This is a genomic window from Methylocystis sp. WRRC1 (genome assembly GCF_020733155.1).
Lineage (GTDB): Bacteria > Pseudomonadota > Alphaproteobacteria > Rhizobiales > Beijerinckiaceae > Methylocystis.
In genome coordinates this window covers 1409909-1521582 of sequence record NZ_JAJFZJ010000001.1, presented here as the reverse complement: position 1 = coordinate 1521582, position 111674 = coordinate 1409909, and the positions used below count along the sequence as shown (strand labels likewise).

The window sequence follows — 111674 nt, the reverse complement described above, 5'->3', positions numbered from 1 at the left end:
TACAATCGGGTCAAGGTCGGCACCAAGGTCGTGGTGATCTGACGCTTCTCGCGCCCTCTCCCCGGTTGCGGAGAGAGGGCCGCTTTTTCAATCGGTCCGATTTTTATTGATTTTCCCGCGGCGTCTCGCGGACCGTTTTCCCCTCCGCCCCTCTTCCGAAATGAGCGCTGGCGCACGCCGTCCGGCTGCGCGGATGGTTAATTTCATCTTGTTTCTCGTTGGAGGGGAGGCGGAGATGGAGATTTCGGCGATACGCCACACAGCACGGATCGCAATGCTGGCTATTTGCGCATTTCTTCTCGTCGGCGCGGCTGCCGGAGGCTATCGCCTCGCGGTCGTCCACATGGAAAAGAGCGATTTTTGCGCCGGTTACGCAATATGCCGCTAGTTGCGTCATCCACAAAATTTAACGGAACGCGGGCGGCCGGTTAGCGTTAATAGGAAGAAGGCTCGAAGACTGAGATATTGCTCCAAGAAAAGCAGCCCGGCTCCTCCGCCCTTCACCGTTCATTTCAATCGGCGAGCGATGCATTCGCCGCGCAAGATTTTTTGGGGGGCTCACATGCGTAAGGCGGCCATATCTTTATTTATCGTCTTATTCGCCGCAGGCGTCGCGAGCGCGACGACGATTTTCAATACGTCGCCGTCGGCCGCGGATGATTTCTGTTTCGGATATGCGATCTGCGAGTGACCAGCGTTAGGCGGAGCGTTTTGGGCGAGCGAGTTCACGCAGCCGCGCGAGCCCCCGTCTCAAATTGCCGCTTTCGGGGCCGATGATCTTGGCGAATTGCATCCGGATCTGCCTCGTCAACTCGTGGATCTGCGCCCTCAGCGGCGCAACCAGCGCGCTCGCCCAGGCGCGCGCATCGAGCACCAGCGAATAGAAGCGTCCGAACCACTGCATTTCGAGCAGCTTGTTGCGGCAGATGTCGAAAAGAAAGGATGTAACGCCGAGCGCCAGAGTCTTGGCGATAAATATCGCGATCACCCCGGTCACGACATGGCCGCTGGCGACAACCGCCACCGCCAGCAACTTGAGCGGAAAGACCGCCAGCGCCGGAATTGCGAACAGCGCGAGTGTTGCAGGCGGCGACATTCTCGCGACGAGGTCGCGCAGCCAGGGTTCCATACGCTCCATGCCGAGCGCGCGTTCCAGCGCGCGCAGCCATTCCCTCACATGGTCCCAAAGCCAGCTTTCGAGCAGGAAGATGAGCGCGACGGCGATCCAGAAAGCGCGCTTCAGCCGGCGTTTGATCTGCTCCATTACATTTTCCTCGACATCCGCGGGCGCCGCGAATCGGGATTTTATCCGCGCGTTGAGCGTTTGGCGTGTACGATTACGCCGGTCTCGCCTTTCAGCGTCAGCGTGTCGTGATCGATGGTCCAGCGCGCCTCGCCGCTGAAGACGGACAGAAAGCGCGCCTCCTGTCGCATCAGGGCGGGCGCGCAGGCCATCCGCGTGGCCATCGCTCCGGTAAAGCTTATGCTGTCGCCGTCGATCCTATAGCCTGAACCGTAGCGGTTGCAGGAGCCTTTTCCGGCCACGCGGCCGTCGGCGGCGAACTGCATGGTGGCGGTCGAGCCAGGCACGAGCGGCGCCCCGTCGAGTCGTTCGACGCGCCATTCCCCGACGATCGAGTCGTCCGCGGCTCGGGCGGTCGTGACGGAAAAAAGCGCCAGCAGGGCGCAGGCGGCGCCGGTCGCAAATAATCTCATTATCGACATCTCCCAAAAGACAGGCACAGGAGATGTGGGCGCCGCGTCGACGAACGCCAAGCCCCATCCATTCGAAGACCGGGCCGCTCTCGCCGAATAGTCGAGAAATCCCGCGAGGCCTCAGATGTGGATGGGCCGCTTCGCGACGGCCAGCGCGGCCTCCTTCATCGCCTCCGACATGGTCGGATGGGCGTGGCAGGTGCGCGCGAGATCCTCCGCAGAGCCGGAGAACTCCATCAGCACGGCCGCTTCCGCGATCAGTTCGCCGGCGCCGGCGCCCAGAATATGGACGCCGAGCACGAGATCCGTCGCCGCGTCGGCGATGATCTTCACGAAACCGTCCGTTTCGCGCATCGCCCGCGCGCGCCCGTTCGCAGAGAAGGGGAATTTGCCGATGGCGACGGCGACGCCCTTCGCCTTGGCTTCTTCCTCGGTGATCCCGACCGAGGCGACTTCGGGCATGGTGTAAACGACCCCGGGAATGACGTTGTAATTCACATGCCCGGCCTGGCCGGCGAGGATTTCGGCTATCGCTATGCCCTCGTCCTCCGCCTTGTGCGCGAGCATCGGCCCGCGAACGACGTCGCCGATGGCGTAGACGCCCGCGACATTGGTGGCGAAATGGTCGTCGATGACGATGCGCCCGCGCTCCATCGCCACGCCCGCCTCCTCCAGCCCGAGGCCCTGCGTATAGGGGATGCGGCCGGTCGCGATCAGCACCGTATCGGCCTCGATCTTGTCCGAGGTCGCGCCGTCAACCGAAGAACAGGACACGACGGCGCCGGCGCCTGCTTGCGCAACGCCCGTCACTTTTGAGGCGAGCCTGAAAGCAAATCCTTGCTTTTCAAGGACCTTCTGGAAACGCGAGGCGACTTCGAGATCGAAGCCGGGCAAAATGCGGTCGAGATATTCGATGACCGTGACCTGCGCGCCCAGGCGCCGCCACACCGAGCCCAGCTCCAGCCCGATCACGCCCGCGCCGACGATGACGAGCTTTTGAGGAACCTTCTCCAACGCCAGCGCGCCCGTCGAGGAAACGACCAGTTTTTCATCGATGGCGATTTCCGCGCCGGAGGCGTCGCGCAAGGGCGCAACAGCGGAGCCGGTGGCGATGACGATGTTTTTCGTCTCGATCGTCTGCGTTGCGCCATCCGGGCCGGTCACATCGACCTTGCCAGGGCCGGCGAGTCGCCCGACGCCGCGAAAGGCGTCGATCTTGTTCTTCTTGAACAGAAAAGCGACGCCATTGACATTCGCGCCGACAGTGTCGGCCTTGTGCTTCATCATCGCCGGCAGGTCGAGCCGCGGCGGATCGACGATCACGCCCAGCGGCGCGAGCCCGTGCGAGGCTTCCGCGAACATGTGGGACGCGTGCAGGAGCGCCTTCGACGGAATGCAGCCGACATTGAGGCATGTCCCGCCATAGGTCGCGTCCTTTTCGACGACGGCGGTATTCAGGCCCAGTTGCGCGGCGCGGATCGCGCAGACATAGCCGCCCGGACCCGTGCCGATCACCACAAGATCGTAACTCATGTCATGCGCTCTTCAAGAATGGCGCCGAAAGGGTCAGCTCGCCGCCCAGACGAAGATCGCGATGGCGACGAGGCCGATTCCCGTCAGCCCGATCTCGAGCCGGCCCCAAAGGTCGATCACCTTGCGCGCCTCATGGGCGGCGTCCGCGCCGATGAGGGCGAGGATGCGATTGTTGAGCGGCACGATGGCGAGATAGGTGTAGGGCCATGTCGCCAGCATGACGAGCGCGCCGAGCGCCCAGCGGACGTCGTTGAGTTCGCGATAGGCAATGAAGCCGAAAAGCGCGGCGACCGCCGCCAGTCCGGCGAGCAGGATGAAGCCGCGATGGTCGGAGGGCTCCCATTCCTTGATAAGGGCGTCGTCGCTCAGCGCCAGCCGCGCCGGCTGCTCGACGTAATTGACGTAAAGAGAAGCGCCGGTGAAGGCGCCCGCGGCTGCGAGCGCAAGCGAACCAATGATCATTCCAACCATCCTCGAATTAATTTCTTGTGTGAAGCGACGGGCGCCGCCTCACGCGGACTCGATCGCTTCCTCGTCGCAGACGATGCGGGCGTTGGTCTCAGCCTCCGCCGCAATGTCGAATTTGAGCGCCCTGATCGTTTCCTCGTCCCGCGCGCGCTCGGTGAAGTGATCGAAGAACATCTTCATCGTGCGGTCGATCCCATGCGGATTTATACGCCTTGTGTCGTCCCGATAGAAGCGGCCGGCGTTGGGGGCGACGGTGACGAGGTCATAGGAGGGGAAATAGCCGATGTTGGGCCGAACCCGCGACACTTCGTCCGCCGCCGCGCGCAGGATCGACTTGATCGCGCAATTCGACTCGACGACATGGCGGTCCTCATAGGTCGCGATGATGCCGACCGGCGAGACGCTCAGCACGATGCGCACCGTCGGATTGACCTCGCGAATGCGGTCCACCGACGCGAGGAAGTCGCGCACGACCTCGCTGACCGTCATGTTGTAGAATTCGTAGACGTCGGGATCCCATTCGCCGCCCGCGACGCCGGGCGCAAGCTGCAGGATCGCGCCGTCCGGTTTGTGCCGCCATGTCTCGGTGTGGCCGAAGGTGAAGACGAACACGTCCATCGTCTCGATCATCTTGCGGACGGCGGCGAGATGGCGCTCGCGATCGGCGCGCATCTCATCGAGCGTCGCATAGCCGTCGGGTTCGATGCGCGGGCGGAAAGGGTCGACGAAACGGCCGTCTTCCGGACGGTTCCAGTAATCGAGCTGCGGAATGAAGCGCCCATAGGCGCGGTCGATCAGCTGCAGCAGTTGCGCGGTGGTGTAGAGATTGCCGTAACGGCAGGAATACATCGAGTAATTGCGCCGCAGCGCCTCGTCCTTCGACATGCCCTGCGGCGGCTGTTCCGCAAGGTAATAAGTGTAGCCGCTGCTCTGCAGCCGATGGGCGATCTCCTGCGCGAAACAGCTCCCGGCCGTCGCCACCTTGTCCTGCGGCCTGATCTTGAAGGGCGTCTTCACGAGCGGATCGATGGCGAAGGGCGGCAGGGACGCCACCGCCTTGCGCCAGAAGCGATGGTCGGGTAGGGAGCTATAGGGGTTGTCCGCCATCCGGCAAACTCCTCATCGATGCTGATCGATCTGTTGCAGCACGGCCCCTCGCCGCATCTCTGGCGCGCCGACGCTCATGATCGGAACATAGACGGGGCGTCGCCGCTTGTCACCATTAGGCGTCCCGCAAGACGCGGCGAAGCTTGGCAAAACCCCGTCGATTCCTTGGCAAATCCGGTGAATGGCCGCATGTTTTCGCAGATCGACAGACAGATACTCAAATGCTGGCGCCAATATCTGATCGAGCCGCGCATCGCGAAATGCACCGGCCGGGTGTTGCGCAACACGGGACCGCGAATCGCCGTCGTCGGCAATTGCCAGAGCTTCGGGGTCGCCTATGCGATGAAGGTGCTGGACCCGAGCGCGACCGTCGACCATTATTCGGTGATCGGCCATTCGCGCGCCAATATGGACCTTTTCGCCAGGACGCTCGCGACCTACGATCACGTCTTCACGCATGAATTTCTCGACGGCCATGTGCGCGGGGGAAATTCCGACGAATTATGCCGGCGCCTGCCGCAGGCCTTGATGTTTCCGGGCATCGGATTCGCCGCCTTCCATCCCGATCTGATCTACATCCACGACCTGCAGCAGCTGCACGGCTTCGTCTTCGGGCCGATCGGCCCCTATCATTCGGCGGTCGGGCTTTTCGCCTATCGGAAGGGCCTGTCGCTCGAAGAGGCGAATGCGCTCTTCAACGAAAATGTCTTCGAGGCGCTCGGCTATTTCGACGTCTGGAACGGGGCGGCAAAGGAGCTGCTCGATCTGGGGAAAAAATTCGACTTCGATCTTTCCGCCGACCTGATGAACTGGTCGCGGCGCGGCGTCTTCATGTACAGCACGGTGCATCCGATGAGCTTCGTGCTGTTCGATCTCGCCAAAAGGATATGGGAGAAGGTCGGTCTCACGCCGCGCGCGGTCGATTTCGATTACTACGACATTCGCGATCTTTCACGCGCGGAGATTTTCCCCGTCTATCCGCCGATTGCGAAGATGCTCGGCGTGCAGGGCGGCTATCTGTTCAAGCTGGGCAATCACCATCTCGCGCACACGGTCGGCGATTTTCTGACTCTGCCGCAATATCTTGCCGCCTGCTACAAAATCTACGCTGCGCATGAAGTCTCGCGGCTCGGCAATGCGCGGGTCGACGCCTGGCTCGCGGATGAAAAGACCAGCGATCTCCTCGTCAGGCTTGCGCGCGAAAATCTGAAGGCCGGTCTCACTCCGACGCTTTGACGCGTCGGCGTTTTGCTCCCCCGAAATCAGCAAGAAGCCCGACCGGTTATCGCCGGTCGGGCTTCTTGTTATTTGAAGCGCGTGTCGAAGCGCGCGAGATTGAATGGCGGTTTGTAGGGGTGAAGCGGGTTTTCGCCTGCGAAAGGCTTCACGACCGTGAGGATGCGGTCGCGATGCTTCAGCGGCGCGAAGCCGGAAGGATCCTTGTCGCCGAGATTGCCCAGAAGATGCGCCGGGTCGATGTTCACCCTGAAGCCCGGCCGCGGGCTCATCCAGCTCTGCGAGACGACGTCCATATAGGCCGTCTTCAGCATGTGGTTGAGGCCCCATTGCGTGGGCACGAAGCAGGATTTCGAGGAGTCGGACATGTCCCAGTAATAGGTGTCCGGCCGCAGCTCCAGCGTCGCGTCGCCCTCGAAGATGGCGATCGAATTTTCATGCATCAGATGGCGCACTTCAGCGAAGCCCGCGAAGGGATCGACGAGGTGATAATAGACGCCGAGACAGATGATGATGTCGAAGGTCTGATTCAGCTTCGACGCCTCGTAGATCGAGACGCTCTGGTTGATCTCGACATTCGAGTTCAGCAGCTTCTTTGCAAGCCGCAATCCTGCGCCGCTCGCCCAGTTCTGCGACACGTCGTCGGTGGCGAGCACGCTCTTCGCGCCGCGCCGCTCAGCGTAGAAGCTCCAGTAGCCGTCCCAGCAGCCGATCTCCAGCACGGACTTGCCGGCGAAGTCGATCTTGTCGAGTTCGCTTTCGATGAAGCGCCAGATGCGGCGGTGGTCTTCCGCCTGCGACACGCTACGGGCGCGCAGTCCATTGCCGAAATCATATTCGTGATACCAATGGATCGCGTCAATTTCCTTTTGCAGCGCCTCACGAGCGGCCGCGTCCTGCACGTCCATAGACTGTTTCCCTGACGAATTGTTTCGCCGCGCGCGCGCGGACGGTGGTGAGTGCGCCAAGCGGCGCCGGCGGCGTCATGCGCCGCCGCCTTCGGGATTTTGCCTTTATTCACCAGCCGGCGCAAGGCGCGGCCGGTCAGGCCTCCACGCTCTCCATCTGCCGCGTGAAGTCGCAGATGCGCGGCGCGATATGCGAGCGGAAGCGCGAGCCGTTGAAGACGCCGTAATGTCCGACGCCCAATTGCAGATAATGCGCCTTGCGGGCGGCCGGGACGCCGGCGCAGAGGTCGAGCGCCGCCTCCGTCTGGCCGACGCCGGAAATGTCGTCCTTCTCGCCCTCGACCGTAAACAGCGCCGTCCGGCGAATCGCCTTGAGGTCGATCAGCTTGTCGCGATGGCGCATGAGCCCGAGCGGCACCTCGTGGCGAATGAAGACGCGCTCCACGGTCTGCAGGTAGAATTCCGCCGTCAGATCCATGACGGCGAGATATTCGTCGTAGAAGTCGCGGTGTTTCTCGGCCGAGTCGCCGTCGCCCTCGACGAGATGGTTGAACATTTCGAGATGCGCCGAGACATGGCGTTCGAAATTCATCGACATGAAGCCCGAGAGCTGCAGGAACCCCGGATAGACCTGCCGGCCCATGGCGGCGTGCGGGAACGGCACGGTGTGGATGCAGTGGCGGCGGAACCATTCGATGCCGCGCTGTTCGGCGAGCCGGTTCACGGCGGTCGGCGCGACGCGCGTGTCGATCGGGCCGCCCATCAGCACTGTCGACTCCGGATAGTCGGGATCGTTCGCCGCCTCCATCGCGGCGATGGCGCAGATGAGGGGCACCGAGGCCTGGCAGACGCCGAGCGTATGAAGCGGGACGCCGTCCTTCTGCCGGGAAAGATGGCGCATCATGTCGGCGAGATAATCGACGTAGTCGTCGAGATCGAATCCGCCTTCGACGAGCGGCACGGTGCGCGCGTCGGCCCAGTCCGTGATGTAGACGTCATGGGTGGGCAGGAAGGCCTCGACGGTGCCGCGAAGCAGCGTGGCGTAATGGCCCGACATGGGCGCGACGATCAAGAGCTTCGACTGTTTCGGCGGCGCGCCGGCAAACTGTCGATTGAAATGCAGCAGGCCGCAGAAGGGGCGCTGCCAGACGAACTCCTCGACGATTTCGACTTCCTCGCCGTCGACCAAGGTCGTGTCGAGCCCGAACATGGGCTTGCCGTAGCGGCGCGTCATGCGCTCGAAGAGTTCCGCCGAGGCGGCGATGTTGCGGCCGAGCGTGGTGTGATGAAGCGGATTGAGCGGATTCTTGATGGTGTGGAGCAGGGCGTCGGTCATCGCGCGCGCCGGCGCGAAGGCCAGATGCAGCATTTCGTAAATCTGATACGACATACGGTCCATTTTTTACGCCTCTCCGCCCACCAAACTACCTCAGCCGTTGCGCCATAGTCGATGTTGCGATGCACAATGCAATTCTTAAAATATTCAAAATCTGGAAAAATGGAAGCACAACCCGTCAACTGCGCCCATTTGCCCTGCGGCGTTGCTTAACGTCCTGCGGGTTGGGCGCTTTTTATCCGGCTGCGAAGGCGCCGATCGCGAAGATAGCCCAGAGCGCGAGCGTCGCGCGGCGATAAAGGGCGAGGGCGCGGATGATGTCGGCGCCCGTCGCCTCGCGCCGTCCGTCGCCGAGAATCGCGCCATCGACCATTGTATCGCCATAGGCGCGCGGGCCGCCCAGCGCGAGGCCCAGCGCCCCGGCCATGGCGGCCTCGGGCCAGCCGGCGTTGGGGGAGGCGTGCCGGGGCGCGTCGCGCCGCGCCGCCGTGACGGCCGCTGCGGGCGCCGCTCCGGGCAGGGCGCAGGCCGCGGCCGCGATGAGGCCGGCGGCGAGACGGGCAGGGATCAGATTGAGCAGGTCGTCGAGGCGCGCCGCCGCCCAGCCGAATGCGAGATAGCGTTCGGACTTGTGGCCGATCATGCTGTCGGCGGTGTTGACCGCCTTGTAGACGAGCGCGCCCGGCAGGCCGAAGACAGCCAGAAACAGCGCGGGCGCAACGACCCCGTCCGAGAAATTCTCGGCCAGACTCTCGATCGCCGCGCGGGCGACGCCGCTGGCGTCGAGCCGGGAGACGTCGCGGCCGACGATCATCGAGACCGCCCGTCGTCCTTCGTCCAGCGAGACGGAGAGGCCCCGCGCGACCGCCGACACATGGACGTGGAGGCTTCGCTGCGCGAGGAGACTCGACGCAAGCGCGGCGAGGGCGATCGAGCCTCCGGGAAGCGCCAGCAGGACGCGCTGGATCGCAAAACCCGATATGAGCGCCGCGAGGACGAGCGCGAGCAGGGCGGCGGCGCCCTTCGCGCGTCGCATCGCGAAGCTCTCGCCCACGCAGTTGAGGCGCCGGTCCATCGCGCCGATCAGCGCGCCGAACCACGTAACCGGATGACCGACGCGCGCAAAGAGCGCGTCGGGATAGCCGGCGCCCGCCTCGATCGCGAGCGCCAGCAGGGCGAGGCCGAAACTCAACGTCCGAATATGCTGGTCAGGGTCGCCTTGGCCAGCGCGTGCTGGTTGATCGTGAAGCCCGCGATCGCCGTGCGGCCCTTGGCGTCGTTGCCGAGCTTCTCGACCTTGAGCGCATAGACCGTGATCACGTAGCGATGCGGCGCGCCCGGCGGCGGGCAGGGGCCGCCATAGGCCTTTTCGCCGAAGTCCGTCTCCAGCATATGCGCCCCGGCGGGGAGATTCTTGCCCGAGGCGTCGCCCGCGCCCCGCTTCAGCCCGCGTTCGGAAGCGGGAATGTCGACGACGAGCCAGTGCCAGAAGCCCGCCCCGCCCGTCGGCGCGTCCGGGTCGTGCATCAGAACGGCGAAGCTTTTGGTCCCCGCCGGCGGGTCCGTCCAGACCAGTTCGGGAGAAACATTGCCGCCCGTGCAGCCGAAAGAATCGTAGACATGCTTCATGTCGATCTTCTTGCCCTCGGCAATATCCGGGCTCTTGAGTTCGAAAGCCTGCGCGCCGCTCGCGTCGGCGGCGGCGAGCGCCATGAAGGCGAGGAAGGATGAGACGCTGCGCTTCATTCGCCGGACTCCTCTTTTTTTAAAATGGCGGATCGTTGTAGCGGATCGTCGCGACCCTGTCGCGCGCGTCCGGCGTCTCGCGAAACTATTGGCTGGCGGCAGGGCGGGAAGGCGGCTAATCATCATGCCGGAGCCTTTTTGGCGCCGCCCTTTCAAGGGCCCTCTGGGGGGCCGCGTTCGCGCTTTGGAACAACCATAGCCGCAAATGGATTCGCGTAGGAGGAAACATGAAGATCTCGCGCCGTCTGATGATCGCCGCCCTGGGCTTCGGCCTGACCGCATTCGCGCCCCAGATCGCTCATGCCGAGCAATATCTGGAGGACGCCATCTCCGAGACCAGAGAGGCGATCGCGGCCGGCAAGCAGGGTGAGCCGGGATCCTTCGCCGAACATGTGGCGCAGGCGATCGACCGCGCGCGCAGCGCCGTCTGGGTCAACCCGGTCGATCCCATCCGGAAAGGCATCAAGACGCTGCGAAAGGCTTACAAGATCGCGAGAGGTACGAGCCAGGAGGGCCGCCTCGACAAGGCGACGGCGCTGGCCGAATCAGCGCTCGCGCAGTTCGAATCCGTGAAATAGGCGAACAGAATCGAGACGGGCGTCCGGGCCATGCGCCCCGACGCCCCGCCCTTGATCGATCGATCTCGCGCGCCGCGTCGGCGCGCTGACGAGAACCATGACAGACGCGCCGAAAGATCGTCCGCTGCGACGGGGCTGGACCACCGGCGCCTGCGCCACCGCCGCCGCCCGCGCGGCCTTCGAGGCGCTGGCGACCGGCGCCCCGCCGCCGGACCCGGTGGAGATTGCGCTGCCCTCGGGCAGGCGCGTTTCCTTTGCGCTCGGCATGTTCGAGCGCGGCGCGGATTTCGCGCGCGCCGGCGTCGTGAAGGACGCTGGCGACGATCCCGACGTCACCCATGGCGCGCTCGTGCGCGCGACCGTGCGCCCCGCGCCTGCGGGGGCCGGCGTGCTTTTCGCGGCGGGCGAGGGCGTGGGGACCGTCACGCGCCCCGGCCTGCCGCTGCCGCCGGGGGAGCCCGCCATCAATCCGGTTCCGCGTGCGATGATGCGTGAAGCCATATCCGAAGCGGCGGCGAAACTTGGCGTCGGTCCCGATGCGCAAATCGAGATTTCGATTCCCGGCGGCGTGGAGATGGCGAAACATACGCTCAACGGCCGGCTCGGGATCGTCGGCGGCCTTTCCATTCTCGGCACGACGGGAATCGTCACGCCCTTCTCCTGCGCCGCATGGATCGACAGCATCCATCGCGGCGTCGACGTCGCGCGCGCGAGCGGTCTGACGCATATCGCCGGAACGACGGGTTCGATGTCGGAGGCCGCCGTGCAGCAACATTATGATCTGCCCGACGCCGCCTTGATCGAGATGGGCGATTTCGTCGGCGGCTTTCTCAAATATCTGCGCACGCATCCGGTTGCGCGCGTCACCATCGGCGGCGGCTTCGCCAAGATGACGAAACTTGCGCAGGGGCGGCTCGATCTTCATTCGGGACGTTCGAGCGTCGATCTCGCGCAATTGTCGCAGACAGCGCGCGACGCCGGCGCAAAGGAGGATCTCGCCTTTCGCATCGCGCATGCGAACAGTGCGCTGGACGCGCTTCTGATCGCGCGCGCGGAATATGTCGATCTCGCTGCGCCCATTGCGCTCGCGGCCTGGAAAACCGCCGCGCGCGCGCTCGATTGCGCGCAAATCGAGCTGGAGGTCCTGGTGTTCGACCGCGAGGGCGCGTTGCTGGCGCGCGCGCCATTTGCGAGCGCGGCGGCATGACTGAAAATCCGCACCTCACCTTCATTCTCGGCGGCGCGCGTTCGGGAAAAAGCGCCTATGCGGAGCGGCTCGTCATGGCCTATCCTCCGCCCTGGATTTACATCGCGACGGCTGAAGCCTTCGATGATGAAATGCGCGAGAGAATCGATGTGCATCAGGCGCGGCGCGGCGGCGAGTGGCGCACGATCGAGGCGCCGCAGGATTTGACGCGCGCGATAAGCGACGCGCCGGCGGACGCGCCCCTGATGATCGACTGTCTGGCGATCTGGCTCTCGAACAGAATGTTCGCCGACGCCGATCTTGTCGCCGACCGCGCGTCGTTGATCGCGGCCTTGTCGAAGCGGCAGGCGCCGACGGTCGTCGTGTCGCCGGAAGTGGGGCTGTCGATCGTCCCCGAAAACGCGCTCGCCCGCGCCTTCCGCGACGCGGCGGGGCTGTTGCATCAGGACGTGGCGAAAATCGCCGCGCATGTTGCGCTGGTCGTGGCGGGCTATCCGGTGAAGGTGAAGTGAGGAAAGTCCCTCCCCCCGTTTCACGGGAGAGGGGACAACATCTCACGCCCCCGCGGCCGTCAGTCCCTTCTCCAGATCGGCGATGATGTCGTCGATGTGTTCGAGACCGATGCACAGGCGCACATAGCCGGGCGTGACGCCTGCGGCGAGTTGCGCTTCTTCCGAGAGCTGCGAATGCGTCGTCGTCGCGGGGTGGATCGCGAGGCTGCGCGCGTCGCCGATATTGGCGACATGGTAGAACATCTCCAGCGCGTCGATGAATCGGCGGCCGGCGTCGGCGCCGCCTTTCAGCTCGAAGCCGAGCAAGGCGCCATATCCGCCCTTGAGATATTTGTCGGCGCGTTTGCGCGCTTCGCCCGTCTGATGGGATGGATAGATCACGCGCGTCACCTCGTTTCGGCTGGCGAGGAAGTCCGCCGCCGCCTGCGCGTTCTGCATGTGGCGCTCCATACGCAGCGTCACGGTCTCGATTCCCTGCAGCGTCAGAAAGGCGTTGAAGGGCGACGGCGAGGAGCCGAGGTCACGCAGCAGCGTCGTGCGCGCCTTGATGATGTAGGCGACGGGGCCGAGCGGCTTCACCGCCTCGACCCAAATGGCGCCGTGATAGCTCGGGTCCGGCGTATTCAGCGCCGGCTGGCGCGCGGGGAATTTCTCCCAGTCGAAATTGCCGCCGTCGATGATGGCGCCGCCGATCGACGTGCCGTGACCGCCGAGATATTTCGTCGTGGAATAGACGACGACCGCCGCGCCATGGTCGAGCGGGCGCGCGATGATCGGCGCCGCCGTGTTGTCCACGATGAGCGGGATTCCATATTCGCGTCCGATCGCCGCGACTTCCGCAATTGGAAATACCGACAGTTTGGGATTGGGCAGAGTCTCCGCGTAATAGGCGCGCGTGCGGTCGTCGGTCGCGCGGCGGAAATTCTCTGGGTCGGCGGGATCGACGAAGCGCACTTCGATGCCCTGATCCTTCAGGGTATTGGCGAAGAGATTCCAGGTCCCGCCGTAAAGATCGGTGGACGAGACGATATTGTCGCCGACGCGCGCAATGTTCTGGATCGCGAAGGCCGAAGCCGCCTGTCCGGAGGAGAGCGCCAGCGCCGCAGCGCCTCCTTCAAGGGCCGCGAGACGCTTCTCCAGCACATCCGTCGTGGGATTGCCGATGCGCGTATAGATCGGGCCCAGCTCCTTCAGCGCGAAGAGATCGGCCGCGTGTGCGGTGTCGCGAAACTGAAAGGATGTCGATTGATAGATCGGCACCGCGACGGCGCCGGTTGCGGCGTCGGCGCGCCAGCCGGCGTGAAGCGCGATCGTTTCCGGATGTTTCGAGTCGATGGCCATTTCCGGTTCCCTCCCTTGCAGTCTCGCTGACTAAACGAAAAGACGGGTCGACGCCATATCGTGGACAGGGTCCTTCCTTGCCAACGGGCGCTCCTCCTCCATCTATCTGATGGGGCGCATCATCGTCGCCGCGCAAGCCGAACGCGGCGACAGGGAGACGCCAGAATGAAAAAGCTTCTCATCATCTCTGCAGCGATCGCCGCAAGCGCCCTCATCGGCGCGCCCGCCTTCGCCGCGGACAAGGGCGACACATCGGGGCCGGCGGTTGGAACCCCGGTCAATCCATCGACGGCGGTGCAGAAGAGAAACACCCATGTCGGCAACAAAAATACAACAATTGCGGGGCCGAGCGGCATGTCGGCCGGCGTGCCGGGCGTGGAAGGGAAACGCGGCACTCAGAGCGGCGAAGTGCGTACGCCGCCGCCCAAGACCCGGCATAATTAACCCCGCGCGGCGTCGCGATCGCGGCGTCGCAGCTCCCTCCCGTCAATTCTGCAATTTCGCCGCGCAGGCGATGGCGAAGGCGTATTCCAGCGCCGTGTCTTCGAGCGACTCGAAACGCCCCGAGGCGCCCGAGTGGCCCGCCCCCATCTGCGTATGAAGCAGGACGGGTCCGCCGCCGCTCATCGTCGCGCGCAGTTTCGCGACCCATTTCAGCGGCTCCCAATAAGTAACGCGCGGATCGTTGAGGCCCGCGATGGCGAGGATCGGCGGATAGGGTTGCGCGACGATGTTGTCGTAGGGCGAATAGGACGCGAGCCGGTCGTAGACGGCGGGGTCGGCGACGGGGTTGCCCCATTCGAGCCATTCCGGCGGCGTCAGGGGCAGGTCGTCGCGAAGCATGGTGTTGAGCACGTCCACGAAAGGCACGGTGGCGATAATGCCGGCGAAAAGCTGCGGCGCTTCATTGGCGATCACGCCCATCAGCATGCCGCCCGCCGACGCGCCCTGCGCGACGATCCAGCCCTCGCGAGTGTAACCTGTCGCAATGAGATGACGCGCGACCGCGAGGAAATCGGAAAAGCTGTTGGGCTTGTGTTCGAGCTTCCCCTTCTCGTACCAGTCCCAGCCCTTGTCGGCGCCGCCGCGCACATGCGCATAGGCGTAGACGAAGCCGCGGTCGACGAGCGACAGCGCGTCCTCGTCGAAGCTTGCGGAGAGCGCGTCGCCATAGGCGCCGTAGCCATAGAGCAGCAAAGGCGCGCCCGCCCCCGGCGCGAAGTCCGCGCGGTGCAGCAGCGTGATCGGCACGCTCTCGCCGTCTGGCGCCGGGGCGAAGAGACGGCGCGTCACATATTTCTTCGGATCATGACCCGATGGAATTTCCTGACGCTTGCGCAAGACGCGCGTGCGCGTCGCCATGTCGTAATCGTAGATTTCCTCCGGCGTCGTCATGGACGAATAGGTGAAGCGCAGCGTCGTCGTGTCGAATTCGAGCCCGGCGTCGATATACAGCGAATAGGCTTCCTCCTCGAAGGCGATCGCATGCTCCTCGCCGCTCGCGAGATCGCGCACCATCAGTCGCGGCAGTGAGTTCTCGCTCACGAGCCAGACGAGAAAGCGCGCAAACACGAGGTGTGCGACGATCATTGCACCCTGCCTGTGCGGAATGATTTCGCGCCAGTTCTCGCGCGCGGGCGCGGCGAGCGGCGCGACGGAGATGCGGAAGTCGTCGGCCCCGCCGGCGTTGTTGTGGATATAGATAAGATCCCCGTGCGGCTCGACGTCGTAGCGCAGATGCGTCTCGCGCGGCGCGACCAGTTGCGGCCTTGCGTGCGCGTCGCGCAGGTCGATCAGCCAGCATTCGGCGGCGTCGTGGCCGCGGATGGAGACGATCGCGAAGCGGCGACAGCAGCTTTCGCGCAACGACACGAACCACGCCCCGTCCCGCTCCTCGACGACGAGCCTGTCCTGCGCGGGATCGGCGCCGATCTCATGACGGTAGACCTGCGCGGTGCGGTGATTTTCATCGACGCGCACATAATAAAAAGCTTTCGAGTCCGCGCTCCAGACAAGCGAACCGTCCGTGTCGATCACGACGTCGGGCCGGTCGACGCCGTCCGTCAGTGGGCGCGTGCGAATCGCGTAGAGCTCGGAGCCCATGTCGTCGACGCTCCAGGCGAGCTGGGCGTGATCGGGCGAATGGGTCATCTCGCCGATGTCGAAGAAATCGTGATTTTCGGCCAGCGCCTCGCCGTCGAGCAGCAGTTCTTCGGCGCCGCCCTCGCGCGGCGTGCGGCAATAGAGCGGTTGTTCGCCGCCCTCGCGGAAGCGACCGTAATAGGCGTAGTGCCCGTCCTTGTCGGGAACGTCGCTGTCGTCTTCCTTGATGCGGGCGCGCATCTCGGCGACGAGGGTTTCACGCAGAGCTTTCAGCGGCGCCATGACGCGGTCGCAATAGGCGTTCTCCGCCTTCACGAGATTTGCGATGTCTTTCGGCAGCGTCGCCGGGTCGCGCAGAACGTCGCGCCAGTTGTCCGCCGCGAGCCAGGCGTAGGGGTCGTCGCGCAGCCGCCCATGCATCAGGGCGCGATTCGGGCGGCGCGGCGCGACTGGCGGCGCGGCGCTGGCGTCGAAATGAGCGTCGGCGTCCGTCTTCGTCTCGCTGCCCGGGATCATTCATCATCCTTCAACTGTGGGGATCGACGCGTTTGCAGCATCGAGGGGCGAAAGTCGCGTAGACGTCAAGTAAACCATCCCTCGCCCTCGCGGAAATCTTAAAGGATTTATAAATTTTTTGCGTATTAGCCTTACCGTCAAACCCAGTGTCGTTCTTGAAGGAGCGGCCCCATGAGCCATCTCGACGCTGATCTGAAGATCGCGCCCCCGCGCCGCTCCGGCGATGCGCATCTCGTCTCTCAAGTCTTTGGATCAATTGCGTTTATGCCCAGGCGGATTTTCTACAGGCTGCTCGTGTCGGCGCTTGTCGGGGTCGTGGCGCTTTATGTCTGGCGGCGACGTTAGGACTGTCGCGGCGCGTTGAAACGCGCCGTCCGCGCCGATTGCGGCGGCAAGACAAATTGTCACAAATGCCATATTCTTCGCGCCGGTCGCCCGGTTCCTGCGAGCGGCCGAGGGAGAGTCGCGAAGCCGCGCGGCCGGCTTCTTTCAACAAAAAAGAGCAAACATGTACAAGAGCATCAAGTATTTCGCCGCAGCCGGCGCCTGCATCGGCCTGTTGTTCGGCGCCAGCGCCCTCGCTCAGCAGACCTGGGCCCCTCCCGCCGAGATCGCCCCCAAGGCGGCGGAGGGCGCTCCCGCCGCCGGCGCTTCGACGACGGCCGCTCCGGCCGCCAACGCCGAGGCCGCGCCGATGACCAAGGCGGAAAAGGAAAAGAGCTGCGCCGAACAGGCCGCCGCCAAGGGCCTCAAGGGCAAGGCCAAGAAGCAGTTCAAGGCCGAGTGCATGAAGTAAGTCAGGCCGCCGGCCGCTTTTCGGCGGCCGGCGATTTTTCGCGTCAGTAGACGCGCTCGATACAGAAATCCACCACCTCGAGCAGCGCGCTCTTCCACGGCGAGGCCGGGAAGATCTCCATCGCGTCGCGGGCGATGGCGCCATAATGCGCGGCGCGCTCGATCGTGTCGTCGAGGGCCTTGTGCTTTTTCATCAGGCCGCAGGCGGTCTCGACGTCGCCGTCGTTGATCTCGCCCTTCTCGAGCGTGCGGCGCCAGAACTCGCGCTCTTTCTCGTTGCCGCGGCGGAAGGCCAGCACCACGGGCAGCGTGATCTTGCCCTCGCGGAAGTCGTCGCCGACATTCTTGCCCAGCTTGGCGGAGGAGCCGCCGTAATCCAGCGCGTCGTCGATGAGCTGAAAGGCGATGCCGAGATTCATGCCGTAGCTGCGGGCGGCGGCTTCGTCCGCCTTCGGCTTGTTGGCGAGCATGACGCCGACTTCCGCCGCCGCCGCGAAGAGTTCGGCGGTCTTGCGGCGGATGACGGCCATATAGGCGTCTTCCGTCGTTGTCGTGTCCTTGGCGGCGTTGAGCTGGAGAATCTCGCCTTCGGCGATGACGGCCGCCGCCTGCGAGACGACCGTGAGCGGCGGGACCATGCCGGGCTCGACCATCATCTTGAAGGCGTGGCCGAGAAGGAAGTCGCCGACCAGCACGCAGGTCTGGTTGCCCCACAGCATGCGCGCGGCGATCTTGCCGCGGCGCATGTTGGACTCGTCCACCACGTCGTCATGCAGCAAGGTCGCCGTATGCATGAATTCGATGCCGGCGGCGAATTTGAGATGACCGTCGCCCTTGTAGCCGCACATGCCGGCGGTCGCGAGGACGAGCATCGGCCGCAGGCGCTTGCCGCCAGCCGAAATCAGATGGTTCGCGACCTCGGGGATCGTCGTGACGTCCGAGCCGGTGCGCTGAATGATCAGCTGATTGGTGCGCTCAAGATCGGGGCCGATGAGCGTTAGAAGACTGTCGAGGCCGGCGTCTTTCTTTTCTTCGAGCGGAACAACGATACCCACGGACCCCCCTACGGCCTTCCTTACAATTGGCGCGAACTTACGTCCTTGCGCCCAATGCGGCAAGTCGGCGACGGAATGACAACGCGCCCGAAATTGAAAAAAGCCCGGTATCTCCGCAGCTTGACCGAAATTTCAGCTCGGACTTGACATCGCTTTTCAGCATTCCGGCGCGGGAAATGGCGCGTCGCCGGTTGTTCGGCGCGCGCCTGCGTGAGACTGTCGCGCCGAAATGAGCGCGGACTCGACAGACGGATTTCTCGACGGGCGCCTGCGTTTGCGGCAGGGGCGCGGCCATCGCGCCGGCACCGACGCCGTGCTGCTCTCCGCCGTTACGTCCCCCGGCGAGACGGGCCTGATCCTCGATGTCGGCGCCGGAGCAGGGGCCGTCGGTCTGATGGCGGCGGTCCGCGCGCCGGGCGCGGCGGTCGGCCTCGTCGAGATCGATCCGGGCGCGGCCGCGCTCGCCCGCGAGAATGTCGCCGCCAACGGGCTCGCTGACCGCGTTTCGGTCTTCGAGGCCGACGTGACCGCGCCCGGCGCCCGCCGCGCCGCCGGATTGTCCGACGAAAAAGCGGCGCTGGTTCTCACCAATCCGCCCTTTTACGAGGTGGGCCGGGTGCGCGTGACGCCTGACGCGGCCAAGGCACTGGCCCATGTCGCGGCCGTCCCGCTCGCCGGCTGGACGCGCGCCTGTCTCGCCCTTCTTGCGCCGGGCGGAACATTCGCCATGATCCATCGCGCCGAGGCGTTGGCCGACTGTCTTGCGGCGGTGGAGGCAAGGCTGGGGGCCGTTTCCATCCTCCCCATTCTCCCTCGCGCCGGCGCGCCGGCAAGCCGTATCCTGCTTTGCGGCGTCAAGGGCTCCAGGGCGCCGCTCTCGCTCCTCGCGCCTTTCGTCCTCCATGGCGCGGACGATCGCTTCACGGAGGAGGCGGAGCGCATGAATCGCGGCGAGACGGGCGTCTGACGGACGCCTCGGCCCGCACGTGCGCGGACCTTCTAGAATTCCGCCCAGTCCTCCTCAGGCGCCTCGCTGAACTTGCGGACGGCGCCGCCTCCGTTCTCACGCGCCATGGTCTTGAGGGCCGGCGTTGCTCGCGCGCCGCTCACCGACGCAGGCGCGGCCCGGACTTTCGCGCCGGTCGACTCACGTCCCGTGACGGCGAAACTGTCGACCGCCTGCACGAGCGACGCCGTTTCTGATCTCAACTGCGCGGTCGCGGCGTTCGTCTCCTCGATCATCGACGCGTTCTTCTGCGTGTTCTCCTCCATCCGGTTGAGGGCGGAGTTGATGTGGGAGAGGGTCGTCGCCTGTTCCTTCGCGCCTTGCGCGATCTCCGCGACGACCCTGTCGATCTCTACGATCTGCGTGACGATTTTTTCGAGCGCGCTCGTCGTTTCGCCGACGAGCTGAACGCCCTGCGAGACTTCCGAGGAGGATGTCGCGACCAGTTCCTTGATCTGCTTGGCCGCCTCCGCCGAGCGTTGCGCGAGCGCCCGCACTTCGGACGCGACGACGGCGAAGCCCTTGCCGGCGTCGCCCGCGCGCGCGGCCTCCACGCCCGCGTTGAGCGCGAGGAGATTGGTCTGGAAGGCGATCTCGTCGATGACGCCGATGATCTGTCCGATGCTTTGCGACGATTTTTCGATGCGCTCGATCGCCTCGACAGCTCTGTGGACGACTTCTCCGCTGCTCCTGGCGTCGGACTTCGTCGTACTGACGATGACGCTCGCTTCATGGGCGTTCTCGGCGGCGCGTTTTACGGTCGAGGTGATTTCCGCGAGCGCCGCGGTCGTTTCCTCGAGGCCGGCTGCCTGCTCCTCCGTGCGTCCCGAGAGATCGTCCGTCGCGACGGAAATCTGGCCGACCGTCGCGTCGATCGTCCTTGCGCCATCGACGACTTTCAGCATGGCCGATTCAAGTTGCGCGAGCGCCGTGTTGAAATCCTCCTGAAGCTGACGATAGGCCTCGGGCGCGTCGCCCGTCATGCGGAAGGACAGGTCTTTCGTCGAGAGTTTGGCCAGTCCCGCGCCGATCGATTGCGAGACCAGCGCGCGTTCGCGCCCTATCGCCTGTTCCTCCGCCTGGCGGCGTTCCTGTTCCGCCGCCGCCTGGGCGCGAAACGCCTCTTCCGCGCGGGCGTTCGACGCGCGCGCTTCCGCCGCGGACTTTTCCGAGCGGGCCAGCAACTGGCTCGACGCGGTGAAAATATTGTCCAGATTGATGCAGACCCAGATCAGCGCGCCAGCCTCCGCGACGAGGATGACAGCATGCAGCAGGACGCGGCCCAGATCCGCCGAATCCGGAAAAACGGCCAGGGGAAAGAGATAGTTCAGCGCAAGATGATGAACCGCGACGGTCGCCGCCGCCGCGAGGATCGCGACCCAGTCGGCATAGGCGATGAGCAGCGCCAGCGCCGCGAAATAGGCCATGTGGAGATCGATTTGCCACGATCCGCCATTCGCGACCAGCAAGGACACCTGACCCATCAACGCCACGCCTGAAAGCGCGCGCCCGAGCGTCGTTCCGCCCAGGAGCGCCCCTGCGATCGTCGCCAGCGCCGCGCAAGCGCAGGCGCCGACAAGCGAGCCTCCCGTGAAAAAGCTCTCGGCGACGACGATCGGCGCCATCAACCAGACGACAACGGCGATGAACGGACCGGCGGCGCGCCGTTGCGCCTCCATCGTGTCGAAAAAAATCTTCATGTTTTTCCCTTGGAATTTTGACGCCCGCCGCAGGCTCCCGCGAAGGGCGCGTTGAAAACGAGGAGCGCGCCCGCCGCCCGCAACCGTTCCGACATGCTCCCCGCGTCGCCGCGCAGGACCACGATCGAATGCAGTCGTCCGATCCACGCCACTTCGCCGACGCTCGCCGCCGAGAGGATCGGGCGATCCGGCTCCAGCCAGGGCGGGAACAGGGCGACCGTGAATTCGGAGCGGGAGGAACCGAGTCCCGCCGCCAGGGCCAAAGTCGCCAGAATGGCGGCCCCGACGCTCACAACGGTTGCCGCGATCTCTCTGCCCGTCATCGAATCCGCTATTCGGCAAAGGGGTTGCGTCCGCGCCTCAGGCGCGGCTGCGGGAACGCAGAAGCGCCGAAGCGTCGAAAGCGACCAGGATGGAAAGGGGGGACATTCCGGTTGAGCCGGAGCGGTCGGGGCGGCGTCATGCCTTCGGGGTTCGCGAAAGGGCGAACGCCGACCGATTGGCGGCATCCTAGGCGGCGACTGCTGGATAATTGCTTAACAGGAATTGTGACCCGCGCGGCTCCGCGGCGTGGATGGTGAATCGACAATATGTCGCAGGGTTTCCTTCGAAGTGTAACGAACTGGTTCAAAGCCGCTTAACTTCAGCTTTGCTATTCGCATCAACGTTGAAAATAAAGGGGATGCGCAAATGCCGATCATGAATTGGGACGATACGCTGGACGTCGGGGTCGAGGCGATGAACAGGGAGCATCGCGATATTCTCGATGCGATGAACCGGATTTTCGACGCTCACGCGGCTGGCCAGACGGGCGAGATCATCAACAGGCTCGTCGCGCATCTCGGCGATGTCACCACGCGTCACTTCGCTGATGAAGAAGGCTTCATGGCGCGGACGGGATTTCCGGGGTTGAAGAGCCACAAGCTCATTCACGAACAATTGCTGCGGGATTTCTCGACCCACGCCGGAAGGATCAGGGCGGCAGGCGGCGTCGCGAACGACGATTTCTTCGGCTTCCTGAAGCGCTGGCTCGTCGCCCACATCAAGGGAATCGACGTCAAATACGGCGTCCACTGCGGGGCCGCCGCCTGAGCCGCCGCGCCCGCGCCCGGCGTCGCTCGGGCGGCGCCGCGCCTATTTCGAGAGATGGCGCAAGACGAATGCTTTCAGCTCGGCATAATGCCGGGCGGATTCCGGCGTATTGAACAGTTTCGCATAGTCTGCATGCGCGATGCCTTCATAGACATGCAGATCGGCGTCGACGCCCGCCTCGCGCAGCTTCGCATGAATCAGCACGGTGTCGCTCAGCAACAGGTCGCGCGTGCCGGTGACGAGATAGGTCGGCGGAAAGCCGCTCACATCGGCGCGGATCGGCGAGAGATAGGGATCGTCATAGCTCCTTTCGCCCGCATAGATCTTCGCAGCGCCGGCGATGAGGCCGTCCCATGTCAGGCCGGGGTCCACGCCGTCGTTGAGAAAGCGGCTGTCGCCCGTCTTGTTCATGTCGACCACCGGCGTTCCCGCGAAAATGGCGGCGGGAAGCGGCAGGCCGAGGTCCTTCAGCCGCAACGTCGCGACCAGCGCCAGATTGCCGCCAGCCGACGTGCCGCCCATGACGATCCGCGCGGGACGGCGGGTCTTCACGATGTCGGCGTAAACCGCGACGATGTCGTCCATCGCGGCCGGCGCCGGGAAGTCGGGCGGGCGCCGGTAGTCGATCGAGATAACGGGAACGCCGAGCTTCGCCGCGATCTCGACGCCTTCGCCCACCGCGGCCATGCCGCCGTTGAACGCCCATGCGCCGCCGTGAATATGCAGGAAAAGCTGGTTCCTGTGCTCCGGCGCGATCTTCGGCGGGGTGAGGCGGTAGACCTTCACGCCCGCGATCGCGTCTTCCGCGACCGCGACGCCGGTGATCTTCGCCATATCCTGCGAGAGCTTCGCCCCCTCGGCGTCAGCGGCCGCGATCTGCGCCTTCCATTCCTCGGTCGTGGCCGGCGCTTTCCTCGCGGCGGAGAGGTCGGGCGTCGGCATGGCGGCGAGCGTCTTGCGCAGCGCCTCGCTGGCATTTGCGGGCGGCGGCAGGCTGCGCGGACCGATGGACCAGACATTCTCCTGCGCGCGGGCGCCGCCGACGAGGAGACACAGGGAAACGACTGCGCAGCGCGCCGCCTTCGCGCGCGAAGCCTCTCTCGACACCATCACAGATGCGCCACGACCGCTAGCCGCCTGACCTCGCCATTCTTGTAGGCGCGCAGGAAGGCGTTGTAGTCGCGGAAGGAGACGCAGCCGTTCGAATCGCCGTTGGGGCCGAGCATGAAGGTGTGCGCCAGCAGCCCGGCGCGGCCGTGGATCGCTCCGGCGCCGCCGACGGGATTGAGGCGCAGGGCCTCGACGCCATGGAACAGCGCCTCGCGCGGCGTCAGCTCATAGACATGCGGCGGCGTCGCGCCGCGCATCCGCACATGGACGTAGCGCGGGTCGTCCAGCATGGCGCCGAGGCCCGAATGCGCCTCGAGCCGCTGGCCGTTGGGGAGGTAAACCGTGCGCGCCGAAATGTCGTAGACGGCGGTCAGGCGGTCGTAACGCGCGGCCGGATTGACCGGCGCGACGGCGCTGTGCAGGCCGCCGAACAGCCCGCCCGCATCCGGCGCGGCGTAGGCGAGCGCCTGAGGCGCGCGGCGGCTGACCGACTGGGGCACCGCCGCCTGCGGCGCGCCGCCGAACAGACGCTCGAAAAAGCTCCGCCCGTCCGAGGGCGAGGCGGGAACGACGGTGGTGCGGGCGATCTGGCGCGGCGGCTGCGCGGGAAGCGCCAGACGGGTCGGAGCGACGGGGGTCGGCTCCTGCTGCGGCTCCGGGCGGCGCGCGACAACGCTCTGCTCCGGCGCGCGGCTCGCGACGCTGTATTCGGCTGGCCGGCGCGGCGGCAGGGGCGTGTCCGCCGCGGCTTCGGGCGCCGTCTCGACGACGGCGGCGGTCGGCACATTCTGCAATTGCGCGGGCCGCACGGGGGGCGTCGGCGCGACGAAAGCGGTCTGCGGCTTCACGCCCGCGCCGCGCGGCGCAAAGGCTGTCGGCTTATGCGGGCCGAGATCGGCCAGCAGCGAGCCGCGAAGGAGGGGAGCGCTCGCCTGCGCGGGCTTGGCGTCCGGCGCGGCGTCGGCCGTCGCGCGCGGGAGAAGCAGGACGCCCGCCGAGAGGCTGAGGGCGAGGGCGCCGAGAGCGGGGATGACCCGGGGAAGTCTGCGACGGGCAGAAACGCGAGGATACAAGACTTCGTTACGCATACGCTACGGATAGCGCGCATGAATTGAGGAATAGTTTCCAAAGGCTTTTGCTCGACCCGATGATTTGCTGCAAATTGTCGCGGACGTTTCACTGGACTCCGATCACGCGGATGAAAGTTCGGCGCACGCCATGGTTTCGGCTCCATGAAGGGACGGCTGTTGACCGGCGTCCTTCGCCGGCAATAACTTGCGCGCCAATTCTCGATCAGGAACACTCCATGCCCGCCGCCGACTCCGCCTATCTCTCCCCCACGCGCTCCTTCCAGGGCCTGATTCTCACCCTGCAGAATTTCTGGGCGGCGCAGGGCTGCGTCATCGTGCAGCCCTATGACATGGAGATGGGCGCGGCGACCTTTCATCCGGCCACCACGCTACGGGCGCTGGGGCCCAAGGCGTGGCGCGCGGCCTATGCGCAGCCCTGCCGCCGGCCCAAGGACGGGCGCTATGGCGAGAACCCCAATCGCGTGCAGCACTATTATCAGTTTCAGGTGATCCTGAAGCCCTCGCCGCCGGACCTGCAGGAGCTCTATCTCGCCTCGCTCGCCGCCATCGGCCTCGATTCGCGCCTCCACGACATCCGCTTCGTCGAGGACGACTGGGAGAGCCCGACGCTCGGCGCCTGGGGGCTTGGCTGGGAGTGTTGGTGCGACGGCATGGAGGTCTCGCAGTTCACCTATTTCCAGCAGGTCGCGGGCTTCGAATGCGCGCCGGTCGCGGGCGAACTCACCTATGGGCTGGAGCGCCTCGCCTGCTATCTGCAGGGCGTCGACAGCATCATGGATCTGAATTTCAACGGCCGCGAAGGGGCGGAGAAGGTCACTTACGGCGACGTCTTCCTGCAGGCGGAGCAGGAATATTCGCGCCACAATTTCGAGGCCGCCGACACGTCGAAGCTCTTCGAGGATTTCAGGGACGCCGAGGCGGAATGCGCGCGGCTGCTCGAATTCGGCGCGGGCTCCGGCGACGAGAAGCACCTCATGGCGCTGCCGGCCTATGACCAGTGCATCAAGGCCAGCCACGCCTTCAACCTGCTCGACGCGCGCGGCGTGATCTCCGTCACCGAGCGGCAGAGCTATATTCTGCGCGTGCGCGAACTCGCCAAGGCCTGCGGCGCCGCCTGGCTGCGCACCGCGGGCGGCGGCGCGAACGGCTGACCCGCCCAAAAAAGCTAAAAAATTTATTTACCGCCGCGAACAATTGTCGCAGCCGCGCGTTTTGTGTGCAGTCAAGCTTGCGTAAGGCGGGCTCGCTCGCCAATTCGCAAGTAGACAGCTCGTCATGAGCGCTGGCGCACATCGCGTCCCGGCGTTCCGCGGCATAACGGCGGGCGAGACGGGTTAACCGTCTCGCGGCGCTGAGCAAAAAGCGACGCGGAGCGCGCTCGTTCGGGGCCTTTCAGGAACCCGGGCGACCGGACGGGCGCGCGTCTTGACTTTGTATCGCGTTTGTTCCATTCATGTTCTGTGTTTGCTCCCGATCGCTGGGGTCGTCATGCAACGGTTCGCCACTCCGATTTCATCGTTGCGCATTGGCCGCAAGTCTCCGTCCGCGCGTGGCCAGGAGCTTGATTCTCTCGTCGAATCAGACGTCCTGCGCAATCGCTTCTTCTCATGGCGCGGTCTCTCCGGCCAACGTTACGTCTGCTCGGTGTTCCAGAGCGGGGAGGAAGGCTTCATCGCGGATGTGACGAGCGGGATCGTCATCGGCGTGGCGCGGGAGGGCGTCTCGGCGCGGCCGGTCTGCGTGTTCCAGGCGAGAGAGGGGGGCGCGCGAGGGTCGCTGCGGGAGATGGCGCGGCAGCTGCGGATCTCCGAATGGCATGTGCATTTCACTACCGATCCCGAGGCGCTGCGCGATCTCGCGGGGTCTCTGTTGAGTTGAGTCGTTGCGTGCGTCCGGTGCGTTGCGTCGTTGCGTGAGCGTTGTGACGGCGTTTCATTGGCCGGGGCTCGTCCCCGGCCTTTTTTGCGCCGGTCAGAGCGGCGCCGGCGCCATCCTGCAGGACGCGCCGTCGAGCCGCTTCACGATTTCCGCCAGCTCCGCGTCATGGATGTCGAGCTGCAGCAGATGCTCATATGTGTTGCGGACATAGGCGGGGTTGTCGCCGTTGACTCCGACTCCCTCGGCGATCAGCCGGGTCATCTCCTCATAGGGCAGGCGGCCGGCGTATTGGCAATGGCTGCGGTCGACGACATAGGCCAGCGCGTTGGCGCAGCCGCCTTCCGCGAAACGCACGCCCACCGTCTTTTCAAGATAAACCGAGGTGACGAGCTCCCGCTCGCGAAGATAGGCGACGGTCTTTTCGCGATCACGGCCCGCGACGCGGAACGCCACGCCCTGGCACGAGCCGCCGCGGTCGAGGCCGAGCACGAGACCCGGCCGCTCGGGCGTGCCGCGGTGGACATGGGAGAAAATGCATAGGGATCGGTGATAGCCGTGGACCCATGCCAGCGCGCTCTCGATGAAGTCGAAGCCGGGCCGCCACATCAGCGAACCATAGCCAAAAACCCAGAGGTCGTCGTCGCCGGTCAGGTCCAGTGAGCCCATGCCTTGCCGTGTCGTCCGCGCAAACATGACAAAGAGGGAGGTGATTCGCCCTCTCGTCCCGCGCCTATTTTTTCGGGCCTTGTTGCGCGGCGCAACAAAAACCTGTGGAGAAGCGTCGCAACCGCCCATGGATCGGCGATCGGGGGCGGCGTACCCACAACATATTGCGGCCGATTTCTTGCTTTCACCATTCTTTTGTGGCGCTCTGATCCCATGAAATTCGAGCGCCTTCGCCTTCTGGGTTTCAAGAGCTTCTGCGAACCGACCGATTTCCTGATCGAGCCGGGCCTAACCGGCGTTGTCGGGCCGAACGGCTGCGGCAAGTCGAATCTCGTCGAGGCGCTGCGCTGGGTGATGGGCGAGAACTCTTACAAGAACATGCGCGCGTCCGGCATGGACGACGTCATTTTCTCGGGCGGCGGCTCGCGTCCGGCGCGCAATTTCGCGGAAGTCGGCCTCGTCCTCGACAATTCGCAGCGCTTGGCGCCGGCGGCCTTCAACGACTCCGATTCGATCGAGGTCACGCGCCGCATCGAGCGCGAGCAAGGCTCGAACTATCGCATCAACGGCAAGGAAGTGCGCGCGCGCGACGTGCAACTGCTCTTCGCCGACGCGGCGACCGGCGCGCGCTCGCCCTCTCTCGTGCGGCAGGGTCAGATCGGCGAGATCATCTCGGCCAAGCCTCAGGCGCGCCGCCGTATTCTCGAGGACGCCGCCGGCGTCGCGGGCCTCCATTCCCGCCGGCACGAGGCGGAGCTGCGCCTCAACGCCGCCTCGGAAAATCTCACGCGTCTGGAAGACGTGCTGAAACAGGTCGAAAGTCAGTCCGACAGTCTGAAGCGCCAGGCGCGGCAGGCCTCGCGCTACCGCGACCTCGCAGCGAAAATCCGTCAGAACGAGGCGCTCGCCGCTCTCGTCTCCTATCAGATCGCGACCGACCAGCTGCGCGACGCGGCCGAGAAGCTCGAGGCCGATCTGCGCAATGTTCAGGCCCGCACGCTCGAGCAGGCTGAGGCCGCGAAATTCCAGGCGATCGCCGCCCATGAACTGCCGGCCTTGCGCGAGAGGGAGGCCGAGGCCGGCGCTGCCGTGCATCGTCTCGTCGCCGCGCGCCAGGCGCTGGAGGCGGACGAGCAGCGCGCCAGAGACCGCGTTACCGAACTCACCCGCCATATCGAGCAGTTCGCGCGCGATCTCGAGCGCGAGCGCGCGCTGATCGAGGACGCGGCGCAGGTCGCGCAGCGGCTCGAGGATGAGCGCGAGGAGCTCATCGGCGCCGATTCGCAGGATGGGGGCCGCGAGCAGGAAGCTCGCGAGCGCCTCGCCGAAATCGAGTCGGCGCTCGCCGAAACGGAGGCCGCGCTCGGCGACGCCCAGGAACAGCTCGCTGGCGTCAACGCCAGACGCGCGGCGATCGAAACTGCGCTGCGTGACGAGAATCAGCGCGTCGCCCGCTTCGAGGCCGAACTGACCCGGCTCGATACGGAATTCGCGCTCATCGCGGGGCAGGGCGGCGGCGCCGAAGAAGCGGCCCGCCTCGCCGAAGCTTTCGAGATGGCGGTCGAGGAGGCGCGGGCCGCGGACGAGACCGCGCAGATGGCGGAGGAGGCCCAGCGCGACGCGCGCGAGGCCGAGTCCGCCGCGCGCCAGCCCATGGAGCAGGCGACGTTGCGCGCGCAGCGGCTCGAAACGGAGGTCCGCACGCTCGAAAATCTCCTGCAGTCGGGTTCGGGCGGCCTTTGGGCTCCGGTCGTCGAGAGCGTGACCGTCGAGAAAGGTTACGAGACCGCGCTCGGCGCCGCGCTCGGCGACGATCTCGACGCCTCGGCGGAGACTTCCGCGCCGGCCCATTGGGCGCTCACCTCGGACGCCGGCGATCCGGCCCTGCCCAGCGGCGTGCGCCCGCTCGGGGAGATGGTTCAGGCCCCGGCCGCGCTGCGCCGCCGTCTCGCCCAGATCGGGGTCGTGTTGCGGGGCGAGGGCGAAAGTCTGCGCAAACTGCTGAAGCCCGGCCAGCGGCTCGTCTCCAGGGAAGGCGATCTGTGGCGCTGGGACGGATTCACTCAGGCCGCCGAGGCGCCGACCGCCGCGGCCCGCCGCCTCGTCGAAAAGAATCGCCTTGAAGACTTGCGCGCCGAAGCGGAGCTTGCCCGCGCGCAGGCGGATGCGCTCTCCGAGGAGCTGGAGGCCGCCCGCGAGGCCACGCGCCTCGCCGCGATGGCCGACGCCCAGGCGCGCGACGCGCAGCGCCGGGCCCGCGTCCGGCTCGAGGAGGCGCGCGAGCGCCACAGCGCCGCCGAGCGCCGTCAGGCGCAGATCGGCCAGCGCCTCTCCGCTCTGGAGGAGGCCAAGGCGCAGACTCTCGCCAATCGCGACGAGGCCGTGCAGAAGCGCGACAGTCTCGCCGCCTCGCTGGACGCGCTCGAAGAGCCGGCTTCTATCGCCGGCGCGCTGGAGAGCCTGCGCAGCCGGGCCATGGTCGAACGCGCGCAGGCCGGGGAAGCCCGCGCAGCTCTCGCGGCCCTGCGCCACGAGGTCAACGCCCGCGCCTCGCGCGTCGCCGCCATCACCCGCGAGATCGCCTCGTGGGCCGAGCGCCGCGACCGCGCGCAGGACCGGATCGGCGAACTGGAGGAGCGCCTCGAATCGGCGCGCGAGGAGCAGGAGCGCCTCGCCGAGTCGCCCGACGCCTTCGTGCAACAGCGCCGCGCGCTGATGAATGCGCTGGAGGAGGCCGAGGCCGCTCGCCGCGACGCCTCGGACGCCCGCGCCGCCGCCGAGACGCGGCTTGCCGAATCCGATCGCGCCGCCCGCGCCGCGCTCGACGCGATGAGCGCCGCCCGCGAGGAAAAGGCGCGAAGCGAGGCGCAGCTGGAAGCCGCCAGACAGCGCGCCGCCGATGTCGAGCGCGCCATCGCCCACGACCTCGAATCGACGCCGGCCGCGCTGGCTGAACTCGCGGGGATCAGGGAGGGAGACGAACTCCCCGAGATCGCCGAAATCGAGAAGCGTCTCGAAGAATTGCGCGGCGATCGCGAGCGGCTCGGCGCCGTGAATCTGCGCGCCGAGGACGAACTCACCGAGGTCGAGGCGCAGCGCGAGAAGATGATGTCCGAGCGCGACGACCTCAACGAGGCGATCAAGAAACTGCGCTCCGCGATCGCGAGCCTCAACAAGGAAGGCCGCGAACGGCTCCTCGCCGCCTTCGACAAGGTCAACGCGCATTTCAAGGAGCTGTTCACGCTGCTCTTCGACGGCGGCTCGGCGGAATTGCAGCTCGTGGAAAGCGACGATCCGCTGGAGGCCGGCCTCGACATTCTCGCCCGCCCGCCGGGCAAGAAGCCGCAGACGATGACGTTGCTTTCGGGCGGAGAGCAGGCGCTGACGGCCATGTCGCTGATCTTCGCGGTGTTCCTCACCAACCCGTCGCCGATCTGCGTGCTGGACGAGGTGGACGCGCCGCTCGACGATTCGAACGTCGAACGCTTCTGCGACCTTCTCGAAGAGATGCGCAAGAAAACCGACACGCGCTTCGTGACCATCACCCATAATCCGATCACCATGGCGCGAATGGATCGGCTGTTCGGCGTGACGCAGGCCGAGCGCGGGATTTCGCAGCTCGTCTCGGTCGATCTGGAGCAGGCGGAAAAATTCGCGCTGGCGAGCTGATCCCGCGCCTCGTCCCGGCGCCATTCGATTCGGCCGTTTTTTCTTCAACGCGGCGTCGCGCGATCGTAGCAATCCGGCCGCATGCTGGCGCTCATGGACTGGCGCGAACCTGTCATCGACTATTGCGAGCGCCAGAGCGGCGCTTTCTGGGCGGAGCCGCTCAATGCGCTGTCGAACGCCGCATTCCTTTTGGCGGCGGCGGCGGCCTTGACCATCTGGCGCCGGCAGGGGAAGGCCGATTACCCCGCGCTCGCGCTGATACTGGCCACGGCCGCCGTAGGCGTCGGAAGCCTCATTTTCCATACGGTTGCGACGCGCGGGGCCATGCTGCTCGACGTCATCCCGATCTCGCTATTCATCTATGGTTATTTTCTGCTGACCCTGCGCCGGATGTTCGGCCTCGAAACGCCTGTGGCGGTCGGGATCACGCTCCTCTTCGCCCTGGGCTCCTATCGGGTCGACGCGTCAATAAAGGGATTGAACGGCTCTGCCGGTTATCTGCCGGCGCTGGCGGCGCTGGCGGTTTTCGCGGCTCTGCTCTGGAGGGCGGGCGGGAGCGATCGGGCTGAAATCATGCGTCGCCGCGGGGCGGCGGCGGTTCTCACGGGGGCGGCTTTCGTGTTCCTTGTTTCTCTCGTCTTCCGGACGATCGATCGCGACATTTGCGCCGCCTTTCCGCCCGGCGTCCATTTCGTCTGGCATGTTCTGAACGCCGTCGTCCTCTGGCTTCTGCTTCGCACGGCCATTCTCGCCGGACCGCGCGCCGCCGCGTGACGCGCCGGCTCATGCGACGCCGAGCCAGAAGGCGAGCGTGCCGGTGGCGGCGTGCGAGGCCACGAGCGGCCAGATGTTCCGCGTGACAAGATAGGCCGCCGCCCAGGCCAGTCCGGCGAAGAACGTGTTCAGCAGCAACAGCGAATCGCCGTAGGCGAAGTGCATCAGCGAAAAAACCGCTGCAGAAAAAAGAACATAGTTTCGCCCGCTCATTTGCGCGCGATCCGCGATCAGTTTTGGAATGGCGCGGCAGACGACTTCCTGACAGGGACTCGACACGAGCACATAAAAAGGAGCGAAGGCCGCCCAGTCGGGCTGCGGCTTGTGGTCGGCGACGAGATTCGCTTCCAGCAGGATCGCGAGGGCAAGGACGAGGGTAAGCGCGGTTCCCCCGACCCAGTGACGGGCGATCCATGGCGTGCTCAGCCCGAGCTCCGAGGAGGAGAAGCCCGCGAGCACGCAAGCGCCAATGCAAACGGCTGAAACGATCAGCAAAGCTTCAAAACGAAGGTCGAACGACAGGGCGCCGGAACGGACCGCGATGGCCGGCGCAAGCAGAAGGAGCGAAAAACCCAACAGCGGCGACATCGCCCGCACATCGCGAAAAAGCGTCATAACGCTGTAACATATTCGTGATCCGGGCCACGCCAAGCGGTTCCTTCATCCGGGAGCGCCGGGACGCTCAGGCCGCGGAGAATTTCGCATCGGGGCGAACGCCGGCCCGCGGGGTGAGGCCCTTACTCCCAGCGACGTCGTCGCGGCGCTTGCTCGCAACCGCACAAAAGTCACCGAGCATAAAAATGTCGCATGCCAAAATCTGTTTTTATTTCAGTGATATACGCTTTCAGGCCGCGCCTTGACTAAAACTTGCCCCGCCCATATGTTGCGCGCGGCTCGAAAGGGTTTGGCCGCAAGGCCGGGTTTTTTCGTCGCCGTCCCCGGAACGACTGGACTTTCACCTCCCGCACCCTCGCGGCCCTCGTTGATTTTTCGCGCGAATTTGCGCGGCGGAGAACGCCGATGAGCGACGAGGAAAAGGAGAATGCGGAGCAGGCGGCGCTCAATGCTCGGCTCGAGCGGCTCGCTGCGGAGTTGCGCAAGCGCGACGAGGAGCAGAGCGCGCAGGAGGCCCCGGTCGAGCGGCGCGGACTCTCACGGGCGCTGAGCGTCGGGCTCAACGCCTTTTCCGAGTTTGTCGCGGCGGTCGTCGTCGGCGGCTTCCTCGGCTGGAAGGCCGATGAATGGCTCGGGACGGGTCCATGGGTGCTGCTCCTGCTGCTTGGCGTCGGCGTGGCGGCGGGGTTTTGGAACATTTATCGCCTGGCGAAGCCGAAAGGCGGGGCCGGCGAGGACAGTTGAAACATGACGCCCTGAAGCGTCGATACAAGGGCCGGGCGGAGACGTCCGGGGCATGACGATGAGCGCGGAAGAAGTTGCCTCGAAGCCCAATCCGATCGAGCAGTTCGAACTGCATCGCTACTTCCCGCACCAGATCGCGGGCGTCGAGACCTCCTTCACCAATGCGTCGCTCTATATGTTGCTCGCCGCGCTGGGCGTCGTGTTGCTGATGGTCATCGCGACCTCGCGCAAGTCGATCGTCCCGGGCCGCTTCCAGGCGCTCGCCGAGATGCTCTACGAGTTCGTCGCCAATACGGTGCGCTCGACCGCGGGCAAGGAAGGGATGAAGTTCTTCCCCTTCGTCTTCTCGCTCTTCTCTTTCATCCTCATCTCCAATCTGATCGGCCTCATCCCGTACACCTATTCGGTGACGAGCCAGATCGTCGTGACCGGCGCCTTCGCCCTGCTGGTCATAACGCTGGTGACCGCCTACGGCTTCTACCGTAACGGCCTCGGCTTCATTAACCTCTTCGTGCCGCATGGCGTGCCGCTGCCGGTGCTGGTGATCCTCGTTCCTATCGAGATCATCTCCTTCCTGTCGCGTCCGGTTTCGCTCTCAATTCGTCTTTTCGCCAACATCCTTGCGGGCCACGTGACGCTCGCGGTGTTCGGCGGATTCGTCGTGCTGCTCCTGGCCGCTGGCGGCGTCTATTCGGCGCTCGCGCCGGTGCCGCTGCTCGCGATTGTCGCGCTCTATGCGCTGGAGTTGCTCGTCGCCTGTCTGCAGGCTTTCGTGTTCAGCGTTCTCACTTGCGTCTATCTGAACGACGCGATTCATCCGGGCCACTGATAAACATCCAACAATAAAAGTCGCCCCTCAAAGAAAGCAGGAGAGTAACATGGCTTCTGAAATGCAACTGGTTGGCGCGGGTCTCGCCGCCATCGGCACCGGCGCTGCGGCGATCGGCGTCGGCCTCATCTTCGGCAACTTCGTCAACGGCGCCCTGCGCAATCCGTCGGCGGCCGCCGGCCAGTTCACCAACGCGATCATCGGCGCGGCGCTCGCCGAAGGCCTGGGCATCTTCGCCTTCGTCATCGCGCTGCTGCTGTATCTGAAGGCCTGAGGCTTTCTTGCAATCTTCGCGAGGCGCGCGTCACAGCGCGCCTTGCGTCCGTACGCCCCTCGCAGAGGCGCCTCGCGTTATAGCCGCGCGCCGCGTCGAAGACTTTGGATCATGTCCATGGCGATCATCTCTTCCGCCCACGCCGCCGAGGCCGAGCAGGAAACCCAGGGGACTCACGAGTCCGTGGGCGCGCCGGGTGGCGAAGCCCATCACGAAGGCCTCTTTCCGCCCTTCCAGACCGAGAATTTCGCGCCGCAGCTGGTATGGCTCGTCCTGATTTTCGGCGTTCTCTACATTCTCATGTCGCGCCTCGCGCTGCCGCGCGTCGGCGGCATCATCGAGAACCGCGCGAACAAGATCGCCGCCGATCTCGACGCGTCGCGCGATATGCAGGCGAAGGCCCAGGCCGCCGCCGCCGCCAATGACGAAAATCTTCGTCTGCGTCGCGAAGAGGCGCAAGCGATCGGCCGCGAGGCCCAGCAGAAGATCGCGAATGAGGCCGCCGCCCAGCGGACGCTCGCGGAGACGCAGGCGGCCGAGAAGATCCGGGCCGCCGAGGAGCGCATCGCGAGCGCCAAGGCGCAGGCTCTCGGCAATGTCGAACAGATCGCCGTCGACGCCGCCGCCTCGATCATCGAGAAGCTCGCCGGCGCCAAGGTCGACGTCAACAAGCTCGTCGCCGAATACCGCTCCGCCGTGAAGTCGAACTGAGGAGACGTCGTCCATGCACTTCGATGCAGAATTTTACGTTGCCGTCGGCTTCACGATCTTCGTGCTCGTGCTGCTGTGGGTCGGCGCCCACTCCAAATTTGCGGCGCTGATCGACGCGCGCATCAATCGCATCAAGAGCGAACTCGCCGAGGCCGAGCGTCTGCGCTCCGAGGCCGAGACGCTGCTCGCCTCCTTCGAGAAGAAGCGCGCCGACGCCGAGGCTGAAGCCAAGGCCATCGTCGCGCAGGCGAAGGAGGAGGCGGAGTTGATCGCCGCCGAGGGTCGTCGCCGGCTCGACGAGTTCATGGCGCGTAGCGTCAAGCAGGTGGAGCAGAAGATCGCGCAGGCGGAGGCGCAGGCGGCCGCAGAAGTGCGCGCCGCCGCCGCGGACGCCGCGGTCAGGATCGCCGAGGGCGTGCTGAGAAAGGGCGTCGCCGGCAAGGATTTCGTGGCCGCCGGTATAAACGAGGTCAAGTCGCTCGCTCACTGAAGCGCGCGACGTCGACCGGTCTGAAGAACGAAGGGTCAGGCGCCGCGGCGCCGGCCCTTTTTCTTTTTGCGCGGAGGCTTTTCGATATTTTCTGCGGCGCCCTGTGTGAAGCCGACGAGAATCTCGTAATCGTCCTGGGCGCGCGCGCTCACCACCGGCACGTTGACCGGATCCGCAAGCAGACGGAAATCGGCTCGCGAGGCGCCGCCCGGAATTGTCGCTGTCACCCGGTAGTTTTTCGAGAAGGCGACCGACTCGTCCTTAACGTTCCGCACGATCACCTGCAAATTCGCGCCGTATGAACCCGGCGCGCCCTGCGGGCCGAGGACTGCGCCGCCTTCGACGCCGATCTTGATTGTCAGGCGGTCGCCCTCGACAACGCATTCGCGCGCCGTCGAAATTATCGAGAGCTGATAGCGCACATTCGCGCTGTCGGCGTCCGCCGGAGATCGCAGCATCGCCGCGTCATTCTCGATGAATACGCCCGGACAATCCGGCGTCACGCCGGGCGCGGGCGGCGCGTCCTTCGAGCCGCCGCCCAATATCTGGGGAACGCCGATCTTCGGCAATTCGAAGGCGGCGGCGGCGCCCGACAATGTCGTCGCTACGACAAGGGCGGCAAATCTTGCGCAAGCAGTCGTCATGTCTTTGGAAACCGCTCCGTTACGGCAGTTTGGCGAAACCTTCCTTGAAGCCCTGAAGGGTCAGCGGCAGGCCGATTCCCTCCTCGGGAACCTGATGAATGATGAAGGTCGCCGTCTTGCCGCCCTTCATCTGGTCGATGAGCTTGTCGTCCATCACCACTTCGGCGACGCAACCCGTGGGCAGACATTTCACGAAGCCGGCGCGGCCAATGTCCGTTTCGTCGATTTTCAGACCAAGGCCGTTGGGAAGCAACACGCCGAGCGGCGCGATCACGCGCAGCAGGCGACTCTTGCCATCGCTGGTCTTCAGCACGATGACGACGAGATTGACATTGGTCTTGTCCTCGGCGACGACGCTCTGAATCAGCGCGCATTGCTCGGCGGAAGCGCCCGCCGGTGTCTCGCAGCGGATCTCCCAGTCGCCGAACTTGGATTTGACGACGCCTTGCGCGAGGCTTTCGCCGCCGGAGGCCGCGAGGGTTGCGGCGAAAAGGACCGCGACGGTTTGTCGCAAGGGGGCGCATTTCTTCACTACGCGCAAAAGCTTCATGATCGCTCCAGCAGCAGGTTGCTTCATTCGTCGATCCTGCGACGAGAAACCGGCCAGTTCGCGGCGTCGCGCGGGCCACCGTTGCCTAGCAAATGGCTTTGAACTGTCAAGCTGGGCGGCTGAGGCCGTCCAGGGCTCCCGAACCCTTTTCGCCGCGACGATTTGTCTATGAGAGTCGCGCACTGCAGCAATTGCGCGGGCCGTGCGTTTGTGCTTGAACCGGCTTAAGTCGGGCGACGCGATCTGCGGCGAGCGCGCGCGCGCGAAATTTGCATCAGAATTGAAACAGACTGACTAAAAGGTGCGAAAGGCGACCTGCATGTCCACGGGCAATCGACATATCCTTACGAGCGGAGCGCTTGCGGCCGCAGTTGCGCTCCCTGTCGTTCTTTTCGCCGGCTTCGCCTACGCGCAGGTCGAAGGACAGCCGACTCCGGGCGGCATGGGACTGCCGGCGACCGTCACAGAGGTCGGTCACGAGACGCAGTTCTTTTATAACGGCATCCTGTTGCCAATCATCACTTTCATCGCCCTGGCGGTGCTCGGGCTTCTGCTCTACGTCTCATGGCGTTTCAACGAGCAGGCCAACCCTGTGCCGTCGAAGCTTACGCATCACACGGGACTGGAGATCATCTGGACGCTCGTCCCGATTCTCATTCTCGTCTTTATCTCCATCCCGTCCTTCCGCCTGCTCGCGCATCAGGTCGAAATTCCGGAATCGAAAATCACGATCAAGGTCACCGGCAACCAGTGGTACTGGTCCTACAAATATCCGGAAGATCAGGGCGGCGGGTTCGGCTTCGACCAGCTGATGAAGCCGGAATCGGAATTGCAGCCCGGCGAGCCGCGCCTCCTCGCGGTGGACAATGAGGCGGTCGTGCCGATCAATGAAGTGGTGAAGCTGCAAGTCACCGCCTCGGACGTGATTCATTCCTACGTGATTCCCGCCTTCAGCATCCGTATCGACGCGGTTCCGGGCCGTCTCAACGAGACCTGGTTCAAGGCCGAGAAGGAGGGCGTCTACTACGGTCAGTGCTCCAAGATCTGCGGCAAGGACCATGCCTTCATGCCGTCGGCGATCCGTGTGGTCAGCCGAGAGAAATATGATGAGTGGCTCGCGGAGTCGAAGAAGAAGTTCGCCGCCGCGCAAACGCCGGTGCGGCTCGCCTCTGGCGAGCAGGCCCGCTGAAACCTACGCTAGAGACATCATAAGACTTCGAGGAAAATGACGATGGCGAGTTCGACGACGGCCGGGGCGCACGATCATCCCAGGGGCTTGCGCCGCTTTCTCTTCTCAACGAACCACAAGGACATCGGCACGCTTTACCTGATCCTCGCCGTCATCGGCGGCATGGTCGGCCTGCTGATGTCGGTTGCGATCCGCGCCGAGCTGATGAACCCGGGGATCACGATCTTCCCGGGACTGGCGCAGCTCATCAACAAGGCCGATCCGTCCATGGCCCTGGACGCCGGCAAGAATCTCTACAACGTGTTCATCACCGCGCATGGCGTGCTCATGATCTTCTTCATGGTCATGCCGGCGCTGATGGGCGGCTTCGCCAACTGGTTCGTGCCGATCATGATCGGCGCTCCCGACATGGCTTTCCCGCGCCTCAACAACATCTCCTTCTGGTTCCTCGCGGTGTCGCTGATCCTGCTGGTGATGTCTATGTTCGTCGACGGCGCGCCGGGCATGATGGGCTTTGGCGGCGGCTGGGTGTTCTATCCGCCTCTGTCGTCCAACATCGGCCATCCGGGTCCGGCGATGGATTTCGTCATCCTGTCGCTGCATCTCGCCGGCGCCTCGTCGATCCTCGGCTCGATCAACTTCATCACCACGATCTTCAACATGCGCGCTCCGGGCATGACGCTGCACAAGATGCCGCTCTTCGCCTGGGCCATGCTGGTGACGGCCTTCCTGCTGGTGTTGACGCTTCCGGTTCTCGCCGGCGCGATCACCATGCTGCTGACGGACCGCAACTTCGGCACCATGTTCTATGATCCGGCCGGCGGCGGCGACCCGCTGCTGTTCCAGCATCTGTTCTGGTTCTTCGGCCATCCCGAAGTCTATGTTCTGATCCTGCCCGCCTTCGGCCTCATCAGCCACATCGTGTCGACCTTCTCCAAGAAGCCGGTCTTCGGCTACCTCGGCATGGCCTACGCCATGGTCTGCATCGGCTTCCTCGGCTGCATCGTGTGGGCGCACCACATGTATACGGTCGGTCTGTCGCTGAACGCGCAGCGTTACTTCGTCTTCGCGACCATGGTGATCGCGGTGCCGACGGGCATCAAGATCTTCTCCTGGATCGCGACGATGTGGGGCGGGTCGATCTCCTTCCGCGCGCCGATGATCTGGGCGATCGGCTTCATCTTCGTGTTCACCATGGGCGGCGTCACTGGCGTCGTGCTGGCCAATGCGAGCGCCGACCGTCAGCTGCACGAGACCTATTACGTGGTCGCGCACTTCCACTACACCATGTCGCTCGGCGCGGTGTTCGGAGTCTTTGCGGGCTTCTACTACTGGTTCCCGAAGATGACCGGCTATCTCTACAACGAGACGCTGTCGAAGATTCACTTCGCTGTGCTGTTCATCGGCATCAATCTGACGTTCTTCCCGCAGCACTTCCTCGGTCTTGCGGGCATGCCGCGCCGTTACATCGACTATCCGGACGCTTTCGCGACCTGGAACTATCTGTCGTCGATCGGCGCGTTTATCGGCGCGATCAGCATGGTGTTCTTCTTCTACACGGTCATCGAGGCCTTCCTGAAGAAGCGCGTCGCCGGCGCGAATCCCTGGGGCGCCGGCGCGACGACGCTGGAGTGGACGCTGCCTTCGCCGCCGCCGTTCCACCAGTTCGAGACGCTCCCGCGCATCACGGGCTCGGGACATCAGTAAGAAAAATCCATCGGCGCGGGCTGCGGTCCGCGCCGATGGAAACGAAACGGGCCGCCGAGGCGCGGTCCATGCGACCAGACTGGATCCTGTTGTAAAGCAAGAGCGACCTGACAAGCGATGAGCGACGCTTCCTATCTCGACGAGGGCCGGGCTCCGCAGATACCGATCGCGGCGCCGTCGGATTTCTTTGCGCTGCTGAAGCCGCGCGTGATGTCGCTGGTCATATTCACGGCGCTCGCCGGCCTGCTCCTCGCGCCAGTTCCGCCGCATCCGCTGATCGCTTTCGCCTCGCTTCTCGCCATAGCCGTCGGCGCCGGCGCGTCGGGCGCGCTCAACATGTGGTACGACGCGGACATAGACGCGGTGATGACACGCACCGCGCGGCGTCCGATCCCCGCCGGCCGCCTCGATCGCGAGACCGCTCTCGCCTTCGGCCTCGTGCTCTCCGCTCTCTCCGTCTTCACGCTGGGTTATGTCGCCAACTGGCTGGCGGCCGGGCTGCTCGCCTTCACTATCTTCTTCTATGTCGCCGTCTACACGATGTGGCTGAAGCGCTCGACGCCGCTCAACATCGTCATCGGCGGCGCCGCGGGCGCGCTCCCGCCAATGGTTGGCTACGCAGCCGCGACGGGCGAGATCAGCCTGTCGAGCGTCGTGCTATTCGCCATCATCTTCATCTGGACGCCGCCGCATTTCTGGTCGCTCGCCCTGCTGAAATGCGAGGATTACGGCCGCGCGGGCGTGCCAATGCTGCCGAACGTCGCTGGTCCCGACCGCACGCGCCTGGAGATTCTCGTTTACGCGCTGGTTCTCGCGCCGATCGGCGTAGCTCCCTGGCTTCTCGGCTTCGCCTCGCTCGCCTATGGCGTCGTCGCGATCGCTTGCGGCGTGGCCCTCGTGGCGCTGGCGGCCGTCGTGTTCCGGGAGCGCGAAGGCGAACGCGCGCGCCGCGCCGCGCGCCGGCTGTTCTTTTTCTCGATCCTCTATCTTTTCCTTCTGTTCCTGGTTCTCGTTGTCGAGCGGGGGCTTCACCTCCTCGCGATCGTCTGATCGCGGGACACGCCAAGGGAGCGAGGAGAAATGAACGACACGACGAAAAACGAAGCGGCCGACGGCGTCGTGCTGACGCCCGAGCAACAGCGCAGCCGCCGCGCCCGCAACATCGCCATCGGCGTCACCGTGGCCCTGCTCGCAGCGCTTTTCTATGCGGTCACGCTCGTAAAACTTGGCGGCGCCGTGGCCAACCGGCAGATCTGAGTTCGCAATGAGAGAGTCCGCGCCCACCCCGACCCGCAGACCGCGCAATATCGCCGCGGCGCTCGTCGTCGGGTCCGTGGCAATGCTGGCGCTCTCCTTTGCTTCGGTTCCGCTTTACCGCGCCTTTTGCGCGGCGACGGGTTTCGGCGGCACGCCGCAGACCGCGAAGATCGCGCCGACGAAATCGGGCGAGCGGGTGCTCGCCGTGCGCTTCGACGCCAATGTCGCGCGCGAATTGCCGTGGCGTTTCGAGCCCGAGGTCGCGAAGGTTTCACTGCGCACCGGCGAGACCAAAACCGTCTATTACAAGGTGACCAATCTCTCCGACCACGAGACCAGCGGTCAGGCGGCCTACAACGTCAGTCCGGATCAGGCCGGCGTCTTCTTCGTGAAGATCGCCTGCTTCTGTTTCGAGGAGCAGCGCCTCGGCCCGCAGGAAACGGCCGAATGGCCGGTGGTCTTCTATCTCGATCCCGCGCTCGAATCCGACGAGACGATGCGCCGGGTCGAAGAGATAACCCTCTCCTATTCGTTCTTCCCGACCAAGACGATCGCCAAGCCGAAGGCGAGCGAGGCGGGGTCGGAGAAGCCGAAGTCCTGAACCGAATCCGCGTCCGCGCGGACGAAGCATTTTGAACACGCCGGGGCGACCGGCGAATGACGAGGAAGAGCAAAGATGGCCGAGGGACACGCGAAACCTGATCACGACTATCATCTGGTCGATCCCAGCCCGTGGCCGATCGTCGGCGCCTTCTCCGCGCTCATCATGGCCATCGGCGCCATCATGTGGATGGCCCAGCACAAGGGCGCGCCGATCTACGGCATGAACTTCGGCGGCACGGTGTTCTTCATCGGCCTCGCGGCCGTTCTGATCGTCATGTACGCCTGGTGGAGCGACATCGTTCGCGAGGCGCAGGTCGAAGGGCACCACACGCCCGTGGTGCAGCTTCATCACCGCTACGGCATGATCCTCTTCATCCTTTCCGAGGTCATGTTCTTCGTGGCCTGGTTCTGGGCCTTCTTCAACTCCAGCATCTTCCCCGACGACGTCTGGCAGGTGACGCGCACGGAGCTGTTCCAGGGCGTCTGGCCGCCGAAAGGCGTCGAGGTGCTCAGCCCCTGGAAGCTGCCGCTGCTCAACACGGTCATCCTGCTCACCTCGGGCGCCACGCTCACCTGGGCGCATCATGGCCTGCTGCACAATGATCGCGACGTTCTCAAGAAGGGCCTCATGGCGACGATTGGCCTAGGCCTGCTGTTCACGCTGATTCAGGGCTATGAATACGCGCACGCGCCCTTCGCCTTCTCCTTCGATCCGGCGCATCCCGCGGCGACGAACTATGGCTCGACCTTCTTCATGGCGACGGGCTTCCATGGCTTCCACGTCATCGTCGGCACGATCTTCCTGATCGTCTGCCTAATTCGCGCGCTGAAAGGCCATTTCACGGCGACCCAGCATCTCGGCTTCGAATTCGCCGCCTGGTACTGGCACTTCGTCGACGTGGTCTGGCTGTTCCTGTTCTGCTGCATATATGTGTGGGGCAACTGGGGCGGCACGATGGAGTAAGACGCGCGGCGCGCGGCCATCGCGCGCCGGCCTTTCTCGGAATATCGACGGTCACGGCGCCGCCGTGGCCGTTTTCTTTGGAGCGCACAATCCATGTCCGAAGAGCATGTCTATCCTCCGGCGTCGGTCTATATCGACGGCCTGCTCGGCAGATGCCCCCGCTGCAGCAAGGGCAAGATGCTCGAGGGGCTCCTCTCCGTGGCGCCCAAATGCGACAATTGCGGTCTGGACTTCTCCTTCGCCGATACAGGCGACGGTCCGGCGATATTCGTGATGACCATTGCAGGCTTCATCATCGTCGGCCTGGCCTGGTATATCGAGGTCGTCTACCAGCCGGCCTACTGGATCCATGCGGCGATCTTCCTCCCGCTGTCCGCCATTGTCTGCATCGGCCTGCTGAGGCCGGCCAAAGGGCTGCTGATCGCCCTGCAATATTTCAACAAGGCCGAAGAAGGCCAGCGCGAGTCATGATGCGCGGCGCGCGAGCGCTGCTGTGGCCCGCTGTCGCCGCCGCGCTCGCCTTTGCCCTCCTCGTCGGTCTCGGGACGTGGCAACTGCGCCGCCTCGGCGAGAAAGAGGCGCTCATCCAGCGTGTCGAAGCGCGGGCGACGGGCGCGGCTGCCGATCTCCCCCCGCGCGCGGCGTGGGCCACGCTCAAGCCGCAGGATTACGATTTCAGCCATGTGCGCGTGAGCGGCCGCTACCACGGCGGCCGCGATGCGCTGATCTTCACCAAGCCGCCCGAGGGTTTTGGTCGCGAGCCGGGTTATCTCGTGCTGACGCCCTTCGCCCCCGTCTCGGGCGGGGTCGTTCTGGTCGAGCGCGGCTTCATCCCCGCGTCGAAAGCCGCCGATCTCGCGAGCCGCGCGCCCCCCGAAGGAGAGACGACAATCGTCGGTCTCCTGCATGCGCCCCAGACGCGGAACCTCTTCACGCCCGCCGACGAACCCGCACGTTTCATCTGGTATACGCGCGACCCGGCTGCGATGTCGGCTGCGCTCAACCTCGGGGAGGCGGCGCCTTTCACCATTGCTTTGGAGGCGCAGGGGGAGCCGGGAGAATTTCCACGGCCGGTCCCCGCCGCGCCGGAGATCGTCAATAATCACTTTTCCTACGCCGTCACCTGGTTTTCGCTGGCTTTCGCGCTCGTCGTGATCTTTGCGCTTTATGCGCGCGGTCGCCTCGGGCGCGGCGCTCTTTGAGCCAGCCCTTGCGGCGCGGGCGAATATGTTATGAAAAGACGCGTTGAATCGCGTCGCTGGCGGCGCGTTCCTCTCACACGGACATGACGTTGCGCTATCTCTCGACGCGCGGGGAAGCCGCGCAGCTTCCTTTCGCCGACGTTCTGCTCGCCGGCCTCGCGGCCGATGGCGGACTCTACACGCCGCTCGCCTATCCGCATGTCGCGCCGAGCGACATCGCGGCGCTCGCGGGCGTCCCTTACGCCGAAGCTGCGGCGCGTCTCATCGGTCCTTATGTGAACGAGACTTTTCCGCCCGAGTTGCTGCGCGCGGAGACCGAGGCGGCCTATGCGAACTTCCGGCACCGCGCCATCGCGCCGCTGTCGCAGATCGCCGACAATCTCTTCGTGCTCGAACTGTTCCATGGTCCGACGCTCGCGTTCAAGGATCTGGCGATGCAGCTTCTCGGCCGCATGATGAATCATGTGCTCGAGAAGCGGAACCTGCGTGCGACCATCGTCGGCGCCACCTCCGGCGATACGGGCGCGGCGGCGATCGAGGCCTTTCGGGGCCTGCCGCGCGTTGATGTCTTCATCCTCTATCCGCATGGCCGCGTGTCGGACGTGCAACGCAGGCAGATGACGACCGTCGCCGACGACAATATCCACACGATCGCGCTGGAAGGCACATTCGACGACGCGCAGAACATCCTCAAGCGCCTCTTCCGTAACGCGCCGTTCCGCGAGCGCGTGGGTCTCGCGGGCGTCAATTCGATCAACTGGGCGCGTGTCGTCGCGCAGATGGTCTATTATTTCACGAGCGGCGTCGCGCTGGGCGCGCCGCACCGGCATGTTTCCTTCGCCGTGCCGACCGGCAATTTCGGGGACGTGCTCGCCGGCTACATCGCCAAACATATGGGCCTGCCGGTCGAGCGGCTGATCGTCGCGACCAACGCCAACGACATTCTGGCGCGCGCGATAACGACAGGCCGCTACGAGCCGCGCGGCGTCACGCCGACGCAGTCGCCGTCGATGGACATTCAGGTTTCGTCGAATTTCGAGCGCCTTCTGTTCGACGCCTGCGGCCGCGATCCGGCGGCGATTCGCGCGGCTTTCGCCTCGCTGGAACAGTCCGGGGGCTTCGACATCTCCGCCGGCCCGCTCGCCGCGATCCGCGCGGAGTTCGACGCGCAGTCGGTCGATGAGGCGGAGACCACCGAGGAGATCGCGCGCACCTGGCGCGAGGCCGGCTATGTGCTCGACCCCCACACGGCGACGGGCGTGCGCGCCGCGCGGGCGCGCCTCAGGGTCGACCCCTCGACGCCTGTGGTGGCGCTCTCCACCGCGCATCCGGCGAAATTCCCCGACGCGATCGAGCGCGCGATCGGCCAGCGGCCGCGCCTTCCGGACGCTGTCGCCGCGCGTCTCGACGGCCGGGAGCGTTTCACCGTCCTCGAAAACGACGAAGCGCGCGTCGCCGCTTTCATCGCGGAACGCGCCCGCGCGGCGCAGGTCTGAGGCGAAGATCCGAGATGGCACTGTTCGGAATCATGGGACGCCGCGACATGCCCATTCGGGGCGAGGGCGTCTTTTTGCGACCCGCGGAGATGCGCGATTTCGCCGAATGGTCGTCGCTGCGTGAGCGAAGCCGCGCCTTTCTCACGCCGTGGGAGCCCGTCTGGCCGGCGGATGACCTCACCCGCGCGAGCTTCCGCTATCGCGTGCGCCGGCACGCCGAGGAAATGGCGCGCGACGAAGCCTATTCCTTCTTCATCTACCGGGAGGATGACGAAGTGTTGGTCGGCGGTCTGTCGTTCGGATATGTGCGGCGCGGCGTCTCGCAATCGGCGACGCTCGGCTACTGGATGGGCGAGCCTTACGCCGGCAAGGGTTACATGACCCGCGCCGTGCGCGCCGCCTGCGCCTACGCCTTTCAGAAGCAGGGGCTGCACCGCATAGAGGCCGCCTGCCTGCCGAGTAATGAACCTTCCAGGAGGCTGCTGGAGCGCGTCGGCTTCCGGCATGAAGGCTATGCGCGCTCCTATCTCAACATCAACGGCCAGTGGCGCGACCATCTGCTCTTCGCGCTGCTGGAGACGGACCCGACGCCGCCGGGCAAACCTGCGCCCTGCGACTCTCGTGTGGGTGAAACACGTTGACCATGCCAAAAGGTAAATGCTGAGCTTCCGCTGGTTTTCAAGTAAATGAAAATCACGGGCGTCGCTCCGCGTCGCCGCGCGCGACGGAGGGCGCAGGATTGACCGTGACCATTGGCGATGTCGAAACGAGTCTCATCGGCGGGGCGCGCGTCGCGCGACTTAACCTCGAACAGACCGCGCGGCTCATGCTCGATCTGGCGCGGCGTCCGGCGCGGGCGGAGGGGCCTTACTATCTCACCTCCGTCAATGGCGAAGTGCTGGCGCGCCGCGCCTTCGATCCCGAATTCACCAAGCTGATCGATTGCGCCGATCTCATCAACGCCGATGGCCAGCCGCTCGTTGCGGCCTCGCGCCTGCTCTCGAAACAGCCGCTGCCGGAGCGCGTGGCGACAACCGATCTTTATCCGATCGTCGCGCGCATGGCGCAGGATGCGGGAGCGAGCTTCTATCTGCTCGGCGCGAGCGAGGAGGTGAATCGCGCGACCTGTGAGGCGACGAAGCGCATCGCGCCGCGCGTGAACATCGTCGGGCGCTCGCATGGATTCCTGAAAGGCGCGGAGCTGGAAGCGAAGCTCGACGAAATCAACGCGCTGGCGCCGGACATTTTGTGGCTCGCCATGGGCGTGCCGCTGGAACAGCAATTCGTGCGCGACCATGCGCATCGCCTGCCGAATGTGAAGATGATCAAGACGTCGGGCGGGCTTTTCGATTTCGTCTCCGGCGTCAAGAAACGCGCGCCGCAATGGATGCAGGACGCCGGGCTCGAATGGGCGTTTCGTCTGGGACTGGAGCCGCGGCGGCTCCTGAAGCGTTACCTGACGACGAACCCCGTGGCGGCGTATCTGCTGCTGACCCGGACGCGGTGACGCCCGCCGCCAGGCGCATGGATCACGACAGCGCCCTTGAAAAAGTAAAGCTCAAGTATTCGATCTCCATTACGTCAGCAAAATATGACACTTGACGTCCTGCGAGAGCAGGAACATCATAATTATGCGGCTTTAAAGAAAGCTCGCAAAATGATTTGCGAGCCAATTCAATATTTCTTTTCTGTTCAAGGAGATTGAGATGACTCGTCGTCCCGCGCCGCCCTCCCGTCCGACCCCCGCCCCGCCGGCTTCTCCGCGCCTCGGCATGGTGATGCGCTTCACGCCCGGAGCGGCCGCGGCAGGCGTCCGGCAACTCGAGTCCGAAGGCTTTCAGGTCGCCTCGTCCCGGGACTTCCGCGCCGCGGCCGCCGTGCCGAACGACTTCGGCGGCGCCGACGTTCAATATTTCGAGCGCTTCGGCATCGCGATCGTCCGCCGAGACGGCGAGCGGCTCAAGCCGATGCTGGAAAAGGCGAGGGAGCAGAAGGTCGTCAGCAATATCCGGCCGGAGCACAGCTATCGCGCCCTGGGCGCAGCCTCGGACAGATCGGGCCGGCCGAGCCACGCCTCGCTGAGCGACGCCGGCGGTTTCGACCGCGATTATCTGAGGGGATATCGCGACGGCGTCAACGAATTGATCGACCGTCTGCTCGGCGAGACCGCCATCGAAGGCAAAAGGGCCGCCGAGCGTTTCGACGAGAGCAGCGTCACCTGGGGTCTTCAGGCTGTCAAGGCGCCGCTTTCCAGCCTCACCGGCGCCGGGATCAAGATTGCGGTGCTGGATACCGGTTTCGACGAAACCCACCCGGATTTTCTGGGGCGAGCGGTCACAAAGAAGCTTTTCGCCAGCCAGAGTTCGCCCAATGACGTTCATGGGCATGGCACGCATTGCATCGGAACCGCTTGCGGACCGCTCAGGCCCGAAAGGGCGCCGCGCTACGGCGTCGCCTATGAAGCCGAGATCTATGCGGGCAAGGTGCTGGGCGACGACGGCTTCGGCACCGACCGGTCCATCATCGCCGGAATGGATTGGGCGGTGGAGCAAGGGTGCCAGATCATTTCGATGTCGCTCGGCGCGGCGACGCGGGTCGGCGACCAGCCGAACGCCGATTATGAGCAGATCGGGCAGGTCTGTCTGGACTCCGGCGTGCTGGTGGTCGCCGCCGCGGGCAATGAAAGCGAGCGCCCCCGGCGCATCGCGCCTGTTGGCTCGCCCGCGAACGCCTCTACAATAATGGCGGTGGCCGCCGTGGACCAGAATTTCAACCCGGCGTCCTTCTCCTGCGGCGGCGTCAATCCGGGGCAGGACGTGGACATCGCGGCTCCGGGCGTCGGGATTCTTTCCTCTCTGCCCGGCGGCGGCTATGATCGCTGGGACGGCACCAGCATGGCGACGCCGCATGTGGCCGGCGTCGCGGCGCTGATCGCCCAGTCCGATGCGACATTTCGCGGCTGGGCGCTATGGGCGCGCGTGCTGCAACTCACGCGGCGGCTCAACGTCCCGGCGCGTGACGTGGGCAAGGGCCTGTTGCAAGCGCCGCAGCCATGAGGCGGCGCCGGGAGACGACAAGAAATGGAACGTGGCGCGTCGGGAAAGGTCGATGTGACAATCCGCATCGACAAGGCGCAGGCCCAGAGGATCGAGGAGATCGTCCAAGCCCTGCAAAAACTTGGACTCGATCACATCGAGCGGCATCTGCGTTTCATGATCGTGAACGGACGCGTGCGCGCTGATCTGCTCGACGCGCTGCGGCGGGTGGAAGGCGTCGCCTCCGTGCGTGAAGATCAAATCTACAAGGCCCAATAAGTCGAAACGCCATTCCGCGATTCCCGAGCGGCCGGCGATGAGCCGACGCGCCTGCAAAGAAGGGCGCGCGGCGCTTGTCAGCGTCCGTCGAGCCGCCCCGCCAGTCTTGCCCACAGCGCATTGTCGGCGCGGAACACATAATCCAGCCGGGCGCTCGTCACGCTCTTTGCGCCTTGCCCGATCAGCCAGTCGGCGAGGCCCGCGACTTTCTTCGCCGGGCAGGTAAAGGTCGCCGTGTCTGCGACGCTCTCGCGCAGGGCGGCGTCGAATTTCGTTTCGGCCTTGCGGATGATCTTGTCGGTGAGGTCGGGCAGCGTCGCCCGCACCTCGCGCGTCATGCGCGCTTCCTCTTCCGCCGCGATGCGCGAGAGGATGACGCGCGCGGCTTCGCGGGCGGTCTCGCCCCAGGGCGCGGTCAGCGAGGCGACGAGATTGGCCTGCGAGCGCAGGATCACGCCGTCGTCGAGAACCTTGAGCGCATTCGCGGCGAGGGTCGCCCCCGTCGTGGTGATGTCGACGATGAGGTCGGCCGAGCCGGCGGCGGGCGCGCCCTCGGTCGCGCCGGAGCTTTCGACGATGCGATAGTCGCTCACGTCATGCTGCGCGAAAAAGCGCCGCGTCGTGTTCACATATTTGGTGGCGACGCGCAGGCCGCGCCCGTGCCGGGCGCGGAAGCCGGCCGCGACATCGGCGAGATCGGCCATGCCGCGCACGTCGATCCACGCCTGCGGCGCGGCGACAACGACATTGGCGTGACCGAAGCCGAGCGGCGCGAGCAATTCGACCTTGTTTTCGGGATCGGCGATCTCCTCGCGCACCAGGTCTTCGCCGGTCACGCCGAAATGAACCTCGCCGCGCGCGAGGCGGCCGGTGATTTCGGAGGCGGAGAGGAAGGCGACCTCGACGCTGTCCATGCCGGCGATCGAGCCGCGATAATCGCGCGCGCCGCGTCCCTGCGTGAGCTCCAGCCCTGCGCGGCCGAAGAAGGCGCTGGCGTTTTCCTGCAGGCGGCCCTTGGAGGGCGAGGCGACGATGAGTTTTGTCATGCCGCGTCTCCCGCCAGCCGGTCGATCCAGATCGCCGCGCCCACGGCCGGAATGTCGGCCCCGGCGCCGAGCGTTTTCAGCAGGCGGTCATAGCGGCCCCCGCCGATCACGGGTTCGCCGCCCGCCGCATGGCGCGCCTCGAAGACGAAGCCGGAATAATAGTCGAGATGGCGCGCGAAACTCGCCGAAAAGACCATGTCGTCGAGACCCAGTCCGCGCGCGGCGATGAAGCCCGAGCGCGTGTCGAATGAATCGAGCGCCGCGCCGAGATCGAGATTCGCGTCGTCGGCAAGGCGGCGCAGGGCCGTCGAGGCGGCGTCCGGCGCGCCCTCTATGGCGAAAAACGCTTCGGCCAGGGCGCGTTTCTCCGCCGGGACGCCCGCGCCCTCGGCGAGCGTCGCCTGCTCGAGAAAGCGCTCGGCGATCTCCGCCGCGCTGCGTCCTCCGACCGCCGTGATGCCGGCGATGGAGAGCAGGTCCTCGACGAGGCGGCGGGCGTCGGCGGGATCGACCTTGGTCAGCGCAGCGAGGACGCCGCGCTGATCGGCTGCGGCGCCGTTGCGCTGCGGCGGCGCGAAGATTTCGGCCGGCGACTGGCCGCGGGCGTGGCCGGCTTCGATGCGCCGCCGCCAGACGGAAGGCAGGTCCAGACGATCCAGAAAGGCGGCGACGAGCCCCGCGTCGCCGATATGCACGGCGAGAGGGCCTGCGCCGCCAGCCTTGGCGGCTTCGAGCGCCGCCCCCATGATCTCGGCGTCAGCCGCCTCGCGGTCGTCGCGGCCGAAGCTTTCTATGCCCGCCTGCAGGAATTCGCCGTCGCCGGCGGCGCCATGTTCGGGCGCGCGAAAGATCGAGCCGCCGTAGGCGTAGGCGGCGACTTTTCCGGCCGCGCCGGAGGCGAGATAATCGAGGCAGACGGGAATGGTGTATTCCGGGCGCAGGCAGAATTCCGCGCCCGAGGCGTCGCTCGTGAGATAGAGCCGCCCGCGGAAATCCTCGCCCGAACGGTCGAGGAAGACGCCCGCCGGTTGAAGGAGCTTCGGCTCGCGGCGCGAGAATCCCTCGTGTTCGAAATGCCCGAGAATCGCGGCAAGGATCCCGGACTGCCGCCCGGCGGCTGTGGCTTTCGCGTCTTTCACGCGCATTTTTCCTTCCGATTTTGCGCATTCTTTAGCAAGCGCGTCGCTGCGGCGCACCCGCTTTCCGGCGGAAGCCGTTCAAAATGGTGAAAACAATGGGTTAACGCCATGTTTGGGGCGTTCCACCCCCATTGAAAACATTGGCGTTTCGGCCGCGCCGCCCAAACCTTCTGGCCCGCCCGACCCCGAAAAAGAAATCGCCGCCCGGCTTGGGGAAGCGGGCGGCGAGGATTACGAAAGGACGCAGGCAAGCAACCTTCCGCAAAAGGAATACGCCCTCGCTCGCCTCGACGCAATCGCAAATTTGGTCGACCCGCACCTTGCGGACCTCGACGCCCTCGACGCGCTGATCTGGCTCGCCGACGCCGTCATGTTCGGGGAGGCGCTGGCATGAACGCGCCGTTCCGACACGACAGCCCCGAACTCGTGAGCCGCGACGCGGATTGGATTCGCCGCGACGCGCTTTGCGAATACGCCAGCGTCCTTGAGTCGTTGGCCGTGAGCCTTGGGGAGGCCGCTTATCGCGGCGCCGACACCTTGGCCGAAATGCACCTCCGTCAAATCATCGCAACGACGCGGACGGCGACCGCGACGTTCCGAGAAATCGGCAAAAGCGGAGACGCGGCATGAGCGCACTCCGCAAACCCATGGTCGCGGAAGGCGGCGACAGCGCCGCTCTTCGGACGCAATCGCACGAGGCAAGACCCGCCTCGGAGCGGGTCGATTATCGAGTCCTTCGAATGCGCGCGCTGATCGGCATTCAGGAATGCCTCCGCGTCGCTGAGAATCGTATCGCGAGCGGGACCGCGCTCAATTGGCATAATCTCGCATATTGCTGGGCTGTCCCGGTCCTGATGTTTCCCGCTCGCGTCTACAAGATCACGAAGGGGAAGCACGCGCACAAATATCAACGCGAATACTTCGCGACATGGCCCGACGCCACCGCGAAATCTCTTCTTGTCGAACTGGGGATTGCAAACCCCGAGCCGTGGATCGTCGAAGCGGTTCAGTCGGGAATCGACAAGGCGCGCCGTCGGAGGGTGAGGGGCTTCGTCAACGCCGACACCGCCGCAAGGATGATCGGCGTAGATCGCGCCGAGCGTGAGAATCTTCAGTTGCGCACGATAGGCGCGATTGACTTCCTGAAGGCCGATCGGGCTGCGGCTGCAACCGAACGGCGAAAGGCGAGAGATAAAAAACGCAGGGCGGCCGCCCGCGTCGCCGCGGGCGCGCGGCCGCGCTCGCAAAGCTATTCCGCCGTGAAGCCATGGGCCGCTTTTGGAGAAAGCCGCGCGTCTTTCTACCGCCGACCGAAAGAGGAGCGGGAACAAATGCTTAAGCACGTCATCGGCGAGCCTGAGACAAATTCGTCGCCCCCTATATCCCCGAAGGGGATTAATAGGCCCGCCGACGAAGTTGTCTCGGCAACCGTTGTGGAATTTCCATTGGCCCGGCGCACAGCCCAAAGGGCGCCGGGGGTGGATCGGGAAACGAGCTTGCCGGCAAGCGCTGGCGGCGGCAGACCGCCAAGCGCGCGGCCTGACGGCCATCAGGATCGTCTCGAATGGTGGGCGGCGCCCGTTCCCGGTTGGCCAGAAACGCTCACAATCAGGAACATCGTCACGGACGCGGAAACCACGATCCGGCTACAGGAAGGTGGCGATGACTGATCCGGCTTCTCTCGCACCTTCCGAGCTATCGACGGCAAGGCGCCGACGGCAAGGCGCCGCGAACGACGAAAAGTTGCTCGACCTCTCGCGCCGCGTCGCGATGCTCACCGTGTCGCGTCGCGACCCGGAGGCTTTCTTCGCCGAGCGATCCGAGATCGCCCATGAACTGCGCCGGCTGGCGATGGGAGGGCGACATGGCCAGTCCTAAGCGAGCCGAGCGGGTCCTTTCCAAGGCGGCGGGATGCGGGGCGGTGATCCCCGACGGTTCACTCTCGAATGAAAAACCCAAAGGGGAACCGATGCTTACGGGCAGGGAGCTTGCGAAGCTGCTTGGCGTTCATGAGAGGACGATTCGAGACCTGGTCGACCGTGAAGTGATTGTGAAGGCGGAGCGGGGAAAGTATGAGCTCGCCGCGTCTGTCCGGGCGTATTGTGAGCATCTTCGCCATGTCGCTTCCGGGCGCGGCGGCGAGTCGGGCGTTTCGACGCTCACGGCGGCGCGGGCGCGACTGGCGCGAGAGCAGGCGGACGCTGCGGCTCTGAAAAACGCGGCGTTGCGCGGCGAGATGATCGCGGCCGCAGAGGTCGCCGCGGCGTGGCGCATGATCATGACCGGCGTGAGGTCTCGCATGCTCGCCATCCCCTCGCGAGTCCGGGCCGCCATTCCTCATATGACGCTCTCCGAGGTCGACATCGTGGAGCGGGAAGTCGTCGACGCGCTGAAGGATTCGGCCAATGGATAGCCTCGCGAGAGTCCGCAGGGAGGCGCTGTCGGCGCTAATGCCGCCGCCCGCCGTCACCCTTGCCGAATGGATCGAAAGCAATGTGCGGCTTCCGCAGGGAGTTTCCGCGCAGCCGGGCGCTGTGAGGCTGTGGCCTTATCAACGCGAGATTGCCGACGCGATCGGCGACAAGCGAATCGAGCGCGTGACGTTGGTCAAATCGGCACGTCTTGGCTTCACCACCTTGCTTTCCGGCGCCATCGGCCATTTTTGCGCGAATGAGCCAAGCCCGATCCTCGCGCTTCTCCCGACCGAGGCGGACGCGCGCGACTATGTCGTTTCCGACATCGAACCAATCTTCGAAGCCTCGCCGGCCTTGCGTGGCTTGCTCGAGGCCGACGCGAGCGAGGGCGGGCGCAACACGCTCCTTTCGCGCCGCTTTCCGGGCGGAAGCCTGAAGATTGTCGCGGCCAAGAGCCCGCGCAATTTGCGGCGGCACAACGCCCGCGTTGTCCTGGTCGACGAGGCCGATGCAATGGATCCGAGCGCAGAGGGCTCGCCGATCGCGCTTGCCGAGAAGCGCACGCTCGCGTTTCCCGATCGGAAAATCGTTATCGGGTCGACGCCGCTTCATGCGGAAACGAGTAATGTGATTCGGTCTTATGCGGCGAGCGACAAGCGGGTTTTCGAAGTTCCATGTCCCTCCTGCGGCGCTTTCATTTTCCTGAAATGGGCGCATATCGAATGGCAGGAAAAGCGGCCCGAGACGGCGGCATTTCGTTGTCCGCATTGCATGGAGTTGATCGAAGAGCGGCACAAGATGGCGATGATCCGCGCCGGGCGGTGGGACGCCCAAGCGCCCGAAGTTCGAGGCCACGCAGGCTTTTGGATTAACGCGCTCGTTTCGCCGTTGCCAAATGCAAGCTGGGGCAAGCTCGCCGAAGAGTTTCTTCGGGCGAAAGACGATCCCGATTTGCTTCAGCCTTTCGTGAACACGGTCCTTGGGGAAGGCTGGTCGGACGCCGAAGAACAGGCGGACGAACTCGCCTTGCAACAGCGTCTGGAGCCATTCGGCTTGGACCGTATCCCGCCCGAAGTGCTCGCCGTGACGATCGGCGTGGACGTGCAGGATGATCGGCTGGAAGCGACGATTGTCGGATGGAGTCGGGTTGAGGCTCTCATTCTCGGGCACGCCGTGATTTGGGGCTCTCCCGATGACGACAGCACATGGAGCGAACTGGACGAACTGTCCCGCACCCGTTGGCGCCATCCCTTCGGCGGGCAGTTGCGTGTCGACGCCATGATCGTCGACTCGGGCGACGGCGATTGGACCGATAAGGTCTACGCCTTTTGCTTCCCGCGCCTCTCGCGCCGCATCATGGCCGGCAAGGGCGTGTTCGGAAGTCGCCCGGCGCTTCAGGCGAGCAAATCGAAGGTGAAGGGCGGGCGGCTCTTCCTGATCGGTGTCGACGGGCTGAAAACCACGATCTATTCGCGCCTGGCGCGCGGCCGGTCAATCCGATTTTCGGACAGTCTGGAGCCCGTCTTTTTTGAACAACTCTGCAGCGAGAGGAAGATATTGCGCTACGTGCGAGGGCTCCCCCAGCGCCGGTTTGAGCGCATTCCGGGGAGGGCGGCCGAGGCGCTCGATTGCACGGTTTATGCCTTCGCGGCCCGACAGGGCGTGACGATCCTGTTTGACCAGCGAGAGGCGGAATTGCGGTCTGCGGAGCCGCCCAAGGCGCCGCCGCGCGTCATGAGGTCGAGCTGGATGGATAGATAACTCAATGGCGAGCAAACCAACTTGGTAGATCGGGGCTTGGCGTTTCTTGGTCTTTTAAGTTGGGAAGCATGTATCCCAAAAATTCGCCAGCCGCTTCGTTGGCGCTCATTTGCTGCGGAATAAGTTCACTCGCACGAATCGCTTCGTCTGCAATTATTTGCACACGAGAAGCGAAATATCCGTCAACATATTTTTGCGCCAAATCTTTATTGCTAGTGAGGTAAGCGGCGTTTGCTAAAATAGTTGTCTGGACGATGTAAAGAAATTGCTCTTGCTTAGTCATTTCGATTTCTCCATTGCCTTTTCCAATAGCCGCCGGATGGCTTCCGAGCGCGATGGCGCGTCTTTCTGGCGCGCCGCCCATTTTTCTATTCGCTCGATCAGCGATGCCGGCGCGCGAAAAGTGACCAGTGGCTCTTGCCCCGTAACGGGCCGGCCTCTCTTTTTTTGTATTACGGGAATTGACTTCTTCATGAATGTTGTATTACACAAAATATGCAAAGCAAGCAACGTGGACTCGTCAAGCGTCGGAACATGCCGTTCCGACGAATGCCATTGGCTTGCCTGAAGGAGAGCGAAAATGATCAGTGAATCGCAGCAGTCTGAAGAACTTGAGGAACTCGACATTGCGGAGGCCCTTCAAAAGATCGAACGGCGCCTGACCGGACTCGATCTTGCCCTCGCCGGCGCCGGCCTTTCCGTCGAGACGTTCGATGCCCTGACCGATCTGGTTCTCGACGCGCGCTCAGACCTTCACGAGCTCGTTCAACGGCTGAAGGCTCAGGACGAGGCCAAGCGTGCCCAAGGCGCGGCGCGGGCGGCGCGGGTATTTCTCGACGCTGAGCGCGGCGGGCCGATTGTGGAAGGGGTCGAGTCATGACGCCGCTTCGCGTTCGGCTCGCGCGCGGTCTGCTTTGGATTGCGCGCGGGCTAATCGGGCTCGCCGAGCGGTTTGAATTTGGGAGAAGGTATTGAATTTTCTACTTCTTCCCGATGGCAGATTCGATCGTCGCGCAATCATGCGCGACGCTCACCGCCAGTTTCGACTGATGGCGGCGCATGGCTGGTCCTGGTCGCGCTGCTTGGCCTTTTCATGGGCGCGGGCGAAGGCGATGCGGGCGCGGGCTGGATCGAAAATGGCGGCGTGAGCGGCCAATAATCGACGCGCTTGCATCATTCTCGAAAAAATGATACGAATGCGTCGAAATGGACCAGACGCTCACCGCCTCCGAAGTCATAGCCGCAGCCGGTTGTCCTGCGTCGTCCCTGCGCGCATGGCAAAATCGAAACGGGCTTTTCCCTCACCTTGCCAAGGATGGAGGATGGCGCCGTTATGCGTTGTCAGACGTGATTGGCGTCCGCGTCGTCGTAATGCTGACAGAGCGCGGTTTCGCCGCACAAGAAGTCGTCAACCTTGTCAACGCTATGCGCCCAAACCTGGAGAAGGCGGCGCAGGGATATGCGCCGCTGATCGGCATTGGGCGCGCGGAAGACGGCGAGTCGCTTGAATTTCGCGAGTTGCAGGGATCGGGAACCGTTCTCGATAATCTCGGATGGTTTGTTGATCCTGTCGTCGTCGTGCTCGACCTTCGCAAGATCACGAATGAAGTTTTCTTTGCAGTTCGGGAGATGCGCCAATGAATCTCCCCGCCATCATTCGTCGCGCCCTCGGCATCTCGACCCGCAATTATGAAGCGGCCGGTTCCGGCCGGCGCTGGCGCAACGCGACCGAAATGGCCAGCCCTCCCGCCGCAGCATTGGCGAGCCGAGCCGCCATCATGCGCCGGGCGCGGGGCGCATACGCGAATCAAGCGTTTGCCAAAGCGATCATTGATCAATGGACGGCGAGCGCGATCGGGTGCGGCGTGAAGCCCGTTTCAAAAGCCCCCGATTCCGAGGCAATCGACGCCGCCTTTTCCCGCTGGTGGGATAGGGCGGATTTTGACGAAGGGACCGACTTTGGCGGCCTTCAGGCGGCCTTGTTCCGTTCGATGGCGCTCACGGGCGACGGCTTCGCGTCGCTCGAAACCGACGACCGGGGCGAGCTTCGCATCCGCCTTCTGGCGAGCGAGCAAGTCGCGACCGTGACGACGCCCGACATGGGCGGCGGGCGCTGGACGATGGATGGCATCGAGTAAGGGCCCGACCTTCGCCGCGCCGCAATCCATCTTTATCGGACCCCGCCCGGCCTTCCTCTTCCGTCGCCTTCGCTGGACACGATTCGCCTGCCAATCGAGGATTGCATTCATCTCTACAGGCAGGACCATATCGGACAAGTGCGCGGCGTCTCGTGGCTCGCGCCGGTCCTGAAGCGCCTGGACGATCTTGATGGCGTGTCGGACGCGCTCACGATGCGCGCCCGCACGGCGGCGCTATTTACAGGTTTCGTGACCGGCGACAGTGGCGACATTCTCGCGCCGGACGCGGCAACCGGCGACACGTCGCTGGAGCCCGGCTCAATGGTGCGGCTCCGCGCCGGTGAGGAAGTCTCATTCGCGCAGCCGCCGGAGATCGGCGCGGAAACTTCCGACTTCCTGAAGGCTGTCATTCGCGAATGCGCGGCGGGCTGCGGCGTTCCTTACGAGCTTGTTTCCGGCGACTTGTCCAACGCGAACTATTCGAGCCTGCGCGGTTCAATGATGGCGTTCCGCCGCGGCGCTGAACAATTACAATACGCCGTAGTTATTCCTCAACTAAGGAAAATTTACAGGCGTTGGTTGACGCTCGAAATTCTCGCCGGCCGCATTCAGGCGCCGGGCTTTGAGCGCGACCCGGAAAGCTGGCTTGCGGCGGATTGGCTGTGTCCGAAGTTCGCTCCGGTCGATCCCGTGAAGGACGTGCAGGCTGACATTCTCCAAATCGACCACGGTCTGAAATCCCGCCGCGAATGCGTCGCCGAACGCGGCCGCGATCTTGAAGAGCTTGATCAAGAGATTGCCCGTGACCGCGACAGCGCCGACGCCCTCGGGCTGCAATTCAATCTCTCGACACAGATGCCGAAGGACGCCGCCGCATGACCGAGCAGACCATCATCATTCGCCGCGCGAGCCGTTCGCCCTCTTCGTGGAACGCCGAGACGCGAACATTCGACATTGTGCTGTCGACAGGCGCCGCCGTCATGCGCTTCGATATGCGCGGCGCATACGAAGAGATACTGTCGCTCAATCAGCAATGGCCGGCGAGCGTTCCTCTCTTGGACGCGCACAATCGCGAAACCGTCGGCGCCATCCTGGGCAGCGTCTCGAACATTCGCACGATCGGCGGCGAAGTCATCGGAACCGCGACCCTCTCGAAACACGGCGAACTGGCGCAGCGTATCGCCGCCGAACTGAGCGACGGCGGCAAGTTCTCCGCCAGCATCGGCTACCGCGTGACGCAGTGGACGGAAGAAAAACGCGACGGCAAACGCGCGAAGATCGCCACGAAATATGACCTTCTGGAGGTATCGCTTGTCGTCATCCCGGCGGACGCGACGGCAGGCACAAGAGCAAGGACTAATGAAATGACAGAGACGATTGAACAGACCGAAACGACGACGCGCGCGGAGGCCAATTCGGCGATCCGCTCGATTGCGGAGATTGCCGGACTGGATCGCACGTGGTGCGACGCGCAGATTGACGCGGAAGTGAGTGTAGAAGACGCCCGCGCCGCTGCTTTCGAGGCAATGAAGGCGCGCGGCAATCAGACGCGCACCGTGCGCACGGCGACTGTTGGCTTCTCTGGCGACGATCCCGAGTTCCGCCGCGCCGCGATGGCCGAGGCGCTTTACGTGCGCAGCAACCCAACGCATCAGCCAAGCGACGCGGCCCGCCAGTTCTGCGGCCTAAGCATGGTGGAGATGGCCCGCGATCTTCTCCGCTCCCGCTCTATCTCGACAATCGGTCTCTCGCCGGCCGGCGTCATCGATCGGGCCATGGCGATGACGACGTCGGACTTCCCGCTTTTGCTCGCGGACGTGGTGAACAAGGAACTGCGAGCCAGCTACTCGGCGGCGCCGTCCGGCATCAAACAGGTCGCCCGCATGACGGCCGCGCGCGACTTCCGCGCGAGACACCGCGTCCAAGTGTCCGGCCCGCTCACCTTGGAGAAGGTCGGCGAACACGGCGAGTTCAAGGCCGGCGCCTATGCGGAGAGCAGGGAGAGCTACTCGCTCGAAACCTTCGGCCGCGTAGTCGCCTTCAGCCGACAAGCCATTGTGAACGACAGCCTTGGCGGCCTGAGCGACCCGGCCCGCATGTTGGGCCGCGCGGCGGCGGAGTTTGAGGCGGCGGCGCTCGTTTCGCTGATCACGACCAATCCGACGATGAGCGACAACAAGGCGGTTTTTCACACCGACCACGACAATCTCGCCGGTTCCGGCGCGACGATTGACGCCACGTCGCTTTCGGCCGCGCGCCTGGCCATGCGGACGCAGACCGGATTGAGCGGCGAGCCGATATCGGTCACGCCGAAGTATTTGATTGTCGGGCCGGCGAAGGAAACCTCCGCCGAGACAATCCTTGCGACGATCAGCCCGGTTGAAACGGCGGGCGTCAATCCATTCGCCGGCAAGCTGCAATTGATCGTTGAGCCCCGCCTGTCCGGCAACCAATGGTATCTGGCGGCGGACCCGGCCGAAATCGACGGGCTCGAGTTCGCTCACCTCGAGGGCGAGGGCGGCCCGCAGGTCGCGAGCGAAGTCGGCTTCGACGTGGACGCCGTGAGGTTCCGCGTCCGCTTGGACTTCGGCGGCGGATGGATCGACCATCGCGGCTGGTTCAAAAATCCGGGCGCATAACGATGGACCTGGCCACACTTCAAGCCCGGCTGAATGACCTGTTGGCTCTCCGCTATGGCGGGGAGGCCGAAATCGAAACAAGGACGCTCGACGCGTCCGAGCGGGTCCGGTTCCGCAGCGACACGGAACTGGCCCGCGCCATCGCCGACGTGGAGCGCCGCATTGCCGAACTCAACGGCGGCGGCTCCCGCATCATCAAACTCTCACCCTCGAAAGGGCTGTAACCATGCAGAATTTTGTTCAGGTCGGCGACGTGCTGACCGTGACCGCTCCCGCCGCCGTGAACAGCGGCGACTTCGTGATTGTCGGCAAAATTGCAGGCGTCGCCGCGACCGACGCCGAGTCTGGCGCCGACGTGGAGCTTGCGACCAAGGGCGTGTTCGAGCTTCCCGTGACGGGCCTTGCCGCCGGCGAGCCCGTCTTTTGGGATGCGACCCCCGGCGTTCTGACGGCGACGCCAACAGATAATACGCGCGTTGGCGTCGCGGTAGCTGCCAGCGGGGCGTCGACCACGCGCGTCAAGATTGATCCTGTCATCACCTAATCCGGGGACTTCCTTTTGACGGCGCCGGCAGCCCGTCGAATAACGGGAAAGGCGATCAGCGCCCCCGGCGCGCGTGTCACGCGAGACGTTCTGTCAATCGCCGAAGGCCGCCACTCAATTTCAGAGGCAAATCAAGCCAATGTCGACCACGCCACGCCATATCATCGCTCCCCGGCTTCTCCGCCGGGAGCGCGCGGCCGCGTATCTCGACATCAGTCCGACGCATTTCGATAAGCTCGTGCAGGCCGGCCGTCTCCCGCCGGCCAAGAGGCTCGACGACAGGATCAAAGGATGGGACGCGCGGGACCTGGACGCGGCGGTTGACGAGTTGCCCTATGATGGCGCTTCGCCGCCGGACACGACTTGGGACGATTGAGCATGTCGAACAAGCGCCCGCCACATATCGAGGTCTTCAAGGATCGTCACGGAAAGACCCGCGTCTACTTCCGGCGCGGCAAGGGCGCCCGCGTTCCGCTTCCCAGCCCGATCGGCTCGCCCGAGTTCGAGACCGCCTATGCGGAGGCCCTCGCGGGCAATGTCTCGGCGCGCAATGAGAAGCGCAAGCCGGCCTCGCCCGGCACAATCGGCGCGCTGATCCTGAGCTATCAGCAAAGCGGAGAATATCGCGCGCTCAGAGACACGACGAAGCGCAACTATCAGACATGGCTGAAGCCGCTGATACAGGACCATGCGCATCGCACGCTGTCTGGCATGACGCGCAGCGGCATCGTGACGAAGATCCTCGCCCCCTATGCAGACCGCCCTGGCTCAGCGTTGAATGTTCTCCGCATATTGCGCGTCCTGATCCGCCACGCAATCGAGATCGAATGGATCAATCATGATCCGACCCTTGGCATTAGGCGCCCGAAGCTGGGCGAGATTCGGTCATGGACCGACGCCGAGATCGAGCAATTCGAAAAGCGCTGGCCTATCGGGACACGTGAGCGACTCGCCTTCGCCCTGATGCTTTTCACGGGCCAGCGGCGTTCGGACGTGCGCCGTATGACATGGGCGACCACTACCCCGGCGACGATGACCGTGACGCAGCAGAAGACCGGCGCAAGGCTGATTATTCCGATCCATGCCGATTTGCGCGAGACACTCGCCGCCGCGCCTCGCGACCACGTGTCCATGCTTACGACGGCGGCCGGCAAGACCTTCAGCATAGACGGCTTCAGCCATTTCCTTCGCGACGCGATCACGGCGGCGGGGCTCCCGCTGGAATGCCAGCCGCACGGGCTCCGCAAGGCCGCCGGGCGCCGTCTCGCCGAAGCCGGATGCTCGGCAAAAGAGATCATGGCCATCCTTGGCCACAAGAGCTTGGCGGAGGCGGAGCGCTACACGCGGGACGCCGATCAAGAGACCCTGGCGGAGGCGGCCATCTTCCGTCTGGAGACGGGACGAATTAGCAACAAAGTTCCCAAACCGTCCCTAAAAGGTTTGGGGAAAATTTCTGAAACAGAAAGGAAAACAAAGAGATGAAAATGAGGTTCCCAATCCCGGCGGAAAGGTGAATTGCAGCGCAAAAAACTTCCGGGAGCCGGGGATACGGCCGCCGCGGCGCTCACTTCTCCGGGATGAGATTCAATATTTCCGCGAGCGGCTGGGCGCTGGTCGCGTCCGGCGGTTCGAACGGCTTCTCGACCGAGGCGACCAGCGAGAGCGAGATCACCGCCGCTCCGGCGAAGATCGCCTGCGCCATCAATTGCGGGCGCGGGCGCTCAAGGTGGGTCGCGGCGAGGCTGATCTGCGTCAGGAATGCGAGCAGGAAGACCGCCGCCCATTTCCGGTCGTCCGGAAAAGCGTTGGCGATCGAAAGCCGTTGTTCGCGCGCGGAATTGAGGCCCAGCGCGGTTTCGGTGAGCGCGCGCTCGAAACGCCGGTCAGTTGAGGTTCTGGCGACGACGCGCGTGAGATGGTCGAGCGCGGCTTGCGCCTCCGGCGCGCCCTCGCCGTCCTCCATGGTCTTCCATTCGAGGCCGACGACGGCCTCGACATATTCGCGGATCGCGGCGCGAAGCGTCTCGTCGACGCTTCCATTCACCTCGCTGAGCGCGCGAAGGGTCAGCAAATACTCATGTTCCTTGTTGATGGCGCGGCGCGCCTGCCGGTTGCTCTCCCAGATGTCCTGCGAAAGAAAGGTCACCATCAGCGCGAAGAGCGTTCCGGCGATGTTGACGAAGGGCGGGACGACGCCCCGCGCGCCCTGCAGGACGGGCGCGAGCGGCGAAGCGAAGCTGAGCCAGGCGAGGAAGGCTGCGAAAGCGACGAAGGCCAGCACCAGCGTCACTTCCATCATGGGCAGGGTTTGCGACAGCCAGTAGGACAGCAAGAGCGCCTCCGCGCATGAAAACAGCGACGGCTTCGTATCGCCGCCGGGGAGCAGGGGGAAGGGGCGAAAGGCCAGTTTTCGCTGAAAAACGGAAAATCCGCAGCCGCCGCAATGCGCGCCGAGGCCCCCCTTGCGTCCGGGCGCGTCCTCTGCCACATAAGGGCCGGGAGGTTGGCGTTGGACGTTTCACTCGCCAACCGGGTCAGGTCCGGAAGGAAGCAGCCCTAACGAGCTTGAGCGGGTCTTCGTCCAGCCTCCTACCTTTCCGACAGGCGCGCTGCGCAGGGCCTCGCTGCTTCTGCCCTCGCGCCTTTCGTCTTTCTAGCGCGGAACGAAGATGGACCACGAGCACGACCAGCCGTCGCTCGAGCCGGACAATGGCCCCTCGCTCTTTGGCGCCGCCGCCGAGCCCGCCGCCGCTTATCGCGTCCTGGCGCGCAAATATCGTCCCACGACCTTCGTGGACCTCATCGGCCAGGAGCCGATGGTGCGCACGCTGGAGAACGCCTTTGACCTCGGCCGCATCCATCAGGCCTATCTGCTGACCGGCGTGCGCGGCGTCGGCAAGACGACGACCGCGCGCATTCTCGCCCGCGCCTTCAATTATGAGCTGCCGGCGAAAGACGGCCGCCCCGCGATCGAAAAGCCGACGATCCACATGGACGAACTCGGCGTCCATTGTCAGGCGATCATCGACTCGCGCCATGTCGACGTGCTGGAGATGGACGCCGCCTCCCACACCGGCATCGACGACGTTCGCGAGATCATCGACAACGCCCGCTATCGCCCGGTGATGGCGCGGACCAAGGTCTACATCATCGACGAAGTGCACATGCTCTCCAAGGCCGCCTTCAACGGCCTACTGAAGACGCTCGAGGAGCCGCCGGAGCATGTGAAGTTCATCTTCGCGACGACCGAAATCGACAAGGTGCCGGTGACGGTGCGCTCGCGTTGCCAGCGGTTCGACCTGCGCCGCATCGACGCCGGTCTGCTCGCCAGCCATTTGCGCGGAATTTGCGAGAAGGAGAATGTGGCGATCGAGCCAGACGCTCTCGCCATGATCGCCCGCGCGGCGGAGGGCTCCGCGCGCGACGCGCTCTCCCTTCTCGATCAGGCGATCGCCTATGGCTCGGCGCACGCCGCCGGCGGCGCGATTGCGGCGGATGATCTGCGCCTCATGCTCGGCGTCGCCGACAAGGCGCGGGTGATCGATCTCTTCGAGACCGTGATGGCCGGCGACGTCGGCCGGGCCATCGCGCTGCTGGAAGACCAGTACAACGGCGGCGCCGATCCGGCGCAGGTTTTGCTGGAGCTTGCCGAGTTCACCCATCTCGCGACGCGGCTGAAGCTCGCGCCCGAAACGGCGCAATCCGCCGCGCTGACGCCGGAGGAAAAACGCCGCGGCTCGGACGCGGCCGAGCGGCTTTCCGTTCCCGCGCTGACGCGCGCGTGGCAGATCCTGATGAAGGGCGTCGACGAGTTGCGCGGCTCGCAGCGTCCCCTGCAGGCCGCCGACATGGTGCTGGTGCGGCTCGCTTACGCCGCCGACATGCCGACGCCGGGCGAGTTGCTGAAACAGTTGGGACATGGCGCCGGCGGCGCCGCGCCTGCCTCCCCCGCGCCGGGCGGCTCCCCGTCACGCGGCGCGCCCGTCGCGATCGCCGGCGGCGCGCCGGCTCTGCGCAACCAAGGCGCGGCTCGTCCCGTCGCCGCGCCCGCTTCCCCGGCGCCCGAGCAGCAGGGCGTCGCCATCGCGAGCTTTGATGCGTTGGTCGCGCTCGCCGAGGAGAAACGCGACATCCGCTTGAAGCTCGCGCTCGAATCGGATGTGCGGCTCGTGCGCTTCGAACACGGCCGCATCGAATTCGAGCTCGCCCCCGGCGGCTCGCGCGATCTCGCCTCGGCGCTCATGCAAAAGTTGCAAGCGTGGACGAATGAGCGCTGGATGGTGTCGATCGTCGCTGCGGGCGGCGCGCCGACGATCAAGGAACGCCGCGACGCGCAGGAGCGCGAGCGCCGCTCGGGGCTCGAGGCCGATCCGGTCGTCGCGGGCGTTCTTGCGCGCTTCCCCGGAGCGCAGATCGTCGCGGTGCGCAGCAAGGACGAGGGCGCCGGCGCTCCGGAGGCGCCGGACGTGCAATATGACGATATGTCTCCCGATGAAGACTAACGGAGAGAGCTGATGATGGATTTCATGGGCCTGATGAAACAGGCGCAGCAGATGCAGGCCAAGATGGCCGAGGCGCAGCTCGAACTCGAACAGACCGAGGTCGAGGGCGAGGCCGGCGGAGGGCTGGTGAAAGTGCGGCTCACCGCCAAGGGCGCGATGAAATCAATCTCCATCGACCCGAGCCTCGTGAAGCCCGAGGAGAAGGAAATCCTCGAGGACCTCATCGTCACCGCACATATGCAGGCGCGCGCCAGGGCCGACGAAGTCATGGCGGAAAAGATGAAGGCGATGACGGGCGGGTTGCAGTTGCCGCCGGGCTTCAAGCTGCCGTTCTGAGTTCCTTCAATGGCGGAACGCGTCGCAGGTCCCGAAATCGAACGGCTCGTGCAGCTCCTTGCGCGACTGCCGGGGCTCGGCCCGCGTTCGGCGCGCCGCGCGGCGCTGCATCTCATCCGCAAGCGGGAGGAATTGCTCGCGCCGCTCTCCGACGCCATGCGCGTCGCGCAGGAACGCATCGTTTCCTGCTCCGTCTGCGGCAACATCGATACGAGCGATCCCTGCACCATCTGCCGGGACGCGCGGCGCGATCCGTCGATCCTCGTCGTCGTGGAGACTGTCGCCGATCTCTGGGCGCTGGAGCGGGCGGGACTGCTCAACGCCCGTTATCATGTGCTCGGCGGCGTGCTGTCGCCGCTCGACGGCGTCGGGCCGGACGATCTGACGATCGCAAGCCTCATCGAGCGTGTTCGCGCCGGAGAAATCCGCGAGATCGTGCTGGCCGTCAACGCCACCGTCGATGGCCAGACGACCGCGCATTACATTGCCGATCTCCTGTCCCCCTTCGGCGTGAAGGTGACGCGGCTCGCTCATGGCGTGCCGGTGGGCGGCGAACTCGACTATCTCGACGAAGGCACGCTCGCCGCGGCGCTGGAGCGGCGGACGAGTTTTTAGGCCTGTAAAAGAAATGGCCGGGTCCGCCCCGGCCATTCGTTGTTCAGTTATTCCCGAGGCCGGGCGAGAACCGTCACTTCGGGGCGGGCGTATGCGCCGCGATGATCTTGTCGAAATCGGCGACGCTTATCTCGCCGGTGTATTTGTCTCCGTTGACGAAGAAGGTCGGAGTCGAATTCACGCCGAATTTCTCGGAGCCGCGTTCGCGCACCTTGTTCACCTTCTCGTAGAGCGCCTGATCTTTCAGGATCGCCTCGAATTTCTCCTGGCCCAGGCCCGCCTGCTTCAGCACATTCGCGAGGCCGTCGAGCGGCTTGTCGGTGAAGGCCCAGTTCTTCTGCTGCGAGAACAGCAGGTCGACAGCGGCGTCGCGCTTGTCGCCGAGTTCGCGCGCGAGCATGAAGGCGGCGGTCGCCAGCGGATCGAGCGGAAATTCGCGCAGGATGAATTTCACCTTGCCCGTGTCGATATAGTTTTTCTTCAGCGCCGGATAGACTTCGTGGTGGAAGGCGGCGCAGTGGCTGCAGGTCATCGAGGCGTATTCGACGATCGTGACAGGCGCGGCGGCTCCGCCCTCGACCACGTCGGGCAGGGCGTTCGGCCCCATCAGCTCCTCCATCGAGACCTTGCCGGACGAGGATTTTTCGGCAAGCGCAGGCGTGGCGGCGAAGGCCAGAGCCCCGGCGGCGAGGGAAAGCAGGCTGCGGCGGGAAAGCGTAAAGAACGGAAAAGACATGAGAGGCCCGTGGCTGAATCGTGTGGACAGACCATAATCTGTCCGCAGATTGTGGCAATTCAAAATTAGCCGCAGCGGCGAACAGGCGTCGAAATCGTCGCCCGGCGCAAGACGGATGTCGACATTTTGGTCAATGACATCAGCGGGCTGTGCTGCGCTCATGCCCCGCTGGCGAAGGCGCGAAACGAAACGGGATCGGCAATCGAATATTTGACGAACCCCGAAATTCGGCGCCCATATTGGCGCTCTGGCGCCTTCGAGATCGCCGTCCCGCGTCGTTCTTGAAAACTCCCATCGCGTTTTTCCTACGGCCAAGAGGCATCGACATGCTCACGCGGCGCGCGTTTCTGTTGAACACGGTCGCCATGGCGGCGACGCCCGCTATTGCCAAGGCGGCGGCGACGCCCACCGTCCTGAAATTGCAGCGCCGCATCATCGACGTGAATGGCAGAGCTGCTTCCGTTTACGGAATTCGACAGGCGAGCGGCGTTTCCGGATTGTCGACGAAGGTTGGCGCGTCATTTCGCGTGCGCGTGGAAAATGAACTGGGCGAGCCGAGCCTCGTTCACTGGCACGGGCTCACGCCGCCGTGGCGACAGGATGGCGTGCCCGAGGTGACGGGTCCGGTCATCGCGCCGGGCGACGCGGCGGATTATGATTTTCCGCTGACGTTCGGCGGCACATACTGGATGCATTCGCATGTCGGATTTCAGGAGCAGTCGCTCATGTCGGCGCCCCTGATCATCCATGACGGCGCGACGCATGAGGACCTGCAGGAGGTCGTCGTCATGCTGGCCGATTTCAGCTTCAGGCCCGCCGAGGAGATTTATGCGTCTCTCATTGGGAAAAAGCGAAAAGCCGCCTCCGCTGACATGCCTGCGAGCCACGGGATGCATATGGGCAAGGCGATGGCCGGGCCGATGACGACGCCAATGGCCAGGCCCGATCTGAACGACGTCACATATGACGCCTTTCTCGCCAATGACCGCACGCTGGCTGATCCTGAGGTCATCCGGATCGACGCCGGCGGGCGTGTGCTTTTACGCATCATCAACGGCGCATCGATGAGCGCCTTCCATGTCGATCTCGGCGAGATCGAGGGAAAGCTCGTCGCGGTGGACGGACAGAAGGTTCTTCCCATCGCCGGGCGGCGCTTTCCGATCGCATCCGCGCAGCGGTTCGACATTCTGCTGGAGACGCCGAAGCAGGCGAAGGCGCTCCCGGTTCTGTTCGTTCTGGAAGGCGAAAGACGGCGGACCGGCGTTATCCTCGCGCCGGCCGGGGCGACGATCGAGCGCGTTCCGGAACTCGCGGCGGAAGCGTCGACGGCGCTGAACCTCGATCTCGAATCGCAACTGCGCGCCATCGCGCCGCTCGATCAGCGGAAGGCGGATCGCGTCTATTCCATAGATCTGACCGGCGATATGGCGAGCTATGTCTGGTCGCTGAATAATGTCGTGTGGAGCGCCTCGACGCCGCCGCTGCCGCTGGCTCTCGGAGAGCGCGTCGAAATCGCGCTGACGAACCGGACGATGATGTCTCATCCGATGCATTTGCATGGCCATCAGTTTCAGGTCGTGGAGATCGACGGCGCGCGCTTCCCGGGCGCCATGCGCGACACGGTGCTGGTTCCGCCGGGAAAACGCGTCGTCATGGCTTTCGACGCCAATAATCCCGGCCGCTGGGCCTTCCATTGTCATTTGCTGTATCACATGCACGCAGGAATGTTCGCGACGTTCGCCTATTCGTGACGTCGCATAAGGCGCCCCAGCGGCGCCGTTCGTTTCGCTTGGCCGCCATGCTTTCGGGGAAACGGTGCGATGATGAAAAGGCGATCCGTGTTACAGGCAATGGGCGGCGCAACGATCGGCGCAGCCTTCGATGGTTTCGCGTTTCCGCTGGGCGCGCGCGCGGAGGGGAGCGTGACGCTGCCTTTCGCAAATGGCGAACGACCGCTCGTCCGTTATCCCGGCAAACGGCCGCTGATACAGCTGACCGCTCGCCCGCCGCAACTCGAAACGCCTTTCAGCGTTTTCGATGAAGGAGCGATCACGCCCAATGACGCCTTCTTCGTGCGTTATCACCTCGCCGATATTCCGTTGTCGATCGATCCCGCGACGTATCGGATCGAATTGAAAGGCAAGGTCGACCTTCCCCTGTCGCTGTCACTGGAAGATCTGAAGACAGGCTTCGAGCCAATCGAGATCGTCGCCGTGAACCAGTGTTCCGGCAACAGCCGCGGTTTTGTCGAACCCCGCGTCGCGGGCGGGCAACTGGCGAATGGCGCGATGGGCAATGCGCGATGGCGCGGCGTATCGCTGAAGTCCGTGCTCGACAAGGCGGGCGTTCAGGCCGGCGCGCGTCAGGTCGTTTTCAACGGGTTCGACCGACCCGTGCTGCCGGAAACGCCCGACTTCGAAAAGGCGCTGGACATCGATCACGCTCGCGACGGCGAGGTGATGATCGCCTATGCCATGAATGGCGAAGACCTGCCATGGCTCAACGGCTTTCCGGCGCGCCTCGTCGTTCCCGGCTATTACGGCACCTATTGGGTAAAGCATCTCAGCGAGATCACGGTCATCGACAACGTCTTCGACGGTTTCTGGGTCAAGAACGCCTATCGGATTCCCGACAACGCCTGCGCCTGCACGGAACCGGGTCAGGCAGCAACGGCGACGACGCCGATCAGGCGTCTCGACGTTCGGTCATTCATAACGAATCTCGCCGATGGCGCGAAAGTGAAGGCCGGGGCCGAAACTATCGTAAAAGGCGTCGCATTCGATGGCGGCTATGGCGTCACGGAAGTTCTGCTGTCGAGCGACGGCGGTCGGAACTGGCGCGCGACAAGTCTCGGCCCCGACCTTGGGCGCTACTCGTTTCGCGAATGGCGCGCGACGACGCGACTTGCGAGGGGCGAGCATCATCTGCGCGTGTGCGCCATCAACAGGATCGGGCAATCGCAGCCGATGGCCCCATTGTGGAACCCCGCCGGCTATATGCGCAACGTCGTGGAGACGGTGCGCGTCGCGGCGCACTGACCGGAGGGCGCGATCATGCGAAAACTCAACCGGACGCAAGCCGTCGTCGCGGCGTCAATGCTGTTCGTGACCGCTGGCGCGGCAAAGCCCCTGACTTATGCGCTGCCCGAAGAAACCGCTGTCTTTCGTCCGGGACCGGGGAGCGACGTTGCGCAAAACAATTGTCTCGCCTGTCACTCAGCCGACTATGTAAACACGCAGCCGCCCCATCGCGGCGCTGCTTTCTGGGAGGCCGAAGTCAGGAAGATGATCAAGGCCTATCACGCTTCGATCTCCGAGGCCGATGCGAAGACGATCATCGATTATCTCGCGCGAACCTATTGAGCGCTTTAATAGGCGGCGCAGGGGGCGGAGCCGCCGCCGCTATCACCTGACCGCGGCGCAGGAGCCCTTCGGGTCCTGAAGCAGCGCCTTCAACCCCTTGGTGAGATAACTTTCCGTGAATCCATCGGCTTTCGGATCGCGGATCGTCACCTTGCGGGAGGCTGCAATCGCGTCGACCAGATCGGAGGAAACTTTCGCTCTGGAGCCGGAAGTTCCCACGACCTCCATGATCTTTGGATCATGATCTGAAAAGCGCACGTCGAATGTCTTGCCGCCGGCCGAGAGCTGCACATCTTCGGTGAATGCGCCGGAGGCGCTGCGAATGCTGATCAGTTCGAACGCGCCGGACGCGCAGCCCATTCCGAGACATATGAGCTGTTCGGGATAGTCCTTGCATACGACAAGCTCCACGCCGATCTTTTGCAGGTCGGGCTGCGCCTTGTCCCATTGTTCCTTCGCCCGGGCTTCAGGCGCCGCGCCGATCGCAATGCAAATTACGAAGGCGCACGTCACTATCGCAATTCGTTTCATGATCCCGCCCTGCACGCGTTCATTTTCCGGCTTTCATATTGTCCATGAATGGATTGCTCCGCAAGTTCGCATACCTTTCGTCGAGCCGCTGTAACGGCCGGCGTTGAGCAGGAAACGCCGCGACACTTCATCGCAGTGCGCGCCATCCATTCGAGGACGATATTTAGCTTGGCGGTTTCAGTGGTGAGCGTTCGGCGATCCCTTTTTTGCGAAGCCGCTTGCCCTGCGCCGCTTCGATGCTGGAGGATGATGTCGTGAATGCGCCAAAGGCGCCGAAACGTATCGGCGCGAGCGTCTCTTTTGTTTTCGTCGCCGTGTTCGCGTCCCCGCTCGCCCATGCGCAGGCGATCTCGCCGCAAGCGCTCGTGCGCGCCTATCCTGATCATCTTGCCGGCGCGGACGAGGCGTCGGTCCAATGGCGTGATGGAACGAAGCAGCCGTTGTCGGACGGTCGCGCGGACAAGAGTTTCGATGAGAAACTGAGGCGCGCCTCGTTGCTCGACCAATTAAGTCTTCCTTACAAGACCGGGCCGCTCGCCCAGCCTCCCGGACCGAACGACGATCCGGGGCGTTTCCGCAATGCGGCCTTCTTCGACAAGATGTATGGCGATTGCGACAAGGGCGAAACACAGAAGCGCCTGGTCGATGTTCCATGGGTCGGCGGAAAGGCCGTGCGCGTGACCACGGTGAATGGCGTCGCCGACAAGCTGCGCGCAATCAGGCAGGAACTGGAGCAGCTACCGCCGCCAGTTAAGCGTCTCACCTTCCCCAGCGCCGGCGCCTTCAATTGCCGCGTCGTCAAGGACACGGGCGCCCGCAGCATGCATGCCTATGGCGCTGCGATCGACATCAGCATTGCGCAAGCCGACTACTGGCTGTGGCGAAAGGGAGCCTATCGCAATCGCATTCCATATGAGATCGTCGAGATCTTCGAGCGTCATGGCTTCATCTGGGGCGGCAAATGGGGGCATTTCGACACGATGCATTTCGAATATCGGCCCGAGTTTTTCGCGGCGAAAGACAAGGCGAACTGAACCCCGCCGCCGCGTGTGCAACAAAAATAACCGCAAGCCAGACCTGAAAAACAGCGCGGCGTGATGGAATAGCCCGGCGAAGCTGCTTCGGCAGGCCTCTCGCCATTTTGCAATAGGCATCGCTCGGCGGCGTCCTGACGGTCTTCGCCCCTTATTTGCGGGCGACTCGGCCGCCGAGCGCGAATCTTTTTTCCGGTGCAAGGCGGCTCCGGTCGAGGTCTGTATCGAACGGAGCCGCCCCGGGGAGGACAATCAACTGGTGCTGATTGTCGGTGAGAACTCGTGGCCGACGGCGTCCACGGGACATCCCGCGCCGCGGCCGGAATCTCAGGGCTCGCGATATTTCCAGAGGATCTTTCCGATTACCCTGATCTCTTCGCCGGACTCGCTCAGGCCATTTTTCGCGACGAGGGGCGCTTGCCAGCGCGGATCGTCGGATTCGGGCCAGAACTCGTGGCGATCGCCATTCCTCTGCAACCGGCGTCCGGAAATTTCCCGCAGCGTTTTCTCGCGCATGCGTTCGATAACGACGAGATCGCCGTCCTGGATTTCGGCGTCCGCGTCCCGGGCGTCGATGCAGCGAATATAATCACCTTCCTGCGCAAATCTGTTCAGCGACGCGCCCTCAATGACCAGATCGAATTGTATCTCCTCGGGGAAACGCGGATCGGTAGGGAGCGGCGTTCTTCTCTGTTGCGTGTCGTCCTTCTCGGCGAGAAAGACCTCCGACCAGATGCCGGCGGCCACTTTTCCCTTGAGGGGGACGAAGCAGGCGTTGCGAGCGCCTTCCCGGGGCTCGGCCAAATAGGCCGCAGCGGTCCGCGGGCTCATGTCGCCTTCGCCGGTCAGGAGCCAGCCGGGGCTCACGCCATAAGCCTGGCCGTAAATTTTCGCCGTCTCGGCGTCATATTGGTTTTGGCTGTTTTCATGCGCCCGATATGTCGAGCCCTTCCAGCCAAAACGTCTGATCGCATCTGTCGCCGTCGAATAGCCGGCGCTTATGCGCGCTTTCTTTAAGCGGTCGTGCATGGATCTCGGTCTTCTTTTCGTGGCGCCACAGGGCATGTGACGGATTTATAAAATTTAACTCTCTGAAAACGCATTGCAATCTGGAATGCGAAACACGCAATCCGATTTGCGCAAAATGTTCAGCTTCTGGCGTCTCATTTTTTGGCCTTGCGTAACCTTGACCGTGTTTCCGTCGGCGTCTCGTGAAACATGCGGCGTCACGAGGCGGAGGAAAAGGATAGCAATAAAAGGCAAAGGTCAAGCAGCATCAGCGCGCTATCGAGAATTCCGGCGGCAGTCGTAGGAATATCCTCCTGGCGATGGGCCATCTCTCCCCTTATGGCCAATTCGGAGCTGAGCAACCGGGCCGCTCCCGGAGGCGTGTCGACGAATGCGGCGGGTCAGTCTCCTGATCCGCTCCATGTCGGCGAGCGTCGGCGGGCGGTCCTATCTGGTCCGGACAGCGTCACGCGCCATGTCGACGGGATTGCTGGAGGAGGGCCGGGCGGATGATTTACAATTCGGGAGCTCCATTTCGGCTTGCGACACGAATGGCGCAAGGAGCGTCGCGGTGAAACCGGCGAAGGGATAATCATGGCGCACATCGCCTGTATCGAGGATCTGCGTCGTCTCGCGCGTCGGCGTGTTCCGAAAATGTTTTACGACTACACCGACGCCGGCTCGTGGACGGAGACGACCTACCGCGCAAACACGCGCGATTTTGGCGATCTGCTCTTCAGACAACGTGTTGCTGTCGACATCGAGAGGCGAAATCTCCGCTCGACAATGATCGGACAAGACGTCGCCATGCCCGTCGCGCTGGCCCCGATAGGCATGTGCGGAATGCAGCACGCTGATGGCGAAATTCTCGCCGCGCGAGCGGCGGAGGCTTTCGGCGTTCCGTTCTGTCTCTCGACCATGAGCATCTGTTCGATCGAGGACGTCGCAACCCACACGAGCCGGCCATTCTGGTTTCAGCTTTACGTCATGCGCGATCGCGCCTTCGTCGAACGTCTGATCGATCGGGCCGGGAAATCGAAATGTTCCGCCCTCGTCGTCACGCTCGATTTGCCGATGCTTGGTCAAAGGCACAAGGATTTGCGCAACGGGCTGTCGGCGCCCCCGAAACCGGGTCTTGCAAATCTGCTCGATCTGGCGCGCAAGCCGAAGTGGGGACTCGCCATGCTGCGCACGCGGCGGCGGACTTTCGGCAATGTCGTCGGGCATGTGACGGGCGTGGAAAATATGGCGTCGCTGGAAGCCTGGACGAGCAGCCAGTTCGATCCAAGGGTGACATGGGAGGATATCGCCTGGATCCGGCGCCTTTGGCAGGGCAAGCTTGTTCTGAAGGGAATTATGGACATCGAGGATGCGCGACGCGCCGTCGATGTCGGCGCGGACGCGATTGTCGTCTCCAACCATGGCGGCCGCCAGCTCGACGGCGCGCCGTCCTCGATTTCCACCTTGCCGGCGATCGCGAAAGCAGTCGGCGGGAGCGTCGAGACATGGCTCGACGGCGGCGTCAGAAGCGGGCAGGACGTGTTGAAGGCTATCGCTCTCGGCGCCCGGGGCGTCATGATTGGCCGCGCCTATCTTTATGGTCTGGGCGCATTGGGCGAAGAGGGCGTTCGCCTGTGCCTCGAAATAATAGCGAAAGAACTCAGCCTCACCATGGGATTTTGCGGCGTCGTCGATATCAATGCGGTGACGGAAGAAATTTTGACCAGGCGCCGCGGCGCCAACGGGTCCAACTATTCGCCCAATGAAAGGTAATTGCGCGCGCTGATGGTAAGCATATGCGCTTTCCCGTCAGAACGCGGGACAGCCGAAATTGGAGCGCAAATTCGGCGAATTCGCTCTCGGCGCTCCATCATCAGTGCGGCGCTTCTTTGGTCAGACCTGCGGGTCGATATTCCTTCTACAGTCCGTGTCGCGGCTGTAAAAACCAATAGACCAACCCGACAACGGCGCAAAACGCGCCAAACAGGAAGACGACGTCTCCAATCATCAAGTCCATCATGCCGTAGCTGGCGATGCTTATTACAAGTCCTACAATCGCGAACCACAACGGATATTGGCTGCGCTCCTGATTTTGCGGCTGTCGTTTGTTCGAAATGTCCGGCACGGCGGGCTTCCTATCAATTTGCAATTCCGGGAGCGAGAGGAGGTCATCGCCTCGCCTTCGCGATCAGCCAGAAATAATTCAACGGCGGAATATTTCAACTCACAAGCCTCAGTTGTCGCACGATCCGCCGGCCGGCGGCGCCGTGGTGTCGAGGGGAGGCGATGTCGGGGTGGGTCGCACAGGCGACGCGGCGCCATTTCCTCGATGCTTGCCCTCGGTGAATGATCTGATCAGGTTCTTAATGCGAGACCTGTCAGCGCTGCTTCATTTCGGAAAATCTTGAATATGTCCGGAACGGAGCATGTCCGAATCATGGACGACTGATTCGGGATATTGAAACAATGAAGAATTCCTTGACAGGCGAGGTCGCCCTCGCAGCTCCCGGCGCACGGTCCTGCTTCGAGCGTCGGCGCCGGAAAAGACGTCGCGCCCGTTCCGGATCGAAATATTCGTTCCGGGATGGCGGCGGCCTTGAGCATTGTCGATCGGCTCCGGCCGTTACGGCGTCAATGTAGAAGATGTCAAAGGGTTGATTTGAAGCTGAAATTATAAACGTCCTCAAAAGTTCGTCTTGTGCGCCTACCAAGCGATAGAAATCGCCGCGCCCCGGATATGAAGCGGCAATCATCCTCAACATCATCGGAAAGATCATTGATCGGCTTCAGTGAAGGGCGACAACATAATCCAGCGCCGCGCGCCGCATGCGACCGTTATCATTGGGGCGCCCCGGAAAGAAGTGATGTCTAGTCTCGCGCTCCAGCTTGCTTCTACAGGGGGAATACGTGTTCAAATTCCGGCCGAGTTTTCTGATTCGATTAAGAAGGAGCGCCGCTCATGGCTGATGACAATTCTCCCGAACATGCCGCAAGTCTCGAATATGCGGCGGAAATCGTGTCGGCCTACGTCTCCAACAATTCTTTGCCTGCTTCGGAGCTTCCCGCCTTGTTGCAGTCTGTTCACGCCTCGCTGGTGCGGCTGGCGTCCGGCCAAGTTACAGCTGTCGATACGACGACTCCGAAAGAACCTGCAGTTCCAATCAAGAAATCAGTGACGCCCGACTTCATTATTTGTCTCGAGGACGGAAAGAAATTCAAATCGCTCAAGCGTCACCTTCGCAGCGCATATTCCCTGACTCCTGACCAGTATCGCGCCAAATGGGGGCTGCCGTCGGATTATCCGATGGTCGCGCCCAATTACGCTAAGACTCGATCCGAATTGGCCGTGCAGATGGGACTGGGTCAAAAGTCAAGCAAGTCCGGCGCGCGCAGAGCCAGAAAGTGAGCCGCGACAGTCGTTGAAGGCAATCGCCCGCCGCGTTACTCGAGCGCTCTCGCTTCACAATGTTTTCGACCGGGCGTCGCAACTGCAAATGCATTGCGGGATCCATGTCGTGCATGTTTATCACAGGATGTCCACGGTCAACTCATGTCGCAAGCCGCGCCTCAAGGGACGTCAACATTTGCGGAGCGACCAGGGAGCTATGAAATCCATTGAGCCGGGCTGTCGCGCGCCGCGACATGCCGACCTTGCCAATGCGCGCTTCAGTTCGCCCGCGTCAACGCTGCGGAAAATGCTTCGTTAATAAATTCTCAGCGCTCCAGCAAACAGAGCTGAGCTGATGAGGGAAGGTTGAAGCGCGGAGATTTGGCTTGGAAACCTTTGGTCATGCCCGACTTTTCCATGTTCCGCGGCGAGCCGTCATGATGGATGATCTCGACATGAGCCGGGAAGATCGTTTCTCTCCGACGTCGATCGCCTTTTCAAAATTCAGTGAAGTGTGCAGCCAAGTCGCGTTTTTGTGCGTGAGGTTGGCTGCTCAGCATGGGTCACACGCTTCGCCCTTCGGATTTTGCGCCGCGTGGATTTCATGTTGAGAGCGCCGCCGGTGATGGCGCGATTATTGTGGTCACGGTTCATCCGGCGAGTACGACGAGTCGGCGCCCGGACTGCGACGTGATCGCCACGCGCTTCCATAGCCGTTATCTTCGGCGGTTGTCGGATCTGCCGTTGGCAGGGCGGTAAGTCCGCCTCGTCGAGGCGCGCACCGTCGTCGCTGTTTTACATTTGATGATCCGCAAGAAAACTTAATCCGAACTCAAAGCCTGGCTCGAACGAGCCAGATGCAGTCTCGTCACATTTTTCGCTAGCGGCGTCGCGAAGGACACGACCGCCGTTCATCCCGCCATCGCCTCGATTTGGTCCAATGGTCAAACAGAAGGACAGATCAAAAAACCGAGGTCGTGAAGCGGACAATATATGGACGCGCCAAAATCGATCTGCTCGACGCCCGTCGAGAGGCCACTGCGAAAGAGCCCCAGCCTCCAGACCGATCCGTTCGATCGAAAGTGAAACTCTTGCTTGAAAAGGCGACGATGGCCTCGGGATAGCTCTCGACCGGCGCCACCGTGATTACTTTCCCGGCTGCATCGACGAGGCAGACGCTCGAAAGTTCCTAAGAGATATCGATTCTGGCATAATTTTCCATGGCATATCGTCCGAACTGCATGCTTGGGGCCGGCCTAAACTAGAACCCCGTTCATCATGACGCGAGGGACAAGCTTCTGTCCGTCGCCATCAAGCTGGGGGTTGGGCCATCACGGCAATCAGGAGACCTATTTCATTGCTTGATCTGCGAGCGACTCATGAAAACGGTCAACTGCCTTTGGAGCGCGTTCAGGAAAAGTGTAGGCGATTTTCTGTTTGAACGCGCCTAAGTTATCCAGCGAGAGCAAATGCGGCGAATTCGAAGTCGCCGCATTTGCTCTAGCGCCCGAGCGTAGCTGGCGGAGTAACACTCGGGTTGTGGGCCGAAACCGGTTCGACCTTTAAATCCTTCAGCTCAATCTCGACGTCATAGGGCCCTGTGACCTCCCATCCGATGTTGATGCTGCCGATCGAAAAATCTTGAATGTTCGGGGAACTGCGCAGAAACCCTTTTTCATGGGCCTGCTCTAAGGAAGCCTTAATCTCTGGCAGGACATCGACGCGCGCGTAAGTTACCCAGTTCGTGGTCCTCTTACTTTCTTTCACGCTTTGATTTGTGAAATAATATTGGGGAACCTTGTGAATGTATTTTCCAGTACCGATGTCGCCAGCGCGAAATTCTGGTGCAAACATGGAGCGGTATTCGTAAATCGGGATCCCGAACCAAATGTAGTCGCCAAACCCGGGAGATTTACGATTTCTGTTCTGTATGGTCAAAAAGACATTCATTTGAGCGCTTTGACTTAGTGGGTCCGCGTTAGAGATCGGACCCGCGACCTCCTTCGTGACACGCGTCGAAAGAGAAACATATATGGAAGCGAGGGAAGCAATTGAGGTCGGCGATCCGCCAATCGGATGCTGCTGTGAGAGGTACAGCGCAGGCCATCCAAGCGTATGCGCCCTGTGTCCGACCGTTCCCCATTCCGCAATGCCGTCGAGCGCTATTCGCACGTCGGGCTGATTTGCCGTCGGCGTCGGAAATATCGTAACCCTTTCCGACTTATCAGAAAGTAGGATGCCTCCGTCAGGTTGCACTATAGGGGCGACCCATTCGAATGACGCGCCGATCCTGCTATTCCATTGGCTCAACTTCCAAACTGGCGAAATTGCTTCACCCCGCCAACGAAATTCGCGCACAATCTCTTGCGTAGCGCGGCCCGGCTTTGACAAGCGGAAGCCTGACTTGAAACCCATATCTTTGAAATATTGTGTCGTCGAAGCTGATGCATCGCATGATAAATATTGATACGCCGCGTCGCCTGAAAGCACTCCATGGTCGCAAGTCCGGATTCTCGCTTTAGCAGCGCATGACTGCCCTGGCGGCACTGCAACGGTGGAGAAGAGCTTTGCGCTTACGCCGTCTGCTATGGTCGCGCCGCTAACGGGACATGAGAAAGTCGCGTCCGAAAACGCGTCGGTCGAGGACGCAATCGACATCGAAAGCGCGAACGCGAATGCAAGGGTGCGCATACAAACTCCTTTCGTGGGTAATTCTGTGGTTGCCGCCGGTCATGCAAAAAGCTTTTTCCTTCTGAGGGTGCGATCGAGTGCGTCTTCTGTGAGTCCTTCAAATGCAGCATCACACGACGCCGCTGGCCGGCGTGGTAATGCAAATTCGGTCATTATCTGTTTAAAGTCATAGCCTTTTCCACGCCTGCAACGCCACTAAATTAGTTTAGTTCATGCTTTGTCCTGCACGAAGGATGTGTAAAAGAATTAGGTGTCAGCATTTAGTGGTGGTCTGTCTAAGCCATTGTATTTAATAGCGATACGCTGATTTCATGGCGTTTATTTTACCAGCGCGAATTATGCCGGAGCGCGGATAGAGCTGGCCCCGGAGATTCGGACAGTAGTTTGAGTGATGGGGTCGTCTAATCGCGGTCGACATCGGTCGCCGCACGATGGGGCTTCGCGGGAAGAGCCTTCAAATGTGGATGTCGCACTTCGTTGAGGCAGCGGCGCATCGTATCAAACGGAATGGCTCGGCCCACGTCCCGGCAGGGACGTTCTGGCGCGCTCGATGCGAACGCTATCTCGAAACTGTTATGCGGCTATCCCCGCCATTCGGTTGAAGAAGGTCCCCGTTTTTTTGAGCATTGCGTGCATTATGACCGCCCGCTTGCGCGCGACTGCGACTGCGGCTCGCTTGAAACCAAGCCTCTGTTTGAGCGCGAGCTGAACCGCCCCGGATTTGCCGGAGGCCCCAACTCTTGAGAGACTGGGGCTATGGAAGCGAAGAAGAAGACATCGAACAGATTTTCACCTGAAGTTCGGGAGCGGGCGGTTCGGATGGTGCTGGAGCACCAGGGGGACCACGCGTCGCAATGGGCGGCGATCGCCTCGATTGCCGGGAAGATCGGCTGCACGGGCGAGACGCTTCGCGGCTGGGTCCGACAGGCGGAGCGAGACGCCGGCTCGCGCGCTGGCGTCACGTCGGACGAACGGGCGCGGCTGAAGGCGCTGGAGCGGGAGAACCGCGAACTCCGGCAGGCCAATGAGATTTTGCGGAAGGCCTCGGCGTATTTTGCCCAGGCGGAGCTCGACCGCCGGTCGAAACCATGATTGCCTTCATCGACAAGCATCGGGAGAGCTACGGGGTCGAGCCGATCTGCAAGGTTTTGCCGATCGCCCCGTCGACGTATCGATGGCATGCAGCGCAGCGGCGCGATGAGACGAAGCTGTCGACGCGCGGGCGTCGGGACCGGACGCTCAGCGAGAAGATCCGCTGTGTGTTCGCGGAGAACTTCTCCGTTTACGGCGCCCGGAAAGTGTGGCGGCAGCTGCGGCGCGAGGGGGAGGATGTCGCGCGCTGCACGGTGGAGCGGCTCATGCGGCGCCTGGGCTTGCAGGGCGTCGTGCGCGGTCGGCCGGCAAAAACCACTGTGAGCGACCGCAACTCGCCGTGTCCGAGAGACAAGGTGAACCGACAGTTTGCGGCGGATAGGCCAAACCGGCTGTGGGTGGCCGACTTTACCTATGTCGCGACCTGGCAGGGCTTCGTCTATGTCGCTTTCGTTATCGACGTCTTCGCCCGGCGGATTGTCGGCTGGCGAGTCTCGCGTTCGGCGCAGACGCCCTTCGTGCTCGATGCGCTCGAACAAGCGTTGTACGATCGGCAGCCTGTTCGCGGCGGTCTCGTTCATCACAGCGACCGCGGCGTGCAATATGTCTCGATCAAATACACGGAGCGACTTGCGGACGCCGGTGTCGAACCCTCGGTCGGCAGCGTCGGCGACTCTTACGACAATGCGCTCGCCGAGACGATCAACGGGCTCTACAAGGCCGAATTGATCTGGCGGCGCGGACCGTGGCGCAGCCTCGAGCAGGTGGAGTTCGCCACGCTCGAATGGGTCGACTGGTTCAACAAAAAGAGATTGCTGGAGCCGATCGGAAACATTCCTCCGGCCGAGGCCGAAGCGCGCTACTATGCGCAAATCGAAGAGCCCGCCATGGCGGCGTGACTCAAACAAGACGGCCTCCGGCAAATCCGGGGCGGTTCAAGCCCCCATGTCCGCAAGCCGCTGTCGGCTGAACTGCCCGTCAGGATGACTGTCGCCGCCTTGTAGAGAAGCCCTCGTAAATGGCGATCGCCGCGTCGGGATATGTGGCCGTCATAGTCCACCTCACCTGACTGATAGCGCCGGGTCGTCAACCCAGGCAAAGCGCCAGCCGAGCGCGAATTCTTGAAATTATTCGGGTCCTCGATCGCAGTCGCGAAGGAGGTCGCCGTGATCGCGCCGACACCAGGAATTGACATAAGGATACGGCAAGCATGGCTTTGGCGTGCAGCCGCTATGAGCTGGCGTCCAAGTTCGGCGGCGCGAATTCGAACGCTTCGCCACGCGTCCAGCATCGGCAGCACGATCGACGCCAGCCTGTCCTGATCAGCAGGAAGGGGGCGGACATTCTTCTCGAATGAGCCGCCCTTGCCCGGTGGCGCGATCAAACCGAACCTCTTCATGATGCCGCATTCGCATCGGTCTTGTTCGCGGCCATGTCGAGAGCTGCCTTCGCATGACGAGCGTCAATGCAGATTGCGGGCAATCCTTCTTCTTGAAGGGCGTGATAAGACCACACGGACAAGGGGCCTGTTTCGAACAGGATACGCCGCGCCGCGCCGCTGGCGCCCGCTTGCGAACAATGTCCGCGATGAGCCTGGGGTCAGAGGCGCATTTCCCACGCCAGACGCGTTTGCCTCCGCGCCGAATGGAGATTGCCGTTTCTTTCATCGATACGTCCAGACCAATATATTCTTCCAAGGCTGCTCTCCGTCAGATGCCTGGGCACGGTGCGGGGTCGTCAGCCCGTGTTCGATCTTATCCGAGAACAGCCACCACAATGCAGTATCGGCATTGCCTGGGGCGACTCGCTCCCGCGATTACTCCATGTGGATGCCCCCTCCGCCCAGCATCTTACGACGCTGGGCGGAGGGGGCATCCACATCAGTTCATAGCCCTCATGCGCCGTTGGCTCGCTCTGGTCGAAAAGCCACGACGACCCCGCCGATGACGAGGGCGATAAGGAACAGAATCAAGGCCGTCTGTTTGAGCCAGGCAATCGCCGGCACGGTGAGCGCAAGCAGGATTCCGAGGACGGCGATTTCCGCGGAAACATGGACGCCCGCAACGAACGTCCCCAGCGCGAGCAGCAACATGAGCGCGAGACCGGTCGCCGGGCCATTGAGGAACGTATTGACCGAAGGGAACATCAGAATGCTCATCGCGATCAGGAACGCGAGCCAATGCAGGGATTGCGTCACGATGAGTTGTTTGCGCGCGGCTTTGTCAGCCGTCTTGCGCCAGCCAGTGGCGATACAGGCGAGACCGATGGCGACGGCGAGGACTTCCCAATATCCATACAGCGGGGTTCCCGACATACTGGTGTAAGCCACCCCCACGAGCGCCATGACCAGGACGACGAAATATGGCAAGCGCGCGCGGAGCCATGGCATGATCCCCCTCGGCCGCGTCGCCGGCGTGAGGTCGGAGGAGTTGATATCGGTCATTTCCCAGCACCTTTCAGATAGAACAGAAGCTGTTACGCTTTGAGATTCCGACCCTCGAAAACACCTTTACGGGTCGGCGGGCTCGCTAGAGCCTGAATTCTCATCAATCTCCTGCGCGGCTTCGGGCGCGATAGAGAACGCCGCGGGGGGCTTTCCTGCCTCGACCGTCTCGCCGACGCTCGCCGCCGAGACGACGGCGCCGGTGACAGGGGCTGCAATGTCGACCTGCGCGAGCGCCGCTTCCGCGCTCGCCAAAGCGGCACGCGCCCGTTCGACGGCCGCCTTGTCGGCCTCGGCGCGCGCCATGGCGCGTTCCAGCACGGCGCGGGCCTTCTCTGTCGCCGGGCGTGGGGCGCCTCGACCTTGCGCGCGCTGCTTGCGCTCGAGGTCCTTAGTCGCCGCCGCGGCGGCGGACGCGCTCGCTTGCTGGCGCTGCAAAGCCGCGGCAAGCGCGTCTTTCTCGCGCGCGACGGCTTCCTCAAAGGGAGTTGGATCAAGCCTGACGCAGACGCGGCCCGCCGTCACCGCGGCGCCCTTTTCACAAAGAACGGCGATGATCTTGCCCGAAATGGGCGCGAAGACTTCCACAGGCGCACGCGTGTCCGGGCTGCTGGCGGCGGATATCCGGGAGGGACGATCATCGCGGTTCGGGCCGGACAGCAGCTGCTGATCTTGCCCGCCGCGCCAGAACACAAAAATTTCACCCGCTATCAACGCCGTCACCGCAAGAACGCCGAGCAGCGCCTGCCATTTCCCGAAATCGGAGACGACGGGGCGAGAAGGGGTCGCCAGCGCTGGCGACGCCAGATGATCTTTTGCCGAGCGCCTTTCGCCGCGCGCGCCGATGAGACCGAATCTGCGCACGAAGAACTTCTCCGCCTCGACGACGAGGAAGAAGACAAAACCGCCGAGGAACAGCCATGGCCAGATATTCATCGGGATGGCTTGCGTGCCGAAGAGACTCTGCAACGGCGGCGCGTAGGTGAAAAGAAGCTGCAACACGACGACCGCGGCGATTCCGAGCGGCAGGTAGCGATTGCCGAGATGCGCTGCGATGGAGAGAGAGGAATCGGTCTTGAACCGGCTGTTGAGCAGATAGAAAATCTGACCCACAACCAATGTGTTGACGGCAACCGTCCGCGCCAGTTCGTCCGGCGCGTCGGCGGCTTTCATCCAGAAAAAGGCGACGAGTGTGAGAATGAGCAACGCCACGCCGACAAAGACCACCCTCCAAACTGCAAATGCGTCGAGTATCGGTCGAGAAACGGCGCGCGGCGCCCGTCGCATGACGTCGAGTTCGTGAGGTTCGAAGGAGATCACAAGCCCGAGCGCGACGGACGTCACCATATTGACCCAAAGGATCTGGGGCGCCGTGATCGGGAGCATGAAACCGGCGACGATCGCGACAAGAATGACGAGCGCTTGCGCGACATTGGTTGGAAGCATGAAGAGAAGCGCTTTTTCGATATTGTTGTAAACCGTCCTGCCCTCGCGCACAGCTGCGGTGATCGACGCAAAATTGTCGTCCGCGAGCACCATCGCCGCCGCCTCCTTGGTGACTTCCGTGCCCTTGATCCCCATGGCGACGCCGATGTCGGCGCGCTTGAGCGCCGGCGCGTCGTTGACGCCATCGCCCGTCATCGCCACCACCTGGCCATTGGCCTGAATGGCTTTCACAAGACGCAATTTATGTTCGGGGCTGGCGCGCGCGAAAACGTCGACATTCTCGACGGACTCCTGCAACTCCCCGTCGTTCATGGCTTCGATTTCGGTCCCCGCAACCGCCGTCTTTCCATCGCCAATGCCGAGCATTTTGGCGATCGCCGCGGCTGTAACCTTGTGGTCGCCGGTAATCATCGTCACGCGGATGCCGCCGTTATGGCATTCGGCGACCGCTTCCACGGCTTCCTTGCGCGGCGGATCCATAAGTCCGACAAGGCCGTACAGAACGAGACTGCTGGGCAAGTCCTCCGGGCCGAGACTGGCTTTCCCGACGGGCGGGTTGCGCAGACCGGCAAGGGCGAGCACGCGTTCGCCCTGCGCTGCGAGTCGATCGGCGGCGGTGTCCCAATAGTCGCGCCGCAGCAGCTCGAAACCTTTTTCTGCCTCCTCACGGTCGCAATGGGCGAGGATAACTTCCGGCGCGCCCTTGACGAGCAGGAGGCGTTCGCCGCCCTGCTCCTCATGCAGGGTCGCCATGAATTTATGCTCGGACTCGAAGGGGATGGCGTCGATTCGACGAAGCTTCCGCCGTTCGCCGGCGCGATCCAATCCAAGTTTGGTCGCAAATGGATAAAGCGCCGCCTCTGTTGGGTCCCCTTCCACCTTCCAGACATTGTCAATTGGGCGCAGTTCGGAATCGTTGCACAGCGCCGAAACGATTCCCATGTGGCGCAGCGCAGCGGCGCCGGCGGCGGGTTGGCCATCGAGTAGAATTTGACCTTCGCTCGCATAGCCGTCGCCAGTTACGCGGTAGGCGGCGTCGGCCGTAATGGCCGAAGCGACCATCATCTCCATCAGGGTCAGCGTGCCCGTCTTGTCGGAGCAGATGCGCGAAACCGATCCCAGGGTTTCGACCGCCGGCAGACGACGGATGATCGCGTGGCGCTGCGCCATGCGCTGCACGCCGATCGCGAGCGTGATCGTGATCAGTGCGGGCAGGCCTTCCGGAATGACGGAGACCGCAATGCCGACGACAGCCTGGAAGGCGTCGACGAAGGGAAGATCGCGAACCCAGCGGCCATAGGCGAAGACGATGACGCTCACGAAACCGATCACTTTCGCGATGGTGTGGCCGAAATCCTCGATCTGCCGAAGCAACGGCGTTTCGAGCGCATCGACGGCGGCGAGCATCTGGTTGATGCGGCCGAGTTCCGTTTGCGCGCCCGTCGCAACGACCACCCCGGCGGCGCGTCCGGACACGATCAGAGTTCCGGAAAACGCCATGTCGGCGCGGTCGCCGACGGTGGAGTTCTCTGGAACAACGTCAGTCGATTTGTCCGCGGGCACGGATTCGCCTGTCAGAGCAGCTTCGTCGGCGCGAAGATTCTTGACGTCGATCAACCTCAGATCCGCGGGGACGCGATCGCCCGACTCCATGAGCACGATATCGCCGGGAACGAGGTTCTCGGCTGCGACCACGCGGGGCTCTCCGTCGCGCAGGGCGCGCGCGTCCGCCGACAACATGTTGCGGATCGACTCCAGCGCCTTTTCCGCTTTCCCCTCCTGGAGGAACCCGAGCAGGGCGTTTATGACGACGACGCCCGTGATGATCGACGCGTCGAGCCAAAGGCCAAGCATAAGCTTTATAAAGCCGGCGGCGAGCAGAACATAGACAAGTATATTGTCGAACTGATGCAGGAACCGCATCAGCGGGCCGCGCTTCGCGCCCTCCGGCAGGCGGTTGGGCCCATATTCGCCGAGCCGCCTGACCGCCTCCTCCGACGAAAGGCCGCGCGAGGGATCGCTGTCGAGACGGCTCAGCGCTTCCTGAAATTCGAGCGCGTGCCAATTTTCAACGGAAGAAAGCTTCGTAACATTCATTGACAAACGCTCCATCAAGAATGTGATACTGTCTGAGCATGTTGGATTAGTAAAGCGAACTTCAGTCGTTGGTTTTTGCTTTGATGGACGTGAGCCGCTCAGATGGACACTACTTCTGTCATGACGATCCTGGGCGGCCTCGGGCTTTTCCTGCTTGGAATTCACCATCTTACCGAGGGCCTGAAGGGCCTCGCCGGGGATTCGCTCAGACGCGCCCTGCAAACACTCGTCCGTGGCCGCTTCAGCGCAGTCCTGTTTGGCGCGGTTTTCACAGCGCTCGTTCAATCGTCGAGCGCCACGGTTCTGACCGTCATCGGTTTCGTCAGCGCCGGGCTGGTCAGCTTTTCACAAGCGATCGGCGTGCTCATCGGCGCCACATTCGGCACGACGACGACGCCATGGATCGTAGCCTTCTTCGGTTTCCGGGTGCAAATCTCCGCCTTTGCGATGCCGCTGGTTGGCGTCGGCGCCTTCCTGTGGCTCGTCGCCAAAGGCAAATGGCGCGCGGCCGGGGCCATCCTTGCGGGGTTTGGCCTGATCTTCGTCGGGCTGGATTATCTGCAGACCGGCATGGGCAATGTGTCCTGGAACGTCGACTCCTTCGTCGGCGAAGGGTGGGGCGCCAAATGGCTGCTTGCGGGACTTGGAGTTGTCATGACGGTTGTCATGCAGAGCTCCAGCGCCGCCGCCGCCGCGACCTTGGTCGCTTTGCATGCGGGGAGCCTCAACTTTCAGCAAGCCTGCGCCATGGTGGTCGGACAAAGCATCGGCACGGCCGCGACCAGCGCCGCGCTCGGGACGATGGGCGGCGGGTTGGCGGTCCGGCGCTCCGCCCTGGCGCATATCATTTTCAGCCTGGTTGTCGGCGTTTTGGGCATGTTGCTCCTCTCTCCGCTCGCCAACGCCGCGACCTGGGTCGTTTCAGGCTTCGACGATTATGACGGCGTGCTCGCGGTCGCCGCGTTCAGCAGCCTGTTCAAATTGATGGGCGTCGTCGTCTTCTTTCCCTGGCTCGACGCCTATGCGCGTTTCATCGTCAATTTGTCGGGAAAAGGGACGGAGTCGGCCGTTAGCAGACTGGAGCCGGCGCTCGCGGAGGCTGGCGGGCCGGTGGCCCTCGAAGCGGTCTGGAGGGCGCTGTCCGAAGTCGCGCGGGACGCCGTGGACGCCGTGCGCCGGCGGCTCGCCGGCGACCGGACCGCCTATCAACCGCCCGAGGACTCGGTGCGGCAGATCGAACATTTTCTGGAGTCATTGTCGCTGGAAACGCTCGATCTCGCCGAAGTCGAGCCACGCCTGGTGCGCCTGTGTCACGCGATCGACCATCTCAAGCAGCTACTCGAAGACCTGGGCGAATCCGCCGCGACGGCTGCTTTCACGACGCGGACGGAGGCTATAGGCGCAGGCGCGCAGGCGCTGGCCGTATGGCTCGACGCGCAGAAGGAGACTGCGAGGATCACCGGCGGACCGATCCTGGACGCGATCGGCGCCGCCGCTACGCATCTCACGGAGGAGCGTAAGGCGCTTCGCGCGCAAATTCTGGAGTCCGTCGCGCGTCAACAGACGCCGGCTTCGACCGCCAACGAGACGCTGCTCGCGCTGCAATGGGCCGACAAAGCGCTGAACCATTCGTGGCGAATAATAGACTCATTGGATGCGGCCGCTGGCAAATAGGACAATCAGCAACTCGTGCAGACGTCCGCGGCGTGCATCCCCAGGCCGATGGTGCGAATATTCGCGCGTCGGAGACATGACGTTCGAAGCGACCGACAAATAATTCGCGCCTTGGCATATTGTCCCCTCGGACGACAGGCGCCGCGCCCGGTCAAACTGCATCCGCCATTTGCTCGACGCCGTTCCTTACGAAAAGATCAAGCGCGAAATGGCGATCCTGCCGAAGCGCTCGACAGAGTTCGATTACGACGACGTCGCGCCTTCAAAGAGGAAGCGCGTCGTTTCGGAGCGATATTGGCGCTCGCCAATTCCCGGACGTCACGTCAGGCCGCTTCTCTTATGCCGAACCACAGCACGTAAAGCGCAGGCGTGACGACGAGCGTCAGAACCGTGGCGACAAGCAACCCGCCCATGATGGCGAAGGCCATGGGGCCCCAGAAGACGGTCGGCGCGATCGGGATGAGGCCGAGAACGGTCGAAATCGCCGTCAGCATGATCGGGCGGAATCGCGAAAGCGTCGCGTCCACGACGGCCTTCCACTGATCGCTCTGCTCGCGGCGTTCAATCTCGATTTGCTCGACGAGAATGACCGCGTTGCGCGCGATCATGCCGAGCAGCGACAGAATGCCGAGGATCGCGACGAACCCGAGCGGCTTACCGAAAATGAGCAGGGCTGCGATAATGCCGATGAGACCCATCGGCACGATCGCGAGGACGAGAAACATCCTGCTGAAGCTTTGCAACTGGATCATCAGGAAAGTCGTCATCAGGAACAGCATCAGCGGCACACGCGCGAACACCGAGCCCTGGGATTTGGCGCTCTCCTCTACGGTCCCGCCCGTCTCGATGCGATATTGCGGCGGGAGGCTCGCATTCATCGACGCGACCGCGGGAGCGATCGCGGCCACGGCCGTTTCGGCGGTGAGGCCCGTCGCGGGGTCGGCTTGTACGGTCAAGGTCGGCGTTCGGTCGCGGCGCCAGATCAGCGGGCTTTCCTGGCGGAATTCGAAGGTCGCCAGCTGGCTCAAGGGCGCGACTCCTCCATTGGGGAGGGGAATCTGCAAGGATTGAAGCGTATCGAGCGACATCCTCTGCTCGTCCGTCGCTCGCGCGACGACGTCGACGAGATAAATATCATCGCGGACCTGCGTGATCGATTGGCCCGTGGCGACGCCCTGCAACGCGCTGGCGACGGCCTGCGAACTCAATCCGAGTAGCCGGGCCTGATCCTGATCGACCTTCACATGAACGGCGCGGGCCGGTTCGATCCAGTCGAAATTGATCCGCGTGACGGTGGGACTCTCGCCCATCGCTTTCGCGAGACCGAGCGCAATGTCGCGCACTTTTTCGACATCGGGGCCACTCACACGATATTGCACGGGCCATCCCACGGGAGGCCCGAGTTCGAGCGGCGCGATGCGCGTGACGAGCCCGGGAAACCTGTCCGCGAGAACGGTTTCCAGCTTCCTGTGAAGGCGTTCGCGCGCCTCCACGTCCTTTGCGATGATGACGAATTGCGAGAAGAAATCATGCGCGAGTTGCACGTTGAGTGGAAGATAGAAGCGTATCGCGCCGCGACCGACATAGGCGCTCCAGCTCGCCACGTCGGGATCGTCCTTCAAGACTTTCTCCAGCCGCTCCGTCGCCTCCTGGCTTGCGTAGATCGAAGCGTTCTGTCGCAACGAAAGGTCCACAACGAGCTCGGGCCGGTCGGAGGCGGGGAAGAACTGCCGCGGCACGAGGGGCGAGACCAATATTGCAATAACGAAACAGGCAAGAGTGGCGCCGATCGTCACCCAACGGTTTCGCATCGCGCTGACAAGAAGCTCGCGGAAGGCCGCCATAACCCGGCCCTCCTGCGTGGCGACCGGTCCCTCGGGCTTCGTCAGCAAAAGGACGCCGATCAATGGCGTAAAGAGCACGGCGACGAACCAGGAGACGATCAGCGCGATCGACACCACGGCAAAGATCGAAAACGTATATTCGCCGGCCGAACTCTTCGCGAGGCCAATCGGCACGAAGCCGGCGGCGGAGACGAATGAGCCGGTGAGCATCGCCATCGCAACGCTGTCATAGGCGTAGCTCGCCGCCGCCTCCTTGTCGTCGCCGAGCGCCAGGCGCGAGGTCATCACGTCCACTGTCGTCATGGCGTCGTCGACGAGCAGGCCCAGCGCGATGATCAGCGCGCCGAGTGAAATTCTCTGAAGGTCGATGCCCGCCATCTGCATGATGGGAAACACGATTGCGAGAGTGAGCGGTATGGAGATCGCGACGACGGCGCCCGCGCGCAGGCCGAGGCTCACCAGACTGACCGCCATGATGATCGCAATCGCCTGCCACAACGACGACATGAAATCGCCGATGGCGTGTTCGACGATTTGCGGCTGGTTGGCGACGAGGATCGGCTCGACGCCAACCGGCAGATCGGCGGTCGCTTCTTTCATGGCTTTGGAAATATTGGCGCCGAGCGCCAGAACGTCGCCGCCGGCCCGCATGGCGACGGCCAGTCCGATCGCCGGACGCCCGTTGACGCGAAACATGGGCTGCGGCGGATCGACGGGAGCGCGTCTGATCTCGGCGATGTCGCGCAAGCGCACCAACCGGCCATTGGCGAGAATGTTGATGGCGAGAATATCCGTCTCGGAATCGAACCCGCCGGAGACGCGCAGCGAAAGCTTCTCGTCACCCGTCTGGACGACCCCGGAGGGGCTGACCGCGTTCTGCTGCTGGAGCGCCGCGATCAACTGCGAACGGTCGATTCCAAGTCCGGCGAGGTGCCGCGTCGAAAATTCGACGAAGATCCGCTCGTCCTGTGCGCCAAGCACGTCGATTTTGGAGACATCCGGCACGCCGAGGAGCGTCGAACGGACTTTCTCGACATAGTCGCGCAATTCTCGCTGCGTGAAGCCATCGGCGGTGAAACCATAAATGATTCCATAGGTGTCGCCGAAATCATCGTTGAAACCAGGCCCCACGACGCCGGCGGGCAAGGTGTGGCGAATGTCGCCGATGTTCTTGCGCACCTGGTACCATATGTCAGGGACTTTCGAAGGCGGCGTAGCGCCTTTCAGATTGACAAAAATCGTCGCTGATCCGGCAGTCGTGTAGCTGCGAATGAAATCGAGGCTCTTCGTCTCCTGGAGCTTGCGCTCGATACGCTCGGTCACCTGTTTGAGGGTGTCGTCGATGGTTGCGCCCGGCCAGAACGCCTGCACCACCATCGTTCGGAAAGTGAAATTAGGATCTTCGTCGCGCCCCAGACTGAAATAGGAGCTCAAACCCGCCACGGTCACCGCGATCATGCAATAGACCATGAAGGATTTGTGTCGGAGCGCCCAGGCTGAGAGATTGAGGCCGCTCATTCCCGCGCCTCCAGCAGGCGGACCTTCTGGCCGGGATGCAGCGCCTGAACGCCCGCCGTGACGATGGTGTCCTCGGCCTTGAGGCCTTCCGTGACGATGACGACGTCGCTGGAGAAGCGCGAAACCTTGATCCTTCGCAAGGAAACAGTCATCGCCGCGCGATCGACGACCCAGACGCTCGGCTGGCCGTCCGTTTCCGTCAGCGCGCTTGCGGGAATCGCGATCGCGGCCTTCGGATCCAGCCTGATGCGGCCGGAAACGGTGGCGCCAAGCCGCATGGCCGGCGGCGGCGACAGAATCGTCACACGGACGCGAAATGTGCGCGTCGCAGGGTCCGCCTGCGGGTCCACCTGACGAACCCGGCCGACGGCGGTCACGCTCCGATCATCGGTCAGGGCCAGATCGACGCGCGCGTCGCGCGTCGCATCGCGCAAAATACGCGCAGGCGCGTCGAAGACGGCGTCCCACCCCCCTGTCCGGGCCAGGCGAAAGATCATCTGGCCAGGCTGAACCACTTCGCCCGCTTCCGCCGCTCGCGCGACGATCGTTCCGGGGACGTCGGATTTAAGCTCTGTATAACTTACATTATCCTGTACAATCTTGAGCTGCGCCGTCGCGTCCTCGATGTCCGACTTCGCCGTTTCCACCGCGGTGAGCGCCTGGTCGAATTTTGTTTTCGTCGTGTAGCGGCGCGCGAGAAGAGACTGCTCGCGGGCAAAGATGTTGCGCGCCTCGCGCGAACGCCCCTGCGCCGCAGCGAGGCGCGCCTGCGCCGAGCGAAGCGCGTTCATCTCATTTTGCGAGTCGAGCCGCGCGAGCAACTGGCCGGCCTTGACCGCGTCGCCGGTTCCAACCAGGCGTTCGACGATGCGGCCGCCGATCCGAAAGGAGAGCGCGACTTCGTTTTCCGGCTGAATTACACCAGTCAGTTCAATAGTTTCGCCGAGCTTGCTTTTTTCTATGACGATCGCGCGCACCGGGCGGGCCGCCTGCGCTTCGTCCTGCGCGTCCCGGCCGCAGGCGGCAAGCATCAGCGCAAGCGCCGACACGCACCATAGAAAACGCCAGTGAAATGACGTCATTGCCGCTTGCCTGACGAGACTCACTATTTTTTTTCCAGCATTGAAATATTCCTGAATCCGTAGAATGAAAATGCTGCGCGGTCTGCACGGAGCGCGCGCCGAAATCCATTTTGTTGTGGATAACGGCGAAGCCCTCAGACGCGCGGTCCCGGTTCTCCGGCGAGACAAGATAATACAAAATGTGGAAGGTATCTGTCGAACTGCTTCCCGCCGGGAGCAGCGGGAAAACGCGCGCGGGGAAAAAGTGCGGACCACGGCGTTGGCGCGATCGAGACGGTTTCGAACTAGACAGCGGCGCGCATGGCGGCGCACTTGGGCGTACCTGGCCATGACGGTGGCCGTCGCCGGGCTGTCGAGCTGCAATCTGGATTGGGAAAAGCCGGATTTGGCGGTTCCGCCGCCGGAGCGGTTCAACGAAGCAAAGCCAAAATCTGCGCGGCCAATTGCATCTGGTTCGGATTTCGCCGGCAAATTCGGCTCGAAGGAGCTTACCGAATTCACGTCGCGCGCGCTCTCGGACAACCTCGCCATCGCCGCCGCCGTCGCCCGTATCGACCAGGCCGACGCCAACGCCCGCATCGTCAGTTCCGCGTTGTGGCCGTCGATCAATTTCGGCGCCAATGCGCAGCGTGCTCAGGTTCCGGGGACCGTCATCGGCGAAATCCCCAACTTCAACCCGACCAAAGCCCTCCTGCAGGGCGCCGGCAAGGACGAGGCGGCGGCCCTCGCCGAAAACCTTGCGTCGTTCAGCGCGACGCGCACCAATCTCTTCACGCTCGGATTGAACGCGAGCTACGAGATCGACTTCTGGGGCAAGAATCAGAGCGCTTCGAACGCTGCGCGCATTCTTGCAAATGCATCGCGCTTCGACCGGGACGTCGTCGAGATCGCCACGCTCGCCGCTGTCATGAACGCCTATCTTCAGGTTCTCGCCGTGCAGGACCAGTTGAAAATTGCGGCGGAGCATGTGCGCATCGCGAACCATGTGCTCGGGGCCATTACCGCGCGCCTCGAAAAGGGCGCCGCGACTATGCTCGATTATGGACAGCAGGCTGCGGTTCTCGCGGGACAAAAGGCGACAATTCCACCGCTGGAGCAGATTCTGCGGCAAACGAAGGTCACTCTGGCCGTCCTTCTCGGCGAGACGCCAGAAACGATCGATGTCAAGGGTGGATCCCTGAAAGGGTTGCGTTACCCGCGCCTCGATCCGGGGCTTCCCTCCGAAGTCCTCCTGCGACGGCCCGATGTGGCGGAAGCCGAAGCGATTCTCGCGTCACGCGAGTTTTCGGTTCTGCGGGCGCGCGCGGCGTTCTTTCCGTCGATCACACTCAACGGCCAATATGGGCTGCAGAGCATCGTCCTGCGCAATCTGCTGCGGCCGGAAGCGGTCGCCTGGGAGATCGGCTCCAATCTCGCGCAGCCTCTGTTCGACGGATTCAATCTGCAAGGCCGGTATCAACTCGAACAGGGACGCTACAAGGAGGCCGCCGCGCTCTATCGCCAGCGCATTCTCGCCGCGCTCGCCGATACAGAAAGTGCCCTCATCGCCGCAAAGGAAACGGCGAAGAGCGTGAAGATCGGCGAGGAAGCGCTCGCTATGTCGAAGATCGCCCTCAACGCCGCGCAGGCGCAACTCCTCGAGGGCACGATCGACGTGATCACGCTGTCGACCGTGCAGACCACTTACTTTCAATACGACTTCAATCTCGTTTTGGCCCGCCTCGCGCATTTCCAGTCGGCCGTCAGCCTCTATCAGGCGCTCGGCGGCGGCTGGTCGCCGACGACGCGCAACGCCGAGATCGCCCGTGCTGACGAAGCGTACGAAGCAGATAAGGGCCCCTGGCCATAAAGCGCCGCGAGCTTCTGGAATGGTTGCAAATTGTGGCCGCTTCGCCCGACTTCACCGCGTCCGTCGCGCTGAAAACAACCTGCCGCCAAAGCGAACAAGTCTCGCCTGACACGCCTGACGACGCTGCCTGGAGCGACGCCAGCCGCGTGTGACGCGATCGAACAATAAGGCCCTGACCCGCGCCCCGGCATACGCGACAAGTTGGCGCGGGGTTGCCCGGCCCGATCGTTGACCAACTCAAAATGACCCGAACGCCGACCCGACAGCAATGACGGCGACAAGCGCGAGAATGGCGCTCACGATCGCGACGACGATGATGTCGAGATAGCTCTCCTTGTGCGTGCAGCCGCACACCGCGAGCAAGGTCACGACGGCGCCATTGTGGGGAAGGCTGTCGAGCGTTCCCGCGCCGATCACCGCGACGCGATGCAGGAGCGCCGGATCGACGCCCTTCTGCTCGGCGAGACGCAGATAGGTCTCCCCGAGCGTGTCGAGCGCAATCGTGAGCCCGCCGGAGGCCGATCCGGTCAGGGACGCCAGGACATTCGTGGCGATGGCGAGTGAAACGAGCGGCCCGCCCTCGATCGACAGCACCCAGCTTCGCACCGCCGCAAAGGCCGGCAGCGCGGCGACGACGGCGCCGAAGCCCACGAGGCTCGCGACGCTGAGCAGCGGCAGGACCGAAGCGGTCACGCCGGCGTCGACGCTTTCACGAATTTCGGTCAGGCGACGCCAGTTCAGGGCGATCAGCGTCACGATGGCGACGGCGAGCGCCACGATCACCGACCAGACGCCGCCGACCGCGGCGAGCGTCGTCGGCCCCCAGCGTTCCTCGGAGAGGAATGAATCATCCACGCGCGGTATGACGCCGAGCGACATGACGAGATTGACGCCGACGACGACGATCAGCGGCAGGAACGCCACCACGATATTCGGCTTGTCGCCGCGATGGCCGTGGGGGATTTCTGCAAGGTCGAATTCATGCGCGACAGCCGCCTTCTCGCGAATGATCTGATTCTCGATCGGATCGACGGTCGCGCCGGGATCCTCGCCATAGCCTTCGCCGCGCAGCCGCGCCACGCGTTCGGCCCGCGCCAGCCACCACATGCCGAAAACGAACATGATGATCGCGGCCATAACGCCGAGGCCCGGCGCCGCGAAGGCCGTCGTGCCGAAGAACGGCATGGGGATCGCGTTCTGGATCGCCGGCGTCCCCGGTAGCGCGGACATGGTGAAGGTCGAGGTTCCGAGCGCGATCGCAGCGGGCGCGAGGCGGCGCGGCGTGCCGGCCTTGCGGAAAAGCTCCTGCGCCATCGGCGCGAGCACGAAGAAGGCGACGAAGAGGCTCACGCCGCCATAGGTGACAAAAGCGCCCGCGAGCACGACCGAGAGGATCGCACGGCTCGGCCCCAGTTTCTCGGCCATGAAATGCGCGATCGCGGTCACCGACCCGCTGTCGTCCATCAGCTTCCCGAACAAGGCGCCGAGAAGAAATATTGGGAAAAACTGCGCCACGAAGCGCGCGGCGCCGTTCATGAAGGTCACCGTCCAATGGGCGAGCAGCGGCTCGCGCGCGAAGGCGACCGCGATGAGCGCCGCCGCCGGCGCCAGCAGAAGGACGCTCCAGCCACGATAGGCGAGCCAGATGAGCGCGGAAAGGCCGGCGAGAATTCCAATGAGTCCCATGGGGTCAAATTCCGTGAAGGAGAGAGTCGAGATCCAGCGTCGAGCGCTTTCCGACATCGGCGCCGGAGAGATCGAGAAACTCCTGCGCGGCGCGGCGTCCCTCGTCGCGCAACATGCAAAGGAATCGCCATTCGGCAAGCAGCTTCGAAGAGGCGCTGAGCTCCGTCATCAACTCGGTCGAGATGCGATGCATGCGCATGCCGGCCCATCGTGCGCCTTCCTTGTCGCCCGGATTGGCCGCCTGGCGGAGGAGCGCGATCATGCGAAGCTCCTTGAGAAGCACCGAGTTGAACGAGACTTCATTGAGACGGTTGGAGATCTCGGTCGCGGAGCGCGGCCTGTCCTTGCGTTCGATGGGATTGACCTGGACCAGTATCGTATCGCGCGAAACGCATTCGCGCACGAGCGGCGTGATCGTCGGATTGCCCGAATAACCGCCATCCCAATAAAGCTCTCCGTCGATCTCGACGCCCTGAAACATCGTCGGCAGGCATGCCGAGGCGAGCAGCGCATCCGCTGTGACGTCGGCGTTTCTGAAAATGCGGGCGCGCCCCGTCGACACGCAGGTGGCCGTAACGAAAATCTTGATCGGCGCACGCTCAAGCTTTCCAAAATCGATAATCTCGGCAAGGATTTGCTGTAGCGGGTTGACCCCTTTCGGATTGAGGTCATAAGGCGAAAGCAGTCTGGACATCATGTCGCTCGCGATGAAGAGCGGCGAGTTGTCGAGCGTCCAGCGCCCAAGCATGACATCCAGAGGAGTCCGTTGCAGGGGACTGAAACGCGCTTCGTCCGACACCCGGCGCCAGAAACTTTCAAGAGTCGCGCGCGCGCCCTGGGCGCCACCGCCGACATAGCCGCTGATAAGCGCTGCAGCGTTCATCGCCCCTGCGGAGGTTCCTGAAATCCCTTCGATTTTCAGCCAGCTCTCTTCGAGAAGACGATCGAGCACGCCCCAAGTGAAGGCGCCATGCGCGCCGCCTCCCTGCAAAGCGAGGTCGATCGAAACCGTATCACGAGTCATTCCCGCCCTTTCGCGTGGCTGCGGCAAATGGCAGGCCGTTGGGGAGTGAACAATTGAGAACAAAAACAACAAGACGCATGGCAGGAAAAAGCATTGCGTAACAGAAACGCTTCCGGCGAAGAAACCGGGTCGGCGACCAAGCGCAAAGCGGCCAATCCGTCAAATCCTGTATCCCGAGCTCTATACATCACTGCTGACAGGTTTTTGAAAGCAGCTTGCGCCATGAGCAGCAAGGAAAATTCCGATGAGCCAAAATCCGAAACCCGCGCTATTCCGCGCGGTTTGTGACATGCCGTCACTCGCTTCGAGGCCATCAATTTCGGCAGTTCTTTCAACCACCACTGATATAAATAGCACGGCGCTATTGTCCTTCCCTGAAGCGGAACAAACCGCGTTTGAAGAAGCTGCCGGAAAGAGATGCGTCAAATGGACGCGTCGCGGGAACACGCGTCACGGCTACGCGCATTGTCATTGTGTTAAGTTACGGTAATAAAACGCCGCTTGGCCGCGATCAAAAGGCCGGGGCGGGCGGCGGCCGAGTTTGCGGCCGAGTTTGCAGAAGAAAGCGAGCTAACCTAAAGCTCCAAGACACCCAGGAAACGAAGTTTCGACGAAGGAGCGCCCATGTCGCAGTCCACCTTTGAAGCGCCGGATGGCGTGTGTGAACTGGTCGAGAAAAGCGTCGAACAGACTCGACATGCGTTCGAGGCCTTCTTGGGCGCGACGCGCCAAGCCGTCAACTCGGTAGAGCCGATGCTTCCTGAAAGCGCCCGCGACGCCAATGCGCGGGCGCTCGGCTATGCGGAAGCCAATATCAAGGCGGCGTTCGATCTCGCCCAAAAACTTGCACGGGCCAAAGATCCTCAGGAATTCTGGCGCCTGCAAAGCGACTATGCGAAAGCGCTCGCGGACGCGGCGCAGGAGCAAATGAGAGAGCTCGGCCGCGCGACGCAGATTCCAGCCGCTACGAAAACCGGAGACGCGTCTTACTCTCGCAAAGTTTGACGAAAGCGTGTGACGTCGCGCCGCTCTCGAAGCGGGCGCGCATCGGCCACGGCGTCTGATCATTTTTCTGCGGGATGCCTTACCGGCTTCGCGCGTCTTCACTCGATTGCAACAGCGCCTCGGGGCAAGGTCACGGCGCTTACAAGACCGAAAAGCGAACAAAGACATGTCACTCTCCTGGCGCACCCGCCCGACATGCCTTTTCCCCAGGCTAATCGTCTTCCTTTGTCTCTGGCTGGTGGTCTCTGGCGTATCTGTTGCGGATTTCATGATCGGAACGCTTACGGCCATCGGGACAACATGGGCGAGCATCGCTCTGCTGCCCTGTTCCGACACACGGCCGCGTTTTTTCGCCTGGATTCGCTTGATCCTTCCAATTCCATTCCAGGCGTTCGCCGCCGGCGCCGACGTCGCAAGGCGCGCACTCGATCCGTCTCTTCCGCTTCACCCCGGATTTGTCGCCTATTCCACTAATCTGCCCCCGGGAACGGCGCAAAACGCCCTCGCGGGGCTTGCCGCGTTGCAGCCCGGCTCCGTCCCCATCCGCTCCGACGCACAGGGAATCTTCGACATCCATTGTCTGGACGCACGTCTTCCCGTCGTCGCGACCCTCATGCGGGAGGAGGCGGAGCTTCGCGAGGCGCTCGGGCTGGAGCGCGATCGTGGATAACTTCTTCCTCGTGGCCGCAGCGGTGATTGTCGCGACTACGGCGATCGGCCTGTTCCGCGTTTTGCGCGGCCCCACCAGGGCGGACCAGATGTTGGCCGCGCAACTCCTGGGGACCGGCGGCGTCGCGGCGTTGCTTCTCGCCGAAGCGCGAGGCGTACGCGGGGCTGTCGACGTCGCGCTCGTTCTTGCTCTGCTGGCCGCTTTTTCCGGAATAGCCTTCCTCAAAGCCGCGACCGTCGCGGAGCACGGGGATGAGGCAGTGAAAGATCGTGCTGATGAATCTGGCGATTGACGTGTTTTCGGTTCTCTGCGTCAGCGGCGGCCTGTTCTTCTTCCTGGCCGGCGCCGTCGCGTTGTTGCGGTTTCCCGACACATTGACGCGTCTGCACGCTTTGACGAAGGCAGATAATCTCGGCCTCGGTCTCGTGGTGCTCGGCCTGGCGCCACAAGCGGGCAGTTTCCTCGGCGCGGTGAAGCTTTGCCTCGTTTGGCTGGTCGCGCAGCTGGCGGGAACGACGCTCAGTCAATTGATTGGCGCGGTCGCCAAAGACTTATCCGAGCCATGAACGCCACCTTCTTTCTGGACGCCAGCCTTGCCGCTCTCACGCTGGCCGTCGCCGCCTATGCGATCTTTGCGCGCGAGGCGTTCACGGGCGTCGTCGCCTTTATCTCCTATGGGCTGCTTTTGGCGCTTATCTGGGTTCGCCTCTCCGCCGTGGATGTGGCCCTCACCGAGGCGGCCATTGGCAGCGGCGTGACGGGCGCCTTGCTGATCGGCGCCGCGGCGCGGATTGGGGACGGCGACGCCGCGGCGTCAGAGCGCCTCGGGCCCCTCGCCAAATCACTCTGCGCGCTGCTTTGCGCGGCGGCGTCGGGCGGAATCGCCGCCGCCGTCCTGTCGCTGCCGCCTGAACCGCCGACGCTGGCGCCGCTGGCTGTCCAGGGCTTGCCCGAGACGGGACTTGGCAATCCGGTGACCGGCGTTCTTCTCGCCTACCGCGCGATCGACACCCTGCTGGAGTCGGTGGTGCTCGTTCTGGCGCTGGTCGGAGTCTGGTCCTTCGCCCGCGACGCCGACTGGGGCGGCCGGCCCGAGTCTCTGGGCGCGCCCGCGCCCGATGGAGCGCTGGTCTTTCTCGGGCAATTATTGCCGCCGCTCGGCGTCATCATAGGCGTTCACCTCGTTTGGACTGGCGCGAATGAGCCGGGGGGCGCGTTCCAGGGCGGAACGATCCTTGCCGCGATGTGGATTCTCGTAATGGTCGCCGGCTTGCGCGACGCGCCGTCGGTCGGCCATCCGTGGCTGCGCTTCGCGCTCGTCGCTGGGCCTGCGTTATTCATTGCGATCGGCGTCGCCGGCTTCGCGATTGCCGGGGCCTTTCTTGCTTATCCGGAAGGCTACGCCAAGCCGCTCATCCTCCTCGTCGAGGCTGGGCTGACCCTTTCGATCGCCGTCGCGCTGGGACTGCTGGCGCTCGGCGCGCCAATGAGGAAAGCGCAGCGATGAACGCGATCACGCTCGCCGGTCTGGGCGGCGCCGCATTGGTCGGACTGGGCCTCTATGGGCTCGTGACCAATCCGCATCTCTTGCGCAAGATCGTCGCCTTCAATGTCATGGGCGGCGGCGTGTTTCTTTTGTTCGGGGCCATTGCGCGCCGGGGGGCGGCCGCCGGCGTCGGCGCGGACCCGGTTCCGCAGGCGCTGGTGATCACCGGAATTGTCGTCGCCTTTTCGGCGACGGCTCTAGCTGTCGCGCTTCTGCTGCGCGTTTTCAAAGTAACGCAGACGCCGTTTTTCCCGACCGATCCTTCTGACCGGAACGGTGCGAGTTGACTCTCGTGGCGGTTGATCCAGCTTCAACGGGCGCCAGTCTTCTGCTGCCGGCGATCATCATCCTGCCTGTCGCCGCCATGTTGCTGGCCTTCCTGCTCGGCGAACGCAGGACAGTGCTGACCGCCCTTGCCGTGACGCCCATCGGCGCCGCGCTTGCGGCGGCCATCGCTTATGTCGTTTGGCGAGACGATCGGGCGCTTGTCTATGTCATCGGCGGGTGGAGCCCGCCGCTCGGCGTCGCCTTGCGAGCAGATGGATTCTCGGCGGCCATGCTGGTGACCGCCGCGCTCATTATTTCCGTGACAGGGCTCTTTGCTGTCGGCCTGTTCGGCGTGAACAAGGGAGAGCGGGAATGTCGCACGAGTTTCGCCTTCTGGACGCTGCTGCTGGCCCTTTGGGCGGCCATTAACGGCGTCTTCCTTGGTTGGGACCTGTTCAATCTCTACGTCGCCTTGGAGATGCTCACCTTCGCCGCGGTTCCCCTCGTCTGTCTCGACGGGCGGGCGGCGACTCTCGCCGCGGCGCTGCGTTATCTGCTGTTCGCGCTTTTCGGGTCGGCGCTCTATTTGTTGGGCGCAACGCTCCTCTATGGCGCCTATGGCGCTCTCGATATCGGCCTGTTGTCGTCGCAAGTTCGCCCGGAAGCCGCGGCATGGGTTGCGCTCGCCGCGATGACGGCGGGTCTTCTGGCAAAGACCGCGCTTTTCCCCTTGCATCTCTGGCTTCCTCCCGCCCATGCGGGGGCCCCGCCGCCGGCGAGCGCCATGCTCTCGGCTCTCGTGGTCAAAGCCTCGTTTTTTCTCGTCCTTCGACTCTGGCTCAACCTGGCGCCGTCGCAAATGAGCGAAGTCGCCGCCCAACTGCTTGCGATCCTGGGAGCGGGAGCGATTGTTTTTGGCAGTGTGCTGGCGTTGCGACAGGCGCGGCTGAAACTGCTCATCGCCTATTCGACCGTCGCGCAGATCGGCTATCTGTTCCTGATCTTTCCCCTTGCCGTCGGCACGCATCCCTGGGCCGCCTCGGCCTGGGTTGGCGGCGCGATGCAGGCGGTGTCGCACGCTTTCGCCAAGGCGGCGATGTTTCTGTCGGCAGGACTCATCGCGCAAGCGCTCGGCCATGATCGCATAGCGGAATTTCGCGGGCTCGGCCGTGTGGCCGCCCCCGCAGTCCTCGCCTTCGCCCTTGGCGGCGTTTCGCTGATGGGCCTGCCGCCGAGCGGCGGGTTTACGGCGAAATGGTTGCTGCTGACCGCTGCGATCGAAAGCGGCCAATGGATATGGGTGCTCGTGATGGCGGCAGGAGGACTCCTCGCCGCAGGCTACGTCTACCGTGTAATCGCGCCGGCGCTGGAGCCCGCAACGAATATCCCCCCCGCGCCTCCCGCCTCGATTTCATCGGGCGGCGTCGCGCTCGCTCTTGTCCTGTCGATGACGGCCATCCTGCTGGGTTTCGCGCCGACGGAGTTCTCGAGGCTCGTGCTCGTCGGCGCGCCAGGCGCGAAGACGGAGTTCGTCAGATGATCAGCTCCCTCTTCCCTCAACTGGCGACTTTCGCCTATGGGCCGCAGGCCATCGCGGTCGCCCTCGTGACGCCGCTCGTCTTTCTCATCGGTTGCCTCGCGTCGCGCCTGCGGGCTCTGAGACCGACGCTCCTTGTGCTAGCCCCCGTTCCCGCGCTCGCCGCCGCCATTCTCGCCGCCGACTCCGGCCCGCTGGTGCTGGACCAGACGCTGTTTCCCGCCGTGTTTGTCCTCGATCCGGCGGGCGCGTTGCTCCTCGGCGTAAGCGCTCTGCTTTGGATCGCGGCGGGAGTCTTCGCCGCCTCCGTGACGCCCGACGAAATGAGGAATGGTTGGTTCGCCGCCTGCTGGCTGCTGACGCTCATCGGCAATGTCGGCGTCTTTCTTTCCGCAGACGTGGTCAGTTTCTATCTTGTTTTCGCCTTGGTCAGCCTGCCGGCCTACGGGCTGATCACCCTTGGGCGGGGCGGCGCACCAGAGAAGGCAGGCCGGCTCTACCTTTCGGTCGCGCTTCTCGGAGAGGCCTTTCTGATCGTCGCCTTCGCGGCGCTCGCGCTCGGCGCGCCCGATCAAAGCCTTCTTATTTCCGACGGCGTCGCCGCGCTGCCGACAACACGCTGGCGCGATGCGGTTGTTGGCCTGCTCATCGCCGGTTTCGCGACAAAAATAGGAACCTTCCCCTTTCATGTCTGGATGCCCTCGACCTATCGAACTGCGCCGATTCCGGCCTCGACGATCCTGAGTGGCGCGGCCGTCAACGCAGGCGTCATTGGGCTTATTCGCTTCCTCCCCTTTGGCGTCGAGGTTGCTGGCTGGGGTCAAGCGCTCGTGGTTCTCGGCATGTTCGGGGCGTTTTATGGCGTCGCCATCGGCCTGACGCAGCGCGACGCGAAAACCGTGCTCGCCTATTCCAGCGTCAGTCAAATGGGCCTTGTCGCCGCGACGCTGGGCAATGGACTCGCCGGCGCGAACGCCGCCGCGGCGGGCGCCGCCGCCCTTTATGCGGCGCATCACGGCCTGGCGAAGGGAGGCCTTTTCCTGGCGACAGGCGTCGTCATGTCCGCAGCCCGTGGACGGCGCGCCTGGACGCTCCCGCTGATCGCTTTGCTCGCGCTGAGCCTTGCCGGCCTGCCGCCAATGGGCGGCGCGATCGCGAAACTGGCGATCAAGGCGCCGCTGGGGGGCGACCTCCTCGGCGTTCTCTCGACTCTGTCCGCCGTCGCCACGACCTTGCTCATGCTGCATTTCGTGGCGCGCCTGCGCGCCGAGCCGCTCCGCGGCAAGCCCGAAACCACGCTCAGGGTCATCGCCCCGTGGCTCGCCGTGACATTGGCCTCCGTCGTCGTTCCAACCGCATATTTCCTTGCAGACGCGCCAGCGAGCGCCGCATCGCTGCTGAATTATCGCCTGGTCTGGGAGGCCCTTTGGCCGGTCGCGGCAGGCGCCGCGCTGGCGGCGATCTCACGGCGCTGGCTTGATCGAGCGCCGAACGCGCCCGAAGGCGATATCATCGTCCTGCTGCAGAGAGCCATAAGTCGGTTCGACTTCGTCGGTCCCTATGTTGACCGACAGATGCGCGTTCTGCAGCAGTGGCCGGTTGCAGCGGCGGCTCTGCTCGCCATCGCGACTGTGCTTGCAGGGACCGGATTACTCCCCCGTTGAAAAGCGCCGGCGGCTTTCCGTTCGACCGTGCGACCAAACCGCCAATTTTTGTGACTTTCCGTATGATGTTCCCATTTTCACTCGAATTGAATTCATCCCGCCTGCCACGAAACACGTCTTCCACAATATTGCATCGCTTCCGCCAGATCGCATCGCCGATCAAGCCCGCAATGCGATAAATTATGCCTTCTGCGTCTCAGCGAACACTTCGTAGGCGACGCTCAGAACGACGGTCGCCGGCACCGCGAGCACGACGCCCATGGCGCCGAAAAGCGCGCCGAACGCCAGCATGCAAAACAGCAGCACCACAGCCGGCACGCTCAAGGAACGGCTCTGAAGAAACGGCGTAATCAGATAGCCCTCGACGAAACTGGCTGCGCCGATCGAGAGAGCCGCGAGGGCGGCGCTATCGACGCCATGCGGCAAGGCCACGAGCGCTCCAACCACGAGGGCGATTATCGAGCCAAAATAGGGGATAAAGGCGAGCGCGCCGCTGATCGTCGCAAGGGCGAGCGGCGCGGGCACGCCGAACGCCCATAACGCCACGCCGGCGAAGAACGCATTCATGACGATGACATAAAGTTGCAGAATCAGCCATTGGCGCAGGGACCCCCCGGACCGTTGGAGGAACCTTGAAACCTTTTCCCGATGTTGCGCTGGGGTCAAAGCCACGACGCGCTCGGCATGTCCTTTCGGATCGGCGGCAAGATACGCGGCGCCGATAATGGCGAACAGCGTCATTGCGAATGCATTGCCCAAGGAGCCGAGTGCGGCTCCGACATGCTGGGCGATGGGGGCTGCCGCCTTGGAGTAATCGACGTCCAGGACAAACTTTTCGACGAATCGGCCCCAGGGATGCTCTTCAACATGTCGTTGGATAAGCTCGATCGCCGCAGGCACGTCGAGCGCCACTTCGTCATATTGCCGGACAAGCTGACCGCCGAACGCCATCAGCGTCACAACGACTCCCACGACGAGCGCGAGTGCGACCGTGAGAATGGAAAGGCCAGTCGGAATTCCAAAGCGGGCGCCAAAGCTTTCCGCGGCGCCACGCCAAGCGACAGCTATGACAATCGTAGCGAAGACAATCGGCAGGAACTCCGAAAGCCTCCAGAATAGAAGGCTGAGCATGATAGCAGCCGCAGCAATCGACACTGTGGCGACCGCCCGCGCGACAAAGTCGGGCTGATCGAGACCTTTAGTTAAGAAATTCAGCTTCATAGCGCGCCTCGAGCTTTCCACGCGGAGTATTCTGGAAGCGCCTCCCACGGCGAAAAAGCGTTCTTATCGTGAGATGATGTCCTCTCAAAGACCCCGGCTCCTTCCGACAGCCAGCAATTCAATGTGGCACACACTTGACATTATGCGTGGACGTCGGTCAATCAACGCGTTTCAGCGCCAAGGCGCGAAGAACGGCATAGCCGATGGACGCTTTGTCAAAATGGCGTCCGTGATTGGCGTTTCCGTCTCGCTCTGGTCTCCTGACTGCGAGTGGCTGCAGGTTCTTTTCAACGGTTGCGACGTCGCCCATGCAAGGTGCGCGTCTCGATGTGATCAAATCCGAGTTCGCTTTTTTCGGTTTCGAAACCAACCTCGACCGCCCGGCGACGCCATCCGACTTTCACCAATTTATCGATCATCACTCCGCTCGGCGACCATGCTTTAAAGAAGGCAGGATCGCCGTTAGCGATTTTCCGACAAATCAGCAGTCAGAGAGTCCAGAAATTCTCCACAAGCACATCGTTATAATCGCCTCTGAACTGATGAGTTGGATGCCGCCTCCACCCCATCAGTTCACTGTTGTGAAACCTGATCTGGGGCCCGGATGAGGAGGACGTTATCACGAATTGGTCGCGCCCTGTAATTGTCAACTTATGCGTCGGCATGGCGCTCACGAGCTATGATTCGGCGGATTCTAAGCTGTAGATCGCGTGCCGCGAGGCTCGTGCGCGACATGGATGTTGGCCGTCAAGGGCCGCTGAAGTGCGATGCCAAATCGGCGTCCGAAATTAAATTCCCCTTTATGCACTTCATTACGAACGGACGGCATGGACCGACTCGAGTAACCACGAACGCTGCCGCGCAATGAGTCGCGGACTTTGAAGCGCCAGCATTGGTTACCGGTCCCGAATATCTCACAGTGGCGCCTGAGAAGGTCGAGCGGCGCCATTGTCATTATGTCGTTACCGAAGACGCTCGTCCATTCGCAGAACGCGAGATTGGTGGCGGTGAAGATCGACGTGCGCTCTTAAAGCAAGTTTGCGAGATGAGAAAGTCGTTCTCCCCCAGCCCGGGCGACTGGTCGATCCCGGTGTTGGCCGAGAAGGATGGATTCGAGACGAACCACATTAATCGGCCACTCGTTCCTGACAAGCGTCGCGCGATTCCGCCTCAAAGCGATTGACGAGATCGGTAGTTAGAACTCGCCGCGGAAACTCGGATAGTAGCTTGAGTGATGGAGTCGTCTAATCGCGGGTTTAGAGTCAAGCGATTATGCGGGGCGTCGAACTCGTATGCCGGGTGCAGGGTCGTCGTCGCGGTCGACATCGGTCGCCGCACGATGGGGCTTCGCGGGAAGAGCCTTCAAATGTGGATGACGCACTTCGCTGAGGCAGCGGTTCATCCCATCAAACGGAATGGCTCGGCCCACGTCCCTGCAGAGACGTTCTGGCGCGCTCGATGCGAACGCTATCTCTAAACGGTTACGCGGCTATCCCCGCCATTCGGTCGAAGAAGGTCCCCGTTTTGAGCATTGCGTGCATTATGTGTTCACGAGCGTGCTGCTGGATGCGAAGGTCTTGATCAGCATGGACGGCAAGGGCGCCCCTGGCGGGACAATGTCTTCGTCGAGCGGCTGTGGCGCAGCGTCAAATACGAGGAGGTCTATCTGCGGGCCTATGAGAGCCTGTCTGAGGCGCGCGCGTCGGTCCGTGGGTATCTGGCGTTCTATAACGAGCGGCGCCCGCATTCGAGCCTTGACGGGCGCACGCCCGACGAGGCCTAATTCGACAAACAGGAAACGGCGATGGCCGCATAAATGTCCCCTTCGATTTTGTCGCAGCTCTGGTCGGGCTACGCCCTCCCGACGCCGCGACAAAATCGAAACGCCCCGCGTTCAGCAAAACCCGGCAGAGATCCACTTAAAATCCGCGGGGAGCTGTCCAAACAACCGGTGCCAGCTCTTCTGTCCGGTTGCGAACGAAATTATTGAATGGAAACATCACTGTTTCCCAATGAGAAGCCGCGATGAAGGTTTGGCGATAGGCTTGCCAAGGGCGGGTAAGATCGGTCGTCCGCAAATTGATCCCGTATTCCTCACCATTTCCGAAGACATCTACCTCGATCCCACTCCATCCCCCGGCGTCTATTAGCCCGCCATCTGAGCGGAAGTCGAGGGAGACTTGAACGAAGCCGCCGTTGTTTTCGAGGCTGACGTTCCCTCGCAGCCGAATAGCATCTCTATAAGCGACAGTCTCACGGGTCATAGTCGCTTTGGAGACGCCGCCCATAACCATATCTGCGAACAGCTGCCAATTGGTTCCGATCGTCGCAATCGGCGGTTCACGGCTGAGATCATCTATGACGGGCAAAGCAGTCTGCTTGTCCTCGCTTCTCGCCGGACGATTGATGAAAATGCTGGCGAGCGCAGTAAGGAAGCTACGACCTGGCGTGCTCATAGACAACGACTTAGTTCGTTGGGCAGCAAAGGGAAGATCGCATGCATTTGAGTCGAGAAAGCATGAAGCGCCCTTCGCGAGAACATTCGGCCTGGTCCTTCGGCGCGTCTTACCGAGGATCGGCGCATGAACTTAAAGGCCGCCCAGAGCATCGCATCTGAACGGCCTTCAATCCTTTTGCCTAGAGAAGAAGATGGGCTCTACCGCCCCCTCCAGACCGAAGCAGATTGAGGTTTCCTTATTTCTTTATTCTGGACGCGAGAACGATAGGGAAGCCAATGATAAGGATCGCTGCTCCGGCCCAAAGAAGAAGATCGTGCATTTGCCTTTTCCTCGTTTTCTGCCGCATCACACCTGCGACAAAAGCTAGCGCCTTTTTCCTTTTCGCCAGCAACGGGGTTAGCCAAACAGCCACTGATTCTTGCCATTCTGGCGCTAGGCTAGTTTCGCTCGACGGGACTGTGCCCTGAGAAGGGCGCGACAAATACGTTATCGCCGCCGCCCCATCGCGTTGAACGCTCCCCATAAGCTCGATCTGCTTATTTTATCGGCCCAACTCGCGTGACGCTCTGCCCCTAGCTCTTGCGGCGAGGCACGAGGTGGAGAAATCTCGCGAGCTTGCGTTCGGTCAGGAATGCAAGACTGAAAAGTTGGACGATGTTTTCAGCTTCGATGAGCTCCAAGCCTATATTCGCGGGAACCAGTTCCTTGCGAGTGCCGAACATGGTGTCCCAGACAGAGAGCACAATGCCGTAATTGCTATCGTGCTCCTCCCGAAGCGTGGAATGATGCGCCCGGTGCAGGTGCGGCGTGATGATGACGTAAGAGAGGAGCCTTTCGCCCGGGAAGGTGAAATTCCCGTGGTGAAACAGCACGAAAAACATTCGAACGATTTCACAAACCACGACCATGCTGGCAGGGACGCCGAACAGAATGACGCAGAAGCATTTCACTAGAATTTCAAGGAACTGATCCAGCACATGGAAGCGCAGACCCGTCGTTACGTGGTAGCTCTTGTCGCTGTGGTGGATCTTGTGAAAGCGCCACAGAGACTCGAATTTGTGGCCGAGATAATGCCATACGTAGACCGCGAAATCGAAAAGAACGAAGCTCAAAATCCATTTGATCGGGCCGTCAGACATCCGTCCAAGCAGACCGTAGTCGGCGTAATTGGACGCGACGATCAGAAGACTCGAGAGAGAAAAGACGCTCATGATCAGATTGTTGACAAGGAAAGCGCCGGTGTTTGTCGAAAATGACTTTTTCAGTTCCTCTTTCGAAATTGGCATGTAAGGAAACTTTTTCTCTACGACGAGCAAAATTGCAAACAGCAATACCGCCGCGCCAAACAGAGGGCCTTCGATCCCAGAAGTCATAGCTCTCTCCCTACGCGCCAAAGCGAACCTCCAAAGGCTGGAAAGCTTCGCTGAATGCTGCGGCGCAGATTGTTGATGGTTGCCTTCCTCCGGTCCGTGCACCAAGCCGCCTAACGCAGCACACGGGCCGATTCCCTCTGACAAATGGCCAGAATTGACAGTTACAGCCGTTGATTGCACGACTATATGATCCGATAGACGGGATCAATCAAGAGCCAGGAGGGGTTTATGCTCGGCATCGGGGGAACAAAGCCTGTTGCCGGTCAGGCGGAGGAGCTCATCGCCTGTCCGACCTCAAGAGCCTATGAAATCATTGGTAAACAGTTCTTCGAAAACTATCGAAAATGGTGCCCCCAGGTCGTGGAGCTCGAGCAGCTTTCCCCTCCGCCGGTCTGCCTTGGCGCCAAGGGACGGCAGGTGACGCGAGACAGAGGCATAGACAGCGAGTCTACCTTCGAAGTCTCTAAGTTTGCGCCCAACGACATTTTCGAGATTTCCGGCACAAGCGAGCCCTTCCGTTCGACTTATGAATTCAAGGAAGAGAATGGCGCCACCCGTATTATCTTCACATTCGAGCTCAAAGAGATCGAGCTCGTTATGAGGCCCTTTCAGAAGCTCATACGAACTGCGTTGCAGGACGGCGCCATCCAAACAATCGAAAACATCAAGCAATTGCTTGAAGAGGCAGTCGCTGAGACCGAAAGAGTACCGGCTTGACGGTTCCTACAAGGAGAAAATCATGTTCGTAGTTCAAAAGGACAATGGCGTCATCCCGCATGTCCTGACCCAGATCCTCGACTCCTGCGTCAATGGTGTCACGCTCAGCGACCCCGATCTCGAGGATTCGCCGATTGTCTACGCAAATAAAGCCTTTGAGGATATGTGCGGCTATTCGCAGGAGGAAATAATCGGCATCAATTGCCGGTTCCTGCAAGGGAGCGACCGAGACCAGCCAGAATTGGAGCGCCTCCGTGCAGCAATCAAGAAAGGCGAAGCTGTCGAAGTCACCTTGCGCAACTACCGTAAGAACGGGGAGCTGTTCCATAATCGCCTTGTCGTCAAGCCGCTCTTCGACGATCGCGGGAACGTGGTCTATTTCCTCGGCGTGCAGTACGATATCACCGAGCAGGTCGAAGCTCAGCAAGAGATCAAAACTCTCAGTGAGAAACTCGCTTTTGCTGGCGTCTGAGACTCACGAATAGCGGTTGCTATATACATTGCGCCGCGATCGCGCGGCGCAATCGCCTTTACAAAATGAGTTAAAGGCCGCTGAACCAGTTGTAGCCCTGCTTTTCCCAGTAGCCGCCGGGGTTGTCATTCGTCACGAAAATTTCGGTGACGAATTTTGGATTCTTGAAGCCGAGTTTCGTTGGCATGCGGATTTTGATGGGGTAACCGTATTTCGTCTCGCCCGGCTTTCCGGGGAAATCCAGGACGAGGAGCGTTTGGGGATGCAGCGCGCTCGGCATATCGATGCTGGTCCAGTATTTGTCAGCGCATTGGAAACCTACATATTTCGCCGTGAGGTCCGCGCCTATCCGCTGCAGGAAGGTCTTGAACGGAACGCCGCCCCATTTGCCTACCGCGCTCCAGCCTTCCACGCAGACGTGGCGAGTGATCTGCGTTGCTTGTGGCAGTGAGCGAAGCTCCGAGACGGTCCACGGCCGTTTGTCGTCTATCAGACCCGACAGGGCGAGCTGATATTTTTCGCAATCGACGACTGGCGCCAGAGGTTCCTCATAATAGGCGTTGAAGGGAAAGGACGTCGTTACGTCCGTCTCCGCGTAAGTCTGCGCGAGGCTGTCCGGATTAAACAGAGCCGCCTGCACGCGATCATTCCAACGGGACATCGTCCAGAGAATACGGTCAACAGAGTCTTCATCCTTTAGCGTGCAACCCGAAAGGAGGGAGAGTGCGCCAATGGACAGGCCCTGCTTTAGGAAAAAGCGTCGCTCAATGCGCTCCAACTGAGGGCGAAATGAAGCTAGTGACGGACCACTTCGTTCTTTAGGAGTTTTCACCGACGCTCCAGCCTCTGCAACTGACCTTTGGTCAATCGTCCCGTAAACATGGATTTGATTGTCCCTTTGACCGCGAAAGCGACGCTGACATGGATGATGAGGAAGGCCACCAAAATCGTCATTCCGAAGAAATGGATATGCCGAGCCTGCTCGTATCCTCCTAAAAACGCCGCGAGGCCCCCGAATTGCACGGGCTTCCAGATCGCTAGCCCCGAAAAGAACAAAAGGATGACGTCCGAGATCACTATGACGTAGAGCACACGCTGCACGATGTTATATTCGCCTGTGCCGTGAAGCAACAGATGCTTCATTTCCAGCTTGATGTTCCGGTAGGCTGACATCGCGCCAATATTCAGGATTTTGCGAACGAAATGACCTGAAAACACCCCATATGCGAGGTACGCAAGTCCATTGATGACCAGAAGCCACATCACGGCAAAATGCCAGGCGAGGGCGCCCGCGAGCCACCCTCCGAGCGTTACGTCTGGTGGAAACCTGAAATCATAGAGAGGCGAGGCATTATAAATCCGCAGACCACTCATCAACATGGCGATCGCCGCAAAAGCATTGATCCAATGCGTGATGCGGACGAAGAGGGGGTGAATCACTCTGTCGCGGTTGGTCAACCGGCGTTTCTCAACCTTCTGAAGCAATGACCTTTCCTCCCCCCTTTTCATTAAATGATAGTCTGATGGCTGCGATAGAGCCCTGAGACAAAATGTCGATGAATTTCGCCAGAACGGAAAATAGGATTGTCTACATCAGGCAATGCGCTACGCTCAATCCAGTATGGTTGCTTCCAGTGGCGCCCACGTAGGAAAAATCGACCCGCCTAATTTACTGCAACGCACAAAGGTAACAATCAAGTAGGGCGGCGTCCTTAAAGCCGTCCAGCCATCGTTGTCAGCATGGGCGCGACGTGGCTATCAAACTGCTTTATGAATAGCGGCGGCAAAGTGTGTCACTGAACCGGCTTTGTGGACCGCTGTGACGGCGGCGCAAAAGTGTGCCGGTCCTGATAGGCGCGATCGATGTCATGGACTGGCATGGAGAGGCCAAAAGGATGTTCACATTGCAACACTATGCCCGGCTAAGACGCGCAGTGATGGTTGATGGGCTGATACCAAGCGGCGCGGGGCGTGACTCACTGCCTGTTCCCGAATCGGGAAATATCTGAATCTATGCGATGAACCGATGGAGGTTCGTCATGGCTTCGGCGGTGCGGTTGCGGGGCGATTTCGATGCAGATCGGCTTCGGGCGCTGGCCCGCGGCGCGAAAGACGGACCGCAGGCGCGGCGGCGGCTGGCGTTGGCGGCGATCTACGGGGGGACGCCGCGTAGCAAAGCCGTCAGGATCGGCGGCGCGACGCTGCAAATCGTGCGAGACTGGGTTTTGCGCTTCAACGCCCATGGGCCGAATGGCCTCCTCGACCGCAAGGCGCCGGGGCCGGCGTCGCTGATGCAGGACGCGCACCGGACCGCTCTGGCGCGCATCGTCGAAGAGGGGCCGATCGCTGCTGTCCATGGCGTCGTACGCTGGTGGATCGTCGATCTCTGCCAATGGTTGTTCGACGCGTTCCGGCTGTCTGTCTCCGAAACGACCATGAGCCGCGAACTGCGCAAAATGGGTTATCGCAAACTCTCGGCGCGTCCGCGCCATCACGCGCAACAGGACGGGGAGATCGAGGTGTTCAAAAAAATTTCCCCGCGCGGCTGGAGGAGATCGGCCGCGAAAAAGGCGTCGACGCCGACCGCATAGAAATCTGGTTCGCCGACGAAGCCCGCATCGGCCAGAAAAACAAGATTACGCGGCGCTGGGCGAAGCGCGGCTCGCGCCCCAGCACACCGAAAGATCAGCGCACGGCGTCGACCTATATTTTCGGCGCGATCGCGCCGAAGGAGGGCAAGGGCGCGGCGCTCGTCCTGCCCAAATGCGACACATATGCGATGAACCTGCACCCTGGCCGAAATCGCCAGACACGTCGCGCCCGGGAACCATGCCGTGCTGATGCTCGATCAGGCCGGATGGCAAATGACGAACAAGCTCGACGTTCCGCACAACGTCACGATCCTGCCGCTACCGGCCAGATGTCCAGAGTTGAACCCCCAGGAGAACATCTGTAAGTCCGTATGTCCGTTTCTGCGAAGGTGGTGGCTCACCCTAATCTGCGCATCCGAGGGTTGCTCGGGTAGGCCGAGCCGAGCCTCACGCAGGAGGGCGAGCCGCGGACCATTATACAGAAGTTTTTGTCGGCATCGACGTCGCCAAGACTCGGAACGCAGTCGCGATTGCCGAGGGCGAGCGCGGGGGCGAGGTGCGCTATCTCGGAGAAGTCGATTCATCCGAGGAGAGCATGCGCCGCCTCGTGAAGCGGATCGCCACAAAGCACAAGCACGTTCACTTTTGCTATGAAGCCGGGCCGACCGGCTACGGTCTGCATCGGGTCATCTCGGCCCTTGGCTATTCCTGCCTCGTCGTTGCGCCGTCATTGATTCCCAGAAAGCCTGGCGATCGGGTCAAGACAAACCGCCGCGACGCC

Annotated in this window: 113 protein-coding genes, 1 other RNA gene, 5 pseudogenes and 1 other annotated feature (2 of these 120 running past the window's edge); of the genes and pseudogenes, 75 read left to right on the top strand and 44 right to left on the bottom strand. The window is 63.1% G+C overall.

Annotation, left to right across the window (positions count from 1 at the left end; all coding sequences use genetic code 11):
- A protein-coding gene (locus tag LG047_RS07450; RefSeq protein WP_036283471.1) for a L,D-transpeptidase crosses the window boundary here: on the top strand, positions 1-42 show its end. The gene continues 564 nt to the left of window position 1, outside the view; 42 of the gene's 606 nt are visible here — the last part of the coding sequence; its start codon lies beyond the left edge, outside the window; it ends in the stop codon at positions 40-42.
- Between the two features lie 655 nt (positions 43-697).
- On the opposite strand, the gene LG047_RS07445 is transcribed toward LG047_RS07450, so the two are convergent.
- From LG047_RS07445 to LG047_RS07425, 5 genes are all read right to left on the bottom strand, one after another.
- Positions 698-1264: a hypothetical protein gene (locus LG047_RS07445; RefSeq protein WP_227966135.1), complete on the bottom strand. Its 567-nt coding sequence runs from the start codon at positions 1262-1264 to the stop codon at positions 698-700.
- A 41-nt stretch (positions 1265-1305) separates the two neighbouring features.
- Positions 1306-1716, bottom strand: coding sequence for an META domain-containing protein (locus tag LG047_RS07440; protein WP_227966134.1), 411 nt, complete (start codon positions 1714-1716; stop codon positions 1306-1308).
- Between the two features lie 120 nt (positions 1717-1836).
- Entirely contained in the window at positions 1837-3249 is a 1413-nt protein-coding gene (gene lpdA, locus LG047_RS07435; RefSeq protein WP_227966133.1) for a dihydrolipoyl dehydrogenase, read from the bottom strand.
- A 33-nt stretch (positions 3250-3282) separates the two neighbouring features.
- A complete protein-coding gene (locus LG047_RS07430; protein ID WP_227966132.1) occupies positions 3283-3711 on the bottom strand; it encodes a DUF1772 domain-containing protein in 429 nt (142 codons plus the stop codon).
- Between the two features lie 48 nt (positions 3712-3759).
- The gene (locus LG047_RS07425; protein WP_227966131.1) at positions 3760-4824 is read right to left on the bottom strand and encodes a GSCFA domain-containing protein; all 1065 of its coding nucleotides are present in this window, start codon (positions 4822-4824) and stop codon (positions 3760-3762) included.
- Positions 4825-4842: 18 nt separating this feature from the next.
- On the opposite strand from LG047_RS07425, the gene LG047_RS07420 reads away from it, so the two are divergent.
- The gene (locus LG047_RS07420; RefSeq protein ID WP_227966130.1) at positions 4843-6060 is read left to right on the top strand and encodes a WcbI family polysaccharide biosynthesis putative acetyltransferase; all 1218 of its coding nucleotides are present in this window, start codon (positions 4843-4845) and stop codon (positions 6058-6060) included.
- A gap of 68 nt (positions 6061-6128) precedes the next feature.
- Here LG047_RS07420 and LG047_RS07415 read toward each other — a convergent pair whose 3' ends face one another.
- The 4 genes from LG047_RS07415 to LG047_RS07400 all read right to left on the bottom strand — a co-directional run bounded on the left by LG047_RS07415 (position 6129) and on the right by LG047_RS07400 (position 10050).
- The gene (locus LG047_RS07415; RefSeq protein ID WP_036283455.1) at positions 6129-6968 is read right to left on the bottom strand and encodes a bifunctional 2-polyprenyl-6-hydroxyphenol methylase/3-demethylubiquinol 3-O-methyltransferase UbiG; all 840 of its coding nucleotides are present in this window, start codon (positions 6966-6968) and stop codon (positions 6129-6131) included.
- Positions 6969-7104: 136 nt separating this feature from the next.
- Positions 7105-8367, bottom strand: a complete 1263-nt coding sequence (locus LG047_RS07410; protein ID WP_305080320.1) for a polyhydroxyalkanoate depolymerase — start codon at positions 8365-8367, stop codon at positions 7105-7107.
- 172 nt (positions 8368-8539) lie between these two features.
- Positions 8540-9496, bottom strand: a complete 957-nt coding sequence (gene cbiB / locus LG047_RS07405) for an adenosylcobinamide-phosphate synthase CbiB (protein ID WP_227966129.1) — start codon at positions 9494-9496, stop codon at positions 8540-8542.
- Positions 9493-10050, bottom strand: coding sequence for a YbhB/YbcL family Raf kinase inhibitor-like protein (locus LG047_RS07400; RefSeq protein ID WP_227966128.1), 558 nt, complete (start codon positions 10048-10050; stop codon positions 9493-9495). The genes cbiB and LG047_RS07400 overlap by 4 nt, the downstream gene beginning before the upstream one ends.
- A gap of 227 nt (positions 10051-10277) precedes the next feature.
- Between LG047_RS07400 and smbP the strand changes: the two genes are divergently transcribed.
- The 3 genes from smbP to cobU all read left to right on the top strand — a co-directional run bounded on the left by smbP (position 10278) and on the right by cobU (position 12347).
- On the top strand, positions 10278-10628 hold the full coding sequence (gene smbP, locus LG047_RS07395) for a small metal-binding protein SmbP (RefSeq protein ID WP_036283446.1): 351 nt from the start codon (positions 10278-10280) through the stop codon (positions 10626-10628).
- Between the two features lie 97 nt (positions 10629-10725).
- On the top strand, positions 10726-11835 hold the full coding sequence (locus LG047_RS07390; RefSeq protein ID WP_227966127.1) for a cobalt-precorrin-5B (C(1))-methyltransferase: 1110 nt from the start codon (positions 10726-10728) through the stop codon (positions 11833-11835).
- Positions 11832-12347 carry a bifunctional adenosylcobinamide kinase/adenosylcobinamide-phosphate guanylyltransferase gene (cobU, locus tag LG047_RS07385; protein ID WP_036283440.1) on the top strand — a complete coding sequence of 172 codons (516 nt, stop codon included), beginning with the start codon at positions 11832-11834 and terminating at the stop codon, positions 12345-12347. Before LG047_RS07390 ends, cobU begins: the two co-directional genes overlap by 4 nt.
- Positions 12348-12389: 42 nt before the next feature.
- Here cobU and LG047_RS07380 read toward each other — a convergent pair whose 3' ends face one another.
- Positions 12390-13688 carry an O-acetylhomoserine aminocarboxypropyltransferase/cysteine synthase family protein gene (locus LG047_RS07380; protein ID WP_227966126.1) on the bottom strand — a complete coding sequence of 433 codons (1299 nt, stop codon included), beginning with the start codon at positions 13686-13688 and terminating at the stop codon, positions 12390-12392.
- A gap of 165 nt (positions 13689-13853) precedes the next feature.
- Here LG047_RS07380 and LG047_RS07375 point away from each other — a divergent pair, with 165 nt between their 5' ends.
- Positions 13854-14132, top strand: a complete 279-nt coding sequence (locus tag LG047_RS07375) for a hypothetical protein (protein WP_227966125.1) — start codon at positions 13854-13856, stop codon at positions 14130-14132.
- Between the two features lie 42 nt (positions 14133-14174).
- Here the strand turns inward: LG047_RS07375 and LG047_RS07370 are convergent, their stop codons facing one another.
- Positions 14175-16307 carry a S9 family peptidase gene (locus LG047_RS07370; RefSeq protein WP_227966124.1) on the bottom strand — a complete coding sequence of 711 codons (2133 nt, stop codon included), beginning with the start codon at positions 16305-16307 and terminating at the stop codon, positions 14175-14177.
- A gap of 171 nt (positions 16308-16478) precedes the next feature.
- On the opposite strand from LG047_RS07370, the gene LG047_RS07365 reads away from it, so the two are divergent.
- Both LG047_RS07365 and LG047_RS07360 read left to right on the top strand, forming a co-directional pair.
- Positions 16479-16652, top strand: a complete 174-nt coding sequence (locus LG047_RS07365) for a hypothetical protein (RefSeq protein WP_227966123.1) — start codon at positions 16479-16481, stop codon at positions 16650-16652.
- Positions 16653-16815: 163 nt separating this feature from the next.
- The gene (locus LG047_RS07360) at positions 16816-17103 is read left to right on the top strand and encodes a hypothetical protein (protein WP_036283431.1); all 288 of its coding nucleotides are present in this window, start codon (positions 16816-16818) and stop codon (positions 17101-17103) included.
- A 43-nt stretch (positions 17104-17146) separates the two neighbouring features.
- Here the strand turns inward: LG047_RS07360 and LG047_RS07355 are convergent, their stop codons facing one another.
- The gene (locus LG047_RS07355; protein ID WP_036283428.1) at positions 17147-18157 is read right to left on the bottom strand and encodes a polyprenyl synthetase family protein; all 1011 of its coding nucleotides are present in this window, start codon (positions 18155-18157) and stop codon (positions 17147-17149) included.
- Positions 18158-18386: 229 nt separating this feature from the next.
- Between LG047_RS07355 and LG047_RS07350 the strand changes: the two genes are divergently transcribed.
- Positions 18387-19124: a tRNA1(Val) (adenine(37)-N6)-methyltransferase gene (locus tag LG047_RS07350; RefSeq protein ID WP_227966122.1), complete on the top strand. Its 738-nt coding sequence runs from the start codon at positions 18387-18389 to the stop codon at positions 19122-19124.
- A gap of 32 nt (positions 19125-19156) precedes the next feature.
- Here LG047_RS07350 and LG047_RS07345 read toward each other — a convergent pair whose 3' ends face one another.
- Entirely contained in the window at positions 19157-20863 is a 1707-nt protein-coding gene (locus tag LG047_RS07345; protein ID WP_227966121.1) for a methyl-accepting chemotaxis protein, read from the bottom strand.
- Positions 20860-21186, bottom strand: coding sequence for a hypothetical protein (locus LG047_RS07340; RefSeq protein WP_227966120.1), 327 nt, complete (start codon positions 21184-21186; stop codon positions 20860-20862). Before LG047_RS07340 ends, LG047_RS07345 begins: the two co-directional genes overlap by 4 nt.
- A 367-nt stretch (positions 21187-21553) precedes the next feature.
- On the opposite strand from LG047_RS07340, the gene LG047_RS07335 reads away from it, so the two are divergent.
- Complete coding sequence (locus LG047_RS07335) at positions 21554-21955, top strand: bacteriohemerythrin (RefSeq protein WP_036283420.1); 402 nt, start codon at positions 21554-21556, stop codon at positions 21953-21955.
- Positions 21956-21997: 42 nt separating this feature from the next.
- Here the strand turns inward: LG047_RS07335 and LG047_RS07330 are convergent, their stop codons facing one another.
- Both LG047_RS07330 and LG047_RS07325 read right to left on the bottom strand, forming a co-directional pair.
- Entirely contained in the window at positions 21998-23065 is a 1068-nt protein-coding gene (locus LG047_RS07330) for an alpha/beta hydrolase (protein ID WP_227968449.1), read from the bottom strand.
- On the bottom strand, positions 23065-24138 hold the full coding sequence (locus LG047_RS07325) for a DUF2778 domain-containing protein (RefSeq protein ID WP_227966119.1): 1074 nt from the start codon (positions 24136-24138) through the stop codon (positions 23065-23067). Before LG047_RS07325 ends, LG047_RS07330 begins: the two co-directional genes overlap by 1 nt.
- A 233-nt stretch (positions 24139-24371) precedes the next feature.
- Here LG047_RS07325 and LG047_RS07320 point away from each other — a divergent pair, with 233 nt between their 5' ends.
- Both LG047_RS07320 and LG047_RS07315 read left to right on the top strand, forming a co-directional pair.
- Positions 24372-25307, top strand: coding sequence for a glycine--tRNA ligase subunit alpha (locus tag LG047_RS07320; RefSeq protein WP_227966118.1), 936 nt, complete (start codon positions 24372-24374; stop codon positions 25305-25307).
- Between the two features lie 337 nt (positions 25308-25644).
- Complete coding sequence (locus tag LG047_RS07315) at positions 25645-26034, top strand: hypothetical protein (protein ID WP_227966117.1); 390 nt, start codon at positions 25645-25647, stop codon at positions 26032-26034.
- Positions 26035-26127: 93 nt separating this feature from the next.
- Here the strand turns inward: LG047_RS07315 and LG047_RS07310 are convergent, their stop codons facing one another.
- Positions 26128-26700 (bottom strand): gamma-glutamylcyclotransferase, encoded by a 573-nt coding sequence (locus LG047_RS07310; protein WP_036283409.1) that lies wholly within the window; start codon positions 26698-26700, stop codon positions 26128-26130.
- A 213-nt stretch (positions 26701-26913) separates the two neighbouring features.
- On the opposite strand from LG047_RS07310, the gene LG047_RS07305 reads away from it, so the two are divergent.
- The gene (locus LG047_RS07305; RefSeq protein WP_227966116.1) at positions 26914-30369 is read left to right on the top strand and encodes a chromosome segregation SMC family protein; all 3456 of its coding nucleotides are present in this window, start codon (positions 26914-26916) and stop codon (positions 30367-30369) included.
- An 81-nt stretch (positions 30370-30450) separates the two neighbouring features.
- Entirely contained in the window at positions 30451-31143 is a 693-nt protein-coding gene (locus tag LG047_RS07300) for a ceramidase domain-containing protein (protein ID WP_370635021.1), read from the top strand.
- A gap of 9 nt (positions 31144-31152) precedes the next feature.
- On the opposite strand, the gene LG047_RS07295 is transcribed toward LG047_RS07300, so the two are convergent.
- A complete protein-coding gene (locus LG047_RS07295; RefSeq protein ID WP_227966115.1) occupies positions 31153-31758 on the bottom strand; it encodes a CPBP family intramembrane glutamic endopeptidase in 606 nt (201 codons plus the stop codon).
- Between the two features lie 405 nt (positions 31759-32163).
- Here LG047_RS07295 and LG047_RS07290 point away from each other — a divergent pair, with 405 nt between their 5' ends.
- The 5 genes from LG047_RS07290 (at position 32164) to LG047_RS07270 (ending at position 34806) form a co-directional block, all read left to right on the top strand.
- The gene (locus LG047_RS07290; RefSeq protein ID WP_227966114.1) at positions 32164-32502 is read left to right on the top strand and encodes an AtpZ/AtpI family protein; all 339 of its coding nucleotides are present in this window, start codon (positions 32164-32166) and stop codon (positions 32500-32502) included.
- A 58-nt stretch (positions 32503-32560) separates the two neighbouring features.
- Positions 32561-33331, top strand: coding sequence for a F0F1 ATP synthase subunit A (locus LG047_RS07285; protein ID WP_036288011.1), 771 nt, complete (start codon positions 32561-32563; stop codon positions 33329-33331).
- A 49-nt stretch (positions 33332-33380) separates the two neighbouring features.
- Positions 33381-33605 carry a F0F1 ATP synthase subunit C gene (locus tag LG047_RS07280; RefSeq protein WP_036283401.1) on the top strand — a complete coding sequence of 75 codons (225 nt, stop codon included), beginning with the start codon at positions 33381-33383 and terminating at the stop codon, positions 33603-33605.
- Between the two features lie 117 nt (positions 33606-33722).
- Entirely contained in the window at positions 33723-34316 is a 594-nt protein-coding gene (locus LG047_RS07275; RefSeq protein ID WP_036288009.1) for an ATPase, read from the top strand.
- A gap of 13 nt (positions 34317-34329) precedes the next feature.
- Positions 34330-34806, top strand: coding sequence for an ATP F0F1 synthase subunit B (locus LG047_RS07270; RefSeq protein ID WP_227966113.1), 477 nt, complete (start codon positions 34330-34332; stop codon positions 34804-34806).
- A gap of 35 nt (positions 34807-34841) precedes the next feature.
- Here LG047_RS07270 and LG047_RS07265 read toward each other — a convergent pair whose 3' ends face one another.
- On the bottom strand, positions 34842-35450 hold the full coding sequence (locus tag LG047_RS07265) for a hypothetical protein (RefSeq protein ID WP_227966112.1): 609 nt from the start codon (positions 35448-35450) through the stop codon (positions 34842-34844).
- Positions 35451-35469: 19 nt separating this feature from the next.
- Positions 35470-36000: an invasion associated locus B family protein gene (locus LG047_RS07260; protein ID WP_370635068.1), complete on the bottom strand. Its 531-nt coding sequence runs from the start codon at positions 35998-36000 to the stop codon at positions 35470-35472.
- Positions 36001-36319: 319 nt separating this feature from the next.
- Here LG047_RS07260 and coxB point away from each other — a divergent pair, with 319 nt between their 5' ends.
- From coxB to LG047_RS07195, 13 genes are all read left to right on the top strand, one after another.
- A complete protein-coding gene (coxB, locus tag LG047_RS07255) occupies positions 36320-37189 on the top strand; it encodes a cytochrome c oxidase subunit II (RefSeq protein WP_036283390.1) in 870 nt (289 codons plus the stop codon).
- 42 nt (positions 37190-37231) lie between these two features.
- Positions 37232-38896: a cytochrome c oxidase subunit I gene (gene ctaD / locus LG047_RS07250; RefSeq protein WP_036288007.1), complete on the top strand. Its 1665-nt coding sequence runs from the start codon at positions 37232-37234 to the stop codon at positions 38894-38896.
- Between the two features lie 117 nt (positions 38897-39013).
- Positions 39014-39946, top strand: a complete 933-nt coding sequence (locus tag LG047_RS07245; RefSeq protein WP_227966110.1) for a heme o synthase — start codon at positions 39014-39016, stop codon at positions 39944-39946.
- 30 nt (positions 39947-39976) lie between these two features.
- Positions 39977-40153, top strand: coding sequence for a hypothetical protein (locus LG047_RS07240; protein WP_192815601.1), 177 nt, complete (start codon positions 39977-39979; stop codon positions 40151-40153).
- Between the two features lie 7 nt (positions 40154-40160).
- The gene (locus LG047_RS07235; RefSeq protein ID WP_227966109.1) at positions 40161-40754 is read left to right on the top strand and encodes a cytochrome c oxidase assembly protein; all 594 of its coding nucleotides are present in this window, start codon (positions 40161-40163) and stop codon (positions 40752-40754) included.
- A gap of 75 nt (positions 40755-40829) precedes the next feature.
- Entirely contained in the window at positions 40830-41720 is an 891-nt protein-coding gene (locus LG047_RS07230) for a cytochrome c oxidase subunit 3 (protein ID WP_227966108.1), read from the top strand.
- A gap of 93 nt (positions 41721-41813) precedes the next feature.
- Positions 41814-42191 carry a DUF983 domain-containing protein gene (locus LG047_RS07225; protein ID WP_036283378.1) on the top strand — a complete coding sequence of 126 codons (378 nt, stop codon included), beginning with the start codon at positions 41814-41816 and terminating at the stop codon, positions 42189-42191.
- Positions 42188-42922 carry an SURF1 family protein gene (locus tag LG047_RS07220; protein ID WP_227966107.1) on the top strand — a complete coding sequence of 245 codons (735 nt, stop codon included), beginning with the start codon at positions 42188-42190 and terminating at the stop codon, positions 42920-42922. Before LG047_RS07225 ends, LG047_RS07220 begins: the two co-directional genes overlap by 4 nt.
- Before the next feature lie 89 nt (positions 42923-43011).
- Complete coding sequence (thrC, locus tag LG047_RS07215) at positions 43012-44418, top strand: threonine synthase (RefSeq protein ID WP_227968447.1); 1407 nt, start codon at positions 43012-43014, stop codon at positions 44416-44418.
- Between the two features lie 14 nt (positions 44419-44432).
- On the top strand, positions 44433-45059 hold the full coding sequence (locus tag LG047_RS07210) for a GNAT family N-acetyltransferase (RefSeq protein ID WP_227966106.1): 627 nt from the start codon (positions 44433-44435) through the stop codon (positions 45057-45059).
- Between the two features lie 104 nt (positions 45060-45163).
- Positions 45164-45925, top strand: a complete 762-nt coding sequence (locus LG047_RS07205) for a WecB/TagA/CpsF family glycosyltransferase (protein WP_227968446.1) — start codon at positions 45164-45166, stop codon at positions 45923-45925.
- 199 nt (positions 45926-46124) lie between these two features.
- Complete coding sequence (locus LG047_RS07200; RefSeq protein WP_051134186.1) at positions 46125-47474, top strand: S8 family serine peptidase; 1350 nt, start codon at positions 46125-46127, stop codon at positions 47472-47474.
- 24 nt (positions 47475-47498) lie between these two features.
- Positions 47499-47732, top strand: coding sequence for a hypothetical protein (locus LG047_RS07195; RefSeq protein WP_227966105.1), 234 nt, complete (start codon positions 47499-47501; stop codon positions 47730-47732).
- Positions 47733-47809: 77 nt separating this feature from the next.
- On the opposite strand, the gene hisG is transcribed toward LG047_RS07195, so the two are convergent.
- Both hisG and LG047_RS07185 read right to left on the bottom strand, forming a co-directional pair.
- Positions 47810-48778, bottom strand: coding sequence for an ATP phosphoribosyltransferase (hisG, locus tag LG047_RS07190; protein WP_227966104.1), 969 nt, complete (start codon positions 48776-48778; stop codon positions 47810-47812).
- A complete protein-coding gene (locus LG047_RS07185) occupies positions 48775-49923 on the bottom strand; it encodes an ATP phosphoribosyltransferase regulatory subunit (RefSeq protein WP_370635019.1) in 1149 nt (382 codons plus the stop codon). The genes hisG and LG047_RS07185 overlap by 4 nt, the downstream gene beginning before the upstream one ends.
- Before the next feature lie 106 nt (positions 49924-50029).
- Between LG047_RS07185 and LG047_RS07180 the strand changes: the two genes are divergently transcribed.
- Genes LG047_RS07180 through LG047_RS07155 form a run of 6 tightly spaced genes read left to right on the top strand, consistent with a single transcriptional unit; the run spans position 50030 to position 54092 of the window.
- Entirely contained in the window at positions 50030-50311 is a 282-nt protein-coding gene (locus tag LG047_RS07180; protein WP_227966102.1) for a hypothetical protein, read from the top strand.
- Positions 50308-50547 carry a hypothetical protein gene (locus tag LG047_RS07175; RefSeq protein ID WP_227966101.1) on the top strand — a complete coding sequence of 80 codons (240 nt, stop codon included), beginning with the start codon at positions 50308-50310 and terminating at the stop codon, positions 50545-50547. Before LG047_RS07180 ends, LG047_RS07175 begins: the two co-directional genes overlap by 4 nt.
- The gene (locus tag LG047_RS07170) at positions 50544-51587 is read left to right on the top strand and encodes a hypothetical protein (protein ID WP_227966100.1); all 1044 of its coding nucleotides are present in this window, start codon (positions 50544-50546) and stop codon (positions 51585-51587) included. The genes LG047_RS07175 and LG047_RS07170 overlap by 4 nt, the downstream gene beginning before the upstream one ends.
- Complete coding sequence (locus LG047_RS07165; RefSeq protein WP_227966099.1) at positions 51580-51795, top strand: hypothetical protein; 216 nt, start codon at positions 51580-51582, stop codon at positions 51793-51795. Before LG047_RS07170 ends, LG047_RS07165 begins: the two co-directional genes overlap by 8 nt.
- Positions 51782-52330, top strand: a complete 549-nt coding sequence (locus LG047_RS07160; RefSeq protein WP_227966098.1) for a terminase small subunit — start codon at positions 51782-51784, stop codon at positions 52328-52330. The genes LG047_RS07165 and LG047_RS07160 overlap by 14 nt, the downstream gene beginning before the upstream one ends.
- Positions 52323-54092, top strand: a complete 1770-nt coding sequence (locus LG047_RS07155) for a phage terminase large subunit family protein (RefSeq protein WP_227966097.1) — start codon at positions 52323-52325, stop codon at positions 54090-54092. Before LG047_RS07160 ends, LG047_RS07155 begins: the two co-directional genes overlap by 8 nt.
- 1 nt (position 54093) lies before the next feature.
- Here LG047_RS07155 and LG047_RS07150 read toward each other — a convergent pair whose 3' ends face one another.
- Positions 54094-54456 (bottom strand): hypothetical protein, encoded by a 363-nt coding sequence (locus LG047_RS07150; RefSeq protein ID WP_227968537.1) that lies wholly within the window; start codon positions 54454-54456, stop codon positions 54094-54096.
- Complete coding sequence (locus LG047_RS19725) at positions 54372-54566, bottom strand: ribbon-helix-helix protein, CopG family (protein ID WP_227968445.1); 195 nt, start codon at positions 54564-54566, stop codon at positions 54372-54374. Before LG047_RS19725 ends, LG047_RS07150 begins: the two co-directional genes overlap by 85 nt.
- Positions 54567-54672: 106 nt before the next feature.
- On the opposite strand from LG047_RS19725, the gene LG047_RS07140 reads away from it, so the two are divergent.
- From LG047_RS07140 to LG047_RS07100, 9 genes and pseudogenes are all read left to right on the top strand, one after another.
- Positions 54673-54972, top strand: a complete 300-nt coding sequence (locus LG047_RS07140; protein ID WP_227966096.1) for a hypothetical protein — start codon at positions 54673-54675, stop codon at positions 54970-54972.
- A 91-nt stretch (positions 54973-55063) separates the two neighbouring features.
- Positions 55064-55240 carry a hypothetical protein gene (locus LG047_RS07135; protein ID WP_227966095.1) on the top strand — a complete coding sequence of 59 codons (177 nt, stop codon included), beginning with the start codon at positions 55064-55066 and terminating at the stop codon, positions 55238-55240.
- Positions 55241-55298: 58 nt separating this feature from the next.
- Positions 55299-55733, top strand: coding sequence for a MerR family transcriptional regulator (locus tag LG047_RS07130; protein WP_227966094.1), 435 nt, complete (start codon positions 55299-55301; stop codon positions 55731-55733).
- Positions 55730-57109: pseudogene (locus tag LG047_RS07125) on the top strand (phage portal protein). The gene LG047_RS07130 and the pseudogene LG047_RS07125 overlap by 4 nt, the downstream one beginning before the upstream one ends.
- Entirely contained in the window at positions 57106-58869 is a 1764-nt protein-coding gene (locus tag LG047_RS07120) for a prohead protease/major capsid protein fusion protein (RefSeq protein WP_227966093.1), read from the top strand. The pseudogene LG047_RS07125 and the gene LG047_RS07120 overlap by 4 nt, the downstream one beginning before the upstream one ends.
- A gap of 2 nt (positions 58870-58871) precedes the next feature.
- Complete coding sequence (locus LG047_RS07115; RefSeq protein ID WP_227966092.1) at positions 58872-59093, top strand: phage head-tail joining protein; 222 nt, start codon at positions 58872-58874, stop codon at positions 59091-59093.
- 2 nt (positions 59094-59095) lie between these two features.
- Positions 59096-59413, top strand: a complete 318-nt coding sequence (locus tag LG047_RS07110; protein WP_227966091.1) for a DUF2190 family protein — start codon at positions 59096-59098, stop codon at positions 59411-59413.
- A gap of 139 nt (positions 59414-59552) precedes the next feature.
- Positions 59553-59789, top strand: a complete 237-nt coding sequence (locus tag LG047_RS07105) for an AlpA family transcriptional regulator (protein WP_227966090.1) — start codon at positions 59553-59555, stop codon at positions 59787-59789.
- A 2-nt stretch (positions 59790-59791) separates the two neighbouring features.
- Complete coding sequence (locus LG047_RS07100) at positions 59792-60895, top strand: tyrosine-type recombinase/integrase (RefSeq protein WP_227966089.1); 1104 nt, start codon at positions 59792-59794, stop codon at positions 60893-60895.
- Between the two features lie 82 nt (positions 60896-60977).
- On the opposite strand, the gene LG047_RS07095 is transcribed toward LG047_RS07100, so the two are convergent.
- The gene (locus LG047_RS07095; RefSeq protein ID WP_227966088.1) at positions 60978-61901 is read right to left on the bottom strand and encodes a DUF4239 domain-containing protein; all 924 of its coding nucleotides are present in this window, start codon (positions 61899-61901) and stop codon (positions 60978-60980) included.
- A gap of 9 nt (positions 61902-61910) precedes the next feature.
- Here LG047_RS07095 and ffs point away from each other — a divergent pair.
- The 4 genes from ffs (at position 61911) to recR (ending at position 64866) form a co-directional block, all read left to right on the top strand.
- An RNA gene (gene ffs / locus LG047_RS07090) (signal recognition particle sRNA small type) lies at positions 61911-62007 on the top strand.
- Between the two features lie 75 nt (positions 62008-62082).
- Positions 62083-63915, top strand: coding sequence for a DNA polymerase III subunit gamma/tau (locus LG047_RS07085; RefSeq protein ID WP_227966087.1), 1833 nt, complete (start codon positions 62083-62085; stop codon positions 63913-63915).
- 12 nt (positions 63916-63927) lie between these two features.
- Positions 63928-64251, top strand: a complete 324-nt coding sequence (locus LG047_RS07080; RefSeq protein ID WP_036283359.1) for a YbaB/EbfC family nucleoid-associated protein — start codon at positions 63928-63930, stop codon at positions 64249-64251.
- 9 nt (positions 64252-64260) lie between these two features.
- Complete coding sequence (gene recR / locus LG047_RS07075; protein ID WP_036283355.1) at positions 64261-64866, top strand: recombination mediator RecR; 606 nt, start codon at positions 64261-64263, stop codon at positions 64864-64866.
- A gap of 73 nt (positions 64867-64939) precedes the next feature.
- On the opposite strand, the gene LG047_RS07070 is transcribed toward recR, so the two are convergent.
- Entirely contained in the window at positions 64940-65602 is a 663-nt protein-coding gene (locus LG047_RS07070) for a DsbA family protein (protein WP_227966086.1), read from the bottom strand.
- Positions 65603-65928: 326 nt separating this feature from the next.
- Between LG047_RS07070 and LG047_RS07065 the strand changes: the two genes are divergently transcribed.
- The 3 genes from LG047_RS07065 to LG047_RS07055 all read left to right on the top strand — a co-directional run bounded on the left by LG047_RS07065 (position 65929) and on the right by LG047_RS07055 (position 68964).
- Positions 65929-67353, top strand: coding sequence for a multicopper oxidase family protein (locus LG047_RS07065; RefSeq protein WP_227966085.1), 1425 nt, complete (start codon positions 65929-65931; stop codon positions 67351-67353).
- 69 nt (positions 67354-67422) lie between these two features.
- Positions 67423-68640, top strand: coding sequence for a molybdopterin-dependent oxidoreductase (locus LG047_RS07060; RefSeq protein ID WP_227966084.1), 1218 nt, complete (start codon positions 67423-67425; stop codon positions 68638-68640).
- A gap of 15 nt (positions 68641-68655) precedes the next feature.
- The gene (locus LG047_RS07055) at positions 68656-68964 is read left to right on the top strand and encodes a cytochrome c (protein WP_227966083.1); all 309 of its coding nucleotides are present in this window, start codon (positions 68656-68658) and stop codon (positions 68962-68964) included.
- 42 nt (positions 68965-69006) lie between these two features.
- Here the strand turns inward: LG047_RS07055 and LG047_RS07050 are convergent, their stop codons facing one another.
- Complete coding sequence (locus LG047_RS07050; protein ID WP_227966082.1) at positions 69007-69495, bottom strand: hypothetical protein; 489 nt, start codon at positions 69493-69495, stop codon at positions 69007-69009.
- A 254-nt stretch (positions 69496-69749) separates the two neighbouring features.
- On the opposite strand from LG047_RS07050, the gene LG047_RS19720 reads away from it, so the two are divergent.
- Complete coding sequence (locus LG047_RS19720; RefSeq protein ID WP_227966081.1) at positions 69750-70529, top strand: M15 family metallopeptidase; 780 nt, start codon at positions 69750-69752, stop codon at positions 70527-70529.
- A gap of 327 nt (positions 70530-70856) precedes the next feature.
- Here LG047_RS19720 and LG047_RS07040 read toward each other — a convergent pair whose 3' ends face one another.
- Positions 70857-71558, bottom strand: coding sequence for a LexA family transcriptional regulator (locus tag LG047_RS07040; protein WP_036283335.1), 702 nt, complete (start codon positions 71556-71558; stop codon positions 70857-70859).
- Between the two features lie 573 nt (positions 71559-72131).
- Here LG047_RS07040 and LG047_RS07035 point away from each other — a divergent pair.
- Positions 72132-73310: an alpha-hydroxy acid oxidase gene (locus tag LG047_RS07035; protein WP_227966080.1), complete on the top strand. Its 1179-nt coding sequence runs from the start codon at positions 72132-72134 to the stop codon at positions 73308-73310.
- A gap of 145 nt (positions 73311-73455) precedes the next feature.
- On the opposite strand, the gene LG047_RS07030 is transcribed toward LG047_RS07035, so the two are convergent.
- Entirely contained in the window at positions 73456-73662 is a 207-nt protein-coding gene (locus LG047_RS07030) for a hypothetical protein (RefSeq protein WP_192815600.1), read from the bottom strand.
- Positions 73663-74496: 834 nt separating this feature from the next.
- Between LG047_RS07030 and LG047_RS07025 the strand changes: the two genes are divergently transcribed.
- On the top strand, positions 74497-74943 hold the full coding sequence (locus LG047_RS07025; protein ID WP_036283332.1) for a MucR family transcriptional regulator: 447 nt from the start codon (positions 74497-74499) through the stop codon (positions 74941-74943).
- Between the two features lie 1482 nt (positions 74944-76425).
- Here the strand turns inward: LG047_RS07025 and LG047_RS07015 are convergent.
- Both LG047_RS07015 and LG047_RS07010 read right to left on the bottom strand, forming a co-directional pair.
- A complete protein-coding gene (locus tag LG047_RS07015; RefSeq protein ID WP_227966079.1) occupies positions 76426-77616 on the bottom strand; it encodes a hypothetical protein in 1191 nt (396 codons plus the stop codon).
- A gap of 573 nt (positions 77617-78189) precedes the next feature.
- A pseudogene (locus LG047_RS07010) lies at positions 78190-78315 on the bottom strand (IS110 family transposase); the annotation flags it as partial.
- 57 nt (positions 78316-78372) lie between these two features.
- Here LG047_RS07010 and LG047_RS07005 point away from each other — a divergent pair.
- Positions 78373-79607, top strand: a protein-coding gene (locus LG047_RS07005; RefSeq protein WP_227964392.1) for an IS3 family transposase whose coding sequence is annotated in 2 segments (ribosomal slippage) — positions 78373-78670 and positions 78670-79607 — 1236 coding nt in all. Because the reading frame shifts where the segments join, the coding sequence is not laid out codon by codon here.
- Positions 78663-78779: a sequence feature (AL1L pseudoknot), on the top strand. (Overlaps the previous gene by 117 nt.)
- Positions 79608-79642: 35 nt before the next feature.
- On the opposite strand, the pseudogene LG047_RS07000 reads toward LG047_RS07005, so the two are convergent.
- The 3 genes and pseudogenes from LG047_RS07000 to LG047_RS06990 form a co-directional block, all read right to left on the bottom strand.
- Positions 79643-80405: pseudogene (locus tag LG047_RS07000) on the bottom strand (transposase); the annotation flags it as partial.
- Positions 80406-80602: 197 nt separating this feature from the next.
- Positions 80603-81052, bottom strand: a complete 450-nt coding sequence (locus LG047_RS06995; protein WP_192815599.1) for a hypothetical protein — start codon at positions 81050-81052, stop codon at positions 80603-80605.
- A 165-nt stretch (positions 81053-81217) separates the two neighbouring features.
- Positions 81218-84694 (bottom strand): HAD-IC family P-type ATPase, encoded by a 3477-nt coding sequence (locus tag LG047_RS06990; RefSeq protein WP_227966078.1) that lies wholly within the window; start codon positions 84692-84694, stop codon positions 81218-81220.
- Positions 84695-84796: 102 nt separating this feature from the next.
- Between LG047_RS06990 and LG047_RS06985 the strand changes: the two genes are divergently transcribed.
- Together LG047_RS06985 and LG047_RS19715 are read left to right on the top strand one after the other, a co-directional pair.
- Positions 84797-86368 carry a Na/Pi cotransporter family protein gene (locus LG047_RS06985; RefSeq protein WP_227966077.1) on the top strand — a complete coding sequence of 524 codons (1572 nt, stop codon included), beginning with the start codon at positions 84797-84799 and terminating at the stop codon, positions 86366-86368.
- Positions 86369-86486: 118 nt separating this feature from the next.
- Positions 86487-86741, top strand: coding sequence for a hypothetical protein (locus LG047_RS19715; protein ID WP_227968444.1), 255 nt, complete (start codon positions 86487-86489; stop codon positions 86739-86741).
- Here the strand turns inward: LG047_RS19715 and LG047_RS06975 are convergent.
- Positions 86692-89730, bottom strand: a complete 3039-nt coding sequence (locus LG047_RS06975; RefSeq protein WP_227966076.1) for an efflux RND transporter permease subunit — start codon at positions 89728-89730, stop codon at positions 86692-86694. The genes LG047_RS19715 and LG047_RS06975 overlap by 50 nt on opposite strands.
- Positions 89727-90812, bottom strand: coding sequence for an efflux RND transporter periplasmic adaptor subunit (locus LG047_RS06970; protein ID WP_227966075.1), 1086 nt, complete (start codon positions 90810-90812; stop codon positions 89727-89729). Before LG047_RS06970 ends, LG047_RS06975 begins: the two co-directional genes overlap by 4 nt.
- A 328-nt stretch (positions 90813-91140) precedes the next feature.
- Between LG047_RS06970 and LG047_RS06965 the strand changes: the two genes are divergently transcribed.
- Entirely contained in the window at positions 91141-92661 is a 1521-nt protein-coding gene (locus LG047_RS06965; protein WP_227966074.1) for an efflux transporter outer membrane subunit, read from the top strand.
- A gap of 237 nt (positions 92662-92898) precedes the next feature.
- Here the strand turns inward: LG047_RS06965 and LG047_RS06960 are convergent, their stop codons facing one another.
- Positions 92899-94347 (bottom strand): GntP family permease, encoded by a 1449-nt coding sequence (locus LG047_RS06960; protein WP_227966073.1) that lies wholly within the window; start codon positions 94345-94347, stop codon positions 92899-92901.
- A 4-nt stretch (positions 94348-94351) separates the two neighbouring features.
- Positions 94352-95371 carry a patatin-like phospholipase family protein gene (locus tag LG047_RS06955; protein ID WP_227966072.1) on the bottom strand — a complete coding sequence of 340 codons (1020 nt, stop codon included), beginning with the start codon at positions 95369-95371 and terminating at the stop codon, positions 94352-94354.
- Between the two features lie 93 nt (positions 95372-95464).
- On the opposite strand from LG047_RS06955, the gene LG047_RS06950 reads away from it, so the two are divergent.
- From LG047_RS06950 to LG047_RS06910, 9 genes are all read left to right on the top strand, one after another.
- Complete coding sequence (locus LG047_RS06950; protein ID WP_227966071.1) at positions 95465-95659, top strand: hypothetical protein; 195 nt, start codon at positions 95465-95467, stop codon at positions 95657-95659.
- 336 nt (positions 95660-95995) lie between these two features.
- Positions 95996-96376 carry a phasin family protein gene (locus LG047_RS06945; protein ID WP_227966070.1) on the top strand — a complete coding sequence of 127 codons (381 nt, stop codon included), beginning with the start codon at positions 95996-95998 and terminating at the stop codon, positions 96374-96376.
- A 166-nt stretch (positions 96377-96542) separates the two neighbouring features.
- A complete protein-coding gene (locus tag LG047_RS06940) occupies positions 96543-97046 on the top strand; it encodes a Na+/H+ antiporter subunit E (RefSeq protein ID WP_227966069.1) in 504 nt (167 codons plus the stop codon).
- Entirely contained in the window at positions 97039-97338 is a 300-nt protein-coding gene (locus LG047_RS06935) for a multiple resistance and pH regulation protein F (protein WP_227966068.1), read from the top strand. Before LG047_RS06940 ends, LG047_RS06935 begins: the two co-directional genes overlap by 8 nt.
- Positions 97322-97612 carry a monovalent cation/H(+) antiporter subunit G gene (locus tag LG047_RS06930; protein ID WP_227966067.1) on the top strand — a complete coding sequence of 97 codons (291 nt, stop codon included), beginning with the start codon at positions 97322-97324 and terminating at the stop codon, positions 97610-97612. Before LG047_RS06935 ends, LG047_RS06930 begins: the two co-directional genes overlap by 17 nt.
- Positions 97609-98553, top strand: coding sequence for a hydrogenase subunit MbhD domain-containing protein (locus LG047_RS06925; protein ID WP_227966066.1), 945 nt, complete (start codon positions 97609-97611; stop codon positions 98551-98553). Before LG047_RS06930 ends, LG047_RS06925 begins: the two co-directional genes overlap by 4 nt.
- Entirely contained in the window at positions 98550-98879 is a 330-nt protein-coding gene (locus LG047_RS06920; RefSeq protein WP_227966065.1) for an NADH-quinone oxidoreductase subunit K, read from the top strand. The genes LG047_RS06925 and LG047_RS06920 overlap by 4 nt, the downstream gene beginning before the upstream one ends.
- A gap of 5 nt (positions 98880-98884) precedes the next feature.
- Complete coding sequence (locus LG047_RS06915; RefSeq protein WP_227966064.1) at positions 98885-100399, top strand: proton-conducting transporter membrane subunit; 1515 nt, start codon at positions 98885-98887, stop codon at positions 100397-100399.
- The gene (locus LG047_RS06910) at positions 100396-102060 is read left to right on the top strand and encodes a complex I subunit 5 family protein (RefSeq protein WP_227966063.1); all 1665 of its coding nucleotides are present in this window, start codon (positions 100396-100398) and stop codon (positions 102058-102060) included. Before LG047_RS06915 ends, LG047_RS06910 begins: the two co-directional genes overlap by 4 nt.
- A 180-nt stretch (positions 102061-102240) precedes the next feature.
- Here LG047_RS06910 and LG047_RS06905 read toward each other — a convergent pair whose 3' ends face one another.
- Positions 102241-103281 carry an AI-2E family transporter gene (locus LG047_RS06905; RefSeq protein WP_227966062.1) on the bottom strand — a complete coding sequence of 347 codons (1041 nt, stop codon included), beginning with the start codon at positions 103279-103281 and terminating at the stop codon, positions 102241-102243.
- Positions 103282-103975: 694 nt separating this feature from the next.
- Positions 103976-104296 (bottom strand): ATP-binding protein, encoded by a 321-nt coding sequence (locus LG047_RS19710; RefSeq protein ID WP_227968443.1) that lies wholly within the window; start codon positions 104294-104296, stop codon positions 103976-103978.
- A 532-nt stretch (positions 104297-104828) separates the two neighbouring features.
- Between LG047_RS19710 and LG047_RS06895 the strand changes: the two are divergent.
- A pseudogene (locus LG047_RS06895) lies at positions 104829-105064 on the top strand (integrase core domain-containing protein); the annotation flags it as partial.
- 136 nt (positions 105065-105200) lie between these two features.
- On the opposite strand, the gene LG047_RS06890 reads toward LG047_RS06895, so the two are convergent.
- Both LG047_RS06890 and LG047_RS06885 read right to left on the bottom strand, forming a co-directional pair.
- On the bottom strand, positions 105201-105737 hold the full coding sequence (locus LG047_RS06890) for a CIA30 family protein (protein WP_227966061.1): 537 nt from the start codon (positions 105735-105737) through the stop codon (positions 105201-105203).
- Positions 105738-106312: 575 nt separating this feature from the next.
- Entirely contained in the window at positions 106313-107113 is an 801-nt protein-coding gene (locus LG047_RS06885) for a sterol desaturase family protein (protein WP_227966060.1), read from the bottom strand.
- Between the two features lie 228 nt (positions 107114-107341).
- Between LG047_RS06885 and LG047_RS06880 the strand changes: the two genes are divergently transcribed.
- Positions 107342-107830, top strand: a complete 489-nt coding sequence (locus tag LG047_RS06880) for an SRPBCC family protein (RefSeq protein WP_227966059.1) — start codon at positions 107342-107344, stop codon at positions 107828-107830.
- Positions 107831-107852: 22 nt separating this feature from the next.
- The gene (locus LG047_RS06875; RefSeq protein ID WP_227966058.1) at positions 107853-108302 is read left to right on the top strand and encodes a PAS domain-containing protein; all 450 of its coding nucleotides are present in this window, start codon (positions 107853-107855) and stop codon (positions 108300-108302) included.
- 70 nt (positions 108303-108372) lie between these two features.
- Here LG047_RS06875 and LG047_RS06870 read toward each other — a convergent pair whose 3' ends face one another.
- The gene (locus tag LG047_RS06870; RefSeq protein ID WP_227966057.1) at positions 108373-109134 is read right to left on the bottom strand and encodes a molybdopterin-dependent oxidoreductase; all 762 of its coding nucleotides are present in this window, start codon (positions 109132-109134) and stop codon (positions 108373-108375) included.
- Positions 109131-109787, bottom strand: a complete 657-nt coding sequence (locus LG047_RS06865; RefSeq protein WP_227966056.1) for a cytochrome b/b6 domain-containing protein — start codon at positions 109785-109787, stop codon at positions 109131-109133. Before LG047_RS06865 ends, LG047_RS06870 begins: the two co-directional genes overlap by 4 nt.
- Positions 109788-110341: 554 nt before the next feature.
- Here LG047_RS06865 and LG047_RS06860 point away from each other — a divergent pair.
- Both LG047_RS06860 and LG047_RS06855 read left to right on the top strand, forming a co-directional pair.
- Positions 110342-110893 (top strand): winged helix-turn-helix domain-containing protein, encoded by a 552-nt coding sequence (locus LG047_RS06860; RefSeq protein ID WP_227966055.1) that lies wholly within the window; start codon positions 110342-110344, stop codon positions 110891-110893.
- Between the two features lie 496 nt (positions 110894-111389).
- Positions 111390-111674 (top strand): annotated as a pseudogene (locus LG047_RS06855) (IS110 family transposase); its annotated part runs 36 nt beyond the window's last position; the annotation flags it as partial.

Bases quoted from the DNA above. Each gene is read 5' to 3' on its own strand.
- LG047_RS07245 (WP_227966110.1), top strand. From the start codon at position 39,014: ATGAGCGACGCTTCCTATCTCGACGAGGGCCGGGCTCCGCAGATACCG.
- LG047_RS07060 (WP_227966084.1), top strand. From the start codon at position 67,423: ATGATGAAAAGGCGATCCGTGTTACAGGCAATGGGCGGCGCAACGATC.
- LG047_RS07085 (WP_227966087.1), top strand. From the start codon at position 62,083: ATGGACCACGAGCACGACCAGCCGTCGCTCGAGCCGGACAATGGCCCC.
- hisG (WP_227966104.1), bottom strand. From the start codon at position 48,778: ATGACAAAACTCATCGTCGCCTCGCCCTCCAAGGGCCGCCTGCAGGAA.
- LG047_RS06925 (WP_227966066.1), top strand. From the start codon at position 97,609: ATGAACGCCACCTTCTTTCTGGACGCCAGCCTTGCCGCTCTCACGCTG.
- LG047_RS06985 (WP_227966077.1), top strand. From the start codon at position 84,797: ATGGACACTACTTCTGTCATGACGATCCTGGGCGGCCTCGGGCTTTTC.
- LG047_RS07290 (WP_227966114.1), top strand. From the start codon at position 32,164: ATGAGCGACGAGGAAAAGGAGAATGCGGAGCAGGCGGCGCTCAATGCT.
- LG047_RS07050 (WP_227966082.1), bottom strand. From the start codon at position 69,495: ATGAAACGAATTGCGATAGTGACGTGCGCCTTCGTAATTTGCATTGCG.
- LG047_RS07140 (WP_227966096.1), top strand. From the start codon at position 54,673: ATGATCAGTGAATCGCAGCAGTCTGAAGAACTTGAGGAACTCGACATT.
- LG047_RS06960 (WP_227966073.1), bottom strand. From the start codon at position 94,347: ATGGGACTCATTGGAATTCTCGCCGGCCTTTCCGCGCTCATCTGGCTC.
- LG047_RS07275 (WP_036288009.1), top strand. From the start codon at position 33,723: ATGGCGATCATCTCTTCCGCCCACGCCGCCGAGGCCGAGCAGGAAACC.
- LG047_RS06995 (WP_192815599.1), bottom strand. From the start codon at position 81,052: ATGGCGCTCGTGGGGGTGGCTTACACCAGTATGTCGGGAACCCCGCTG.
- ctaD (WP_036288007.1), top strand. From the start codon at position 37,232: ATGGCGAGTTCGACGACGGCCGGGGCGCACGATCATCCCAGGGGCTTG.
- LG047_RS07080 (WP_036283359.1), top strand. From the start codon at position 63,928: ATGATGGATTTCATGGGCCTGATGAAACAGGCGCAGCAGATGCAGGCC.
- LG047_RS07305 (WP_227966116.1), top strand. From the start codon at position 26,914: ATGAAATTCGAGCGCCTTCGCCTTCTGGGTTTCAAGAGCTTCTGCGAA.
- LG047_RS07220 (WP_227966107.1), top strand. From the start codon at position 42,188: ATGATGCGCGGCGCGCGAGCGCTGCTGTGGCCCGCTGTCGCCGCCGCG.
- LG047_RS07265 (WP_227966112.1), bottom strand. From the start codon at position 35,450: ATGACGACTGCTTGCGCAAGATTTGCCGCCCTTGTCGTAGCGACGACA.
- LG047_RS07185 (WP_370635019.1), bottom strand. From the start codon at position 49,923: ATGCGCGTGAAAGACGCGAAAGCCACAGCCGCCGGGCGGCAGTCCGGG.
- LG047_RS06955 (WP_227966072.1), bottom strand. From the start codon at position 95,371: ATGACTCGTGATACGGTTTCGATCGACCTCGCTTTGCAGGGAGGCGGC.
- LG047_RS06875 (WP_227966058.1), top strand. From the start codon at position 107,853: ATGTTCGTAGTTCAAAAGGACAATGGCGTCATCCCGCATGTCCTGACC.
- lpdA (WP_227966133.1), bottom strand. From the start codon at position 3,249: ATGAGTTACGATCTTGTGGTGATCGGCACGGGTCCGGGCGGCTATGTC.
- LG047_RS07225 (WP_036283378.1), top strand. From the start codon at position 41,814: ATGTCCGAAGAGCATGTCTATCCTCCGGCGTCGGTCTATATCGACGGC.
- LG047_RS07270 (WP_227966113.1), top strand. From the start codon at position 34,330: ATGCACTTCGATGCAGAATTTTACGTTGCCGTCGGCTTCACGATCTTC.
- LG047_RS06970 (WP_227966075.1), bottom strand. From the start codon at position 90,812: ATGACGTCATTTCACTGGCGTTTTCTATGGTGCGTGTCGGCGCTTGCG.
- LG047_RS07445 (WP_227966135.1), bottom strand. From the start codon at position 1,264: ATGGAGCAGATCAAACGCCGGCTGAAGCGCGCTTTCTGGATCGCCGTC.
- LG047_RS07425 (WP_227966131.1), bottom strand. From the start codon at position 4,824: ATGGCGGACAACCCCTATAGCTCCCTACCCGACCATCGCTTCTGGCGC.
- LG047_RS07155 (WP_227966097.1), top strand. From the start codon at position 52,323: ATGGATAGCCTCGCGAGAGTCCGCAGGGAGGCGCTGTCGGCGCTAATG.
- LG047_RS07165 (WP_227966099.1), top strand. From the start codon at position 51,580: ATGACTGATCCGGCTTCTCTCGCACCTTCCGAGCTATCGACGGCAAGG.
- LG047_RS07015 (WP_227966079.1), bottom strand. From the start codon at position 77,616: ATGCGCACCCTTGCATTCGCGTTCGCGCTTTCGATGTCGATTGCGTCC.
- coxB (WP_036283390.1), top strand. From the start codon at position 36,320: ATGTCCACGGGCAATCGACATATCCTTACGAGCGGAGCGCTTGCGGCC.
- LG047_RS06890 (WP_227966061.1), bottom strand. From the start codon at position 105,737: ATGAGCACGCCAGGTCGTAGCTTCCTTACTGCGCTCGCCAGCATTTTC.
- LG047_RS07285 (WP_036288011.1), top strand. From the start codon at position 32,561: ATGAGCGCGGAAGAAGTTGCCTCGAAGCCCAATCCGATCGAGCAGTTC.
- LG047_RS07260 (WP_370635068.1), bottom strand. From the start codon at position 36,000: ATGAAGCTTTTGCGCGTAGTGAAGAAATGCGCCCCCTTGCGACAAACC.
- LG047_RS07210 (WP_227966106.1), top strand. From the start codon at position 44,433: ATGGCACTGTTCGGAATCATGGGACGCCGCGACATGCCCATTCGGGGC.
- LG047_RS07120 (WP_227966093.1), top strand. From the start codon at position 57,106: ATGACCGAGCAGACCATCATCATTCGCCGCGCGAGCCGTTCGCCCTCT.
- LG047_RS07230 (WP_227966108.1), top strand. From the start codon at position 40,830: ATGGCCGAGGGACACGCGAAACCTGATCACGACTATCATCTGGTCGAT.
- LG047_RS07235 (WP_227966109.1), top strand. From the start codon at position 40,161: ATGAGAGAGTCCGCGCCCACCCCGACCCGCAGACCGCGCAATATCGCC.
- LG047_RS07370 (WP_227966124.1), bottom strand. From the start codon at position 16,307: ATGATCCCGGGCAGCGAGACGAAGACGGACGCCGACGCTCATTTCGAC.
- LG047_RS07240 (WP_192815601.1), top strand. From the start codon at position 39,977: ATGAACGACACGACGAAAAACGAAGCGGCCGACGGCGTCGTGCTGACG.
- LG047_RS06940 (WP_227966069.1), top strand. From the start codon at position 96,543: ATGTCACTCTCCTGGCGCACCCGCCCGACATGCCTTTTCCCCAGGCTA.
- LG047_RS07170 (WP_227966100.1), top strand. From the start codon at position 50,544: ATGAGCGCACTCCGCAAACCCATGGTCGCGGAAGGCGGCGACAGCGCC.
- LG047_RS06860 (WP_227966055.1), top strand. From the start codon at position 110,342: ATGGCTTCGGCGGTGCGGTTGCGGGGCGATTTCGATGCAGATCGGCTT.
- LG047_RS07130 (WP_227966094.1), top strand. From the start codon at position 55,299: ATGGACCAGACGCTCACCGCCTCCGAAGTCATAGCCGCAGCCGGTTGT.
- LG047_RS07335 (WP_036283420.1), top strand. From the start codon at position 21,554: ATGCCGATCATGAATTGGGACGATACGCTGGACGTCGGGGTCGAGGCG.
- LG047_RS06965 (WP_227966074.1), top strand. From the start codon at position 91,141: ATGACGGTGGCCGTCGCCGGGCTGTCGAGCTGCAATCTGGATTGGGAA.
- LG047_RS07340 (WP_227966120.1), bottom strand. From the start codon at position 21,186: ATGACGGGCAGAGAGATCGCGGCAACCGTTGTGAGCGTCGGGGCCGCC.
- cobU (WP_036283440.1), top strand. From the start codon at position 11,832: ATGACTGAAAATCCGCACCTCACCTTCATTCTCGGCGGCGCGCGTTCG.
- LG047_RS07110 (WP_227966091.1), top strand. From the start codon at position 59,096: ATGCAGAATTTTGTTCAGGTCGGCGACGTGCTGACCGTGACCGCTCCC.
- LG047_RS07350 (WP_227966122.1), top strand. From the start codon at position 18,387: ATGAGCGCGGACTCGACAGACGGATTTCTCGACGGGCGCCTGCGTTTG.
- LG047_RS07320 (WP_227966118.1), top strand. From the start codon at position 24,372: ATGCCCGCCGCCGACTCCGCCTATCTCTCCCCCACGCGCTCCTTCCAG.
- LG047_RS07150 (WP_227968537.1), bottom strand. From the start codon at position 54,456: ATGGGCGGCGCGCCAGAAAGACGCGCCATCGCGCTCGGAAGCCATCCG.
- LG047_RS06920 (WP_227966065.1), top strand. From the start codon at position 98,550: ATGAACGCGATCACGCTCGCCGGTCTGGGCGGCGCCGCATTGGTCGGA.
- LG047_RS07415 (WP_036283455.1), bottom strand. From the start codon at position 6,968: ATGGACGTGCAGGACGCGGCCGCTCGTGAGGCGCTGCAAAAGGAAATT.
- LG047_RS07040 (WP_036283335.1), bottom strand. From the start codon at position 71,558: ATGCACGACCGCTTAAAGAAAGCGCGCATAAGCGCCGGCTATTCGACG.
- LG047_RS07330 (WP_227968449.1), bottom strand. From the start codon at position 23,065: ATGGTGTCGAGAGAGGCTTCGCGCGCGAAGGCGGCGCGCTGCGCAGTC.
- LG047_RS06880 (WP_227966059.1), top strand. From the start codon at position 107,342: ATGCTCGGCATCGGGGGAACAAAGCCTGTTGCCGGTCAGGCGGAGGAG.
- LG047_RS07315 (WP_227966117.1), top strand. From the start codon at position 25,645: ATGCAACGGTTCGCCACTCCGATTTCATCGTTGCGCATTGGCCGCAAG.
- recR (WP_036283355.1), top strand. From the start codon at position 64,261: ATGGCGGAACGCGTCGCAGGTCCCGAAATCGAACGGCTCGTGCAGCTC.
- LG047_RS07300 (WP_370635021.1), top strand. From the start codon at position 30,451: ATGCTGGCGCTCATGGACTGGCGCGAACCTGTCATCGACTATTGCGAG.
- LG047_RS07070 (WP_227966086.1), bottom strand. From the start codon at position 65,602: ATGTCTTTTCCGTTCTTTACGCTTTCCCGCCGCAGCCTGCTTTCCCTC.
- LG047_RS06930 (WP_227966067.1), top strand. From the start codon at position 97,322: ATGAATCTGGCGATTGACGTGTTTTCGGTTCTCTGCGTCAGCGGCGGC.
- LG047_RS07055 (WP_227966083.1), top strand. From the start codon at position 68,656: ATGCGAAAACTCAACCGGACGCAAGCCGTCGTCGCGGCGTCAATGCTG.
- LG047_RS07375 (WP_227966125.1), top strand. From the start codon at position 13,854: ATGAAAAAGCTTCTCATCATCTCTGCAGCGATCGCCGCAAGCGCCCTC.
- LG047_RS06885 (WP_227966060.1), bottom strand. From the start codon at position 107,113: ATGACTTCTGGGATCGAAGGCCCTCTGTTTGGCGCGGCGGTATTGCTG.
- smbP (WP_036283446.1), top strand. From the start codon at position 10,278: ATGAAGATCTCGCGCCGTCTGATGATCGCCGCCCTGGGCTTCGGCCTG.
- LG047_RS07065 (WP_227966085.1), top strand. From the start codon at position 65,929: ATGCTCACGCGGCGCGCGTTTCTGTTGAACACGGTCGCCATGGCGGCG.
- LG047_RS07200 (WP_051134186.1), top strand. From the start codon at position 46,125: ATGACTCGTCGTCCCGCGCCGCCCTCCCGTCCGACCCCCGCCCCGCCG.
- LG047_RS07430 (WP_227966132.1), bottom strand. From the start codon at position 3,711: ATGATCATTGGTTCGCTTGCGCTCGCAGCCGCGGGCGCCTTCACCGGC.
- LG047_RS07295 (WP_227966115.1), bottom strand. From the start codon at position 31,758: ATGACGCTTTTTCGCGATGTGCGGGCGATGTCGCCGCTGTTGGGTTTT.
- LG047_RS07380 (WP_227966126.1), bottom strand. From the start codon at position 13,688: ATGGCCATCGACTCGAAACATCCGGAAACGATCGCGCTTCACGCCGGC.
- LG047_RS07105 (WP_227966090.1), top strand. From the start codon at position 59,553: ATGTCGACCACGCCACGCCATATCATCGCTCCCCGGCTTCTCCGCCGG.
- LG047_RS07310 (WP_036283409.1), bottom strand. From the start codon at position 26,700: ATGGGCTCACTGGACCTGACCGGCGACGACGACCTCTGGGTTTTTGGC.
- LG047_RS07400 (WP_227966128.1), bottom strand. From the start codon at position 10,050: ATGAAGCGCAGCGTCTCATCCTTCCTCGCCTTCATGGCGCTCGCCGCC.
- LG047_RS06945 (WP_227966070.1), top strand. From the start codon at position 95,996: ATGTCGCAGTCCACCTTTGAAGCGCCGGATGGCGTGTGTGAACTGGTC.
- LG047_RS07440 (WP_227966134.1), bottom strand. From the start codon at position 1,716: ATGAGATTATTTGCGACCGGCGCCGCCTGCGCCCTGCTGGCGCTTTTT.
- LG047_RS07175 (WP_227966101.1), top strand. From the start codon at position 50,308: ATGAACGCGCCGTTCCGACACGACAGCCCCGAACTCGTGAGCCGCGAC.
- LG047_RS07345 (WP_227966121.1), bottom strand. From the start codon at position 20,863: ATGAAGATTTTTTTCGACACGATGGAGGCGCAACGGCGCGCCGCCGGT.
- LG047_RS07390 (WP_227966127.1), top strand. From the start codon at position 10,726: ATGACAGACGCGCCGAAAGATCGTCCGCTGCGACGGGGCTGGACCACC.
- LG047_RS07280 (WP_036283401.1), top strand. From the start codon at position 33,381: ATGGCTTCTGAAATGCAACTGGTTGGCGCGGGTCTCGCCGCCATCGGC.
- LG047_RS07160 (WP_227966098.1), top strand. From the start codon at position 51,782: ATGGCCAGTCCTAAGCGAGCCGAGCGGGTCCTTTCCAAGGCGGCGGGA.
- LG047_RS07195 (WP_227966105.1), top strand. From the start codon at position 47,499: ATGGAACGTGGCGCGTCGGGAAAGGTCGATGTGACAATCCGCATCGAC.
- LG047_RS06910 (WP_227966063.1), top strand. From the start codon at position 100,396: ATGATCAGCTCCCTCTTCCCTCAACTGGCGACTTTCGCCTATGGGCCG.
- LG047_RS07035 (WP_227966080.1), top strand. From the start codon at position 72,132: ATGGCGCACATCGCCTGTATCGAGGATCTGCGTCGTCTCGCGCGTCGG.
- LG047_RS06975 (WP_227966076.1), bottom strand. From the start codon at position 89,730: ATGAGCGGCCTCAATCTCTCAGCCTGGGCGCTCCGACACAAATCCTTC.
- LG047_RS07100 (WP_227966089.1), top strand. From the start codon at position 59,792: ATGTCGAACAAGCGCCCGCCACATATCGAGGTCTTCAAGGATCGTCAC.
- LG047_RS07360 (WP_036283431.1), top strand. From the start codon at position 16,816: ATGTACAAGAGCATCAAGTATTTCGCCGCAGCCGGCGCCTGCATCGGC.
- LG047_RS07025 (WP_036283332.1), top strand. From the start codon at position 74,497: ATGGCTGATGACAATTCTCCCGAACATGCCGCAAGTCTCGAATATGCG.
- LG047_RS19725 (WP_227968445.1), bottom strand. From the start codon at position 54,566: ATGAAGAAGTCAATTCCCGTAATACAAAAAAAGAGAGGCCGGCCCGTT.
- LG047_RS07365 (WP_227966123.1), top strand. From the start codon at position 16,479: ATGAGCCATCTCGACGCTGATCTGAAGATCGCGCCCCCGCGCCGCTCC.
- LG047_RS07410 (WP_305080320.1), bottom strand. From the start codon at position 8,367: ATGGACCGTATGTCGTATCAGATTTACGAAATGCTGCATCTGGCCTTC.
- LG047_RS06990 (WP_227966078.1), bottom strand. From the start codon at position 84,694: ATGAATGTTACGAAGCTTTCTTCCGTTGAAAATTGGCACGCGCTCGAA.
- LG047_RS06905 (WP_227966062.1), bottom strand. From the start codon at position 103,281: ATGAAGCTGAATTTCTTAACTAAAGGTCTCGATCAGCCCGACTTTGTC.
- LG047_RS07115 (WP_227966092.1), top strand. From the start codon at position 58,872: ATGGACCTGGCCACACTTCAAGCCCGGCTGAATGACCTGTTGGCTCTC.
- LG047_RS07420 (WP_227966130.1), top strand. From the start codon at position 4,843: ATGCTGATCGATCTGTTGCAGCACGGCCCCTCGCCGCATCTCTGGCGC.